The sequence below is a fragment of the Nonomuraea antri genome (assembly GCF_013283785.1).
Classification (GTDB): domain Bacteria; phylum Actinomycetota; class Actinomycetes; order Streptosporangiales; family Streptosporangiaceae; genus Nonomuraea; species Nonomuraea antri.
On the sequence record NZ_JABCPZ010000014.1, the window covers coordinates 1 to 87,114 of the forward strand.

Consider the following 87,114-nt stretch of genomic DNA (forward strand, 5'->3'; position numbering starts at 1 on the left):
CACCCGCCCCGCCCATGGCCGACAGCAGCAGGCTCTCGGCCAGGAACTGGGTGCGGATCTGCCCCCGCGTGGCCCCCAGCGAGCGGCGCAGCCCGATCTCCGACCGCCGTTCCAGCACCGAGATGACCATGGTGTTCGCCACGCCAACCCCGCCGACGATCAGCGCCACGCCGCCCACGCCGAGCAGCAGCCCGGCCAGGGCCTGGCCGGTGGCCTGCTTGGCGGCCAGCGCGTCCGACGGGCGCGAGACGTCCACCTCGTTCGGCGCCTGCGGGTTGGCCGTGCCGGCCAGCACCTCGCGCACGACCTCCAGCTGCGCCTCCTCGACCCGCGTGTACAGCGTCGTCGGGTGGCCGTCGAAGTCGAGCACCCGCTCCGCCGCCGGCCAGCCGATCAGGGCCGCGCTGTCCAGCTCGTCGGCGAGCGCGACCGGGTCCAGGATGCCGACGACGGTGAACCGTTCGCCGCCGATGACCACCTGGGCGTCCGGGCCCGCCGCGGTGATGCCCAGGCGCTGGGCGGTGCTCGCGCCGAGCACCACCGCCGGGTAGCCGTGGGTGGCCGCGTTGAGCCAGGTGCCGCTGCGCACCGTGGCGCCCACCGATTCGAGCAGGTCGAGCCGGACGGCCTGGGTGGTGATGCCGCTGGTCTGGGCCGCCGGGATCTGCTCGCTGCGATACACCTTGGCCGCGGCGAGATCGGCCGACGCCGACACCGACTCCACCGGCCCGATCCGCTCGATCATCGCCTCGGCGTCCACCGGCATCTTGGCCTCCTCGCCCATGAGCGTCTGGCCGGAGGAGACGGTGAGCAGGTTGGTGCCCAGGGCCGACAGCTGCCGGTCCAGCTCCGCGCCGGACGACGACGAGATGCCGACCACGCCGATCATGGCCGCGATGCCGATGGCGATGCCCAGCGCCGACAGGAACGCCCGCAGCGGCCTGGTGCGCAGGCCGACCGCGCCGACCCGTAGCACGTCGCGGGGCCGCAGCCGGGCCGGGGCGAGTTCGGGCCACTCCGCGAGCTCGACGGCCTTCATCGGCCCGCTCCGGCCTGCCTGCGCGGCTCGGTCAAGGCCATGACCTCGTCGTCGAGCGTGGCCGCCGAGTCGGACACGATGGTGCCGTCGCGCATGCTCACCTGCCTGGGCAGGCCGGCCGCGATCTCCCGGTCGTGGGTGATGATGACGATGGTGGTGCCCGTCCCGTTCAGCTCGCGCAGCAGGTCCATCACGCCGGCGCCCGACACCGAGTCCAGTGCCCCGGTCGGCTCGTCGGCCAGCACCAGCGGCGGGTCACCGGCCACCGCCCTGGCGATGGCCACCCGCTGCCGCTCGCCGCCCGACAGCTCGTGCGGCTCGTGGTCGAGCCGGTGCGCCAGCCCGACCCGCTCCAGCGCGGCGGCCGCGCGGCGGCGGCGTTCGGCCAGGGCCAGGCCGGTGTAGAGCAGGCCGTCGGCCACGTTGTCCACGGCCGGCACCTTGGCGGCCAGGTGGAAGTGCTGGAACACGAACCCGATCCTGGTCGCGCGCAGCGCGGAGAGCCGGCCGTCCGACAGCGTGGAGATGTCGTAACCGTCGATGCGCACGGTTCCCGACGAGGGCCGGTCGAGCGTGCCGATGGTGTTCAGCATGGTCGACTTGCCCGACCCGGACGGCCCCACGATGGCCACCAGCTCGCCGCGGGCGATCTCCAGCGAGACCCCGTCGAGCGCCCTGACGCCACCGGGGTAGATCTTGCGCACGTCCGTCAGGGAGATCATTTCGGCATCCCCACGGTCATGCCGGCGCCCAGCCCGTCCCCGGTGATCTCCACCCGGCCGCCCGCGAACAGCCCGGTCTCGACCGCGACGTACCTGGTGGCGGCGCCCTCGACGACCTCCACGCCGAACCCGCCCTCGCGCAGCGCGACCAGCGCGGCGATCGGGACGGTCAGCACGTCCGCGCGCTTGGCGGCGGTGAAGGTCACGTCCACCGCGGCCTGGTCCAGCCCCTTGGCGGCCTTGGCGCTGCTGAGCGACACGATGGCCTCCAGCCTGGTCTCCGGGTCCTCGTTCTGGTTCTCGGCCGGCTCGATGACCGTGGTCACCTCGGTGACCTTGCCCTTGACGGTCTTGCCGCCGGGCAGCTCGACCGTCACCTTGACGCCCTCCTTGGCCATCCGCTGGTCCTCGGCGTCCAGGCGGACGGTGACGACCTTGGTGGTGCCGGTGTAGCCGAGCACCTGCTGCCCGGGCGTGGCGGGCTGCCCGGCCTGGGCCGCGACGCTGTCCACCCGGACCTTGCCCGGCGCGAACACGACCCGGCCGAGCTCGACCACGCCGGTCTCGTCCAGGCCGCGGTCCTCCTGCCACTCCTTGACCGCCGTGGCCGTGGCGTAGGTGTACTCGTCGTCCACGGTGAAGCCGTCGTAGCCGAGCTCGCTCAGGTTGCGCTCCAGCTGCCGCACGTCCCGGCCCTCTGCGCCGGTCCGCAGGTCGCGGTAGGCGGGGGTGGAGCCGTACATGAGGACGACCGGGTCGTTGTCCAGCCGGTACAGCGACCTGCCGCGGGTGATCACGTCGCCGTCGTCGGGGAGCCAGGTGATCGTGCCCGGTTTGCGGGTCATCGCGGTGATGCTCGGGCCGTAGCCGAGTTCGCCGTCGGCGTCCCTGGTGTCCTCCAGCGTCTGCTCGGCGATCCGCGTGGTGGCCGGCGGCAGCACGCTCTTCGGCCGGCTCTCGTCCCCGCCGCCGCCCAGCAGGCCGGCGCTGTTGACCGCGACCGCCGCCGCGCCGACCAGCGCCGCCGCGGCGAGCAGGCCGGCGGCCTTCCTCCCGCGGCGGCGCCGGCGCGGCCGCGCCTCGGCGCCCACCCGCGTGTCGTCGAGTGCGGGGGCACCCATCAAGAGCCTCCGCCGAAGTCGAACTGGCACTTCTTCTGCGCCTCGGGGAAGTCGGGGTCCTCGCCGACGTTCCTGTTGATGCGCATGCCGCCGTTCGGCTCGGGGTCGGGGAACTCCGCCACGCCGTTGTCGCGCATGCACTTGGCCAGCGCCCGCATCTTCTCGGCGTTCGCCGCCCCGCCCGGGCCGCCCTCGCCGGACGGCGCGTACTGCTTGCAGGCCTCCTGGGCCTTCTTCATCGTCTCTTCCTGGCCCGGCTTGCTCATGATCCGGATCCCCTTGCCGGGTACCGGGTCGTCCATCTCGATGCCGTTCTCGCGCATGCACTGCGCGAACTTCATCATCTTGTCCTGGTTGTTCAGGCTCGGCGCGGCACTCGCCGTGGCCTTGCCGGTGCCGCCGGCCGAGGCGACCTGCGATCCGCCGTCGCCGTCCGTGCCGCACGCGGTCAGGGCCACGGCGAGTGCCAGTGCGCCCAGTACCTGTCGTCGCATCGGTGTTCCCTCCATCGACCTGGTGTCGTACGAGGGGAGATGCAATACGCCGGGGTGTTTCCGCAGCGTTTCCTTTCGGACGACCTCCCTCTTTGCGGGCTTACCTCCACCAAATGCCGCCTCGACCACAATCGGGCAGGTAGGCCGGAGAAGGGCGGGCAATGCGGGTGCTGGTGGTGGAGGACGAGCGCATGCTCGCCGACGCGATCGCCGAGTGGCTGCGTGACGACACGCACGCGGTCGACCTCGCGCACGACGGCGAGGCCGCGCTGGAGCGGATCATGGTCAACGACTACGACGTGGTCGTCCTGGATCGCGACCTGCCGATCGTGCACGGCGACGACGTGTGCAGGGAACTGGTCGAGTCGGAGTCCGACGCGCGGGTGCTGATGCTCACCGCCGCCGCCCAGCTCGACGACCGGATCACCGGGCTGTCCCTGGGCGCCGACGACTACCTGGCCAAGCCGTTCGCGTTCCCCGAGCTGGCCGCGCGGGTGCTGGCGCTGGGCCGGCGCTCGCGTCCCGCCGTGCCGCCGGTGCTGCGCAGGGCCGGCATCACGCTGGACCCGGCGCGCAGGGAGGTGTTCAGGAACGGGCGGTTCGTGCCGCTGTCGAAGAAGGAGTTCGCGGTGCTGGCCGAGCTGATGCGGGCCGGCGGCGCGGTCGTCTCGGCCGAGCAACTGCTGGAGAAGGCCTGGGACGAGCACACCGACCCGTTCACCGGCGCCGTCCGGCTGACCATTCTCAAGCTGCGCCGCAAACTGGCCGACCCGCCGGTCGTCGAGACCGTGGCGGGCGTGGGCTACCGGATCACATGAGGCTCCGGCTGACGCTGGTCTACGGGGCGCTGTTCTTCGTGGCCGGGCTCGCTCTGCTGACGCTCACGTACGTGCTGTTCAACCAGCAGCTCCTCGGGACGTTCGAGGCCCGCTACGACGCCAAGCCCGGCATGAACAGAATGTTCGTGATCAGGAACAACGACGTCATGCTCACCGGCCCCGACGCGCTGCGCTGGGTGGAGACGCAGGAGGCGGAGCTGCGCGAGGCGGCCGTGTCCTCGCTGCTCGCCCAGGGCGCGGTCGCGCTGGTCGTGGTCGGCGCGCTGGCCGTGGCGCTGGGCTGGCTGATCGCCGGACGCATGCTCGCCCCGCTGCACCTGGTCACCGCGACGGCCCGCAGGATCGCGGCCGCCCCGATGGCCGAGCGCGGGCTGCACGAACGCATCGCGCTCAGCGGCAGGAAGGACGAGGTCCAGGACCTGGCCGACGCGTTCGACACGATGGTCGAGCGGCTGGACCACTCCTTCGACGGCCAGCGCAGATTCGTCGCGAACGCCTCGCACGAGCTGCGTACCCCGCTGACGCTCAACCGGGCGCTGGTCGAGCTGGCCATGCACAGGAAGACCGCCTCGGACGACGTCAAGCAGCTCGGCGAGAGCCTGCTGGAGATCAACACCAGGCACGAGCGGCTCATCTCCGGGCTGCTGCTGCTGGCCAGGTCCGAGCAGCCGATCGCGGAGCGTTCCCCGGTGGACCTGGCCGACGTGGTGACCCACGTGGTCGCCCAGACCGCCGTGGAGGCGGCGGAGTCGGGGATCATGGTGCACGAGAAGCCCGGCCCGGCCCCGACCAGCGGCGACGCGCTGCTGCTCGAACGGCTGGTGCACAACCTGGTGGAGAACGGCGTCCGGCACAACTCCGGAGACGACGGCTGGGTGCGGGTGGAGAGCCGGATCGTCTCCGGTGATCAGGTGGCGGTGGAGGTCAGCAACACCGGGCCGGTGGTGCCGCCGTACGACGTGCCGCTGTTGTTCCAGCCGTTCCACCGGCAGGGCGGCGAGCGCGCGGTGACCGGGCGCAGCGCGGGGCTCGGGCTGTCGATCGTCCGCTCGGTGGCGCTGGCGCACGGCGGCGACGTCACGGCGCGGCCGCGCGAGGGCGGCGGCCTGGTCGTGACGGCCGTGCTGCCCCGCGCCAGGGAGTAGCCGGTGCTGGATCTCACCGGCGGGACGAGAGAGAATCGCGGGGCACGCCCGAGAGGAGACGCCGCTGGAGATCGCCGATCCGCCGGTGGACGTGCAGACCTTCCGGGTGCCGCTGGAGCCGGCGTCCGGCGCGATCCCGCTGCCCGTCGCGCTCCGGGCCGTGCAGGGCATCCACGACCTGCTGCAGTACGCCGCGCGGACGGCCGAGAGCGGCCCGCGCCTGCTGTTCACCGACCGGCGCGGCAGAGACGTGGACGCCTTCCTGCGCCAGGTCGGCTTCGCCACCGCCGGGAACGACCCTGCCGAGCACCGTGGGGCCGAGATCAGCGGGGCCGAGACCGGCGCGGCCGGGTTCGGCGTGTTCCTGAGCCGGGTGCCCGTCGCGCCGCCGGGTCCCGAGCCGCTGTTCGGCGAGGCGTTGACCGGCCGCCGCGTGGTGACCGTGCTGCACGCCGCGCTCCGGGCCGCGCGTGAGGCCGCCGAGCGGGTGCTGGCGCACCGCGACCGGCTCGGCGTGTTCGACGACTACGTCGAGCAGGGCGTGTCGGCCAACCTGTGCGCGGCGCTGGCCGACGTGGGCGGCGGCCTGCGCCTGCACCGGCCGTTCGAGGTGTCCTTCCACTGGGCCGACAGCGCCCCCGCCGGGCCGCCCGACGAGACGGTCGCGTTCACCTCGCCCGTGGTGCGCGTGATCGCCAGGGCCGGGCGCGAGCTGCAGGCGCTGGCCCACTCCGGCCCGGCCACCATCACCGGGACGGTCGAGAGCCTGTGGCGCAAGGGCCTGCCGCCCCGGGTCAAGATCCAGGGCGAGCTGCGCACCTCGTCCGGGACGTACGAGCGGGCGGTGTGGGTCGCGGTCGGCGAGGCCGACTACCGGCGCGCCTTCCTGGCCCAGATCGAGCGCCGCGCCCTGCGGGTCGACGGCCGCCTGGTGCCCGGGCAGCGGCGACTCGAACTACGACCGGACGGCGGGCTGGAAGTGCTCCCCCGCTGACGTCACGGCACTCCCCCGCCCCTGGCGAACCGCTCGCTGACGGTGTGGAAGGCGGCCTTCGGATGCCAGGTGTAGCCGTCGCCGCCGGTCGGCAGGACCTTGACCAGGCCGTAGCCGGCCATGTCCAGGTCGTGGCGGGGATCGGGCGAGTGGTGGTAGGCGGGTTCGATGAACTCGTAGACGAAGGCGCCCTCGACCCGCGCCGCCTCGTACAGGTCGAGGAGTTCGGCCAGGTGGTCGGCCTGGACGCGCTCGTTCCTGACCGGCGGCCCCTTCAGCGTCGGGCGCGGCCCGCCGAGCTCCACCACCTCGTGGGCGAGCGGGCCGAGCTCGGCCGCGCCGTCGAAGGCGGCGCAGCCGAACTCGGAGATGACCAGCGGCTTGCCGTGCCGCTGGAAGGCGGCCAGCTCCTCCGCGTACGTCCCGGCGTTGTCGGCGGTCCGGTAGAGGTTGACGCAGACCAGGTCGAACGGGGTCCAGTCGACCTGTTCCCACGACCCCTGGGCGTAGGTGACCGGGCCGCCGAAGACGGACCTGACCACGGCGGCCGCCCGGCCGAGCAGCCGGTTCAGCCGCCGGGTGAACCACGGCGTCAGCGCGTAACCGGCCATGGTGCCCAGCCGGGCCATCCGCCGTTCGTAGCCGCGGCCCGGCACCACGCCGCGGGCGAAGATGCTCAGCTCGCAGCCCACGCTCAGCACCACGTGCCCGTGCCCGCGGCGCAGGTCCTCGGCCGCCCGCGCCGCCTCGGTGAGCCGGTCGAGCAGGTCGCGCGGGCGGCCGTCGACCAGGCGCGGCTGGAGCCACACGCGCAGCCCGGCCTCCGCCGCGATCGTCGCCGCCCGCACCAGGCGGTCGAGCGGGGTGCCGTAGATCGCGACGGAGTCGGCGTGCAGGTCGTTCCTGATCGTCAGCAGTTCCTCGCGCAGGCGTTCGTCGGTGAGACCGTCCCTGCTCAGCTCGCCCGCCGCGAAGTTCGTGCCGACGTCGTAGTTGACTCCCCTGATCGGCAGGGCCACCGGCTCAGTCCGCCCGGGTGAGGAAGACGATCCCCAGGTTGTGCCGCGCGGCGGCCTCGACCAGTTCCTCCCTGGTGGGTTCCCTGGGGACGGTCAGCACCATCCCGAGCTGCCCCATGCTCTCCAGGCCGTTCTCCCTGATCATCTTCTGCGCGATGTCGGCGAGCGCCTCGGGGTCGTTCTCCAGGCGTGCGGTCATGGTGCTGCGGACGCCGCGGTCGAACACCTCGATCTCCATCCCGCCGCGGAAGTTGGCCCGCCAGCCGGCGTCGGTGAAGACGCCCAGCCGACCGTTGATGTCCTGCTTCATCACCGGGATCTCGTAGAGCTTGCCGCTCTTGCGTCCGTGGAAGTGCAGGAGGATGAGGTTCTCCATCGACTTGGTGTACGCGCCCTTGCGGATCTCGTTGCGCACCATCGGGTTGAACAGGCGCATCCACATCCGCATGAACCAAGGGGTCGAGGTGATGATCACAGCCGGCTTGCGTCGTCTGCCCATGGATTTCATTGGACATCAAGAATGCGATATCCGTGCACATGTGACGGAGGAGCGGCCTTGGCGTAAGCCTTGGGCGCCGGCTGCGGGACCCGGCCCTTGCCGGGCGCGGGGGCCTGCGCGGCGGCCCGGCGCTCGGCTCCCTGCGCCCGGACCGACAGGCCGTGGGAGAAGACGTCCAGCGGATCGGCCTGGGCCTTGACCCGCTGCAGGCGCGGGTAGTTGTCCTTGTAGTACAGGGTGTGCCAGGCGGTGCCCGAGGTGTTGTGCGCGGGGTCGGCCAGGTCGAGGTCCGGGTAGTTGATGTAGGCGCCGTGCGGCGGCACGCCGCCCGACTCCGCGTAGACGTCGCGGTAGAGCGCGCGCACCCAGTCGAGCCACCTGTCGTCCTCGGCGGGGTCGTACCAGCCGACGTCGTAGAAGGCGATCATGGTGGACGACCGGTGCGGCAGCGCCGTGGCGTCGGGCGCCACCGAGTTGATCCGGCCGCCGTAGGCGAGGAGGTAGACGGCGCCGCCGTGGTACTCGGCGTCCTGGGTCAGGTACTTGAAGACCGTCGCGGTCTGAGCGGCGCTCCAGGGCTCGGGATGGTAGGCGGACTTCGACTTGAACCGGATGAAGTAACCGCCGCTGGCCTCCTGGTAGGCGGTGGACAGGCGCATCCACGGGCCCGTGCCGAAGAACTCGATCGCCGGTTCCGCCACGCCCTGGCTGAGCTCGTAGATGAGCTGCCCCATCAGGTCCTGCGCCCTGGGCACCCCGGCGTCCATGGACGCGGTCAGGTCGATCCTGCCGCTGCTGCGGTGGAACATGGTGAGCGCGGTGTCCATGCTGGCGTACGCCGGGTCCTTGCCGGGGCCCTGGTGCCAGCGGCCGTAGTTGTCGGCCAGGCGGGTGAAGGCCGCCTCGTCCAGGTCGGCCCAGTTCCAGTGCAGCTGGCACACCAGCAGCTCGGCCGGCGGCTTGGGGAGCTGGGCGGCGGGCTCGGCGTGGCGCTCGGCCTGCGGCGAGCGCATCAGGTAGCGGGTGACGATGCCGAAGTTCCCGCCGCCGCCGCCCGTGTGCGCCCACCAGAGGTCGTGCAGCCAGCCCTTGGAGTCGCGGGTGGCGACCACGGTCCTGGCCCGGCCTGAACGGTCGACCAGCACGACCTCGACGCCGTAGAGATGGTCGACGACCAGGCCGTGCTGACGGGACAGCGGGCCGTACCCGCCGCCCGCGATGTGCCCGCCGACGCCCACCGAGGGGCAGCCGCCGGCCGGGATCGTCACCCCCCACCCCAGATACAGGGAACGGTAGACCTTGCCCAGGTTCGCCCCGGCCTCGATGGCGAAGGCCCGGTGTCGGTGGTCGTAGTAGACCTCGTTCATCTCGGACAGGTCGATGACGACCTGCGCGGACGGGTCGTCCACGAAGTTCTCGAAGCAGTGGCCGCCGCTGCGCACCACGATCCGCTTGCCGGCGCGGAGCGCATCGTTGACGATCTTGACGATGTGCCTGGCCGAGTAGACGACGTGGTAGGTCTCCGGCCCGCCCAGGTAGCGGGCGTTGTATCCCCTGACCAGTAACTCCTGGTAGCGCGGGTCGTCGGGCCCGATGCTCGCCGCGTCGGGCGTGGGCGGGCAGTCGGCCGTGGCCTCGGCGGGGCTCTGCAGGGCCGTGGTCGCCACGGCGGCGCCGCCCATCACGGTCACTGCGCCGAGGAAGTTCCTTCGCGTTGCGCTGACCAACGTCAACACCGTACCTTTCCGGATTTTTCAGGTTGTGAGACTGGTTGCCGCCGTGACCAGCAGGCCCCTGCCGACGCCCCAGCGTCCGAGCAGCCCGCCCCGCGGCAGCCTGGCGGTGAAGACGCCGCCGTCGCGGTCGAGTGAGACGACCGCCTCGGTGAAGCCGAGCCATCGCCCGGTCCACGGTGACCAGGCCTTGTAGACGGCCTCTTTGACGCAGAAGAGCAGGCGGCCCCAGGCCACGCCCGGCTCGGCCCGGTCCAGCCGCTCGACCCAGGCCCGTTCCTCGGGCAGGGCGATCCCGTTCAGCACCCTGGGGGGAAGCGGCAGGTTGGGTTCCGCGTCCACGCCCAGGACTGGCACGTCCCGCTGCCAGGCCACCACGGCGGCCCGGTACCCGGCGCAGTGCGTGATGCTGCCGACCACCCCGTCCGGCCACCGCGGCGCGCCCGTGGACGTGCGCAGGACCGGCCCCGGCGGCAGGCCGAGCGCCGCCAGCGCCCGCCTGGCGCAGGCCCGGCCGTCGGCGAAGTCACGCCGGCGCCTGGGGCCCATCCCGGCCGTCAACGGCTCCTCCTCGGCCAGCGTGCCGCCCTCGCCCTCGCCCTCGCCCTCGGCGAACGCCTCGGCGCACGCGAAGGGTCCCGGCAGCAGGTCGGCGAGCACGTCAGGCCCAGCCGTCGTCGAAGGTGAGCAGCTCGGCGGCCGAGGCGGACACCAGGTCGGCCGCCGCGCGCACCTCACCGGCCAGCGGCCGGTCGTGCTCCAGCGGCGGCGAGAGCTCCGCCAGCCGCTGCCACAGCCCGGTGGCGGCGGCGCCCGTACGGCAGGTGAGCTGGGCGACGCCGACGGCCAGCGAACCGAGGGCCAGCCAGGCCAGCTCCACCGCCTCGGCGACCGACACCGCGCCGTTGAGCGCCATCGGCACGTGGTCCTGGTTGCCCCCGTTGGTGGGCAGCGCGGTGAGCGAGGCCGGGTAGACCAGCTGCCTGATCTTGGAGACGAACGAGGTGGCGCTGAGCTGCACCCCGGCCAGGCCGCTGCCGGCGCCGGGCCGCGGGGTCAGCATGGGCGGCAGTCCGCCGTTGGTCGCCGGCTCGCACAGCAGGGCGAGCTGCCGCTCGGCGAGGTAGGCCACCTGCTGCAGGCAGAGCCCGATCTGGTCGGAGGCCAGCCCCACCGGCATGGCGTGGAAGTTGCCGCCGTGCAGCAGCTCACCCTCGTAGCAGATCGGATTGTCGGTGCACCCGCCCGCCTCCCTGAGCAGGATCTCCTCGGTGGCGTGCAGCTGGTCCAGCACGGCGCCGAGCACCTGCGGCGCGCAGCGCAGGCTGTAGGGCTCCTGCAGCGGGCGGCCCAGGTCGCGGGCGTGTCCGCCGGGCAGGTCGGCGCGGATCCACCGGGCGACCGTCATCTGGCCGAGCTGTCCCCTGGCCTCGCCGATCCCGGCGTGGTACGCCTCAGGGCTGCACCCGAGCAGCACCGCGATCCTGGCGGTCAGCGTGCTCACCGCCCGCACCATGCGCAGCACGTGCTGGTGGTTCACGATGGTGAGGCCGAGGCTCGCGCTCGTGCCGTTGACGAAGGCCAGGGCCTCGCGGGCGGCCCACTCGATCGGCTCGGCCGCCAGCGCCTTGAGCGCCTGCTCGGCCGGCTGGACCTCCCACCGGCCCGTGTCGCCGCGCACCCAGGTTTCGCCCTTCCCGGCCAGGGCGAGCGCCGCGTGCGCCAGGGGCTGCAGGTCGCCGCTCGCGCTGACGGTGCCGTAGCGGGGGATCGCCGGGGTGAGACCGGCGTTCCACAGGTCCGCCAGTTGCTGCCAGAAGCCGGGCGAGACGGCGGAGTAGCCCTGCCGCATGCTTCTCAGCCGGAGGAAGAAGATCAGCCGGCAGACCTCGGGCGGCAGGGGCGCGCCCTGGCCGGAGCCGAGGTGGGCGATCAGTCCCGCGCCCTGCTCGACGGCCGACTCCGCGGCCGCGTAGGCGACCAGCGGGCCGAAGCCGCGCGTGACGCCGTAGACGGGGGCCTGGCCGTCGATCGCGCCGGCCAGCGTGGCGCGGCTCGCCTCCATCCGCTCGCGGTCCCGTTCGTCGCACGGATACAGGACGGCGTCCCAGCCCGCGCCGCTGACGAGCTCGGCGAGCCGCTCGTTCCGCGTGGAAACCAGTGTCATGTCATCCCCCCACTCGGCGGAGTTTTCCTGTCTCGGTCCGGTCGATGTGGCCGACCAGCCGGATGCCGCACGACCCCAGGCCGAGTCGCGAGACGGCCGCGCGCACGCCGGCCTCGGTGAGCCCGCTGCCCGGGTGCGCAACGACCAGGAGGGTCAGGGCCTCCCCGCTCAGCTCGGCGGACACCGGCTGGATGGCCAGGTCCGCGCAGTCGAGCACGGCCAGCGCCGCGTGCTCCAGCTCGTCCAGGGGGACGCGCCGGCCGTTGACCTTGGCGAGCCTGCCGCGCCGGCCGGCGAAGACGAAGCGGCGTTCGTCGAGTGGCCGGACGAAGTCGTCGGTGCGCCAGCTCTCCCGCGGCGGCTCCCCCGGCCGGGTGGCGATCCTGGGGCTGCGTATCTCCAGGCTCACCTCGTACTCGCCGGGCGTCACCGGGCCGGCGAACGTGACGTCGGGCAGCAGCTCCCACGGCCCGTCGCCCTCCCTGCGGGCGATGCCGCCCGCCTCCGTCGATCCGAACACCTCGACCAGGCGGGCCCGCCCCGCCCCCATCTCGCCGAGCGTCTCGGCCGCCGACGGGGGGAGCATGGCGGTGCTGTGCAGGATCGTGATGCGCTCGGCCGCGGCCACCCATTCCCGGTGCCGTCCCAGGATCGAGAAGGTCCAGGGCAGCGCGGTGACCGCCCAGGCGCCGCCCCGCTCGTCCGGCATCGCGCCGAAGTAGCGCGGCCGGTGCCAGGCGGGCACGCCGAGTATCGCGGGCACGAGCACCCCGGCCAGCGCGCCGTACAGGTGCCGGGGCGGCGCGAACGTCACCAGCGCCCGCGGGGCGTCCGGCCGCAGCAGCCCGGCCAGCAGGTGGGCCTCACGCCACAGCTGCTCCCTGGTGCGGCGCCAGGTCGTGGGCTGCCCCGTCGTGCCCGAGGTCCGCAGGTCGACGGTGTCGGGCAGGTGGCTCAGCACCAGGTCCTCGACGTCGCCGACCGCGTCCCAGCGCACGACCCAGGGGTGTTCCGCGACGTCGGCGGCCTCGAAGCCGGCGCTCAGCAGCTCGGCCGCGGGCATCTCGGCGTAGGTCAACGCTCCCCCGTCGCTCGCGCGGCGAAGTCGACCAGGTGCCCGACGGTGCTCATCCGGGCCAGATCGTCCTCGGGGATGTCGACGCCGATCTCCTCCTGCACGGCGAAGGCGATCTCCACGATGCACAGCGAGTCGAGTTCCAGGTCCCCGGCGAAGGTCTTGTCCGGGGTGACCTCTGCGGCGGGCACCCCGGACAGCTGCTCCACGATCGCGGCCACCCGCGGGAGCAGTTCCTGCTGATCGGTTGACGGTTTCATGGTGTCTCCCAAGCGAAGAGGGGTCAGTCCGGCCAGCGGCGGACGACCAGGACGGCGTTGTGGCCGCCGAAGCCGAAGGAGTTGCTGATCGCGACGTCCACCCGGTGTTCCTGGGCGGTGTGCCGGACGAGGTTGAGCCCGGTGTCCTCCGGGTCGTCGCAGTTGACGGTCGGGGGGACGATCCCGGTGAGCACGGTCTGCAGGGCGACCGCGGCCTCGACCGCGCCGGCCGCCCCGAGCATGTGCCCGGTCATGCTCTTGGTCGAGCTCACCGGCACGGTTTCGGCGCCGGCCCCGAACACGTGCCTGATCACCGCGATCTCGGCGCTGTCGTTGCGCGGGGTGCCGGTGCCGTGGGCGTTGACGTAGCCGACGGAGTCGGGGGTGACGCCGGCCTCGGCCAGCGCCGCCCGCATGGCCCGGGCGACGCCGGACCCGCCGGGGTCGGGCGCGGTGAGATGGTAGGCGTCGGTGGTGGCGCCGTACCCGGCGAGCTCCCCGTAGATCCTGGCGCCGCGCCGCTGGGCGTGCCCGGCCTCCTCCAGGACCAGCACGCCGGCGCCCTCGGCCATCACGAAGCCGTCCCTGGCCCGGTCGAACGGGCGGCTGGCCCGCTCCGGCTCGTCGTTCCTGCGCGAGAGCGCCTTGGCCCGGGCCGCCGCGGCCAGCTCCAGCCGGCTGATCGAGTCGCAGCCGCCGGCGAGCACGACGTCGGCGTCCCCGCGCTGGATCAGGCGCATGCCCTCGCCGACGCAGCTGGCCCCGGTGGCGCAGGCCGTCGCGATGGCGGCGGACGGTCCCTGCGCTCCGGTCAGCAGGGCGATCTCGGCCGCTGCGGTCACCACCCCGGTGGCGGTGAACGTGTACGGGCCGAGCCCGAGAAAGCCGCGCCGCCCGAGAGCGTCGGCCGCCTCCGTGGTGGGTCCCGACGTGCCGCAGACCGTTCCGACGACCACTCCTGACCGCTGCGGGTCAATGCTGAGTTTCGCGTCGTTCAATGCGGCCGTGGCCGCCGTCAGGGCCAGCTGAATATGCGGCTGCGCGCGTTTCGCGACCGCGGCCGGGAGATATTCCAGCGGATTGAAACCGGTCACCTGCCCGCCGATGGTCACGGGCAGCCCGGACACGTCGATATCGGCGAGTCGCTGAATTCCGCTGACCCCGCCGACCAGGCCGGCCCAGGTTTTCTGCCAGTCAAGGCCGAGCGGGGAGACCACTCCGATTCCCGTTACGACAATACGTCGCATGGATTACCTCATTGCGCGTCGGGAAAGTACGCAGGGAAGTGTGGTCATTTCACCGAGGGAAATCAAAGATTCAGGAACGCGCTGTCCCGCCAGCGAGACACCGTTGACACCTGGGGTCAGAGCGGTAACACTGCCAGGGTCAGAGATCGTCCGCCCGGGGAGAGGAACCCGCCTCACGTCGAAGGGCTTGCCTGATCTCGGCCGCACCGGCGGCCGCGTCGTCCACGGTGACGACGAATTCACTCCCGTCCCTGAGCCCTACCAGCAGGGCCTCACCGGGACGCACCGCGATCAAGTGTCTGCGCAGTCCCCATCTGTTCAGTCCCGGCGGGTTCACCTGCACGGCCTCGGCCGTCTCGACGGCGGCCAGGTTGATCCGCCGCAGCCAGACGAACGGCAACGCGCTGCGCACCTTGAGCGTGCGCCCGTCGAAGACCGCGGTGATGTCGCCGCGGACCAGCACGGCGCCCAGGGACAGGAGGGCGGGGATGATGATCCAGGTCATGCCCGCGAGGAACATGATCATCATCACGCAGGCGGCGATCCAGGTCCGCCAGATGTAGGTGGTGTTCCTGGCGCGGCCGATCCAGACCGTGCGCCCGCTCGCGGGCCGGCCCGGGTCGAGGTCGTCCGGCGGTTCCGCGGGGTCGTCCGTCGCGCGGCGCCACGGGCTGACGAACACGCCGCCCAGCACGGCGGCGACCGCCGCGCCGCCGAGCACCAGCACGGGAGTGAAGGCGGGCGAGGAGGCTTCGTGCCAGACCTCGGCATCGAGGTTGGCGATCACCAGCCCCGTGACGGCCGACAGGTCCATCAGCACGACCACGCCGAGCGCCAGGCCGGCCGCGCTCCTGCGGCCCACCGACCCGTCGGGGCGCAGCCACGCGAGCAGGCCCAGCAGGGTCCACGCCATCGTGCCCATCAGCAGGGCGTCGGCGACGGCCGCCCACAACGGCTCGGAGTTGTCGGGCTCGCCGTCGGTGAAGTGCGTGGCGACCCGTTCCGGCAGGCGATGCCGCAGCGCCAACGGGAGCACGATGGTCACGGCGTGTAAGGACATGGGCGCGAGCACGACGACACCCGTGAACCGCGATCTCATGGCTGCTGTCTCAACTTCCCCCTGCAGTCCAATCCCCTGCCGGAAAGCTTGTCATATTTCGGTCCGCTCCCGAAAGCCGTCCGAAACGAGACGGAGGAGCTCGTTCTCCTCCAGGCCGACGCGGCGCGCCTCGCTGACCACGTTGGCCACGGCACGATGCAATCGAGCGTCACCGAGCATCTTCGCCCGCGCCACCACCACGGTGCCCCGGCCCCTGCGTACCTCCAGCAGCCCCTCGTCTCGGAGGATGGCGTAGGCGCGCAGCACGGTGTGCAGATTCACCTGGAGGCTGTCGGCCAGGTCCCTGGCAGTGGGCAGCCGATCACCGGGTCCCAGGGCACCAGTCGTGAGAGCACGCTTGAGGCCTCTGGCGATCTGGTCGAACAAGGGATCCGCCGAGCTCGGGTCGATGCTCAGCTTCATGTTTGCGGAGCTCCTCGCCTATGGCCTTCGTCGGCAGGCAACGCGGCAGTAGTACACCTTTCAAAGATACGCGCATTTACAACCTTGTTCGAGTAGCTATATAACAACCACATCTAATCGCCACGCACTGACCTGGAGCTAGGCATGCGACGTATTAGAACAATGTTATGCAGCTCTGTCACCCTCCTCATCCTGGCCGGGAGCTCCGCCCTGGCCTCGACCGACACCCCGGACCACGACGGAAAGACCCTGTTCGACGGCCTGTTCCTGGCTCGCGGGCCGGTGGCGAAAGCCCATCCTGATCTACCGCTGGAGCAGTCCGGACGGCCGTGGACCGACGCGGAGGCCGAGCGGCTCATCACCGGCATGCAACGCCTGGACCCCGGCTTCTTCACCACGTTCCAGGCCGCGGTCACCAGCGGGGACCGGGTCAGGATCGACCGGGCCATCGAGTCGGCGTACGAGCTGGCCGGCCGGGCGGCGCCGCCGCCCGGGCAGGTCGTCGGCCCCGACGCGACCTTCATCTACCACAACAGGTCGATCTTCAAGGCCACCCACATGGTGGTGAACAAGAACAAGTACTGGACCGGCGAACCGACCGAGAAGACCGCGCTGAGTCACGAGCGCTGGGTCGACGACGTGGCCGAGACGTTTGCCCGGTGAGCACGGATCGGGGGCTCGGGGGCACGGATCGGGGGCTCGGAGGCACGGTGCTCCTGCTCGGGTTCGCCTGGGCGACCGTCATCGTCTACGTCGTCGTCAGCCAGTTGCCGGCCACGGCCGTCGAACTGCCCGCGCAGCGGTCGGTCGGTCGTGAGATCCGGGTGGTGGCTCCGCAGGGATGGGCGTTCTTCACCAAATCCGCGAGGGAACCGCGCGAGGTCCTCTGGCGGGCGGTAACGGGGAGGTGGGAGCCGGCGATGCGCGCACCGCACGCGGAGCCGCGCAACGCCTTGGGGTTGAACCGCGCCTCGCGCGCGGAAGCGGTCGATCTCGGTCTCCTGACCTCGGCCGTCCCCAAGGAACGGTGGTCGAACTGCGAATCGGGCGCCGTCGCGGACTGTCTGGCCGCGTACGGCACGCCCGTGCCGGTGACCAATCCCGCGCCGGAGCCGCTGGTCTGCGGCGAGGTGGGCCTGTCCAGGCAGCGCCCGCTGCCCTGGGCCTGGTCGGACGCGGCGGCGCGGACCGGCATCCCGGCGAGCGTCGTCCGGTTGGAGGTGGCATGCTGAGCGCACTGGGCGCGCGGGCCCGCGGATTCGCCCTGGCGAGCCCGTGGACGAACGTCTACGGCCTGGCCAGGACCGTCCTCGCCCTCGGCACCCTCGGCACCCTCCTGGCCAGCGACACCTCGTCGCTGTTCAGGCCGGCGGCCGGCGCTCTGGAGTTCCCCATGTGCGACGGCCTGGCGGCCGCCGGGCTGTTCTGCGTACTCGAACCCGCCTGGGCCAAGCCGGTCGCGATCGCGATCCTGCTGGTGACCGCCTCGGGCTGGCGGCCGCGGTTCACCGCGCTGCCGCACTGGTGGGTGGCGGTCAGCTTCCAGGCGTCCGCGACCGTCCCCGACGGCGGGGATCAGGTGACGGCGGTGCTGTGCCTGCTGCTGCTGCCCGTCGCGCTGACCGACGGCCGCGCCTGGCACTGGCGGGCCCCCGCCTCCGTGCCGGACGTGACCGCCTCGCTGGTGGCCTGGTCGGCGTTGCTGGTGATCCGGCTGCAGGTGGCCGGCATCTACCTGCAGGCGTCCATGGCGAAACTCGGCAGGGAGGAATGGGCCGACGGCACCGCCATGTACTACTGGCTCAGCGATCCCATGTTCGGCAGCGCCGGGTGGGCCGCGCCGCTTCTCGGCCCGGTGCTCGCTCATCCCGTCGGTGTCACCCTGTTCACCTGGGGCGCGGTGGCGATCGAGTTCGCGCTGGTCTTCGGCCTGGTGGCCCGCGGGAACGGGTTGCCCTACCTCCTCGCCGCCGGCCTCTTCCTGCACGCCTCGATCGCGCTGCTGATGGGCCTGGGCAGCTTCGCCCTGGCCATGTCAGGCGCCCTGGTTCTCTATCTGCGACCGCCCGACCGGGCGTTCGAGAAGGTCTCGCTCCACCTACCCCTCATGTCCTCGGCCGCCTCACGGACACCACGAGAGAACAACCATGCAACGGAGGTGCCATGAGAGACCAGTCACCCCACGGTCTCACGAAGCAAGAACAGAATGAGGGTTCCCAACGGCTGGGACTGGACAGGTCCGTCGTGACCCGGCGTACCGGCCTGCAGTTCCCCAACAGCCTCGCCTACTCCATCTGGGAGCGCATCGGCAAGCAGATCTCGCTGATCACCGATTCCTCCGCGTGGTGGCTGGGCGACTGGTTGATCTACGGAGAGAAGGAGTACGCCGACCGGTACCGGATGGCCATCGAACAGACCTCGCTCGACTACCAGACACTGCGCAACTACGCCTGGGTGGCCCGGCGGTTCAGCCTGGGCAGGCGCAGGGACAAGCTGAGTTTCGCCCACCACGCGGAGGTGGCCGCGCTGAGCCCGGCCGACCAGGACCTGTGGCTCCTGCGTGCCGAGCGCCACGCCTGGTCGAGGAACCGGCTGCGCAGGGAGCTGCGCGGCGCCACCGGACCTGACAAGACGTTGCGGGCGGACGCGTCGCAACGCGATCACACCGTGGACGTGAACGTGCGTCTCACCTCCAGCCCGGAGCAGCTGGAGCGGTGGAAGCTGGCCGCCCGCATGCAGAACCGGGACCTGGTCAACTGGATGGTCGACGGCTTGGAGAGCATCGCCCAGGACGTCATCGGCGAGTACCGGCCCGAGAACGACACCGTGAAGAACTGAGTGGAGCCGGCGTGACCGCCAGGGGGCGGTCACGCCGGCTCCGTCGCGCTCGGATCCGCCGCTCTCAGCCCGTGCGCACGCCTCTGAACAGCCCGCGCCCGGACAGCCCGCCTTCGAGGTGGTCCACCTCGAGCCCGGCCCGTTCGAAGGCCGCCTCGTAGACCTTCCTCGGGAACAGCGTGTTGGCGTGGTTCACGGTGAAGTGCCTGACGCCGGAGTCGGCGGAGGCCACCACGTAGTGCGCGTCCATCACGCTCCTGCCCCCGTCGCGGACCGTGCGCGAGACGCGGGCGATCGTCCGGCCGTCGACGGTGACCACGTGGCCGGCGACGTAGCCGTCGATGAAGTCCTCGGGGAACCACCACGGTTCGACGATCAGCACCCCGCCCGGCGACAGGTGGGCGGCCATGCGGCCGAGCGCGGCCGTCAGCTCGTCCTCGGTCTCCATGTAGGCGATCGAGCTGAACAGGCAGGTCACCGCGTCGAACGTGGCGTCCAGGCGGAAGTCGCGCATATCGCCCTGGTGCAGCTCGACGTCCGGCAGCCGGTCGCGGGCGACCGCCAGCATGTCCGCCGACAGCTCCAGCCCTGCCACGTGCCCGAACTCTTCGCCGAAGAAGGCCAGGTGGGTGCCCGTCCCGCAGGCGACGTCGAGCAGGCTCGCGGCGTCCGGGCGGCGCTGCCTGATCAGCTCGGCCACCCGGGCGGCCTCGGCCCGGTAGTCCTTGCCCCGGCCTCGGTAGATCGCGTCGTAGACGTCGGCGAGATCGGCTCCGTACATCGTCATCCTCCTGTCAGACGGTGGGCGACCTGGTGCGGGGTCGGCATCGCGGCGATCTCGGCGCGCAGCCGGCGCGCGTTCGCGCCCAGGGACGGCTCGCCGAGCAGGCGCAGCAGGTTGTCGCGCACCCCCGCGCCGGTCACCTCGGACGGGCGCATCATCAGGCCCGCCCCCTGCTCGGCCAGCAGTTCGGCGCGGACCGGCTCGTCGAACAGCGTCGGCAGGACCAGTTGCGGCACCCCGGCGGCCAGGGTCGTGTAGAACGTTCCGTTCCCGCCGTGGTTGATGACCGCGGCGCAGCTGGGAACCAGCTCCTTCAACGGCACGAACGGCACCACGCGGGTGTTCGGCGGCACCCGCCGCACGCGCTCGCGCTGCGCCGGCGAGATCGTGGCCACCAGCTCGATGTCCAGGTCGGCCAGGGAGTCCAGCAGGTCCTGGACCGAGACGTTGTAGCCGTCGAGGCGTTCCGTCGCTGTCATGCCCAGCGTGAGACAGACCCGCGGACGGGACGGCGGGGCGCGCAGCCAGTCAGGCACCACCGCCACGTCGTTGTACGGCACGTAGCGCAGCGGGACGTAGGGCAGGTCGAGCCCGAGCTGGAACGACGGCGGGGTGTGGTCGATGGTGAACTGGCCGGTGGTCATGTCGTCGGAGTAGTCCACCCCCACCCGGGCGGCCCGGCTGCGCAGCCAGGCGACCAGCGGGTCCTTCCGATCCGCCGGCGGCTGGGCGAGCATGGCCCTGGTGAAGCGGAAGCGCATGCGGCCGAACAGGTCGAGACACCACATCATGCGGCCGTGGGCCGCGCCCGACGCCGTCGCGGCGATGGGGGCCGCGTACGTGATGGGCTCCCAGATCACCAGGTCGGGCCGCCACTGCCGGCAGTAGTCGGTCAGCTCCTCGACCAGGCCGTCGTTGACCAGCCAGCACCACCAGCGCACGAACCACGAGTAGCCGGTGGACATGACCTCCCAGGACAGTTTCGTCTCGTCCGGCTCGGTCATGTCGTAGAGCTGGCTCTCTTCCCGGGGGTCGAAGAACGAATAGACCCGGTTGGCCCGCCAGAAACTGTGGTTCTTGCCGACCGGGACCGCGGTCAGGCCCGCGCGGGTGATGGTCTCCGTGAGTTCGGGCTGGCTCGCCACCCGGACCTCGTGGCCGGCATTGTGCAGCGCCCAGGCGAGCGGCACCATGACATGGAAATGTGATTTCTCCGCGTAGGTCGCGAACAGAATGCGCATCGCCCGCCTTTCGGAAAGCAATTTGTCGTCGGACCGTAGCATCGGCCGTCACGGCCGGTCCAACCCCTACCGACCTAGGGGTTGTCACCTGCCGACGACGCGGAAGTAGGCTTCCAGCCGAAATAAGGAGGGCGCCATGAAAGGCATTGTTCTCGCCGGAGGATCGGGCTCGAGACTATATCCGCTGACTCTGACCACCTCCAAGCAATTGCTGCCCATTTACGACAAGCCGATGATCTACTATCCGCTCTCGGTGCTCATGCTGGCCGGAATCAGGGACATCCTGATCATCTCCACGCCGAGCGCGATCCCGGCCATGGCCGCGCTGCTCGGCGACGGCGCGCAGTTCGGGCTCAACCTCACCTACGCCGAGCAGGACGAGCCGCGCGGCATCGCCGACGCCTTCGTCGTCGGCGCCGACCACGTGGCGGGCGGGCCGTCCGCGCTGATCCTGGGCGACAACCTGTTCCACGGGGCCGGCTTCCCCGAGGTGCTGCGCACCGCGCGGGCCACGCTCGACGGCTGCGTCCTGTTCGGCTACCCGGTCAAGGACCCGCAGCGGTACGGCATCGCCGAACTCGACCAGGACGGCCGGGTCGTCTCGCTGGAGGAGAAGCCGCTGCGCCCGCGCTCCGACAACGCGATCACCGGGCTCTACTTCTACGACGCCGACGTGGTGGACATCGCCAAGAACATCCGCCCGTCCGCGCGCGGCGAGCTGGAGATCACCGACGTCAACCGGGCCTATCTGGCGCAGGGCAGGGCCCGGCTGATCGAGCTCGGCCGGGGATTCACCTGGCTCGACGCGGGCACGCACCAGTCCCTGCTCGACGCCAGCCAGTACGTCCAGATCATGGAGCACCGCCAGGGCGTGCGGGTGGCCTGCCTGGAGGAGATCGCGCTGCGCCTCGGCTACATCGACGTCGAAGCCTGCTACGGCCGCGGCATCGAGATGAAGAACTCGACCTACGGCCAATACGTCATGGAAATCGCCCAGGCCCTGGCCTGATCACCTGGAGAGCGGGTCACATGCGCATTCTGGTAACCGGCGGCGCCGGCTTCATCGGATCGAACTTCGTGCGGCGGCTGCTGAACGGCGACTATCCCGGGCTGGCGGGCGCCGAGGTCACCGTCCTGGACAAGCTGACCTACGCGGGCACGACGGAGAGCCTGGCCGCCGTGGCCGGCCATCCAGGATTCACCTTCGTGCGCGGGGACGTCTGCGACGAGGGCCTGCTGGCCGAGCTGATGCCGGGCGTCTCGCTGGTGGTGCACTTCGCCGCCGAGACCCACGTCGACAGGTCGATCAGCAGCGGGGTGGACTTCGTCACCACGAACGTGGTCGGCACCCAGACCCTGCTGGAGGCCGCGCACCGGAACGGCGTGGCGCGGTTCGTGCTGGTGTCCACCGACGAGGTCTACGGCTCGATCGCCGAGGGCTCGTGGGTGGAGAGCGATCCGCTGCAGCCCAACTCGCCCTACTCGGCCTCCAAGGCGGCGTCGGACCTGCTCGCCCGCGCCTTCTGCCACACCTACGGCTTCCCCGTCAGCATCACCAGGTGCTCCAACAACTACGGGCCCTTCCAGTTCCCCGAGAAGGTGATCCCGCTGTTCATCACCAACCTCCTGGACGGCGAGCCCGTCCCCGTCTACGGCGACGGGCTCCACGTGCGGGAGTGGGTGCACGTCGACGACCACTGCCGCGGCATCGCCCTGGTCGCCACCGGCGGGCGCCCGGGAGAGGTCTACAACATCGGCAGCGACACCGAGCTGCCCAACCTCGAACTGACCACGATGTTGCTGGACATCGCCGGGGCGGACCGGTCGATGATCAGGTTCGTCCGCGACCGCAAGGGCCACGACCGCAGGTACTCCCTGGACAGCCGCAAGATCGAGCGGGAGCTCGGATACGCGCCGCAAGTGCCCTTCGAGCGCGGGTTGTCGGAGACCGCGCGCTGGTACGCCGGCAACCGCGACTGGTGGGAGCCGCTGAAGAAGGAGCCGTTCCCCGTCACCTGGGAGGTCAGCCAGGACTGACCAGGTCGGGGGTGCGGGCCTGCGGCGGCACGGCGCGGCGCAGGCTGGCCCGGCCGTCGATGTTGAGCTTGCGGTAGATCTTGGTCAGGTGCTGCTCCACGGTGCTCACCGTGATGCTCAGCCGCTTGGCGATCTCCCGGTTGCGGTAGCCGTGCGCGGCCAGCGTGGCGACCCGCTGCTCGGCGTCGCTCAGCTCCCGCGACAGTTCCCTGGACAGCGCCCAGGCCACGCCGTGCGCGAGCTCGGCCGCGCGCCGATGCAGCTCCTCCCGGTCGCGCTGGCCGGTGTCGGCGATGACCGCCAGGCGGGCGGCCGGGTGCCGGAACCGGCCGTCGAGCAGCAGCCCGGCGGCGCCGAGCGCGGTGACGGCCGCGTCCACGGCGCGGCCGTCGAGGCCGGGCATGCGTTCCAGCAGTTCGGGGAAGCCCTGGTCGCCCAGGACCGCCAGGCATCTGGCCACCTGCAGCTCGGCGCCGCCGGCCCGGCGCAGCAGGGCCACCACGGCCTGCCGGTAGTGGTGGCCGACGGCCTGTTCGAGCGTGTCCGCGTAGCCGTCGAGGTCGGCCAGGAGCGCCCGGACCAGCAGCGGGTTGCCGCCGCTCAGCCGGTGCAGCCCGGGCCCCAGCCGCTCGGCCGCGCGCGGGCTCAGGCGCCGGCGGGCCATCTCGGTGACCCCGTCGGCGCCGACCGGGCCGACGACGACCTCGTGGCAGGGCCGGACCGGACGGACCGCCCGCCCGGCCCGCGACCGCTCGCTCACCATCACCAGCACCGGGGCGGAACGGGCCCGCCGGACGAAGTAGTCCAGGCAGCGCAGCGACGCCTCGTCGGCCTCGTCGGCGTCGTCCACGCTGAGCAACAGGGGCCGGGCGGTGACCGCCCCGGCCCAGATCGTGTTCATCATCCGCACCCACGGGGCGCCCCCGTGCGGCAGGTCGGCAGGCAGCCGCTCGGCCATGAACAGGCGGCGCAGCAGGCCCAGCGGCTCCCTGCGCCCCGCGTCGGCGGCCCGCGCGGCCCGCACCTCGAACCCGAGCGAGCGGGCGGGCGCCTCGGCCGCCCGGAGCAGCGCGGTCTTGCCACAGGCGACGGGACCCGTGACCGTCAGGGCGCCGCCCACCCCGCCGGCGCATTCGGCCAGGCGCTTGCGCAAGACGGCGAGTTGCTTTTCTCGATCCACCATCATAACTGGTCACAATGCCAGCGAATTTCCCCGGATACACGATGAGTTGATCCGTTCCGCCATTTCGGGCACCATCGCGTTAAAAGTGGATGTCTCGCTGGCGGGACACCTCGTTTGTCGAACGCGAAAGCAGGTCCCGACCATGGAGATCGTGGGCAACGGATTTCTCGCGCGCCATCTGCGGCCAATTGCCGACACTCACCCCGAGCACCTGATATTCGCCGCCGGAGTCTCTCTCTGGAAGAATTCCGAGACGGACTACGAACGCGAGACCTCGCTGGTCCTGGAGAATTTGCGGCGGTGCGCCGACACCGGGCGCGTGTTCGTCTTTTTCTCCACGGCGTCGATGAGCATGTACGGCGCCCCCGGCTGCCGCGGCGTCGAGGACGAGCGGGTCGACCCGGTGACACCGTACGGCGTGCACAAGCACAGCCTCGAACGGTTGATCATGGATTCCGGCGTCCGCCACCTCATCCTGCGGCTGTGCTACGTGGTGGGCCCCGGCGGGCCGGGCAACCGCCTGATCCCCGCGCTCATGGACCAGATCGCCACCGGGTCGGTGACCCTCTACCGCAGCGCCAGGCGGGACCTCATCCACGTCGGCGACTGGGTGAGCATGCTGGACAAGATCCTCGCGGCCGGGGTCGAGCGCGAGGTGCTCAACATGGCCACCGGCCAGTCGGTACCGATCGGCCTGGTCATCGACCACCTGGAGAAGCGGCTCGGCGTGTCCGTGGAACGCGTCGTGATCGACGAGGGCACCGCGCACTGGATCTCCACCGACAAGCTCAGGCGGCTGGTGCCCGCCGTCACCGAGATGGACTTCGGCCCCGACTACTACCGGACCGTACTCGACCGCTACCTCGAAGCAGCCGGTCACCGCGTCTGAGAGGCTGATCATGCGCACGCAGGGAATCTTCATGGCGGGCCTGGCCGCCTACGTCGGCGAGCCGGTCGGCGTCGAGAGCGCGGTGGCCGACGGCCGGTGCCCGCCGGACCGGCTGCGCGGCGGCGGCCTGCTGGGCGTGGCGGTGGCCGACGGCGTGCCCGCGCCGGAAATGGCGCTCACCGCGGCGAGACAGGCGTTCGCCGAGAGCGGGCTGGAGCCGGGCGACACCGGCCTGCTGCTCTACTGCGACGTCTGGCACCAGGGGCCCGACGGCTGGTCCCCCCACTACTACCTGCAACATCACCTGGTCGGCGGCAAGGGGCTGGCGGTCGAGCTGCGGCAGGGCTGCAACGGCGTGCTCGCGGCCCTGCAGCTGGCCGGGGGCTTCCTCCCGGCCGAGGCGCCGGGCCGGCACGCGCTGATCGTGGCGGCGGACAACTTCGGCACGCCCAGGATCGACCGCTGGCGGGCGGGCCCCGACTTCCTGCTCGGCGACGGCGCGTCCGCGGTGGTCCTCAGCCGGGACGGCGGCTTCGCCGAGGTGCTCGCGGTCAACTCCCTGTCCGTCCCCGAGGCGGAGGTGCTGCACCGGTGCGGCGAGGAGTTGTTCCCGCCCAGCGCGACCACCGGCGAACCCGTCGACTTCGACGCGCGGACCAAGGAGTTCGTCCGACTGTGCGAGGCCGACGAGGAGGTCGCGTTCTCGTGGGTCACCGTCCAGCAGCGGTCGGCGGCGGTGCTGGCCAAGACGCTGCGCGAAGCCGGCATCAGGGGCTCGGACGTCACCAGGACGGCGTTCACGAACCTGTCGCCCGAGGCGGTCGAGCACCGGTGGATGTCGCTGCTCGGGCTGCCGATGTCCCGGTCGACCTGGGACCACGCCAGGACCATCGGGCACCTGGGCGCCAGTGACCATCTGGTCGCGCTGGACCACCTGGTGCGCAGCGGGCAGGTCGGTCCTGGCGACCACGTGCTGATGGGCGGCATCGGCCCGGGCATCACGATCTCGTGCGCCGTCGTGAAGATCCTGGCCGCCCGTCCGATGGCGGGGTGAGGGCATGGATTTCGCGCTGTCCGCGCGGCAACGCGACCGGCGGGCGGAGATCCTCGCGGCCGCACATCCTCCGAACGAATCACCGTCCTGCTTCGATCGGGCCGGGTGGCTGCGGGCCGCCGCGCTCGGGCTGACCGGCGCCTGCCTGCCCGCCGAGCACGGCGGCGGCGGGCTGGGCGCGCTCGACACGGCGCTGGAGCTGGAGGCGTACACGATGGGCGGCGCCGACACCGGCCTGGCCTTCGCCGTCGCCGCCCACCTGCTGGCCTGCGGCGTGCCCGTGCGCGAGCACGCGGGCGCGCAGGTGCGCGGCGAGCTGCTGCGCGGCCTGGCGGCGGGAGACCTGATCGCGGCGAACGCGATGACGGAGGACGGCGCGGGCTCCGACACCGGGGCGCTGGCGACGCGCGCCCGCCGCGACGGCGAGGTGTACGTGCTCGACGGGGAAAAGTCGTTCGTGAGCAACGCCCCCGTCGCCGGGGTGTTCGTCACGTACGCGGTCACGGACCCGGCGGCCGGCTTCCTGGGCATCACCGCCTTCGCCGTGCCGCACGACCTGCCCGGCGTGGCGGTGGGCCCGGCGCTGCCCAAGATGGGCCTGGACGGCTGCCACGCCGCCCGGGTCCGCTTCACCGGCTGCCGGGTCCCGGCCAGGTACCGGCTGGGTGCGGAAGGTTCAGGCGCCGCGGTGTTCAGGCGGTCGATGGCGTGGGAACGCGCCTGCCTGCCCGCCATCTACCTGGGGGTCATGGAACGCCAGCTCGACCGGTGCGTGGGGCACGCCGGGCGACGCCGCCAGTTCGGCAGGAACATCGGCGGTTTCCAGGCCGTCTCCCACCGGCTCGCGGGCATGAAGCTGCGCCTGGAGAGCGCCCGGCTGCTGCTCTACCGCGCCTGCTGGCAGCTCGACCAGGCGAGCGAGGCGGCCGGGCGGGCGGCCGCGCTGGCCAAGGTGGCGGTCTCCGAGGCCGCCGTGGCCAACGCGCTCGACGCCGTCCAGCTGTTCGGCGCCGCCGGGTACCTGCGTGACGGCGGGATCGAGGAGCACCTGCGCGACGCCGTACCCAGCACGATCTTCTCCGGGACGACGGACATGCAGAAGGAGCTCATCGCGAGAGGACTCGGACTGTGATGCTGCACCGCTACGCGATCGAGGCGGCGGCGCGCGACCCGCGGGCCGTGGCCGTCGACGGCCCGGGCCCGCCGCTCACCTACGGCGAGCTCGACCAGCGGGCGAACGCGCTGGCCGGCCTGCTGGCCCAGGCCGGGGTGCGGGCCGGCGACCGCGTCGTCATCTGGTCGGAGACGTCGGCGGAGGCCATCGTGGCCACGCAGGCCGTGCTGCGAGCGGGCGCCGCCTACGTGCCGGCCGGCGCCTCGGCGCCCCTGGCCCGCGTCGAGGCGATCGCCCGCGACTGCGCGGCCGCGGCGATCTGCACCGGCAAGGAGATCTCCGGCCTGCCCCGTATCGACCCGGCCACCGCCGTCGCCGGTGGCGTCTCGCGCCCCGAACCGCCGACCGGCCCAGGCGACCTGGCCTACATCCTCTACACCTCGGGCTCCACCGGGACGCCCAAGGGCGTGAGCATCACCCACCGCGGCGCGTGCGCGTTCGTGGACTGGGCGGCCGGGGAACTGGGCGCGCACCCGGGCGACAGGTTCGCCAACCACGCGCCGCTCACCTTCGACCTGTCGGTGCTCGACCTCTACGCCGCCTTCGCCGGCGGCGCGACGGTCTGCCCCGTCCCCGCCGGGCTCGCGTACGCCCCCACGGCGCTGGTGGACTTCCTCTGGCGCCGGCGGATCAGCGTGTGGTATTCGGTGCCGTCCGCGCTCATGCTGATGATCAGGGACGGCGGCCTGCTCGACCGGCCCGCGCCGGCCGGGCTGCGCGCGGTGCTGTTCGCCGGGGAGAGCTTCCCCATCGGGTACGTCAGGGACCTGGCGCGCTGGACCACGGCCAGGCTGCTCAACCTCTACGGCCCCACCGAGACCAACGTCTGCACCGCGCACGAGGTCACCCGGGCGGACCTGGAGCGGGAGCGGCCGGTCCCGATCGGCCGGCCGTGCTGCGGCGACCAGGTCTGGGCCGAACGCCCCGACGGCCGCCGGGCCGGGCCTGGCGAGGAGGGGGAGCTGTGCGTGTCCGGCCCCACGGTCATGCGCGGCTACTGGGGACGCGAGCCGCACCAGGGCCCCTACCGCACCGGCGACCTCGCCGCGGTGCGGACCGACGGCGGCTTCGAGTTCGTCGGCCGGGTCGACGACCTGGTCAAGGTGCGCGGGCACCGGATCGAGCCGGGCGAGGTGGAGGCCGTGCTCGCCACGCATCCCGAGGTGGCCGAGGTGGCGGTCGGCGCCGTGGGCGACGGGCTGGGCCGCCGCCTGGTCGCCTTCGTGGTGCCGGAGCAGGGCACGCGTCCCGGCGTGCTCGCGCTGAAGCGGCACAGCGCCGGGCGGCTGCCGCCGTACCTGATCGCCGACTCGTTCGTGATGGTCACCGCGCTGCCCAGAACCGCCAACGGGAAGATCGACAGAAGAGCGCTAGGAGAGCTGCTGCCATGAGCCCGAGTGAAGAGAACGTGACCGCCGAGCTGATGACGTTCGTCAGGACCCGTTTCCTGGACGGCGATCCGGGGGGCGAGCTGGAGGAGACCTCGCCCCTGCTGGAGTGGGGGGTGCTCGACTCCATCAACTCGGCGGTCCTGCTCACCTTCCTCAACGAGCGCTGGGGCGACGACGTGGACCTGGAGACCATCGCCGCGCGCGACTTCGCCACCGTGCGCGGCATCGCGGCGATGATCTGCGCCAGGTCCGCCTATCCCCGCTCGGCCACGAGCCGTTCCAGCTCGGCCACCAGCTGACGCGGCGTGGCCATGGCGGCCGCCTCCTCCTGGAGCCCGGCCGCCGCCCGGCCGAACGAATCGTCGGTGAGCAGGCGCACCAGGTCGGCCCGCACGCTCGCCGCGCTCACCAGCGCGCCCTCGCGCACCAGGCCCGCGCCCAGCTCGGCCAGGCGCTCGGCGCGTAGTCCGTCGTCGAACATGTACGGCACGACGAGCTGCGGCACCCCGTGCACGAGCGAGGTGAGGAACGTGCCCGCTCCGCCGTGGTTGACCACGGCGGAGCAACTGGGCAGCAGCGCGTTCAACGGCACGAACGGCACGATCCTCGCGTTGTCCGGGACCTCGCGCAGCCCGGCCTGCTCCTTCTCCGGGATCGTGGCCACCAGCTCGACGTCCAGGTCCGCCAGCGCGTCCAGCAGCTCCTGGACCGACACGCTGTAGCCGGTGAGCCGCTCGGTGGCCGACGTGCCGAGCGTCAGGCACACGCGCGGCCGCTCGGGCGGCGTCCACATCCAGTCCTGGACGACCGCGCGCCCGTTGTAGGGCCGGTAGCGCATGGGCAGGTACCGCTGACCGGTCCCGGCCAGCCGGATCGAGGCCGGCATGCAGTCGACGGTGGCCTGCCCGGCCGCCATGTCCTCGGAGAAGCGCACGCCGAACCGCGCTCCCCTGGCCTCGATCCAGCCGGCCAGGGCGTCGTGGCGCTCGCCCGGCCGCTCCCGCACCAGGTCCAGGTAGGCGGCGCGGAGGCGGGCGAACAGGTCGAGGCTCCACAGGACGCGCACGTGCGCCGCGCCGCACGCCTTGGCCGCGATCGGGCCCGCGTAGGTGACCGCCTCCCACACCACCAGGTCGGGACGCCACGACAGCGCGAACTCGGTCAGCTCCCTGATCATCGGGTCGTTGACCACCCGGCACCACCACGGGACGAACTGCTCGCCGTACCCGTTGCCCAGGTACTCCCAGGTCAGCTTCTCCGGCCGGAGCTCGGCGAAGTCGAAGGCGGGCGGCGGTTTCTCACCCCACGCCTCCGGCCGCTTGCTGAGCTGGTGCAGGATGTGGTTCTTGCCCACCGGGACGGCCGTCAGCCCGGTCGCGGTGATGACGTCGGTGAGCTCGGGCTGGCTGGCCACCCGCACCTCGTGGCCGGCGTTCTGCAGCGCCCACGCCAGCGGCACCATGCCGAGGAAGTGGGCGCGTTCGGCGTAGGTCGCCAGCAGCACCTTCATGAGGGCAGCACCAGGCCGCTGAGGTAGTCGACGGCGTCCACGTAGGTGAAGGGGTGCATGAACGCGCCGGCCCGCACGTCGCGGTAGAGACGCGACAGCGGGTGGGCGCCGGTGTAGGAGGCGCCGCCCACCAGGAACATGGCCTCGTTGACCACCTCGGGCGCGAGCCGGTTGACCGCGAGCTTGGCCGCCTGGAACGGCGTCATCATGGCCAGCCCGCGCTCGCCTGGGTCGGCCGTCTCGCGGTAGGCGAGCTCGTCGGCCACCGCCAGCGCGGCGCCGACGCTCGACCGCAGGGTGTGCAGCTTCACGTCGATCTCCGCCACCAGGGTCCTGGCCGCGGGCTTGGCGCTGCCGCGCTTCAGCAGCGTGTCGACCGCGATGTCGCGGGCCGCGTGCGCGATGCCGTAGTAGATGCCGAGCATGGTGACGGAGCTGACCGTCTGGCCGGCCAGCATGGCGTTGTCCTGGGCGCCGTGCACGCCGCGCAGGATGACGTCCTCCTCGGGGATCGCGCAGTCGTCGAAGAGCAGGTCGACGGTGCCCGAGGCGCGCATGCCCAGCCCGTCCCAGTTGTCCAGCACGGTCAGGCCGGGCCGGTCGCGGGTGAGCACCGCCATCGCCGACCGCGCCGGGCCGTCCGGCACGTGCGCCTTGGCGTACACCGCGAAGTGGGTGGCCGCGGGCGACAGGCTGACCAGGGTCTTGCCGCCCGTGAGCAGCCAGCCGCCGGTGCCGGCGCGGCGCAGCTCGGTGACGACGCCGCCCTTGGGGATGTCCTTGACCCCGGTCGGGACCACGGCCTCGCCGGCCGCCATCGCGCGCAGCAGCCGTTCGCTGAGCGCCCTGGCGACCGCGGGCCCGCGCCGCCACTCGTAGCCGAGCGTCAGGCCGCGGCTGAGCTGCATGTGCAGCGCCAGCGCCGTGGACGCGTCGGCCTCGGCCACCAGACGCAGCGCGAACGCGACGTCGTGCATGCACTCCACGCCCAGCCCGCCGAGGTCCGCTGGTACGGTGGCGCCGAGCACGCCGTCCTTGCGGAGGGCCGCGAAGATTTCCCCGGGAAAAGCACCGCGGCGATCGTTTTCGAATGCGCTCGCGCGAATGGTGTTCAGGTGCGGCAGGATGAGCGATCGCAACGCGCGCCCGGCCTCGGTCTTCGGCTCCACGAGCGCCGCGGTAAAGCTTGAATTATCCGTCCGCAGAGTCATATGCGGCAACCCCGCTTCCCTTGTTAATACAACCGGCTGGATTCCTGGCGATTCAGACCATGACAGCCATTCGGCCACTTTTGCAATAACTTGACCGGCACATCGCCCGGACCTAGCGTTTGTCCCGCTGGCGAGACATTATTCGCCGCAATAAATGCGAGGTGAATGAACGTGCTATTTCCTCATGTCAAAACGAGGAGGACGGCGCTGTGCCCGCCGGCGGTCGAGCCGGGGCACAGCGTCTACGGCCTCCTGCAGGAGGCCGGGGTCGGCGACCTCCCGGCGCCGGAGGTCTTCACGTCGCTGCACGCCAGTGACACCGTCGCCGAGTTCCTCGTGCAGCGCTGCGACACCGGGCGGACCGTGGGCTACGCCTCGCTGCACCATCTCGACCAGGCCGCCCAGCACGTCCAGGCCAGCGTTGTCGGCGGGCCGGCGAGCGACCTCGACCCGCCCGCGGCCAAGGCGATCAACGGCCTGCTCACCGAGGCCACCATGCTGATCGTGAACTACGCCTTCGCCATGTGGAACCTCAGGAAGATCTACTTCTGGACCGTCGGCGTCAGCCTGGAGGCCCATCGCGCGACGCTGCAGGCCGTGCCGGAGGCGACGCTCTCCGACTTCGTCCACCAGCAGGGTCAGCTCCTGGACGTGCACATCTCCGCCCTGTACCGGCACAAGTGGGAGAAGGACGGCCCGACCCTGCTGCGCCGGCTCGTGCTCGACCCCGCCGCCAGGCGCCGGGTCGAGGAACTCGAACCGTTCGGGCAGCCGGTGGCCCTGTCCGGAACCAGCGAAGGGAACGCGAGCTCATGACCGCCGTCGACGACCGCGCCGTCGTCCAGGAGAACGTGGAGCGCGAGGCGCTCAAGATCCTGCTGTTCTCCAACCTCGACCTGGTGCCCAACACCACGAGCGAGGAGAGCATCCCGGAGCTGAAGGACCTGGACGAGCTGCCCGAGCTGACGGACCTGACCAACCTCGACTCCTTCTCGATCGTCCTGCTGGTCCTCGCGCTGGAGGACACCTACGGCATCGCCCTGCTCGACGACATGTCGGGCTTCACCGGGACGACCTTCGCCGACCTGGGCGACTTCATCTACGACCGGCTGCCCAAGCCCCAGGCGCAGCAGGACTCGTCGCTGTCGGCGACGTGACGAGGGGATCCGACATGACGGACGGCGGCCCGTCCCGGCCCGAGCCGCGCCGGCGGCCGGCCGTGGCGGGCCCGGGGATCACCCGGCGGACCGCCCTGGCCCTGCCGGATTCGATGTCGCTGGGCGAGTGGAGCCGGCTCGGCCGGCAGATCTTCACGATCTCCGACTCCTCGTCCTGGTGGCTGGGCGACTGGCTGATCTACGGGCAGGCGCACTTCCCCGACCGGTACAAGCGCGCGATCGCCGAGACCGGCCTCGACTACCAGACGCTGCGCAACTACGCCTGGGTGTCCAGGCGGGTCGCGCACCGGCGCCGCAGGGACAAGCTCAGCTTCCAGCACCACGCGGAGGTGGCGGGCCTGGCCGAGGACCAGCAGGACGGCTGGCTCGACCAGGCGGAGGAGCACGGCTGGTCGCGCAACGAGCTGCGCAGGCGCGTCAAGGCCGCGCGCCTCGGGGTGCGGGCCGGCCAGGAGGTCCTGCACATCCAGATGAACGTGGTCGCCGGACGGAAGAAGGTCTGGCAGGAGGCCGCCGACAGCGCCGAGCAGGACCTGCTGGCCTGGATCTCCACGAGCCTGGACGAGGCCGCGCGGGCGGCGCTGGAGAGCCGCGAGCGCTTCGCGCAGCTCGGTACCGGGTCCGGTCTCACAGAGGACTAGAGGTGCCCATGGACCTTGTCGATGCCGTACGGCAGGCGGCGGCGACCTCGGGAGCCGCGCCCGCCATCACCCACGTGTCGTACGCGGTGGCCGCCGGCGGGCGGCGAGCCGCCACCACCACGCTGACCTACGCCGAACTCGACGAGAGGGCGCGCGCCGTCGCCGCGCGCCTGCGCCGCGACCGCGCGCCGGACGCGCGGGTCGCGGTGTTGTGCCCGCACGAGCCCGCCTACCTGGTGGCGTTCCTGGCCTGCTGCTACGCCGGGCTGACCGCGGTGCCGCTGTACGCGCCCGAACCGCTGCGCACCGACGAGCGGCTGCGCGCCGTGCTGGCCGACTGCGCGCCGGATGTCGTGCTCACCACCACCGCCGCCAGGCGCTCGGTCGAGGCCGTGCTCCAGGCGCTGCCCGGCGACGCCCCGGCCGTGCTGGAGGTCGACGCGGTCGGCACCGCGGGCGCGGCCGGGTGGCGGCCGCCCGAGCCCTCGGACGCCCCCGCCTACCTGCAGTACACCTCGGGCTCGACCGGCTCGCCCTCCGGCGTGCGGATCAGCCGGGCGAACCTGACCGCCGCGCTCGACCAGCTCAAGGCACACCACCGGCCGGCCACCACCGTCTCGTGGCTGCCGCTCTTCCACGACTTCGGCCTCGTCTGCGGCGGGCTGTGCGCGCTGAGCTGCGGCGGGCAGGCGGTGCTGATCAGCCCGCTGGCCTACGTGCAGGACCCGGCCCGCTGGCTGCGGGCCATCGCCGACCATCGGGCCGACTGGGCCTTCTGCCCGCCCTCCAGCCTGGCCCACTGCGTGCGCCGGGTGACCGCCGAGCAGAAGCGCGGGCTCGACCTCAGCGGGCTGAAGCTGCTGACGGTGGCGGCCGAGCCGGTCCACGCCGAGGTGACCGGGGCCTTCGCCGCCGCCTTCGCGGAATGCGGGCTGGCCGCGGAGGTCGTCACCCCCGCGTACGGGCTGGCCGAGGCCACCCTGCCGGTGACCGTCACCCCGCTGGGCCAGGGCGTGCTCGCGCACCCCTTCGACCGGGCCGCGCTGGGCGAGGACCGGGTCAAGCCGTGCTCGGGCAAGGACCCCGCGGCCCAGCCGGTGGTCAGCTGCGGCCCGCCCAACCCGGGCATCACCGTACGGATCATGGACCCGGCGGGGGCGCGCGAGCGGGCGGCCGACGAGGTCGGTGAGATCTGGGTGCGTGGCCCGAACGTGGCGGACGGCTACTGGCGCCGGCCGCGGCGGTCGGCCGAGGTCTTCGTCACCCGGCCGGACGGCACCTGGCTGCGCACCGGCGACCTGGGGTTCCTGCACCAGGACCACCTCTACGTGACGGGCCGGCTGAAGGACCTGATCATCATCAGGGGCCGCAACCACTATCCCGAGGACATCGAGGCGACGGTGCGGGCGGCCTGCGCGCCGGCCGCGCCCGGCTCCGTGGCCGCCTTCTCGGTGCCGGCCGCCGACGGTGAGCGCCTGGTGGTGCTCGTCGAGGGCGGTCCCGGGCTGACCGACGGCGTCGTCCCCGCGCTGCGCCGGGCGATCAACCGTCATCACGGCTTGACCGCGCAGGACCTGCTGCTGGTCCGGCGCGGCACCCTGCCTCGCACCACGAGCGGGAAGGTACGGCGACGCGCCTGCCGCGAGAGGTACCTGCGCGGCGGTTTCCGCTCCTGACCTTCTGGAGGTGACGCTCAACATGACGCAATACGTCTGGGATTACCTGAGTGAGTACGAGGCCGAGCGGGAGGACATCCTCGACGCCGTCGACACGGTCTTCCGCTCCGGCCAGTTGGTGCTCGGCGAGAGCGTGCGTGCCTTCGAGGCCGACTTCGCCGCGCACCACGGGGTCGGCCACTGCGTGGGCGTGGACAACGGCACCAACGCCATCGTGCTCGGCCTGCGCGCCCTGGGCGTCGGGCCGGGCGACGAGGTGATCACCGTGTCGAACACGGCCGCCCCCACGGTGGTGGCCATCGACGCCGTGGGCGCCGTGCCCGTCTTCGTGGACGTCCGGCCCGACACCTACCTGATGGACGTGAGCCAGGTGGAGTCGGTCATCACCGAGCGCACGCGATGTCTGCTCCCGGTCCACCTCTACGGCCAGTGCGTCGACATGCGACCGCTGCTGACCCTGGCCGCCGAGTACGGGCTGGTCGTGCTGGAGGACTGCGCGCAGGCGCACGGCGCGCGGCACCACGGGCGCATCGCCGGCTCCTTCGGCCACGCGGCGGCCTTCTCCTTCTACCCGACCAAGGTGCTGGGCACCTACGGCGACGGCGGGGCGACCATCACCGCCGACGCCCAGGTGGACGCCGCCCTGCGCCGGCTGCGCTACTACGGCATGGAGGACAAGTACTACGTCGTGCAGACGCCCGGCCACAACAGCCGGCTGGACGAGGTGCACGCCGAGATCCTGCGGCGCAAGCTGCGCAGGCTGGACTCGTACCTGGCCGGGCGGCGCGCGGTGGCCGAACGCTACGCGCGGGCGCTGGCCGACACCGACCTCGTGCTCCCGGCGACGGCCGCGGGCAACGACCACGTCCACTACGTCTACGTGGTGCGCCATCCCCGGCGGGACGACATCATCGAGGCGCTGCGCCCCTACGGCATCTCGCTCAACATCAGCTACCCCTGGCCGATCCACACGATGAGCGGGTTCGCGCACCTGGGCTACGGGACGGGCGACCTGCCGGTCACGGAGGCCGCCGCCAAGGAGATCTTCTCGCTGCCCATGTACCCCTCGCTGACCCCCAGCGAGCAGGACAAGGTCATCGAGCCGTTACGCGACGTGCTGGCGGCCCTGTGATGCGGGTGCTGTTCGCCGCCTACGCCGAGAAGACCCATTTCCTGAGCATGGTCCCGCTGGCCTGGGCGCTGCACAACGCCGGCCACGAGGTGCGGGTGGCCAGCCAGCCCGGGCTCACCGACGTCATCACCAGGGCCGGGCTGTCGGCCGTCCCCGTGGGCACCAACCACAACCTGGGCGCGCTGCTGAAGTTCTACAACTCCTTCGACCCGGAGGAGGACGAGCCGGTCGAGCACTTCGACTTCCTGGAGGAGCGCGAGGAGAAGCTCACCTGGGAGTACCTGAAGTGGGGCTACGGCACCGAGGTGGTGCCGTGGTGGTGGCGGGTGATCAACGATCCGCTGATCACCGAGCTGACCGCGTTCTGCCGGTCCTGGCGGCCCGATTTGGTCATCTGGGAGCCCATCACCTACGCCGCGCCGATCGCGGCCCGGGCCTGCGGCGCCGCGCACGCCCGCTTCCTGTGGAGCGTCGACCTGTTCGCCAGGATGCGCGGCCACTACGTACGGGTACGCGACCGGCAGCCGCCCGATCAGCGGGTGGACACCCTGGCCGAATGGCTGGACCGGCGGGCGGCCAAGTTCGGGCTGGGCTTCACCGAGGACATGACCTGCGGCCAGTTCACCCTGGACCCGACGCCGCCGGCGCTGCGGCTGCCGCTGGACCTGGCGTACGTGCCGGTCAGGTACGTCCCGTACAACGGGGTGTCGGTCGTGGAGCCGTGGCTGCGGGTGCCGCCCGAGCGGCCCAGGATCGGCATCACGCTGGGCACCTCCGCGATCGAGCGGCTGAGCGGCTACGGGCTGCCCGTACGTGAGATCCTCGACGCGCTCGCCGATCTGGACGTCGAGGTCGTCGCCGCGCTGCCGGGCGCCGAGCCCGCCGGGCTGCCGGACAACGTCAGGCTCGCCTCGTTCGTGCCGCTCGACGTGCTGGCGCCCACCTGCACGGTGATGATCAACCACGGCGGGCCCGGCACCGTCTTCACCACGGCGCGGCACGGGGTGCCCCAGCTCACCATGCCCGCCATCTTCGACGAACTGGTCCTGGGGCGGCGGCTGGCGCAGGAGGGCGCCGGGCTCATGCTCGACCAGGACCAGGTGTCCGGCGACAGCGTGCGCAACCGGGTGGTGCGGCTGCTCGCCGACACGGACTTCGCCCAGGGGGCGGCCAGGCTGCGCGCGCAGATGCGGGCCATGCCGCACCCGCACCAGGTGGTGGGCGAACTGGAACGGCTCACCGAGGAGTGCCGCGGCCTTCCCGCCGTGGTCGGCTAAGGAGCACCATGCGTATCCTCTTCACCTCCTACGCGGAGAAGACCCACTTCATCGGCATGGTGCCGCTCGCCTGGGCGCTGCACAACGCCGGCCACGAGGTGCGGGTGGCCAGCCAGCCCGAGCTCACCGACACCATCACCCACGCCGGTCTGACCGCCGTCCCCGTCGGGAAGAACCACGGGCTGGGCCGCGTCTACGCCATCACCCAGCGGGTGGCGGCCGAGGAGTCGGAGTTCGACTTCGCCGAGGACGATCCCGAGCACCTGCCCTGGGAGTTCCTCAAGAAGAAGTTCGAGGCCGCCGTCCTGTGGTGGTGCCGGCTGGTCAACGATCCGATGATCTCCGACCTGGTCACGTTCGCCCGGCACTGGCAGCCCGATCTGGTGATCTGGGAGCCTGTCACGTTCGCGGGGCCGATCGCCGCGCAGGCGTGCGGCGCCGCCCACGCCCGCTTCCTGTGGGGGCTGGACCTGTTCGGCCGCATCAGGTCGCACTACGTGCGGCTGCGCGACGAGCAGCCGCCGGGCGAGCGGGGACAGGACGTGCTGGCCGAGTGGATCGGCCTGCGGGCCGCCAAGCACGGCGGCCGGTTCACCCCGGACATGGCCGACGGCCACTTCACGCTCGACTACACGCCGCCGTCGCTGCGCGTCGACACCGGCGTGGACTACCTGCCCGTGCGCTACATCCCGTACAACGGGGTGTCCGTGGTGGAGCCGTGGCTGCGCCTGCCGCCGCAGCGGCCCCGCGTCTGCCTGACGCTCGGCACCGCGGCGGTGGAGCGGCTCGACGGCTACGCGCTGCCCGTGTACGACATCCTCGACGCGCTCTCGGACCTGGACGTCGAGGTCGTGGCGACCCTGCGGGGCGTGGATCCCGAGCGGGTCCCGGCCAACGCCAGGGTGGTCGACTTCGCTCCCCTGCACGCGCTCGTGCCGAGCTGCTCGGTGGTCATCCACCACGGCGGCGGCGGGTCGTTCTCCACCAGCGTGATCAACGGGGTGCCGCAGCTGGTGCTGGCCGACATGTACGACGCGCCGCTGAAGGGGAAGCTGCTGGCCGACCAGGGCGCGGGCCTGACCATGCACACCAGGGACGTGACGGGCGCCAAGGTCAGGGAGTGCGTGCAGCGCATGCTCAAGGAGCCGTCCTTCGCCCGGCGGGCCGGGGAACTGCGGCAGGAGACGCTCGGCATGCCCACCCCTGGCGACGTGGTCCCGCAGATCGAGGAGGCGATCCTGCGTCACCGGAGCCGCTGACCGCAACGCGAAGAAGGAGGGGGCGGTGGCCGCGGCCACCGCCCCCTCCTTCTTCGCGGTCAGAGCACGTGGACGTCGGGCACGTACCGGATCCACCGCCCGCCTGCCTCGCGGAACGCCTGCTCCTTGGCCATCACCTCGTCGGCGTGGTTCCAGGCGAACAGCAGGGCGTAGTCGGGGTAGGAGCGGCGGAACTCCTCGGGCGGGCGCACCGGGATGTGCGTGCCCGGCGTCAGCCTGCCCTGCTTGGCCGCGGTGGTGTCGCAGACGAACTCGACCAGGCCGCTGTCCAGGCCGCAGAAGTTGGCCACGGTCGCGCTCTTGGCCGTCGCGCCGTAGCCCACGACCCTGCGGCCCTGGTCGCGGGCGTCCTGGAGGAGGGTCAGGAGGTCGCCGCGGATCTTCTCCACCCGGGAGGCGAAGCCGTCGAGCGTGGCCGCCGAGGTCAGCTCCCTGCGCCGCTCCTCGGCCACCAGAGCGGCGACCGCGGCCGACGGGGTCCTGTTCCCGGCCGGCGCCAGCGTGTAGCGGACCTCTCCCCCGTGCACCGGCAGCCGCTCCACGTCCACGAGCTCCAGGCCGTGGCGGGCCGCCATCGCCGACACCGACGTGGCCGTGAAGAAGTAGAAGTGCTCGTCGTAGATCTGGTCGAAGGACGTGCGCTCGATGATGTCGCCGAAGTACGGGTCCTCGAACACGAAGACCCCCGACGGCTTCAGCAGCGCGCGCACCCCGTTCAGGATGGAGGCCATGTACGGGATGTGGCACAGCGTGTTCGCCGCGTAGATCACGTCGGCGCGGCCCTGGGCGTCGGCGATCTCCAGCGCGGTCGACTCCTCGAAGAAGTCCTTGCGCACCTCGATCCCCTTGGCGCGGGCCTGGTCGGCGACGCCGCCCGAGGGCTCGACTCCGAGGTGCCTGATCCCGGCCGCGGCGACCGTCCCGAGCATCACGCCGTCGTTGCAGCCCAGCTCCACGATGAACGGGTCGGCGCCGGTGAGCTCGGTGGCCAGGAACCGCCTGGCCACCGCCGCGAAGTGGGCGCGCATGACGCTCGACCCCGACGACAGGTAGGGGTAGTCCGCGTGGAACATCCGATCGCGCGGGACCTCCTCCATGAGCTGGACCATCGAGCACGTCCCGCAGGCCCCGGCGGCGAGCCTGAAGAAGAACTCCTCCTCGCTCGCGTCGGGCAGGCGGAAGGCGTCGGACAACGGCTGCCGGCCGAAGTCGACGAACTGCCGGAGATCGCCGCCGCAGACGCGACAGCCTGGCCTGTCAGCCATGGTGCTTCCTTTCCAATTGACTAGGACGCGCCGGTGCGGATCGCGTCCACCAGAGCGGCCTGTCTGAGGCTGATCTCGGTGAGGGCCTGGGTGTCCTTGCCCCCTCTGACCGCCTGCGCGAACAGCTCCAGCCCGTTGACGAACTGATGGTCGGCGGGCAGGGTGATCTCCTCGACGTGGTCCTGCCGCTCGACGCGGACCACCGGCCGGTGGCTCTCCGGCGGGGTGAAGGCCCGGCCGAGCGTGAGCACGCCTTCCGATCCCCACAGCGTGTAGCCGCTGCGGTAGGCATGCCGGAAGCCGAAGCCGAGCTGGGCGCTGACCCCGTCGGCCGAGCTCAGCAGGGCCGCGCCGGCCACGTCCACGCCGTGGTCGTCGTACTCCAGGGTGGCGCCGTGCAGGCGCAGCTCGCCGCCGAGGAACAGCTGCGCCGCCCGCAGCGGATAGACGCCCACCTCGAACAGCGCGCCGCCGCCGAGCCCGGGGTCGTGCCTGAAGTCCCCCGCCGGCCTGGGCGGGATGCCGAACTCGCTGGCGAAGCCGCGCAGCTCGCCGATCACGCCGTCGGCGAGCAGGCCCTGCACGAACCGGTGCTGGCCGTGCAGCGGGAAGACCAGGTTCTCCACCAGGACCAGGCCGCGATCTCGGGCCAGCCGCATCAGATGGCGTGCCGAGTCGTGGCTCATCGCCAGCGGCTTCTCCGACAGCACGTGCTTGCCCGCGCGCAGGGCCCGTTCGATCCACGCGGCCCGCAGCCCGGTGGGCAGCGGGAGGTAGACGGCCTCGACGTCGGGGTGGTCGAGCACGCTCGCGTAGTCGGGCAGGTGTTCGCAGCCGAACCGGCCGGCGAACGCGGCCGCGCTCTGCGGCGCGCGGGCGGCCACCGCCACCAGCCGGACGGAGTCCGTGCGCGCCATGGCGGGGGCGGTGCGCCGCCTGGCGATGTCGGCCGCCGAGATCACCCCCATGCCCACGGGGCCGCTGGTCACCGGACGGCTCCCCACAGCCCGTGCAGGCAGGCCAGCAGGGTCCGCGCCTGCACGTTGACGTAGCAGCTGTGCCTGACCAGCTCGGTGAGCTGGCCGAGGGTCACCCAGCGGAACTCCGGCGGCGTCGCGAGCGGGAAGTCGTCGCCGGCCTCGACCAGCAGGTAGCGGCTCACCGCGTGCAGGAAGCGCCCGCCCTCCTCCGACAGCAGGGTGTCGTACCTGATGCGGCTCGGGTCCGCGTCGAGCACCTCGCGCAGGTAGGGCGGCGGCTGGTCGTAGTTGCCCGGCGTGGCCTGCACGGTGGCGGCGAGCTCGACCACGTCGAGCAGCCCCGCTTCCTGCCTGGCCTGGACGAGCACGTGCAGCACGCCGTCGACGCGCTTGGCGATCAGCGCGACCACGCCCTGCTCGGTGGGCTCGAACAGGGGCTGGGTCCACTGCCTGACCTCGCGCCCGTCGGAGTGGACGGACACGCCGACGACCCGGAAGTACCTGCCCGCCTCGTGCGCGATCTGGCCGCCGGCGCGCTTCCAGCCCGCCACGTCGGCGAGGTTCATCACCCGGCGGACGATGACGCGCCTGCTGCGGGCCTCGGTCAGCCAGCTCATGATCTCGGTCATGGTGTGCAGGGCGGGGCCGTCCTGGGCCGCGGAGCGCAGGACCGCGCCGCGGAAGCCGTCGGGGGCGTCCGACACGAGGTCGGGGGTCGGCTGGGCGAAGGGGATGCACGACAACACCGTGCGCGAGTCCATGTTGATCAGGTTGTCGCGGTGCAGCAGCTCCTGGAGCTGGCCCAGCGTCATCCAGCAGAACCCGTCGAGCACCGGCACCTCGTCGTCCACCCGGACGACCATGTTCCGGTTGCGCTTGCCGAGGAACCAGCCGCCGTGCTCGGACTGCAGGACGTCCACCAGCACGCTGCCGCGCCGCGGCGACAGGAAATGTTCCAGGTACGGCACCGCGGCGCCCTTGTGCACGCCGGTGTGGTTGCTGTGGGTGGCCTGCACCGTCGGCGACAGCTGCAGCCCGTTGACGTTGCCCGGCTCCATCTTCGCCTGCACGAGCACGTGGATGACGCCGCCCAGCTCCTTGGCCAGGAAACCGAGAATGCCGACCTCGGGTTGGTTGATGATGGGCTGCGTCCACCCGCCGGCCGGATCGACCAGGTCGGTGACGCGCAGCCCCTCGATGCTGAAGAACCGGCCGCTGCGGTGCTGGAGGTTGCCCGTTTCTTCGGCGAAACACCAGCCGTCGAGGTCGTCCAGGGAAATGCGTCGGACCTCGCCGCGATCGGCGCGGCGGCGCGACTCGAACCACTCAAGGATCTCCTGGGTGGACAGCAAGGAATTCTCGCCGGCCAGGGCCGAGCGGGTGAGAAGCGTGCGATACCCATCATTTTCTCGGGTCAGGGTGTCGGAAAGTTTAGACATGATCACCACCTCCCTGCCTCAGCATATTCAGGGCCGCCGGAAAAGGGCCAGGAATTGCATTCCAGGATTGACCGGCCAATCACCGATAAATAGCGTGTGTGTCCCGCTGGCGAGACGACCGAGAGAGCGTTGGGACGATGAATTCTTCGCCGAATTACCCAGGTCGGCACGTGGTCGGCAGAATCGAGCCGTGCCGCATTGTCGACCTCACCGAGTTCAAGGACGCGCGCGGCCGGTTGAGCGTGGTGGAGTCCGGTAAGGACATCCCCTTCGACATCAAACGCGCGTACTACATGTACGACATCCCCGACGGCGTCTCCCGTGGCGCGCACGGGCACCGGCGGCTGCGCCAGATCATCATCGCGGTCGCCGGCAGCTTCGAGGTCGTCGTGGACGACGGCTTCGACCAGGCCACGTTCGTGCTCGACCGCCCGGACAAGGGCCTGCTGATGGGCCCGATGGTGTGGCGCGACATGATCAACTACGCGCCGGGCACCGTGGGCCTGTGGCTGGTGTCGGAACCCTACGACGAGTCCGACTACTACCGGGACTACCAGGAGTTCCTGCGCGATGCCAGGGAGCTGCGATGAAGGTCCCCTTCCTGGATCTCCGGGCGGCGCGCGCCGAGCTCGGCGGCGAGCTGAACGACGCGGTGAACCGGGTGCTCGACTCCGGCTGGTACCTGCTCGGGCCGGAGACCGAGGCGTTCGAGTCGGAGTTCGCCGCCTACTGCGGGGCCGCGCACTGCGTGACGGTCGGCAGCGGCGGCGCCGCGCTCGAACTGGCCCTGCGCGCGATGGAGGTGGGCCCGGGCGACGAGGTGATCGTGCCCTCGCACACGTTCATCGCGAGCTGGCTGGCGGTGACCGCGACGGGCGCCCGCGTGGTGCCGGTGGAGCCGGAGCCGCGCACGCTCACCCTGAACCCGGAACGCGTCCAGGACGCGATCACGCCGCGGACCAAGGTGATCATGCCGGTGCACCTGTACGGCCAGCCCGCGGACCTCGACGCCATCGACGAGATCGCGGCCGCGCACGGCCTGCGCGTCCTGCAGGACGCCGCCCAGGCCCACGGCGCCGGCCTGCGCGGCCGGCGCGTCGGCTCGACCGGCACCGCCGCCTTCAGCTTCTACCCGGGCAAGAACCTGGGCGCGCTCGGCGACGGCGGCGCCGTGGTGACCGCCGACCCCGATCTGGCCGAGCGGGTCCGGCTGCTGCGCAGCTACGGCTCGCGGGTGAAGTACCGGCACGAGATCAAGGGCGAGAACGCGCGCCTGGACGAGATCCAGGCCGCCGTGCTCCGGGTCAAGCTGACCCGGCTGGAGGAGTGGAACGCCAGGCGGCGGGCCACCGCCGAGCGCTATCTCGCCGAGCTGGCCGGCCTGGACGGCTTGACCCTGCCCACCCCGGCGCCCTGGTCCACGCACGTCTGGCACCTGTTCGTGGTGCGCTGCGCCAAGCGCGACCGGGTGCAGGCACGGCTGGGCGAGCTCGGGATCGGCACGCTCATCCACTACCCGGTCGCCGCGCATCGTTCGCCCTGCTACGCCGACCTCGGCCTGGGCCCGGGCTCGCTGCCGGCGGCCGAGCGCCTGGCCGAGCAGGTGCTGAGCCTGCCGATGGGCCCGCACGTGACCGCCGCGCAGGCCGCGGCCGTCGTCGCGGCCGTGCGGGCGGCCGTCCCCGGCCGCTGAATCAGGCCGTGCGTCGGGCCTTGCGTCGGGCCGTTCGCGCGGCTGCCCCCGGCCGGTGAGTCAGGACGTGCCGCTGTCGTCCTGGGCCAGCCACCACGGGTTCGCCCTGGCCCAGGCGACGGTCCTGGCCAGGCCGTCGCGCAGGCCGGTCGCGCAGTGCCAGCCCAGGACGCCGGCCGCCTTGCGGGTGTCGGGCACGCGCCGGGGCAGATCCTGGTAGCGGGCGCCCAGGCGGGCCCCGGTGTCCACGGACACCGCGGCGGGCCCGCTCGGCCCGGCCACCTCCGTGACCAGGTCGATGGCCTCCTTGACGGTGGTCTCCGCGGTGCTGCCCACGTTGAAGCACTCGCCGATCGCCCGCTCGCTCCGCGCCGCCAGCAGGGTCGCCGCCACGGCGTCGTCGACGTAGGTGAAGCACCTGGTCTGCAGGCCGTCGTCGTAGCGCACGGGGGGCAGCCCGCGCAGGGCGCGGTGCAGCGTGCGGCTGATCACGAAGGCGGGGCGCTGGCGCGGCCCGTAGACGTTGAAGTAACGCACGATCGTGGCCGGCAGCCTGTGCTGGCGCGCGTAGGCGAAGACCAGGTGCTCGGCCAGCGCCTTGCTGGAGGAGTAGCTCCACCGGTCGGTCGCCGTGGAGCCGAGCAGCCGGTCGGCGTCCTCGGCCCACGGGACCTCCGGGTTCTTGCCGAAGATCTCGCTGGTGCTGGCCGCGAGCACCCGCGCGCCGGCCCGCGCGGCCAGTTCGAGCACGTTGCGCGTGCCTTCGAAGTTGATGTCGATGACGTCGAGCGGCCGGTCCAGGTACCGGTCCACCCCGACCACGGCGGCCAGGTGGTAGACCACGTCCACGCCCTCGGTGATCGCCTCGGCCAGCCGGTCACGGTCGCGGACGTCGCCGCGCAGCCGCCGTACCTCGGCCTGGTCGGGGGCCGGTTCCCCGCTGTCGTAGACGAGGACGTCGTCGCCCTGCCGGACCAGCGCGTCGGCGAGGTGCCCGCCGAGGAAGCCGAATCCCCCTGTCACCACGACTCTGGCCATCGTCCTACCTCCCGATCCCGCGGTAGGTGAAGCCCAGCTCGCGCAGCCGGGCGATGCGCTCGCGCGACAGGTACGCCCGTCCGTCGATCACCACGCACGAGCCGGCCGACACCTGCCGCCGCAGCTCGGCGAAGTCCAGGTCGGCGAACGCCTCGTGCCAGGCCAGCAGCGCCACGCAGTCGGCGTCGCGCACCGCGTCGGCCACGGAGTCCGCCAGGCGCAGGCCGAAGAGCTTGTCCACCTCGTCGGGTCCGGCCAGCGGGTCGTAGACGGCCACCTCGGCACCCGACTCACGCAGCGCGGACACCACCGGCCTGGTGGGGGTGGCGCGCAGGTCACCGGTGTTGTTCTTGAACGCCAGCCCCAGCACGGCCACCTTGGCGCCGGCGACGGGCTTGCCGAGCCTGCCCAGTTCCTCGGCGATGAGCGCGGCCGTGTAGCCGGGCATGGAGTCGTTCACCTGTCTGGTCACCGGGATGGTGCGGACGTCCACGCCGCGCTGCCTGGCCGCCTGCCAGACCATCCACGGGTCCTTGGTCAGGCACGATCCGCCGACGCCGACGCTGGGCAGCAGGATGTTCACGTTGCCGTTGCCCTTGGGGATGGTGTTCGCCGCCGCGATGATGTCCAGGACGTCCACCTCCAGCGCGGCGCAGAGCGTGGCCAGCTCGTTGGCCATGGCGATGTTGTGGTCGATCCACCAGTTGTCGGCCAGCTTGACCATCTCGGCGGCTTCGAGCGAGTCGACGGTCAGCACCTCCACGCCGAGTCCGGCGCGCCAGAACCGGTCCGCGGCGGCCGCGCTGTCGGCGCACCAGCCGCCCACCACGATCGGGAAGCTGCGCAGCTCGCGCAGCGCGTCGCCCTCCGACAGCCGCTCGGGGCTGAAGCAGAGGCCGACGTCCGTCCCGCAGGTCAGGCCGCCGCGCTCGATCAGCGGGACGATCAGGTCGCGGGTCGTCCCCGGCGGCACCGTGCTCTTGAAGATGAGCAGCTGGCCGGGGACGAGGTGCCTGCTCAGCTCCTCGCACGCGGTACGCAGCTGCGTGTCCACCAGGACGCCCCGGTCGCGGACCGGGGTGCCCACGGCCACGATCACCACGTCGGCCTCGGCCACCCGCCCGTAGTCGGTGGTGACCTGGAGCCGGTCGCTCCGCCGTACCGCGGAGACCAGTTCCGGCAGCCCGCTCTCCTGGAAGCGGCACCGCCCCTCCCGCAGCTCGGCCACCAGGGAGGCATCGGTGTCGATCCCGATGACGCGCATCCCGTTGTCCGCCAGGACGGCGGCGACGCACGACCCGACGTAGCCGAGTCCGAGCACCGCCGCCGTAGTGTTCACCTCGTCGCGCAAGAATCGCATGTCAGCTCCACCCGCCCGATCCGATCCATCAAGATCGATGCTTGTGGACGGGGCAACCGGGGTGAACCCCTAACCAGGCCCCTACGGCCGGACCAGGGCCCGGCGCAGCAGCCACAGCCCCAGCGTGAACAGCACCAGGGCGTAGCCGGCCAGGATCGCCAGCTGCGGCAGGATGTCGAGCACCGCGCCGCCTTCGCGTACCAGCTCCGTGAACGCCTCCACGGCCCAGGCGTGCGGGGTGAGGTGGGCGACCACCCGCATCGTCTCCCCGAACGCCTCCAGCGGCACCATCGTGCCGCCCAGGGCCGCCAGCCCCATGCCCAGCACCATCGCGGCCGAGGTGGCCTGCCCGGGAAGGCTGAAGAGCGAGCCGACGATCAGGGCCGCGCCGCCGCCGACGATCGCGAACAGCACCATGAGCAGCGCGGCGCCGAGGGGGTCGCCCCAGTTCACGCCGAACAGCACCGCCGAGCCGAACATGACGAGCAGCCCCTGGCAGAGCGCGATGAGGATGCGCCCGAGCGCCTCTCCGCCCACCATCGTGCGCAGCGGGGTCGGGCCCGCGTACATCCGGCGGGAGATGCCCAGGGCACGCGTCTCAATAATGCCGAGCGCGGTCGTCAGCGCGGTGAGGAAGGTGAACATGAGCAGCAGCGGCGGGGCCGAGACGGAGAAGGAGTTGAACCCGGCCGGGAAGGGCGCCCGCCCCGTCGTGGTGACCTGGACGTCCACCCCGTTCACCGTGACACGCTCGGCCGCCGCGAGGTTGGCCGCGAAGGCGCCCTTGCCCTCGGCCTCGGCGAACCGCGCCGCGCGCAGCAGCGCGGTCTCCTCGCGCAGCACGGCCCGCACCCACACGCCCACGTCCAGCGCCTTGAGGTCGGCGGGACGCAGCAGCGACCGGATGGTCGCCTGGCCGCCGGAGCCGAGCGTGGCGTCGTAGTCGGCCGGCAGGACCAGCCCGGCCTGCAGTTCGCCCCGCTCGACCTTGAGCCGCATCTCGGCCTCGGTGCCGAACCGGCGCAGGGTCAGCTTGTCGCCCTCGGACACGGCCTTGACCAGCCGCTCGGTGAGCGGACCCGACCCGTGCACGATGCCCACCTGGAGGCTCTGGCCGCCGCCGAACATCATGCCGAGCACGAAGATCATCATGAACGGGGCGACGACCACGAAGAAGAGGTTCGTCTTGTCGTGGAAGGCCCGGCGCAGGTTGACCAGGGCGATCGTGACGACCTTCATAGCTGGAGGATCCTTCCGATCCGGAACATCGCCACGCCCCCGCCCAGCACCGCGAAGCCCAGCAGGGCGGCCACCGGCAGGAGCACCACGTCGACGGAGCCGCCGCCGGCCAGGTCGGCCATGCCGGACATGAACCAGCCGTGCGGGGTGAGGAATCTGAACGCGGCCAGGTCGCCGAGCTGGGCGACGGGGAAGAACACCCCGCCGAAGGTCCCGAGCACCATCGCGACCACGGACTGCCAGTTGGAGGCCTGCTCGGCCGAGCGGGCGAACGTCACCACCGCGACCATGACCCCGTTGGCGGCGAGCACGGCCGCGATCACCAGCGCGGCCACCCCGAGCGGATCGCCCCAGCGGGCGCCGAGCAGCACGCTCGTGGCCACGACCAGGACGCTGATGCTCACCACCCCGACGATCACGCCGCTCAGCAGCTTGGCGCCGATGATGCCGCGCCGGCCGATGGGCGCGGCCAGCAGGCGGGACAGCGTCCCGGTGCGTCTCTCCTCGAAGATGCTGGCCACGTTGAACAGCACGGCGAAGAACAGGAAGAACATCGCCATGCCCGCCGCGTAGAACGTGGTGGTGTCCAGCTCGCGGTGCGCGGCCGAGCCGTCGTCGGACAGCACCACCGGCGGCGGCAGGTTCTGCGCGCGGGAGGCGAGCGCGGCGCGCTGCTCGGCCGTCGGCCGGTCGCCGGCCACCAGCACCACCGCCCGCTCGACCGAGGTCAGGTCGGCCGCGAAGAACTCCGTGACCTCCCTGGCCACCTGCACCGCGATGGGCGAGCGCGCGGAGCCGATCACCTGGATGACGCTCTGGCGGCCCTGCGCCAGGTTCGCCGACAGGTCGGGCGGGACCAGGAAGGCGGCGTCCACCTCACCGGCGTTCACGGCGCGCTGGGCGGCCTCGGCCGTCGGCAGCTCGCGAACGGTGAGATCGGCGCTGCCCTCGAGTGGCTTGAGCACGCCGGCGACGAAGCCCTTGCCGACGGGTCCCGTGTCGGCGTTGACCACCGCGTACGTCGCCTTGAGCGAGGCGCCGCCGCCACCGAGCACGAGATTGAGCACGAAGGCCATGCCCAGCGGCAGGACGAGGGCGAAGACCACGAGGGTGCTGTCGACCGCGCGCTGGCGCAGGTCCTTGAGCAGAATGATCCACACGGCCGGCTTCATGGCGATCAGTCCCGCAGCGCCCGGCCGGTGAGGTGCAGGAAGACCGATTCGAGGTCCGGCTCGCGAACCTCGACCGAGCGCACCGTGAGCCCCGCCTGCGCGGTGGTCTGCAGGATCGACGGGAGCCGCTCCCCCGCGTCGGCGACGAGCAGTTCCACCGCGCCGTCACCGGTGCTCACCTGCTGGATCTTGGGCAGGGTCCGCAGCGCCCGCACGGCCGACGCCGGATCGCCGTCCACCCTGAGCACGATCCTGCCCTGCTCCTCCACCAGCGCGACCAGCTCCCTGCGGGTGCCCTCGGCGACGAGTTTGCCGCGGTCCACGATGCCCACGCGGTCGCACAACCGCTCGGCCTCTTCCATGTAGTGCGTGGTGAACAGGACGGCGACGCCCTCGTCGGCCAGGCGGCCCACGCTCTCGAGTATCGCGTTGCGGCTCTGCGGGTCGACGCCCGCGGTGGGCTCGTCCAGAATGAGCACCCTGGGCCGGTTCAGCAGCCCGACCCCGATGTTGAGCCGCCGCATCATGCCGCCGGAGAACTTGCCCGAAGGCTCGGCCGCGCGGTCGGTGAGGCCCACGACCTCCAGCACCTCGTCGACCTTGGCCTTCAGTGCGGAACCGCGCAGGCCGTAGAGCCGGCCGAAGAAGCGCAGGTTCTCCCGGGCGGTGAGGTCGGGATAAAGGGCGAGATCCTGGGGCACGAATCCGATGAGCGATTTGGTGGCGACACTTTTGGTGGAATGCGCCCTGCCGTCGATCGTCACTTCGCCCGAATCGCATTCAAGAATTCCGACGATCATCGAGATCGTGGTCGTCTTGCCTGCCCCGTTGGGGCCGAGCAGACCGTACGTCTCACCTTCGGCAATCGTGAAACCAATGCCGTCGACGGCCAGCATCGAGCCAAATTGTTTGCGTAATCCCGCACATGCGAGAACGACATCACTCACACGTTCAAGCTGAGCACGGGCGGCTGTCAACTGTCCAGTCCCGGGGCTCGGCATTCGATCGGGTCACGCTTTTCGCGAGCGGCGTCCGGCCAGGGCCTGCGGGCTCGCGTAAGGGCGGCGGCCCCGGACCGGTCCGCACGGCCGGATCGGCGCCGCCGCCCCTCGGTTGATCGGCGAGCGCGTTCGCCGCGGGGGCGCCGGCGCGACGCCCCCGCGACGAACGGTCTATTAGCAGGTAATGGTGCTCGCGCCACTACCCGGGAGCTCGTCGTACTCGGGAGCGCTCTCCAGCTTCTGCAGTTCGAGGATGTTCGCCAGTTCCATCGTGACACCTCCTTTTCGTTCTCGTCCGGACGGCCGCCGGCGACGGTTAATTCGCCTTTCGACCTCGGCGCCGAAAGTAAGCGACCGGACGGAGACCGGGCAACGCGGTGACCTAAAGCGGCCACGGCAATTGAGGCATGCTTTTTGATATGCGGTCGAATTTCAGCAAGGACCGGTCCGTCACCACCACCGCGGAACTGCACCGGCTGATCAGACGATTGGTCAGGGGCGAGCACCGGGCTTACCGCGTCGTCCTGGCCGACGATCCGCTGGGCCGCCTCATCACCGGCCACCTGGTGCGGGCCGCCGACGCGCCGCACCACGCGGCCGGGGTCGTGCAGGCCCAGGGCGAGCCGGCCGACCTGCGCGTTCCGGCCTCGCGCGTCCGGCTGCTCGCCTCCGCCCCGGTGTCGATGTTGCTCGGCGCGGCGGAGGTGGCGGTGGTCGGCGTGGCCGACGCCGGCGCGGTGGTGGTGACGGACGAGCTCCACCTGTCCAGCCTCGACCTGCTGTTCGACCTGCTGTGGACGGTCGCGGCACCGGCGCGGCAGACGCACGCGGCCGGGCTGACGCACCGGGGCGCGACGATACTCGGGCTGCTGGCCGAAGGGCTGACCGACGCGGCCATCGCGGCCAGGCTGAATCTCGGCGAGCGGACGGTGCGCCGTGAGGTCAATACGCTGATGAAGCTTTCCCGGGCGGCCAGCCGTTTTCAGCTGGCACTGTGCGCGCAGCAGCTCGGCTGGCTGCCCCGTCCCGCCGGCGAGACGAACGGCAGCACCTCGAATAAGGCCCGTATTGACGCCCGAGAATCAGAAATCTAATGTGCGGCGTGCACTATGGAATTCGCCTGGACTTGGGCCGTAAATATTTGCCGAAGAAAATGGGAAGGCCGATGCCAGATCTCATCGTCGAGACTCCGAGAACGAAACTGGTGCCGGCGGACGTCTCGGACGGAACCGCCCTCTACGACCTCCTGCTGGATCTCGGCCTGCACTCGATGCCCAGCAGGGAGGCGTTTCTCGCCTCCTTCGACGCGGGCGACTACTTCAGCGTGCACGCGTGCCGGACCGGCCAGGTCGTCGGCTACGCGAACCTGCACAGCCCCGATCCCGCCGGGCACGTCCAGATGGGCATCTTCACCGATCCGGCCAAGGCCGGTTACGGGATCGGCGGCGAGGCGATGATCCTGCTGGTGAACTACGCGTTCGCCAAATGGAGCGAGCTGCGGAAGATCTACTTCTCCACCACCGAGGCCAGCCTGGAACGGCTGGGCGTGGGCAACCTGCCGTACGAGGCGGCGCTGCCCGACCACCTCTACTTCCGCGGCCGGCTGTGGACCGTCTACATCTACGCGCTGCACCGCCGGGTGTGGGAGGAGCAGAGCGGCCCGCTGCTCGACCGCATGCTCGGCCGCCCGGCCGCCGAGCCCGAGGACGAGTACAGGCCGACGGCCTGGCAGTACGTCGTGGAGAGCGTCAAGTGGCTCAGCGGGAACCGCAAGTGACCAGGAACCGGCCGGTGCCCGAGTTCCGGGCCCGCCGGCTGCTGCTGGTGGGCACGGGCGCCATCGCGGCCATGAACCTCCCCTCCTGGCTGACCTGGCTGGCCACCTCGTACCGGGAGCTCGAGGTGCGCCTGGTGCTGACGAGCAGCGCCGAGCGGTTCGTCAGCAGGCACGCGCTGAGCGTGCTGATGCGCGGCGAGGTCGGCGTCGACCGCTGGCCGGACGAGCCGCGGCCGGAGGCGGCGCACGTCGAGCTGGCCGAGTGGAGCGACGCGATCGCGGTCTACCCGGCCTGCATGAACTACGTCTCCCGTCTGGCGCTCGGGCTCGCGGACACGCCCACGCTGCTGGCGCTGCAGTGCACCGCGGCGCCCATCGGCATCGCGCCGTCCCTGCCGCCGGGCGCGCTGGACAATCCCATCTTCCGCGCGCACCTGGACACGCTGGCGAGCCGGCCCAACGTGGTGATCGCGCCGACCGTGCCCGCGCGCAGCGCCACCACGGGACGAAGCGACGCGGCCGGCTCCAGCCCGCTCTGGACGTTGCTGGAACTCATCGAGGGGCTGCGCGCGAGCCTGGCCGCCCCGTCAGCGGAGGTCGTGTGACGTGAACGACATGGCGCAGTTCTACACGCGAGCGGATCCGCTCTTCTACGACGACGTCACCCGGTGGTCGAGCGGCGCCGGGTTCCTGGCCGACGCCGAGTTCGAGGTCTCCGCCCGGCCGGTGCCCGAAGGCTGGGCGCGCAGGCGGCACACGGTGTGGACGACCGTCGAGCCGGCCGGACACCCCTACCCGGCGCAGGGCTGGAAGATCCATGTCTCGGCCACGCTGGAGAACGCCGACCGGCTCTGCACGATCGTGTGGGACTACTGCGTGGCGCGCGGGATCCCGTTCAAGCACCTGCTGAACCGCAACATGTTGCTGGCGTTCAACGCCAAGTACACCCCGCGCGGCAACAGCGGGAAGCTGATCACCATCTATCCGGACGAGGAGCGGTTCGAGAGCGTCGTCACCGAGCTGGCCGCGCTGACGGCGGGCGAGCGGGGCCCGTACGTGCTCAGCGACGTGCGCATCGGCGAGGGCCCGCTCTACGTGCGGTTCGGCGCGTTCGTCCGGATGCGCTGCGTGGACGAGGCCGGCGAGCTGACCATGGGCGTCAGGCGTCCCGACGGCACGCTCGTCCCCGACCACCGCCGGGCGTACTTCTCACCGCCCGACTGGGCGCCCGTCCCCGCCGTGCTCGGCCCGCACGTGGCCGCCCGCGCGGCCGGGCCGGACGGTCCCGCGCCGTACGTGGTCGAGCGGGCCCTGCACTTCTCCAACGCGGGCGGCGTGTACGTGGCCACCCGGCGGGCCGACGGCCGCCGCGTGGTGCTGAAGGAGGCCAGGCCGCACACGGCCGTGGACAACAACCACCTGGACGCGGTCGCCCGGCTCAGGGCCGAGTGCTGGGCCCTGCGCCGGGCGGCCGGGATCGAGGGCGTGCCCGAGCTCTACGACGAGTTCGTCATGGGCGGGCACCACTTCCTGGCCCAGGAGTACGTCGAGGGCGAACCGCTGGCCGTGTGGATCGGCGTCAACCATCCCTGGGTGACCAGCGCGGAGCCCACCGCGGACGAACTGGCCGCCTACACGGACACCGCGGCCGGGATCGTCGAGTCGCTGACCGCGCTCGTCGCCGCACTGCACGAGCGCGGCGTGGTCTTCGGCGACCTGCACCTGGGCAACGTCATGGTCACGCCGGAAGGCGGGGCGGCGCTGGTCGACTTCGAGCTCGCCTTCGAGCCCTCGGGCACCCCCTGGCGGCCCGGGCTCGGCGCGATGGGGTACGCGGGCCGGGACAAGGAGGGCTTCGCGCTCGACAGGCACGCGCTCTCCATGATCATGCTGGCGATCTTCCTGCCGTTCGCCAAGATCTGCGCGCTGCGGCCGGAGAAGGTCTTCCCGCTCACCCGCCTGGCCGCCGAGCTGTTCCCGCTCCCGCCGGGCTGGACGGAGACGATCCTGCGCGAGCTGGCGCCGGGCGGCCCCGACGACCGGCGCGACGAGTTGGAGTCCCGTCCGGTGCCCTGGGCGTCGGTGACCAAGCGGCTCGCGCAGGGCATTCTCCACGTCGCCACGCCGGAGCGCACGGACCGGCTCTTCCCCGGCGACATCCAGCAGTTCGCCACCGGCGGCCTGTCCTTCGGCTACGGCGCGGCCGGGGTGCTGTGGGCGCTCGACGTGACCGGGCACGGCAGGCACGAGACCTGCGAACGGTGGCTGCTGCGGGCGATCCCGCGGATGGAGTTCCCCCACCCCGGCTTCTACGACGGCGTCGCCGGCCTGGCGTACGCGCTCGACCACCTGGGCCACCCGGAGCAGGCGGCCGAGCTGCTCGACCGCCATCCCGTGCCGGAGCGGCTCGGCGTCTCCCTGCACAGCGGGCTGTCCGGGATCGGCGCGGCACTGCTGCACCTGAGCGCCCGATGGGACGAGCCGGAGCTGCGGCAGTCGGCGCTGGGCGTCGCCGAGCGCCTGGCCGCCGCCGTGGAGCGCGGCGACCCGAGCGCGGGCCACGCGGCGGCCCAGCCGGCAGGCCGGCCCAAGTCGCCGCCTCCCGGGCTGATGCGCGGCTGGTCGGGCGTCAGCCTGTTCTTCCTGCGCCTGTACGAGCGGACCGGCGAACGCGGCCACCTCGACCTGGCCGTCCGCGCGCTGCACCGCGACCTCGACGCCTGCGTGACGAACGCGCGCGGCGCCCTGGTGGCCGCGGACGGCGGGGTGCGGCTGCTGCCGTACCTGGAGACCGGCAGCGCGGGCATCGCGCTGGTGGCCGACGAGTTGCTCACGCACACCGACGACGACCGGGCGCGCGAGAGCCTGCCCGCGCTCCTGCGGGCCTGCGCCACCCGGCTGACCGTGCAGGCGGACCTGTTCCGCGGCAAGAGCGGCCACCTGCTCACCCTCGGCCGCCTGCGTCACCACCGCCCCGGCGAGGCGGAGCTGGAACGGCACCGTGAGGTGCTCACCTGGCACGCCGTCGAACTGCACGGGCACCTGGCCGTTCCCGGCAACCAGGGCTACCGGCTCTCCGCCGACCTGGCCACCGGGGCCGCCGGCGTCCTGCTCGCCCTCGCCGACGGCGCGCCCGCGCTGCCGTTCCTCGCCCCGGCGGGCTGACCGTGCGCGCCGTGAAAGTCGTCGTCAAACGCGAGCTGATCAGGTTCGTCAACGACGGGAAGCGCACCACCGCCCTGCTCTTCCAGGCGGTGATGTGGCTCTTCGTGGTCGGCGCGGGATTCGGCGCGCTCGCGCCTCCCGCGCCCGGCCAGGTGCCGCTGCAGACCTTCATGTTCCCCGGCATCCTGGTGATGACGGTGATCACCACCGCGATGTTCTCCGCGGCCTCGATCGTCTGGGACCGGGAGTTCGGGTTCCTGCGCGAGATGCTGGTGGCGCCGGTCAGCCGCACCGCGCTGGCGCTGGGCAAGATCTTCGGCGGGGCTCTCGTCGCCACCGCGCAGAGCGTCGTGGTCCTCAGCCTGGCCGGGTTCGTGGGCGTGCCGTACCATCCGCTGCTCATGGCCGAACTGCTCGGCCTGGCCTTCCTGATCGCCTTCACCATGACGGCCTTCGGGGTGATGGTCGCCGCCAGGATCAGCAGCCTGGAGTCGTTCCTCGGCATCTCCCAGATGGTGATCATGCCGCTGACCTTCCTGTCGGGCGCGCTGTTCCCGATCGACGGGCTGCACGCCGTCTTCCGCGCGGCCGCCTGGGCGAATCCGCTGACCTACGCGGTCGAGCCGGTGCGCCAGGCCGTGCTCGACCATCTCGGCACGAGCGCGGTCGGCCGCCAGCTGCCCGGCGCGGCGGCCGTGGCGCTGCTGGCCGTCCTCGCGCTGATCTTCACGTCCTTCGCCGTCGCCCAGTTCAGGAGGGCTGACTAGCTCGGCCACCCAAGGCAAGGAGAGCCATGTCATACGCGCCGCTCCAACTGGCGGTCATCATCGCGAGCACCAGGCAAGGCCGGGTCGGCCCCGTCGTGGCCGACTGGTTCGTCGGACAGGCCAGACGGCACACCGCGATGGAGATCGACGTCATCGATCTGGCCGCCACCCCGCTGCCGCTCGCCGTCACGTCCTCGCCGGCCAAGGAGACGGCGGACCTGCTGGCCCCGGTCAGCGCCAGGCTGGCGGCCGCGGAGGCGTTCGTGGTGGTGACCCCGGAGTACAACCACAGTTTTCCGGCCACCATCAAGATCCTCATCGACTGGCACTACACCCAGTGGCGGGCCAAGCCAGTCGGGTTCGTCTGCTACGGCGGCCGGTCGGGCGGGCTGCGCGCCGTGGAGCACCTGCGGCTGGTCTTCGCCGAACTGCACGCCGTCACGATCCGCGAGACGCTCAGCTTCCACAGCGCGTGGAACCGGCCTGGTGACAGCCGCGAGCAGATGATCCCGGCGGAGAGCGACGGCGCCGCCAAGATCATGCTGGACCAGCTGGCGTGGTGGGGGCAGGCGCTCAGGGAGGCCAGGGCCGCGCACCCGTACGAGGTCTGACCGCCGCCGGCACCGTCCGGTCCTGGGGCGGCTCTACTCGATGACGCTGAGCGCTCCTGAAGGGCAGGACCGGATCGCCCGGCGCACGGCCGCCCGCTGCCCGGTGTCCGGTTCCGCCTCCAGCACCACGACCAGGCCCTCCTCGTCGTCCTGGTCGAAGACGGAGGAGACGGTCAGCGCGCACATGCCGGCGCCGATGCACACCTCGCGGTCGGCTTTGATCTTCATCGGTTCCCCCAGGTGACGGGGAGGCGCACGGCCTCTCCGCATCGTCCGTGCCGGCGCCGTCATCATGGCCCGCCGGACCGCCGCGGGTCCAGGACCGCCCTGACGACGGTGACGCGCACCGACCCGCGCACCGTCTCGGCAGCCGGCGCTGTGACCTTCATGTGACCGGGCCGAAGGTGTACTGGCATGCGATGGGGATCTCGGTGCCGATACGGCCCGGGTGGGCAGCCATGAGCAAGTCCTGCTGGGGCCGTACGCGACCGAGGGGACTGATCGGGCAACCCCGGCAGGGGGCGTTGCCCTATGACGACGGGGTAGAGAGATTGATGGTGCTTGCGGGTCGAGAGCGCGAGCTGGGAGAACTGAACGAGGTGTTCGAGTCCGCGGTGCTGGGTCAGGGCGGCGTCGCGGTGATCAGTGGTCCGATGGGGAGCGGCAGGACTGTGCTCCTCCACGAGTTCGGCCGGCTCGCGGCGCAGGCCGGCGCCCGGGTTCTGTCCGCCGAGTGCTCTCCCGCGGAGCGCTCCCTGGCCGGCGGCGTCGTCGGTCAGCTGCTGGGCGCGACCGGCCGGCCCGGATCGCGCGGGTGGCCGGACCTGCTGGAGATGGCTCAGGACGTGCCGACCGTGCTCGCGATCGATGACGTGGACTGGGCCGACGACGTCTCGCTCGACATTCTGCTGTCCGTGGTGCGCCGGTCACGCACCGCGAGACTTCTGGTCGTGATGACGACCAGCCCTGACCGGCGGCCGATCAGCCCGGTGCCGGCGGCCGAGGAACTGTTGCATCGGCCGTACAACCGGCGCGTCGAGTTGACCCCCCTGTCTCCGGCGGCGGTCTGGGACCTGATCGCCGAGCGCATGGGACGGCCGCCGGCCGACTGGCTCGCCGACGACAGCCACCGGCTGGCCGGGGAGAGCCCGCTGCTGGTCAGGGCGATCTTGGAGGATCTGGAGAAGCGGGGCGAGACGCGCTCGCTCGAGGTCGGCGCCGCCTTCGGCGACGCCGTCGTGGCCTGCATCCACCGGTGCGAGGCGACGGTGATCCGGGTGGCCGAAGCCATCGCCGTGCTGGGGGAACACGCCAACACCGGCATGGTGAGCGAGCTCGCGGGCGTCGAGGCGCACCAGGCCGAGCGGGTGACCGAGCGGCTGGAGCGGGCCGGCCTGCTCTCCGGCGGCCGGTTCCGGCATGAGGTCGGCCGCCGCGCGGTGATCGACCGCATGCCGGCGACCCGCCGTACCCGGCTTCATCGGCTGGCCGCGCAGCTCCTCTACATCGCCGGCCGTCCGGTCACCGACGTGGCCGCCTGCCTGCTGACCGCGGGCTGGTCCGGCGAGAACTGGGCCGCGAGGGTGCTGGTCGCCGCCGGCCGGCGGCAGCTGCACGACGAGGCGCCCGTCGCCGCGGCGAGATGCTTCGAACTGGCGCTCGCATCGGGTTCGGCGGATGCGAAACGCCTGGTCAGAAAGGCGTTGCTGGCCGAGACGGAAGGGCGCCTCGCTCCCACCGACGCGAGCCTCCGCCTGGCGGAGCTGCTGCACGAGAGGTTGCCCGAGTCTCACGCCACCGACACGTGTCACCGGCTCTCGCGGCGAGAGCGGCCGGCCGCCCCGTACGACGGCACCGGTCAGCAGCGCGCCCCGACCGTGTCACGCGGCCCCGCCCCCAGGACGGGCGTCGAACTGGCCCGGCTGTCCGCGCTCAACCAGGCGCTCGTCGCCCGGGTGCCGAGGCACGGTTGCAACGGCACTCCCTACCCGGCCTCCGTCATGAAGTCCACGGCGGCCAGGGACTTGGTGGAACGGATCACCCGGCCGGCCGACCCTGCCGGGCAACCCGTCGCCACCACGGCCGACCAGGCTCCGCCTGACGAGGAGAGCTCCGGCGACGACACCCCGGCGGGCGACCTCGGCAGCCTGGCCGAGGTGCTGAGCGAGGCCGAGCACCGCGTGGCCGTACGCGCGGCCCAGGGCCGCACGAATCGCGAGATCGCCGAAGACCTCTACATCACCCGGAGCACGGTCGAGCAGCATCTCACCCGGATCTATCGCAAACTACAGGTGCGGACGAGGGAGGACCTCGGCCGGCTCGCCGCCGCGATCTCCGCGGACGAGGACGACAGCGTGCCCTGCTGAGCGGCGGAAAGGCCCTCCCCAAGGCTTGTGGCCGATGCGGGGAGGGCCGATCCTGGTCATTCGACGCTCACGTCGAAGACCCGAGCCGCCGGCGACGTCCGGCGTTCATGACGTCGCGGCCGCGGGCTCGCCGGTGACTCCGGTGAGCCTGCCCTCCAGCCGATCGGCGAACTCCGTCCAGATCGCGGCGTGTGCTCGTGCCAGATCGCTGACGTTGGAGCCCCAGCGCGGCGGGACGTTCATCAGGATGCGGTCCCAGTCCTGGCCGGGGATCGCGTGCACGGCGAGCAGGCGCAGCAGGCTTCGCCCGGTCTCCGTGAGCCGGAGCGCGGGATCGGCCTTCAACCGGTTCAACATGGCCAGGCGGTCCTGGTCCTCGGCGAGCCGGAACGCCCGGCCGGAATCGCCTGCGCTGGGTTGCGGGACCGGCTGGATGTGTGATCTCCTGCGGCCCGCCGGTATGGGGCTCTCCCCACGTTCCAGCCGGCCCCGCACGTCCCGGACCGTCTCCGGGGAGAGCCCTACCTTTCTGGCGATCTGCCTGAGCGAGAGGGTGGGATCGCTGCGGATGAGTTCGGCCGCCTGCCTGCGCTCGGCCGTGCCGTCCAGGGGCCGGACCCGGCCGTCCCTGCCGATCCGCGCCTCGCCTTCCATCCGGCTTCCGCGCAGGTCCGCCACGGTCCCGGCGGACACGCCCGCGGCGGAGGCGACCATCCGGTCTGACCACTCCGGATGGCTCCCGATGATGCGCCTGGCGGCGCGCCTTCGATCGGCGAGCGTGAGAGGCAGTCCGTGCTCGATGTTCATGCGAACCGCCAGGACGAACGCGTCAGCCTCACTGCCCTCGAAGAACCGCGCCGCTATGGTGCGCTGACCCCGCAGCCGGGCCGCGCTCAACCGATGTAAGCCGTCGATGACCCGCATCGACGGGAAGTGCACCAAGATGGGGGGTATTTGCCCTTGGGCGGACAACAGCGCCTCCAGGTGCTCCGGATTCTCGCCGGCGATGCGCGGCGAGAACGCACCTGACAATCGCTCCAGGTCAACCTCGACGATCGGCATGCTGTCGATGCTCGTGCTGGTCGGATCCACGGTTTCGCCCCCGCTCATATCGTGGCCGGTCATGTGCCGTTCTGGCCGCACTCCGCCGCAACCTTCGGTATTCCCGGCCCCGTCCCCGTCGTCGTGTGCGTGTGTCCTCTCTGCCGTCGCGCGCATGCCACCTCCTGCCATCGGCGCCCACGCACATTCACCTCAAAAAAACGTAAATGTCCCTCCCTTGACCAAAACACCCCCTAATCCGATTTTTCGTGATCTTAGGGGAGTCGTGGCAACGCTCTGATCTGCGCAAAGGACCGGTATCAGGCTTTCCTCTGTCCATAAATCAGGACACACGATCGATCACGAACGGCTATTCCCGCTGGTCCGCGAGTCGCGGGCGGAACAGCAGCGGCCCGCGACTCCGTAACGCAAGTCAAGACACCCCTTGCAGAATTTGACCGCGCGCGTTCGACCTGATCACGCCTGGTGAACCGCCCCTATTTCGGGCCCTGCCCACCCCTAATCACGCGCGGACGGGAATGCGCGCGACATCGTCCGCAACGATCGTGCTTCCCGGGGCGAATCGCAACCGGCGAGCCCCAGCGCCCCGCGGAACTCGGCGGCGAGGAGTCCCAGCACGTCCCTGGCGCCGTCCTCCCCGCCGACGGCCAGGCCGTACATGAGCGGACGGCCGACGAGCACCGCCGACGCGCCCAGGGCGAGCGCCTTGACGATGTCCTCACCGCGGCGGACCCCGCTGTCGAGCAGGATCTCGCAGGAGCCGGCCACCGCGGCGGCGATCTCCGGCAGCACGTCGACGCTCGGGATCGCGCCGTCCAACTGACGCCCTCCGTGGTTGGACACCACGATCCCGTCGATCCCCAGGTCCGCCGCTCGCCGCGCGTCCTCGGGGTCCAGGATCCCCTTGAGCACCAGCGGCAGCCGGGTGCGCCCGCGCAGCATGTCCACCCACGCCCAGGTGACCGGGGCGAACTCGAGCGCCGTGTGCTCGGCGACCGCCGAGGCGGCCTCGACCTCGCCGGACGACCGGCGGTGCGCCGCACTCCTGCCGCCGAGGTTGGCCGCCGTCACCGACTCCGGCAGCGCGAACCGGTTGCGGACGTCCCGCAGCCGCCGGCCCATCCACGGCATGTCCACGGTGACCATGATCGCTCGGCAGCCGGCGGCCTCGGCGCGCTCCACCAGTTCCAGGCAACGCCGCTCGTCACGCAACCGGTACAGCTGGAACCAGGTCGTGCCCCCCACGGCGGCGACCTCCTCCAGCGCGACGCTGCTCATCGTGCTCACCGCGAACGGGATTCCGGCCGTCTTCGCCGCACGCGCCGTGGCGAGCTCCCCTTCGGGGTGCAGCAGCCGCTGGTAGGCGATGGGGGCGGCGGCCAGGGGCATCGACACCTGGCCGCCGAGCAGGCTGGAAGCGGTGGAGCAGGCCGCCACGTCCCGCAGCGCCCTGGGGATGACGAAGACCGACTCGAACGCGGCGAGATTCGCCCGCAGCGTGCTCTCCGCACCGCTCCCGCCCGCGACGAAGTCCCAGGTCTCGGCGGAGAGCACGCGGCGGGCGGCCCGTTCGTAGTCGGCCAGGCAACTCAAGGTCATCCGGCCCGCTCCAGCTCCACGGCCTCGTAGAGCGCCTTGATGTTGGAGCTGCCGAAGGTCTCCGCGCCCTGTCTCTCGATGATCTCGAAGAACAGGGTGCGGCGCGGATGCATGGAACGGGTGAAGATCTGGAACAGCTGGCCGCCGTGATCCTCGTCGATCAGCAGGCCGGTCTCCCGCAGATCCTGCAGCGGGTGCGTCTTGGGGGAGATCCGCTGCGCGAGCAGGTCGTAGTAGGTGTCCGGGGTGGTGAGGAAGCCGACCCCCCGCGCCGCCAGGTCGCGCACCGTGCGGACCGCATCGTCGCTGGCGAACGCCACGTGCTGCACCCCGGGACCGTGGTGGCCCTTGAGGAAGTCGTCGATCTGGCCCGGCTCGGTCTCCGGGTCGGGCTCGATCAGCGTCAGCGTCACCCCTCCGGACCTGCTCTGCACCACCTGGGACTCCATCGCCTGCGCCCCCACCACGATGCGCTCCTGGAAGATGTCGCGGAAGCCGAGGGTCCGGACGTAGTGATCCACGGTACGGCGCAGGTCGCCGGCGGGAAGGCAGATGGCGAGATGGTCTATCGCGAGCAGCGCGGTCTCACCCGCGCCGCCGCCGGGTGAGCGCGGCGAGGGGACGAACCCGGGCGGCAGGCCGGGTTCGTCCCCTGGAGCGCGCTGGACCAGGGTGTGGACGACGTCACCGAACCCCTCGATCGTCGCGGTGACGAGCCCGCCCCCGGCACCTCCCGCCGGGGTGTGCTGGGCCGGCTCGTGCACCGGGGTCGCGCCCGCCGCCACGGCGGCCTCGAAGACGGCGCGGACGTCCCGCGTGCGCAGAGCGACGTCGGCCACGCCGGCGCCGTGGGTCTGCACGTAGGCGGCGGCGGGGTGCCGGTCCGAGATCGCCTCGGTGATGACCAGGAGCACCGGCCCGTTCCGCAGTGCGACGCTGCGGTGATCCGCGGAATCGCCCATGCCGACGACGGTGAATCCGTACTTGTCCACCCAGGTGAAGGCTTCCACCTCGAGGTTGCCGACATACATTTCCAGATAGTCGATCGAAAGGTCGGAGAATGGCGAGTCCGAAGTCATTTTCAGCCTCCGTGGCAGCGATTTCCTTTCTTCTAGATTTCCGTTGTGCGGAGGCTTACGTCAATGGCGGTCACTTTGACACCGGAATGGCCGGCGAACGAAATTAATTTGGACGGCGCCGACCCGTCGTTTTCTGTTTCAGGATTCTTCGCGGGCCGGCGCGAGGCCCTGCGCCATCCGGCGGTTCTTTTCCTCGGCCGTCTGCTCGACCCGGGCCATCGCCAGGCGGAGAATGGGCGGGGCCAGCACCGAGGTGATCATGGCTACCAGGATGATGATCGTGTACATCTCCACGGTGAGGACGCCCAGCCGCAGCCCGACCGTCGCCACGATCACCTGGATGACGCCCCTGGCGTTCATGCCCGCGCCCAGGGCCAGCGCCTCCCACCGGTTCATCCGGCTGGTCCAGGCGCCGAGGAAGGCCCCGAGGAACTTCCCGGCGAACGCGACGGACACCATGACCACCGCGACCCAGAGCACCTCCGGCCGCATCAGCGCGGCCAGGTCCATGCGCAGCCCGACGGTGGCGAAGTAGAGCGGCGCCAGCAGCCCCAGCACCACCGTCCGCAGCGGCGCGAGCCTGGCCGGGTCCGGCGCCGCGGCGCTGATCAGCAGGCCGGCGACGAACGCGCCGAGGACCGGCTCCATGCCGAGCACGTGCGTCCCCGCCGCGGACAGCAGCACGATCACCACGGTCGCGATGATCGTGGGCGAGCTGTCCTGGTACCTGCCGGTCAGCCAGAACGTGGCACGCACCAGGGGCCGGCCGGCCACCACGGCGACCAGCAGCACCCCGGCCAGGGCCGCCACGGAGGCCGCCACGCTCCCCGCGCGCACCCCGAATGTGGCCATCCCCGACACCACCGACAGCATCAGCCAGCCGAACGCGTCGTCGATCATGCCGGCCGTGAGCGTCAGCTGCCCGACGTTGCGGTGCAGCAGGTTCATGTCGTGGAGCGTCTTGGCGATCACCGGGATGGCGCTGACGCACATGGCCACGCCGAGGAAGAGCGCGAACACGGTCGCATCGGCGGGCCCGCGGATCGAGACCGGCAGCATCAGCCCGGCCGCGACCCCCATGGCCAGCGGTATGACCAGCCCGAACGCGCTCAGCCGGGCGATCGTCGTGCCCTGCCGGCGGATCAGCCGCAGGTCCAGGTGCGCGCCGGTCACGCCGACCAGCAGCAGCACCCCGACCTGCGCGACGGCGTCGACCAGGTGGAACTGGGCCGGATCCGGCGGAAACAGCCATCCCAGCGGGCCGAGAACCAGGCCGGCGGCGAGCTCGCCCACCACCGCCGGCATCCGCAGCGCCACCGCCGCGCGGCCCAGCAGCAGCGCCACCGCCAGCAGGGCGCCGAGCTGGAGCAGGAAGAGCAGGAGGGGGCCGGCCGCGATCGCGGGAGCGGGCCCGTTCATGCGGGCCTGTACGGCACCCAGGACATCCCGTCCGGCGAAGCCACCAGGCCCCCTGGGAACACCGGCACCTCCGGCTCCGCGTCCTCGCCGAGCGTCGCCCTCATCTGGACCTGGCCGCCCTCGGCCATCACCTGCTTGACCACGGTGGACTTGAACATCGGCACCATGTTGCCGTCGTCGCTGTCGGCGACCGCCGCCACGGCGGCTTCGAACTCGGCCGACCGTGACCGCAGCCGGCCGGTCGTCGAGCCCGTCGCCAGGGCCTGCTCGCCGGACGACACGCCGCCCACCAGATCGACGAACGATTCGAGCTCGGTGTGGTCGTTGCGGGTGACCTTCTTCGCCTGCCAGAAGTACGACTCCTCGTCCCGGTGCATCTCGTAGAAGGAGACCAGGAACTCGTAGAAGACCCCGTACTCGCGCCGGTAGCGCGCCTCGAACTCCGTCAGCGCGGCCTTCTCGTCCAGGTCGCCGGACAGGACGCTGTTGATGGAGCGGGCGGCGAGCAACCCGCTGTACGTGGCCAGGTGCACGCCGGAGGAGAAGACCGGGTCGACGAAGCAGGCGGCGTCCCCGATCAGGATCATGCCGGGCCGCCAGAAGGAGGTCTGGTGATAGGAGTAGTCCTTGCGGATGCGCAGCTCGCCGTACTGGCCGGAGGTCACCCGGGTCGCGTCCGCCAGATACTCCGAGATCAGGGGGCACTCGGCGATGAGAGCGGCCATGGCCTGCTCCCGATCGCCCTGGATCCTCTCCGCCAGCTCCCGCCGGACCACGGCGCCGACGCTGGTCAGCGTGGGGCTCAGCGGGATGTACCAGAACCAGCCGGAGTCGAAGGCGACGCTGAGGATGTTGCCCGAGTGTGGGGCGGGCAGCCGCTTCCCGCCCTCGAAGTAGCCGAAGAGCGCCAGGCTGCGGAAGAAGTCGGAGTACTTCCGCTCCCCGCCGACCTTGGCGTGGAGACGGCTCCTGTTCCCCGAGGCGTCGACCACGAACTGCGCCCGCACCTCGTGCTCGGCGCCGTCGGCGTCGGTGTATTTGACCCCGGACGCCCGCCCCTCCTCCCCTTCGATCACCGCGGTCACCGAGCACCCCTCACGGACCACGGCGCCCTTCCTGCGGGCGTTGTTCAGCATGAGCTCATCGAACCGGGAGCGTTCCACCTGGTAGGCGTAGGAGGTCGGCCCGGAGATGTGCGGCGAGACGGAGAAGGAGAAGGTCCAGGGCTCGGGCGTCGCCCCCCAGCGGAAGGTGCCGCCGCGCTTCACCTGGAAGCCGGCCTCGGCGAGCTCGTCGGTGAGCCCGAGCAGCCGGCAGACGCCGTGCACGGTGCTGGGCAACAGCGACTCGCCGATCTGGTAGCGGGGGAAATGCTCCTTCTCCAGCACCAGCACCTTGTGCCCGCGCATGGCGGTCAGCGCCGCCAGCGTCGATCCGGCCGGCCCGCCGCCGGCCACCACCACGTCGAAGTCTTCGAAAGCCATTTCGTCGCTCCTCGCTGCTCCTCGGTGATCTTCTGTGTCAAACCCTGCACGGCCACGCCCGCCCGCGACAGCGGGCGGCGTGGACACTCCCTCATCGGCTCGTCCAGACGGGGTCGCGCTTCTCGGCGAAGGCGCGGACCCCCTCGACGCTGTCCAGGCTGTGCCGGCGCCGCTCCTCCCACGGGTACGAAGCGGTGAACGCCTCCTCCAGCGGCAGGTCGAGCGAGCGCATCGCCGCCTGCTTGATCGCCCGGAGCGACAGCGGCGCCGCGCGGAGCAGGTCGGCCACCCAACCGGCCACGCATCCGTCCAGCTCCGCCACCGGCACGACCTCGTTGACCAGCCCGTACTTCAGCGCCGTCGCGGCATCCAGGCGGCGGCCGGTCAGCAGATGCCCCAGCGCCACCTTCTGCGGCAGCTGGCGCGGCAGCCGGAACACCCCGCCCGCCCCGGGCACCAGGCCGAGCCGCGCCTCGGGCAGTGCGAAGACCGCCTCGGTGGAGACGACGGCGATGTCGCAGGCCAGCACCAGCTCGAAGCCGCCGCCCAACGCGTACCCGTGCACCCGGGCGACCACCGGTTTCGACAGGGAGAACCGGTCGGTCAGCCGGGGGTGACCCGGTCGGCCGCGGCTGCCGAACGTCGTGGGCAGCGGCCCCGCCTCGGCCAGCCGGGCCCGCTCCTTGAGGTCCTCGCCGACGGAGAACGCCCGCTCTCCCGCGCCGGTCAGCACGGCCGCCCTGATCTCGTCGTCGGCCTCGACGTCGTCCCACACCTCGGCGAGCTCCTCGTGCATCCGCCGGTCCATGGCGTTCAGCACCTCGGGCCGATCCATGGTCACCCAGGCGATGTGGTCCCGCTTGTCGTAACGCACCCGCTCGAAACGGCGGCCGGCGCCCACGCTCATGCCGTTCCCCGCCGCCGCGCGAAGGCGCCGGCGTTGCCGATCACGTCGGCGTCGTGCACGCGCAGTGCCTGCTGCAGCGCGAACTCGGCCAGGTAGCGGGCGAACTCCGCGGGCGATTCCTCGGCCAGGTTGAGCATGCGCCGGTTGGCCGGCACGGCTTCGCCGCCGAGCCGCTCCACGGCCCGCGCGATCGCCTCGTCCATGTCCTCCGGCGCGACGACCTCGTCCACCAGCAGCCTGGCCTCGGGCTCGGTCGCCTTGATCGGCCGGCCGCCGAGGATCATCTGCCGGGCCAGCCGGGGCCCGGTGAATCGGGTGAGCCGGAGGTTCGCGACCCCCGGGACGATGCCCTCCTTGGCCGCGGGAAGGCTGAGGTAGGAGTCCGACGCCGCCAGCACGTGATCGAGAACGAGCAGGAGCTGAGCCCCGCCGCCGATGGCGAAGGCGTCGACGGCCCCCACCCACGGCTTGTCGAGGTAGGGAGAGCGCCACGAATCCCCGACGAGCACGCCGCGGACGAGCTTGTGGATGTACCCCAGCTCCCGCCGCAGCAGGAAGTCCACCAGCGGGATGTCGCCCGAGCTGAGCTTCTTCAGGTTGATGCCCGCGCAGAACACCCGCCGACCGGCATACCTGGGGTGGCTCATCGGCCCGCCGCGCAGCACTCCCACCCGCGCGGACGGGTCGAGCAGCACCAGGTCGACCGCCGTTTCCAGGTCGTCGACCTGGCGCTCGTCCTCGGCGTTCAGGCAGTCGTCCCGGCACAGGGTCAGGTGCGCCACCCCGTCACGGCGCTCCACCCGGACCGCCTCCATCTCCGCGATCCCCGTCCGGACGAATCCGGGCAGCAGGTCCAGGGCGCGGGGGGTGGGGCGGAGCATGGCGTCCAGCAGGTGCGCGGCGGCGAGCGGGGAGCGCAGGACGCCGCGCAGGAAGATCGCCTGGTCGATCTCGTACCCCTCCTTGTCCGCCTGTTCCCTGGTGGACTCCGCCGCCATCTGCGTCTCCAGGGGCACCAGCCCCGGGCAGCCGGCCGCGGCGGCGGCGAGGAGCTCGTCGATGCGCAGATACCGGGTCCGGCCGTCGGTGAGACGGTCGTAGATCGCCGCCGCGTGCGCCGCCATGATCCGGCTGCGCCGTTCCCTGATGGCGTCCAGCGCCGCGGCGGCGGTCGCGCGCTGCGCCGAGGTCCGCAGGGTCGGCGCCGGCATGGCGGTGAGGAGGCGGTCCAGCTGCCTGGCGTCCTGTTCCAGGTCGGTCAGGAAGGCCGGGAGGTCCAGGTCGGCGGTCACGGCGTGGCCTCCCGTCCGAGGACGTCGGCGGTCACGGGTGGCCTCCCTGCTGAGAAGGCCGGCCTCACGGGGTGGCCTCCCTTCTGAGGAAGCGGTCCGCCGCGGCCAGGTGCGCGCCGAGGGCCTCCTCGAAGCCGGTCGAGACGGCGTCGAGGATCAGCCGCCGCCGGATCGCGATCTCCGAAACGGCCATGGCGCGGTCGGCCTCCGCGAGCGCCGCGAGCGCCACGGCGGGGTCCTCGCGCACCTCGTCCAGCAGCCCGAGCGCGAGCGCCCGGCTCGCCCCGATCGGCGTGCCGAGCAGGACCGCCCGCCGGATGCCTGCCGAGCCCGCCTGCTGGGCCAGCCGGTGCACGGCCATGCCCGGCCAGGTGGCGTCGTTCCCGGTCGGGAGCAGCAGCCGGGTCTTCGGGGCGGCGATCCGGACGTCGGCGGCGAGCAGAACGTCCAGGGCCGTGCCCGCGCAGTCGCCGTGCACCACGGCCGCGGTGAGCCGGCCGAGCCGCTCGAAGCGGCGAACCGCCCGTTCCCACTTGTTCACCAGGCCGACGGTCAGCTCCGCCGTCCAGCCGGCCGGCGGGACGCCCGTGACCTCGACCGTGACCGGGCCGGACGCCCGCCCATCGGGCTGGACGTCGGCCTCGGCCCGGTCGCACAGGGCGTCCAGCTCCCGGATGGCGGCGGCGGTCAGCGGCAGGCCGCCGTCGACCCGCAGCGTCAGTGCGTCGTCCGTCCCCCGGGTCACCATTGGATCAACGCCGTCTCGATCGTGGAGCCCGGCCCCATGGTCATCATCACGCCGTAGTCCCCCGGGCGAGCCACGCCTTCCTCGGCCAGCCGCTCGTAGGAGAAGAGGAAGGAACCGCTGGACAGGTTGCCGTAGTCGCGCAGCACCCCGGTGGTGTGCCGGACGTCGTGCCTGGTCAGGCCGAGATTGATGACGATCGCATCGATGACCTTCTTGCCGCCGGAGTGCACCAGCCAATGGGCGATGTCCGAGCGCCGCAGGCCCGCGCCGGACAGCAGGCGGTCGACGACGAGCTCGGCGTGCGCACCCACCACGTAGGGGATCTGCGGGTCGAGGAAGAAGCTGAAGCGGCCCCCGTCGGAATCCCAGTCATAGCGCATCGCGTCGACCGCGTCGGTGATGATCAGGCTTTCGAACCCCAGCACCCGAGGCCCGGGGACGGACCCGTCGCCGGCGACCACCGCGAGGGCCGCGGCCCCGTCGCCGAACAGGCTGTTCACCACGGCGGTTCGCATCGTGCCGTCGAGGGCGTAGGCGGCGGAGCACGCCTCGCTGCACAGCACCACGCCCAGCTCGCCCGGATGGGCGGCGGACCAGCCGGAGACCACCCCCAGCGCGTTCAGGCCGGCGTTGCAGCCCATGCCGACGATGTCGGCGCGGCTGCAGTGGGGGTCGATGCCCAGCTCACGGATGATCAGGGCGGACAGTCCCGGGGTGAGAAATCCCGTCGAGGTGACGCAGCACAGGTGACGCAGGTCGGCGAGGGTCGCCCCGACCGATTTCAGGCAGGCTTCCAAGGCCTCGCAGCCCATTTCGACGGCGACCCGCTTGTGCTTTTCCAGCAGGTCGCCCTGCGATTCAGCGGTGCGGCCACCAGCGGCGTCCGGCGGGGGGAGCGTGAGATGCCGTCGCTCGATGGCGCTGTTCATGAAGAGAGATCTGATCTTCGGGTCTTCGACGCCGAGGAGTTCCAGCAGCTCGCTCTGGGTGTAGGAGGTGCTGGTGGTGGCGGTGCCCACGCCCGCGATCGCGGTGATCCCGGTCGACACGGCGGGTGCGAAGTACGGGGCCAAGGCCGTCATCGGTACATCCACCCCCATGTCCTGAGCTTGCTTCTGAGTACCTGATGGGCCTGTGTCACGGCCATGGATCTCACCCTTCGCGGCAGTAGCGGATTTGTTTTCCATTCATGGGATTGCGGCGACCACCGTCAATAGGCCGGCGTTGACAGCGCGAACTCCCGGAGTGGATTCTCAGGCACCATGGACACCCAATCATTTTCCGTAGAATTGAGCAGGGAAACGCTGCACAATTCACTCACCGACCCCTCGATCGCGTCGATGAATTTGCTGAACGAGATCGCCGACAAGTATCCCCGAGCCATTTCCATGGCGGCGGGGCGACCGTACGAGGAATTCTTCGACGTCAAGCTGATACACGAATACCTCGACGCCTTCTGTGACCATTTGCGGCGCGATCGGGGCATGGACGACGCCGGGATCACCCGCGCCCTCTTCCAGTACGGCACGACCAAGGGCGTGATCGGCGATCTCATCGCCCGCCACCTGGCCGAGGACGAGGACATCCACGTCGACCCGGCCTCCGTGGTGGTCACGGTGGGTTTCCAGGAGGGGATCTTCCTGGTGCTGCGGGCGCTCCGGGCGAGCGAGCGTGACGTGCTGCTGGCGCCCACCCCCACCTACGTCGGAGTCACCGGCGCGGCGCTGCTGGCCGAGATGCCGGTGTGGCCCGTGCGCTCGACCGAGCACGGCATCGACCTCGACCACCTCCTCGAACAGGTGAAGCTCGCCAGGGAACAGGGGCTGCGCGTCCGGGGCTGCTACCTGACGCCGAACTTCGCCAACCCCACCGGCGTCAGCCTGGATCTGGCCACCCGGCACCGGCTGCTGGAGATCGCCGAGTCGACCGGCCTGCTGTTGCTGGAGGACAACGCCTACGGGCTGTTCGGCGAGGAACGGCTCCCGGCGCTCAAGGCGCTGGACCAGGCCGGACACGTCGTGTACCTCGGCTCCTTCGCCAAGTCCGGCATGCCCGGCGCCCGCGTCGGATACGTCGTCGCGGACCAGCGGCTGACCCCGGGCGGTCCTGACGCCGGCGGGTTCGCCGACGCGCTGTCCAAGCTCAAGGGCATGCTCACGGTGAACACCTCCCCCATCGCCCAGGCGGTGATCGGCGGGAAGCTGCTGCTGCACGAGCACAGCCTCGTCCGGGCCAACGCCAGGGAGGCCGCCGTCTACCGGCGCAACCTCACCCACACGCTGGACGCGCTCACCCGCCGGCTCGGCGACTGCCCAGGGGTCACCTGGAACTCCCCCACCGGCGGGTTCTTCATCACCGTCACAGTGCCGTTCACCGTCGACGACGCGCTGCTCGAACGAGCGGCCAGGGACTTCGGCGTCCTGTTCACCCCGATGCACCACTTCTACGGCGGCCTCGACGCGGGCGGCGGCCTCGACCAGCTGCGGCTGTCGATCAGTCTGCTCACCCCGGAGCTGATCGAGGAGGGCGTGTCCAGGCTCGCCGCGCTCGTCAGGTCGCGGATGGAGGCGGCCCCCAGGTGACCGGGAGCCGCTTCGCCCCGTGGGTGATCGCCTGGCGGAACACGATGTCCGCCGCGGGCACGGCCAGCCGCAGGTCCGGGAAGCGCCGCCAGAGCGCCTGGTAGGCCAGGCGCAGCACCACCCGGGAGATCGCCGAGCCCAGGCAGTGGTGCACGCCGTGCCCGAAGCCGACATGCCCGGCGATCTGCCTCCTGAGGTCCAGGACGTCGGGATCGGAGATGAGGGCCTCGTCGCGGTTGGCCATGGGCAGCGAGCAGACGACGATCTCGCCGGCCTTGATCGTCTGTCCGTCCACGACCACGTCCTTCAGCGCCATCCGCGGCGTCGGCTGGAAGGTGATCGACAGGTAGCGCGTCAGCTCGTCGATCGCCCGGTCCGTGACGGTCCGATCCTCGAAGATGACCGGGATCTGCTCCGGGTGCTCCAGCAGCGCCAGCACCCCGAGCCCGAGCATCCCCGAGATGTTGTCCAGGCCGGCGAGGAGCACCACGGTGATCATGCCACGCAGCTCGTCGTCGGTGACGTCGTCGCCGTGCTCGCGCACCAGCATGCCGATGAAGCCCTCGTCGGGCTGCTTGCGCTGAAGCCCGATCAGATGGTCGAGATAGCCGTTGAAGGCCATGCTGTCGGCCGCGCGCCGCCTGCTGCCGCGGCTCATGTCGAGGTGCAGGCCGCAGCGGCGGAGGAACTCGGCGCGGTCGTCGCGCGGCACCCCGATCAGCTCGCAGAGCGTCGCCCCGCCGACCGGCTCGGCGTACATGCTCTGCAGGTCGGCGGGCGGTCCTGCGTCCTCGATGAGGTTCAGGTGATCCTCGATGATCTCGCTGATCACCGGTTCGAGCCGCCGGATGCGGCGCAGCGTGAACTCCGGCGTCAGCATCCGCCTGAGCCGCGTGTGCTCGGGCGGGTCGAGGTTCATCAGGTGCCCGACGAGCTCCTTGACCGGGGTCACGCCGGCGCCGTCGATGGGCTCGCCGGCGGTCAGGCGGCGGCGGGTGCTGAAGTTCTCGTGGTCGCCGAGGATCCGCCGCACCACTTCGTACCCGGTGGCCAGCCAGATGTAGGCCGTCCCGTCCACGTCCAGCGAGCCGAGGGCGTGGCCGTTGATCTTCAGCAGCGGTCCTCTCCGCCGCAGCGCCCGCAGGCTGTCCGTCGGTTCCAGGTGCTTCCTGGTGATGATGAAGTCCGGTTCCGGGGTCACCACCTGTGTCGCCTCGTCGACCACAAAGCCCGGCGTCAAATCCGTCATCACAGCTCCTTCGCAGAGGTTTTCCGGCAACTTTCCGTGCGCGCCGGTCATCGGGACGGCGCCGTTCACCAGGCCAGCGGCAGCTCGAGCAGCGTGAAGACGTTCGAGCTGGGCGGGCGGAAGCGGATCTCCTCCAACGGCACGGCCGTCCGCAGGGAGGGGAAGCGCCGCACCAGCGTCGTGAAGGCGATCCGCAGCTCCATGCGCGCCAGCGGCGCGCCGAGGCAGTGATGGATGCCGTGGCCGAAGGCCACGTGCCTGGACTCCTTCCTGGTGATGTCGAACCCGTCGGCGTCCGGGTCCGCCCGGTTGGCGGCCAGCAGGGAGCAGAACACCGCCTCGCCCTTCTTGATCACCTGGCCGGCGATCTCGACGTCCTCGACGGCCGTGCGCGGGTCGAGCCCCTCGAAGACGGACAGGTACCGGACGATCTCCTCGACCGCCTGCTCGCCCAGTTCGGGCCGCTCCCGCAGCAGGGCGAACTGCTCGGGATGTTCCAGGAGGAGCAGTGTCCCGGCCGCCAGGCAGCTCTCGGTCTGCTCGACGCTGGAGTTCATGACGACCGCGCAGAGCCCGGCGAGCTCCTCGTCGGAGATGTCGGCGCCGTGATCGCGTGCCACCACCCCGAGCATCCCCTCCCCGGGGTCGCGGCGGAGGCGGGCCGCCAGCTCCCGCATGTAGGCCAGGTACGCGTGCCCGTTGAGAACGCGCCGCCGCTTGCCGCCCCGATGCGCGGTGAGCCGGATCAGCTCGCCGCGATCGTCGAGGGGGATGCCGAGGAACTCGCAGGCGACGCGGGAGGCGATGGGCGCCGCCACGTCCTTGAGGAAGTCGACGGGCGGGCCCGTGCTCTCCATCGTGTCCAGGTGGTCGTCGACGATCGCCTGGACCCGCGGCTCCAGCGCCTGCATCCGGCGGACGCTGTAGGCGGGCGCCACCATCCGCCGTAACCGGGTGTGCTCCGGCGGGTCGAGCTGCAGGAGGTTGCCCGGCAGGGCCATCTCCTGATGGTTGAAATGCGTTCCGATCACACGCTTGTCGAATTTGTCCGAACCCAGGACCTCGCGTACCACGTCGTATCCCAGGGCGAACCAGTGAACCGCCGACCCGTCCTCGGCAGGGGTCCGGACCAGCGGACCCCTTTCGAGCAACCGCTTCAGCTCGGCGGCCGGATCAAGTCGGTCTCTCAAATGCAGGACTCTGTGCTCCGGCGCGACCATGGTGCCATGCCTTCCGTGGGGATCCCCCCACACTCAAGGTGTCCAACCGGCGATGGCGCGCACTTGGACCGCACGTCGCCGTGCCGCGCCACGCCGGTGCCGACTCACGTACGGGCGTCCGGCGAACGCCCGTCCATCTGTGCGACCAGGCTCTTGGGCCGCATGTCGGTCCAGTGCTCCTCGACGTACCGCAGGCACTCCTGCCTGCCGCTCTCGCCGTACACCGCCGTCCATCCATGGGGGATCTCGGCGAAGGCGGGCCACAGGGAGTGCTGTCCCTCGTCGTTGACCAGCACGTAGAAGGTGCCTTCAGCGTCATCGAACGGATTGGTCATGGTGTTCTCCTCATCTCTCGATCTTCTGGGCGACGACGCGTCCGATCTCGGCGAGCGACGCCGGCTCCAGCATCGTGTAGTGGTCGGCGGCGACGCGGTGCGTCTCGACCGCGCCGCCCACCAGCGGTTCCCAGCCTTCCTCCGCCGATCCGGCGGACCGGCCGGCGGTGGCCGCGAACAGCAGCAGATCCCCGCGCGACGGGCGCGGCCGGAAGTTCTGCGAGATCTCCCCCATGTTGCCCATCACCCGGCGCAGCCGGGCCCGCACCTCGGCGCCGAGTGCCGCGCCCAGGTGCTCGGCGAGCGCGTGCGCGTCGTCGCCGGCGGGACGGTCGGCCGCCTGTCCGTCGAGAGCATCGCGCGGCGACCGGCCCACGGATCCGGGATAGGCGTCGAGCAGCGCGAGCAGGCTCACCTCGGCCCCCTCCTCCTCCAGCCGGGTCGCCATCGCCTGCGCGACCCGGCCGCCGAAGGACCAGCCGAGCAGCCGGTAGGGCCCGGACGGCTGGACGCCGCGGATCAGCTCGACGTAGTCGGCCGCCATCTCCTCGACGCTGCGCGGCAACGGCTCCTCCCTGGCGATGCCGCGTGCCTGGATGCCGTAGACGGGGACGTCCGCCGGCAGGTGCCTGAGCAGCGGGGTGTAGGCCCAGCTCAGGCCGGTGCTGGGGTGCACGCAGAACAAGGGGCTCCGGCCGTTCCCCGCTCCCGCGCCGCTCGCCCGCATGGGCAGGAGCATCTCCAGCTCCTGCGTCCGTGAGCTCGCGGCGGCCGTCCAGCGTCTGGCCGGTTGCGTGCCGGCCGCGTCCGGCTCGGCGTGCCGTTCCGCGCCGGGCACGTCGACCTGCGACAAGCGGGCCTCCGGTGCGGCGGCGACCTGTTCGAGCAGGCCGACGAGCCGCTGGGCGAGCGCCTCTGCGGTGGCCCGGTCGAAGCGGTCCTCGGCGTAGACGAGGGAGCCCACCAGGCCGTCCGCGTCTCCCTCGTCCGTACGGCGGTCGAGGAGCTTGACCCAGAGATCGAGCTCCATCGCCTCCTCGGGCATCGGCGTCAGCGACGTCCGCAGCCCGGGCAGCCCCCAGGACTCCTCCGGCCGGATGTCGTCCTCGTCGAGCTGGAGCGCCACCTGGAAGATCGGGTGACGCGTGATCGACGGGACCGGCTCCACCAGCTCGGCGAGCCGTTCGAACGGCAGGTCCTGATGGCGGTGGGCGTCCTCGCCCACGTCCCGCACCCGGCCGAGCAGTTCGGTGAAGGCGGGGTCCCCCGACAGGTCGGCGGGCAGGGCGAGCCAGCGCGAGAACGGCCCGACCATGGGCACCAGGCCGGTCTGTTCCTCATCGCGCGGCAGCCGGGTGCCGATCGTGACCGACCTGCTCCCGGCCAGGCGCGACAGCAGCATGGCCAGCGCGGCGTGCACGGCGGTGAACATGGTCCCGCCGGCCGACCGCGCCGCCTCCAGGAGCCGGGCGTGGGAGCCGGCGGGCAGCAGCAGCGGCACCGAGCCGGCCCGGCGCGACGGCAGCATCGGCCGGGTCCGTCCGGTCAGCGGCGAGCCCGTGTCCGCCGGATCGGCGTCGCCGCCGGCCAGCTTCTCCCGCCAGAACTCGATCTGGTCCCAGATCAGGCTGTCCCGCTCGTCCGCTCCGGCCAGCAGTTCACGCTCCCAGAGCGCGTAGTCGGCGAACTGCAGAGCCAGCGGGGCCCGCTCCGGGATCCGTCCTTCCCTGCGGGCGCCGTACGCCGCGGCCAGGTCGCGGATCAGGACGTCCACCGACTCCTCGTCGGCGGCGATCCGGTGTGCCACCAGCAGCAGGACCTGCTCCCGGTCGGTGAGCGAGAACAGGTGCGCGCGCCAGGGCACCTCGCCGGTCAGGTCGAAGGGACGCCCGGCCCGGTCGGCCAGCAGTCCGGGCAGGTCGTCCTCGGTGGCGGGGTGGATCTCCAGCGGCGGGCGGCCGGTCTCGGCGTCCAGGATCTCCTGACGCACGTCCCGCCGCGAGCCGGGGAACCGGGTCCGCAGGATCTCGTGCCGTCCGCCGACATCGCCCAGCGCTCCCGCGAGGGCGTCGCGGTCGAGCCGGCCGTGCAACCGCAGGGCGGCGCGCACGTGCAGTCCCTCGGCCTCGTCGCCGATCCTGGAGAGCAGCCACATGCGGCGCTGCCGCGCCGTGACCGGCAGCGGGCCGTCCTGGCCGAGGTCGGCGCGCCGTCCGGGCCCGAGCACCGGACGCGACTTGGCGGCCATCGCCCGCGCCAGACCGGCGGGGGTCGGGGTCGAGAACAGCTGCCGGATCGGCAGCTCGGCGCCGAACTCCTCGCGGATCCGCGCGACCAGGCGCATGGCCAGCGTGGAGGTGCCGCCCAGCTCCAGGAAATTGTCCGCGACGCCGACGTCGGCCACGCCGAGTGTGTCGCCGAACAGCGCGCACAGCCGTTCCTCGACCTCGCCGACGGGGTCGCGCCCGGCGGCCCGCTCGCCGGGGCCTGGGGCCGGCAGCGCCCGCCGGTCGACCTTGCCGTGCGCGGTGACCGGCCAGGCCGCGACCACGACGATCGCCGACGGGACCAGGTGCGCGGGAAGACGCTCCGCGAGCCTGCCCCGGATCTCCTCGACGGGCACCTCGCCCCCGGCCGGCACGACGTACCCGACCAGGCGGTGCTCGCCGAGCGTGTCCTCCCTGGCGAGGACGAGCGCCTCGGCGACCGCGGGCTCGGCGGTGAGCGCGGCCTCGACCTCGCCCGGTTCCACCCGGTAGCCGCGGATCTTCAGCTGGTCGTCGGCGCGGCCGCGGAAGACCAGCTCGCCACCTGCCGTCACCCTGGCCAGATCCCCGGTCCGGTACATCCGCTCGCCCGCGGACGCACCGGGCAGCGAGCCGGGCACCGCCACGAAACGCTCGGCGCTCGCGGCCGCCCGGCCCAGGTAGCCGCGGGCGAGCCCGGCTCCGGCCAGGTAGAGCTCACCGGTGAAGCCCTGCGGCACCGGCCGCAGGAACGCATCCAGCACGTACGCCCTGCGGCCCGCGAGCGGACGCCCGATCGGCAGCGTGTCCCCCACCGGTGCGCCCGGCTCGATCACCTGCCAGGTGGCGCAGAGCGTCGTCTCCGTCGGGCCGTACAGGTGCCGGAGCCTGACCTCGGGGCAGGTCCGCCGCAGCTGGGCGACCGCACCGGGCGGCACCACGTCGCCGCCGGTCAGCAGCTCACGCAGGCCCGTGAAGCATTCCGGCGCGGTCTCGGCGAGCACGCGGAACACCCCGGCGGTGAGGTGCGCGGCGGTCACGCCGCCGGCCACCGCGGCGCGCAGCCGGGCGGCGTCCACCGGGCCCGGCTCCGCGATCACCACCTGGGCGCCGGCGGCCAGCGGCACCCACGTCTCGTACAGCGACGCGTCGAAGGCGTGCGAGGCGTGCATGAGCACCTGGTCGCCCGGGCCCAGCGACCAGCCCGGATCGGCGACCAGGGCGGCCACGGCGCCGTGCGGGACCGCCACGCCCTTCGGGACGCCGGTCGATCCCGAGGTGTACATCACGTACGCCAGGTCGTCCGGCCCGACCGGTACCGTCACCGGCTCGGCGGCCGCCACCGCCGCCCGCGCCTGCGGGGTGTCGATGATCAAGACGTCATTCCCCGGCGGCAGGACGTCGCGGGCGTCCCGGGTGCCGATCACCACGGAAGCGCCGGAATCCCGCAGCAGCAGGGCGATCCGGTCCGCGGGATAGCCGGCGTCGATCGGGACGAAGGCCGCCCCGGCCCGCCACACGCCCAGGAACGTGACGAGCAGGTCGGCGTTCCGCTCCATCACCACGCCGACGCGGTCGCCGCGGGTCACGCCCAGCCCGGCCAGGTGGCCGGCCAGCCGGCCGGACTCCCGCTCCAGCTCGGCGTAGGTCAGCCGGCGCGTCCCGTCGCTCACCGCGACCTCTTCCGGCTGGATCTCCGCCCGCCTGCGGATCCGCTCGGGCACCGGCGCGCCGCCCGGCAGATGCCCGGCGGTGTCCAGGCGGGCGACCGGTGCCGCCGGATCGGCGACGATCCGCTCCAGCATGGCGACGAACCGGTCGAGCAGCGAGATCGCCGTCCCGCGATCGACGATCCCGGTCTGGTACTCCAGCCGCACGAGCATCCGCTCGCCCGGCGCGGCCACCAGCGTCAGCGGATAGTGGGAGGTGTTCCTGCCGGTGGCGGAGGGGCGGAAGACGACGTCGTCCTGTCGCGCCGGGCTCGGTTCCAGGCCGTCGTGCGGGAAGTTCTCGAAGACCACGAGCGTGTCGAAGTCCGCGCCAGGGCCGGCGACCCGCTGGACCTCCGCGAGTCCCAGATGCTGATGGTCCATCAGCGCCGTCTGCCGTCCCTGCAGGTCCCTGAGCAGCTGCGCGATCGGGGTGGCGCCGCGCAGCCCGACCCGCACCGGCACCGTGCCCAGCAGCATGCCGACCATCTGCTCCACCCCGGGCAGATCCGCCGGGCGCCCGGAGGTGGTCGCGCCGAACACCACGTCGGTACGTCCGGCGAGCTGCGCCAGCAGCATCGCCCAGGCGCCCTGGACGACGGTGTTCACGGTCAGCTCAAGACCGCGCGCCAGCGTGGACAGCGAAGCGGTGAGCTCGCCAGGCAGGTGGGTGACGACGGTGTCACTGTGCGGGACGCGGCCGCGATCCACCGGCGCCACCAGCGTCGGCTCGGCGGCGCCGGCGAACTCCTCCGCCCACGCGGCCCTGGCCGCGTTCTTGTCCTGCCGGGAGAGCCAGTCGAGATAGTCACGGTAGGAGGCGGCCGGCGGCAATCCTGAGGCGTCGCCGCCGGCCCGGTAGATCATGGCCATCTCGCCGAGGATGATCGGCATCGACCATCCGTCGAGCAGCACGTGATGGTTGGTGATGACCAGCCGATGCCGCTCAGCGCCGAAGCGGATCAGCGCCAGCCGTAACAGCGGGGCGACGCTCAGATCGAGCCGCCGGTCCAGCTCCTCGCGGGCGACCCGGTCGGCGGCCCGCTCGGGCTCGTCCGCGCCCTCGACGTCGCTCTCGCGCCACGGGATCTTGACCTCGCGCGCCACGACCTGGACGAGCTGCGCCCCGCTCACATAGCGGAAGCAGGCCCGCAGGGCGGCGTGCCGGGCCACCATGGCCTGCCACGTTTCACGCAGACGCTCCGCGTTCAGCGGGCCGTCGATCTCCAAAGCCGTCTGCACGGTGTAGACGTCGGCGCCTTCGTCCGGCGCGCCGAGGGCCGCGTGGAAGAGCATGCCCTCCTGCAGCGGCGACAACGGCCAGACGTCCTCGATCCTGCTCATCGCTGTTCTCCCTCGTGAGGTGCGTCGTCATGGATGCGGTCGGGCCCCTCGCCGAGTGCGGCCTCGAGCTCGGCCAGCTGCTGTCCGGTGAGATCCACGAGCGGAGCGCCGGACGGGACGGCCGCCGCGCCTGGATCGGGTGCGGGAAGGGGTGGGGCGGAATCGATCAGCGCGGCGAGCCTTCTCGGCGTCTTCTCCTCGAACACCTGCCGAGGGCTGATCGCCAGCCCCGCGCCGCGGGCCCGGGCGGCCAGCCGCATCGAGATGATCGAGTCGCCGCCGAGGTCGAAGAAGCCGTCGTCCACGCCGACCCGGTCGACGCCGAGCGCCTCGGCGAACAGGTCGCACAGCGCCCGCTCGGTCTCGGTGACCGGCGCGCCCGTCGCCCGCTCCGCGTCCTCGCCGCCGGCGGCGAACTCCGGTTCCGGCAGAGCCTTGCGGTCCACCTTGCCGTTGGGGGTCAGGGGAAGGGCTTCGAGCGTCATGATCACGGCCGGCACCATGTGCCCCGGCAGCCGGGCGGCGAGGTGTTCGCGCATCTCGTCGACGGTGATCCCGCCGGGAGCCGGGACCAGGTAGCCGACCAGCCGGCCCCGCCACATCACCACGGCCGCCTGGGCCACGTGCGGGTGGGCGGTCATGGCCGCCTCGATCTCCCCCGGTTCCACCCGGAACCCGCGGACCTTGACCTGCTCGTCCGCCCGTCCGGCGAAGACCAGCTCACCGCCGGGAGTCCAGTACGCGAGGTCGCCGGTGCGGTACCTGCGCCCCCCGTCCGGAGCCGCCACGAACCGGGTGCCGGTCAGCCCCGGGCGGTTCAGATAGCCGCGCGCCAGCCCCGCACCCGCCACGTACAGCTCCCCGGTCACCCCGACAGGCAGCGGGCGCAGAAACTGGTCGAGCACCTCGCACCGGCCGCCGGCGATGGGCGTGCCGATCGGCACCTCCGCCCCCGGCGCCAGCGACCCGCTCATCGTCGAGCAGACGGTCGCCTCGCTCGGCCCGTAGGCGTTGACCATCCGGTGCCGGGGGGCGAAGCGCGCCACCAGGTCGGGCCCGCACGCCTCGCCGGCCACCACGATCGTCTCCACCGAGTCGGGCAGTTCCTCCGCCACGGTGGCCAGCACGCTCGGCGGCACCGTGACGTGCGTGATCCCCCAGCGCAGGAGGGTCTCCGCGAGCCCGGTCCTGGGCGGCAGCTCGTAGCCGGGGAGCGCGACGATCGTGCCGCCCGACAGCAGCGCCATCAGCAGCTCCGACATGACCGCGTCGAAGCCCAGCGCCGCCATCAGCAGCACCCGCGACGACGGCGTCACCCCGAAGCGGTCGATCTGCGCCGCCGCGAGATTCCCCAGGCCGGCGTGCGACACCACGACGCCCTTCGGAACCCCGGTCGAACCCGAGGTGTAGACCACGTACGCGGCGTTCTCCGGCGTCACCGCCGGCAGTTCCACCTCGTCGTCGCGGCCGGCCGCGACGCCCGCGTCGACGACCACCGTCTCGACGCCTTCCGGCACCCGGAACCGGGTCGCGGCGGAGCACACCACCACCGCGGGCGCCGAGTCCGTCAGCATCCAGTCGAGCCGTTCCGGCGGGTAGCTCGGCTCCATCAGCACCGCCGCGCCGCCCGCCAGCGTCACGCCCAGCACCGCCGTGACCCAGGCCGCGCCGCGTTCCACCAGCACGCCGACCCGCCGCTCCGGCCCGGCGCCGCGCCGGACGAGGTGCCTGGCCAGGCCGTCCGCCCGGGCCAGGAGCTCGGCGTAGGTCAGCTCTCCGTCGCCGTCGACGACCGCGACGGCCTGCGGCCGCTCCGCCGCGACCCGCCGGATCAGCTCACCCAGCGGGGCCTCGCCCGCCGCCCGCGGGCCGCCCGAGCTCCAGGCGGGATCCACGCCGGGACCGTCCAGGCCGATCCGGCTCACCGCGCCGGCCGGGTCGGCGGTCATCTGTTCCAGGACCCGCACCAGCGCGGTCATGACCAGCTCGGCGCGCTCCCTGCTGAACACGTCGGGGCGGTAGATGAGGTCGCCGACCACCCGCCCGTCGTCGGAGGCGGCCACCAGCGTCAGCGGGTAGTGCCCGGCGTCCTCGGGCACGCCGGCCGGGCGCATCGTCAGGCCGTCCGGTTCCGGCGAGTCCAGCGGCGGGCGGGGATAGTTCTCGTACACCACCGTGCTGTCGAAGCTCGCGCCCGGGCCCGCGGTCCGTTGAATCTCGGCGAGCCCGAGATGCTGGTGCGGCATCAGCGCGATCTGCCGTTCCCGCACCTCCGTCAGCAGCCGCGCGACCGTGGTCGTGCCGCGCAGCCTGACCCGCACCGGCACCATGTTGATGAACAGGCCCACCATGCGTTCCACCGCCGGCAGCTCCGCCGGGCGGCCGGCGGTCGTCATCCCGAACACCACGTCCGTGCGCCGGGTCAGCCTGGCCAGCACCAGCGCCCACGCCGCCTGCAGGAGGGTGTTCATCGTGACGCCCTGAGCCTGCGCGAGTCCGCTCATGGCGCGCGACAGCTCCCCGGCCAGCTCGTAGCGCACCCGCTCGGGCCGCGCCGCGATCGTCGCCGTCTCGCCGGCCGCGACCCGGGTCGGCTCGTCCAGGTCCCCGAGCTCGTCCCGCCACGCGGCCCTGGCCGCCTCGGCGTCCTGGCGCTCCAGCCATTCCAGGTACGTCCGGTAGGACGCCGCGGGCCGCGCCGCCGTGCCCGGATCGTCGTAGACCGCCTTGACCTCGCCGAACAGCACGGGAAGCGACCAGCCGTCCGCGATGATGTGGTGGCTGGTGACCACCAGGCGGTGCCACCGTTCGGTCAGGCGGATCAGCAGCACCCGCAGCAGCGGCGCCCGGCTGAGGTCGAACCGTTCCGCCAGCTCCTCGGCCGCCGCGGCCTCCGCCTCGGCGAGGCTCCGCGCGTCCACGGTACGCCAGGGCAGCTCGACGCGCTCGGCCACGGCCTGCACCGCCGTGCCGGAACCGAGCTGGTGAAAGCTCGCCCGCAGCGCGTCGTGCCTGACCAGGACGCTCTCCCAGGCCGCACGCAGCCGGTCGGCGTCCAGCGGGCCGGTCAGGTCCAGCACCCGCTGGCTCTCGTAGACGTCGCGGCCGGTCGCGTCGTAGGCGGCGTGGAAGAGCAGGCCCTCCTGCAGCGGCGAGAGCGGCCAGAGGTCCGCCAGGGCCGGCGCGCTCACCTCGTCCACCTCGTCCACTTCGGCCTGCTCCAGCTCGACCAGCGCGAAGTCGGACGGGGTGTGCCCGCCGGCGCCCGGGGCGGCCGCGTGGGCGGCGATGCCGGACAGCAGCTTCAGCCACGCCTGGCCCAGCGCCCGCGCCTCGGCCTCCGCCAGCAGTTCACCGGCCCAGGTCAGCGTGAGGTGCAGGGCCGGCCCGTCCACGTCGTCGCGCACGGCCGCGCCGACCTCCAGGACGTGCCGGAGTGGCATGTCCGGGTGGGCGTTGCCGCCGATCGCGCCCACCGGCTGCCACATTCCGGCCTGCCCAGCCGCGGCCGAGGACCGTCCCATGTAGTTGAACGCGACCCGGGTCCTCGGCAGGGCGGCCAGCACCGGCGCGGTCTCCGGGTTCAGATGGCGTAGCAGGCCGAATCCCAGTCCGTCTCCGGGGAACGCCCTGGCCTGCTCCTTGACCGTCTTCAGCAGCCGCCCGGCCGCCGGGCCCCCGGCCTGGGCCTGGTCGTGCCGGATGCCGGTGGCGTCCAGGCGGACCGGGTGCACGCTGGTGAACCAGCCCAGAGTCCTGGTCAGGTCCGCCTCGCCGACGGGCCGGCGGCCGTGCCCTTCCACGTCCACCGTGACCGCGGTGCCGCGCACCAGGGCCACCGCGCCGGCGAAAGCGGCGAGCAGCACCTCGTGGACGCCGCAGTGGAAGGCCGCCGTCGCCGTGTCGACGAGCGCCACCGCCTCCGCGCCCGAGACGGTCCACGAGTGGCGCCGGGCGGTGGCGGCCGTGTCGCGGCCGGGCGCAGGCGCTCGCACGCCCAGCGGCGCGTCCGTGTCCGTGTCCGCCAGGATCGACCGCCACGCCTCCAGCTCGCCGGCCCGTTCGCTCGCCTGCTCGGTCAGCAGCCGGGACCACCGGCGGAACGACGTCGGCACGGGCGCCAGATCCGGCTCGCGCCCGGGCTGCCGGGCCTCACCGGCGGCGCGCAGGTCGAGCAGCAGGATCTGCCACGAGACTCCGTCGACCGCCAGGTGATGCACCGCGATGGCCAGCCGCGACTCCTGCCCGTCCGCGGCCACGGCCCAGACGAGCTGAGCCATGACCCCGGCCGCCGGGTCCAGCCGGCCGGTGGCCTCGTGGGCCCGCCGGCTCGCGTGCGCGTCGAGGTCGTCGAGTGCGTCCACCTCGACCCGCTCGATCTGCGTCGAGGCGGCCACCGCTCCCACCGGGGCGGTCACCAGCCGCCCGTCAGGATCCACCCGCGAGCGGAGCATGTCGTGCCGGTCCAGGACCGCCTGCCAGGCGTCGGTGAGCATCTCCCGCGTCAGCCCGGCCGGCACCCGCACGACCGCCCACTGCGCGAGCTCGCCGTGGAGCACCGACTCCTGGTCGAGCTCGCGTAGCTCCAGCATCACCGGGGTCCACGCGATCTCGCCGACGCCGTCCTCGACGGCGCCCGCTCCGTCGTCAGCCCGGCGTGCCGCGGCCGCGATCCCGGCGGGCGTGGCGTGCTCGAAGACGTCCTCCACGCGCAGGAGCAGGCCGGCGCGGCGGGCGCGGGCGGTGAGCTGCATCGAGGTGATCGAGTCGCCGCCCAGCGCGAAGAAGCCCTCGTCGGCGCCCACCGCCTCGGGCAGGCCCAGGACCTCGGCGAACAGCTCGCAGAGCACCCGCTCGGTCTCGTTGCCGTACGCGCGTCCCCGCGCCTGTCCGGTGGCCTGCGGGGTGAAGCGAGGGGTGGGCAGCGCGCCGCGGTCCACCTTGCCGTTGGCGGTCAGCGGCAGCGTGTCCAGGACGACCACCGCCGCCGGCACCAGGTACTCGGGCAGTTCGTTTCTCGCGTGTTCGAGCAGCGCCTCGGTGATCGAGGCGTCTTCCTGGTCACGCGGCAGGACGTGGGCGACCAGCCGGCCTTCATCGGCCACCACCACCGCCGTGCGCACGGCCGGATGGGCGGCCAGCACCGCCTCCACCTCACCGGGTTCCACCCGATAGCCACGAATCTTCACCTGCGCGTCGGCCCGGCCGGCGAAGATCAGTTCCCCGTCCTGCGTCCATTTCGCCAGGTCACCGGTGCGATACAGCCGCTGACCGCCGGGGGCGGCGACGAACCGTTCGACGGTCAGCCCGGGGCGGTCCAGGTAGCCGCGGGCCACGCCGTCGCCGCCGAGGTACAGCTCCCCGGTCATTCCCGGCGGCACCGGGTTGAGGAACGGATCCAGCACCGCGGCCCGGCGGCCGGCGAGCGGCCGGCCGATCGGCAGCGCGGAACCGGTCTCCGCACCCGGTTCGATCACATGCCAGGTGGCGCAGAGCGTGGTCTCCGTCGGCCCGTACAGGTGCCGCACGCGTACGTCGGGGCAGGCTCGCCGTACCCGCTCCACCGATTCGAGCGGCACCACGTCGCCGCCGGTCAGGACCTCACGAAGGCCGGCGAAACAGTCCGGGGCGGCGTCGGCCAGCACGCGGAAGGCGCCCGCGGTCAGGTGCACGGCGGTGGCGCCCCTGGCGACCGCGTCGCGCACCCGCTCCGCGTCCACCACGCCGGGGCCGGCGATCAGGATGCGGGCTCCGGCCGCCAGCGGCACCCAGATCTCGAACAGCGCGATGTCGAAGGAGTGCGAGGCGTGCGCCAGCACGGTGTCCCCCGGCCCCACGTGCCAGCCAGGCTGTCCCACCAGCGAGGCCACGGCGCCGTGCGGAACGCCGACGCCCTTCGGCGTGCCCGTCGAGCCGGAGGTGTACATCACGTAGGCGAGGTCGTCGCCGCCGCACGGCACCTCGATCGGATCGGCCGCCGCGACGGCCGCCCGTACCTCGGGGTCGTCCAGGACGATCGCGTCCTGGCCCGGCACCAGGTCCCGGGTCCGCCCGGAACAGAGCACCGCCGCCGGGCGGGAGTCCCGCATCATCAGCTCGATGCGTGCGGCGGGATACTCCGGGTCGATCGGCACGAACGCGGCGCCCGCCCGCCACACGCCCAGCCACGCGACGACGAGATCCGCCGAGCGCCCGAGCACCACCGCGACCCGGTCGCCGCGGCGCACTCCCCGGCTCGCCAGATGGGCGGCCAGCCGGCCGGCGGACTCGTCCAGCTCGGCGTAGGAGAGGCTGCGCCGGTCCGCCGTCACGGCCACGGCCTGGGGATGCCGCTCGGCCTGCCGGCGCAGCAGCACGGGGACCGGCGGCAGGCCCGGCGTGGCATCCGCCGTGGTGCCGGCGTCCGTTTCGCCGGCGGGCGCGCCGATGCGTCCCACCGGCACGGCCGGATCCGCGAGCACCCGCTCCAGCACGCTGATCAGCTGACGGATGATCTCGCCGGCCTGGTCGCGGGTGAACAGGTCGGGCCGGTAGGTGGTGCGCAGGCCGAGGCGGTCGCCGGGAGCGACGCCCAGGGTGAGCGGGAAGCTCGTCCCGGCCCGCGTGGCCATGCCGCTGATCGTGACGCCGCCGAAGGAGGGCGCGTTCCGCGGGTAGTTCTCCACCATCAGGACGGTGTCGAACGTCGCTCCCGGACCGGCCGCCTTCTGGATCCCCGACAGGCCGGCGTGCTGATGCGTCATCAGCGCCGCCTGCCGCTCCTGCAGTTCGGCCAGCAGCGTGACGAACGGCGTCTCACCGCGCAGCCGCACCCGTACCGGGACGGTGTTGAGGAACATCCCCACCACGCGCTCGACGTCCGGGAGTTCCGCCGGGCGGCCGGAGACCGCGGCGCCGAACACCACGTCGCGCCGGCCCGTGAGCCGTGCCAGGACCAGGGCCCACGCCGCCTGCATGACGGTGTTCAGCGTCACCTCGTGGCGGCGGGCGAACGCCCGTAGCGCCTGCGTCGTCTCCTCGGTCAGGAACTCCTCGTGCCGGTCGGACGGCCCCGAGGCCTTCAGCGCTCCTGGCGCGACCAGGGTCGGCTCGTCCAGCCCGGCGAGCTCGGCCCGCCACGCCTCCTGCGCGGCCGCCGCGTCCTGCCTGTCCAGCCAGGCGAGGTAGGCGCCGAAGGAGACGGGCGCCGGGAGGGCCTGGTCGCCGGCGTAGGCGGTGGCCACCTCACCCAGCACGATCGGCGTCGACCAGCCGTCGAGCAGCGCGTGATGGGAGGTCAGCACCAGCCGGTGCCGGTCCTCGGCCAGACGGATCAGCAGGAGCCGGAGCAGCGGAGCCGTCGTGACGTCCAGCCGGTCGTGGCGGTCGGCCGCGAGGAGCCGGTCCGTCTCGGCCCGCGCGTCGCCGTCGTCGAGGTCCGACAGGTCGGCCGTCCGCCATGGCAGCGGGGCGTGGGCGGCGACCACCTGAACGGTCTGGCCGGACTCCACCTGGTGGAAGCTCGCCCGGAGCGCGTCATGCCGGGCCAGCACGGTCTGCCAGGCGGCGCGCAGCCGGGCTTCGTCCAGCGGCCCGGCCAGGTCCACGACGCGCTGGGTCTGATAGACGTCCGGGCCCTGTTCGTCGAGTGCGCGGTGGAACAGCATGCCGCTCTGGAGCGGGGAGAGCGGCCAGACGTGCGTCGGCTCGGGCACCGAGGCCTTGAGCCGGGCGCGGTCCCGGTCGGTCAGCTCGACGGTGATCTCGCCGCCGTCCACGCCGAGGGGGACGGTCTCTTCCGCCGGTCCTTCCGCCAGTGCCGCGAGTCGTTCCGGGGTCTTGTGCTCGAAGATCTGGCGGGGGGTCAACGCGATACCGGCACGGCGGGCGCGGGCGGCCAGCTGCATCGAGGTGATCGAGTCACCGCCCAACGCGAAGAACCCGTCCTCGACCCCCACCCGGTCATGCCCCAGCACCTGCGCGAACAACTCGCACAACAACCGCTCGGCCTCGGTGCGCGGCTCACGCCCGCCGCCAGCGGCGGAGAAGTCCGGGTCGGGCAGCGCCTCCCGGTCCACCTTGCCGTTGACCGTCAGCGGCAGCGCGTCCAGCACCACCACCGCCGCCGGCACCATGAACTCCGGCAGCACCCGACCCAGCCGCTCACGCAACCCCTCCGGATCCACCTGCGCGCCGGCCACCACATAACCGATCAGCCGGCCGTCCCGCGCCACCACCAGCGCCTCACCGACCCCGGCCTCGGCCGCCAGAGCCGCCTCCACCTCACCCGGCTCCACCCGATACCCGCGAATCTTCACCTGCGCATCGGCCCGCCCGACGAACACCAGCTCGCCATCGGCCGTCCAATACGCCAGATCCCCGGTCCGATACATCCGCCCGCCCCACGGACACGCCACGAACCGCTCCGCCGTCAACCCCGGCCGATCCAGATACCCCAGCGCCAGACCCGCACCCGCCACGTACAGCTCACCCGCCACCCCCGGCGGCACCGGATGCAGGAACGCGTCCAGCACGAACGCCCGCCGGCCCGCCACCGGGCCACCGATCGGCAACACCGCACCGACCTCCGCACCCGGCTCGATCACGTGCCAGGT

Annotated in this window: 74 protein-coding genes; 31 read left to right on the forward strand and 43 right to left on the reverse strand. The window is 72.0% G+C overall.

Going from position 1 to position 87,114, the window contains the following annotated elements:
* From HII36_RS07250 to HII36_RS07265, 4 genes are all read right to left on the reverse strand, one after another.
* A partial coding sequence (locus HII36_RS07250; protein ID WP_173522289.1) for an ABC transporter permease occupies nucleotides 1-1,039 on the reverse strand: 1,039 nt, incomplete at its 3' end.
* Entirely contained in the window at nucleotides 1,036-1,761 is a 726-nt protein-coding gene (locus tag HII36_RS07255; RefSeq protein ID WP_173522290.1) for an ABC transporter ATP-binding protein, read from the reverse strand. The genes HII36_RS07255 and HII36_RS07250, both read right to left, overlap by 4 nt.
* Nucleotides 1,758-2,882, reverse strand: a complete 1,125-nt coding sequence (locus HII36_RS07260; RefSeq protein ID WP_173522291.1) for a peptidoglycan-binding protein — start codon at nucleotides 2,880-2,882, stop codon at nucleotides 1,758-1,760. Before HII36_RS07260 ends, HII36_RS07255 begins: the two co-directional genes overlap by 4 nt.
* Nucleotides 2,882-3,376 (reverse strand): hypothetical protein, encoded by a 495-nt coding sequence (locus HII36_RS07265; RefSeq protein ID WP_173522292.1) that lies wholly within the window; start codon nucleotides 3,374-3,376, stop codon nucleotides 2,882-2,884. Before HII36_RS07265 ends, HII36_RS07260 begins: the two co-directional genes overlap by 1 nt.
* A 161-nt stretch (nucleotides 3,377-3,537) precedes the next feature.
* On the opposite strand from HII36_RS07265, the gene HII36_RS07270 reads away from it, so the two are divergent.
* From HII36_RS07270 to HII36_RS07280, 3 genes are all read left to right on the forward strand, one after another.
* Entirely contained in the window at nucleotides 3,538-4,194 is a 657-nt protein-coding gene (locus HII36_RS07270; protein ID WP_173522293.1) for a response regulator transcription factor, read from the forward strand.
* Complete coding sequence (locus HII36_RS07275; protein WP_173522294.1) at nucleotides 4,191-5,360, forward strand: sensor histidine kinase; 1,170 nt, start codon at nucleotides 4,191-4,193, stop codon at nucleotides 5,358-5,360. Before HII36_RS07270 ends, HII36_RS07275 begins: the two co-directional genes overlap by 4 nt.
* 85 nt (nucleotides 5,361-5,445) lie before the next feature.
* Nucleotides 5,446-6,354 (forward strand): hypothetical protein, encoded by a 909-nt coding sequence (locus HII36_RS07280; RefSeq protein WP_173522295.1) that lies wholly within the window; start codon nucleotides 5,446-5,448, stop codon nucleotides 6,352-6,354.
* A gap of 2 nt (nucleotides 6,355-6,356) precedes the next feature.
* Here the strand turns inward: HII36_RS07280 and HII36_RS07285 are convergent, their stop codons facing one another.
* The 10 genes from HII36_RS07285 to HII36_RS07330 form a co-directional block, all read right to left on the reverse strand.
* Nucleotides 6,357-7,373, reverse strand: a complete 1,017-nt coding sequence (locus HII36_RS07285) for a hypothetical protein (protein ID WP_173522296.1) — start codon at nucleotides 7,371-7,373, stop codon at nucleotides 6,357-6,359.
* Nucleotides 7,374-7,377: 4 nt separating this feature from the next.
* Nucleotides 7,378-7,872, reverse strand: a complete 495-nt coding sequence (locus HII36_RS07290; protein ID WP_173522297.1) for a nitroreductase/quinone reductase family protein — start codon at nucleotides 7,870-7,872, stop codon at nucleotides 7,378-7,380.
* A gap of 5 nt (nucleotides 7,873-7,877) precedes the next feature.
* Nucleotides 7,878-9,599, reverse strand: coding sequence for an FAD-binding protein (locus tag HII36_RS07295; protein ID WP_217369271.1), 1,722 nt, complete (start codon nucleotides 9,597-9,599; stop codon nucleotides 7,878-7,880).
* A gap of 27 nt (nucleotides 9,600-9,626) precedes the next feature.
* On the reverse strand, nucleotides 9,627-10,265 hold the full coding sequence (locus tag HII36_RS07300) for a 4'-phosphopantetheinyl transferase family protein (protein WP_173522299.1): 639 nt from the start codon (nucleotides 10,263-10,265) through the stop codon (nucleotides 9,627-9,629).
* Nucleotide 10,266: 1 nt separating this feature from the next.
* Nucleotides 10,267-11,772: an aromatic amino acid ammonia-lyase gene (locus HII36_RS07305; protein WP_173522300.1), complete on the reverse strand. Its 1,506-nt coding sequence runs from the start codon at nucleotides 11,770-11,772 to the stop codon at nucleotides 10,267-10,269.
* A 1-nt stretch (nucleotide 11,773) separates the two neighbouring features.
* Nucleotides 11,774-12,850: a class I adenylate-forming enzyme family protein gene (locus tag HII36_RS07310; RefSeq protein WP_173522301.1), complete on the reverse strand. Its 1,077-nt coding sequence runs from the start codon at nucleotides 12,848-12,850 to the stop codon at nucleotides 11,774-11,776.
* Nucleotides 12,847-13,107 (reverse strand): acyl carrier protein, encoded by a 261-nt coding sequence (locus HII36_RS07315; RefSeq protein WP_173522302.1) that lies wholly within the window; start codon nucleotides 13,105-13,107, stop codon nucleotides 12,847-12,849. The genes HII36_RS07310 and HII36_RS07315 overlap by 4 nt, the downstream gene beginning before the upstream one ends.
* A gap of 23 nt (nucleotides 13,108-13,130) precedes the next feature.
* Nucleotides 13,131-14,354: a beta-ketoacyl-[acyl-carrier-protein] synthase family protein gene (locus tag HII36_RS07320; RefSeq protein WP_173522303.1), complete on the reverse strand. Its 1,224-nt coding sequence runs from the start codon at nucleotides 14,352-14,354 to the stop codon at nucleotides 13,131-13,133.
* Nucleotides 14,355-14,493: 139 nt separating this feature from the next.
* Nucleotides 14,494-15,399: a hypothetical protein gene (locus HII36_RS07325; protein WP_173522304.1), complete on the reverse strand. Its 906-nt coding sequence runs from the start codon at nucleotides 15,397-15,399 to the stop codon at nucleotides 14,494-14,496.
* A gap of 105 nt (nucleotides 15,400-15,504) precedes the next feature.
* The gene (locus HII36_RS07330) at nucleotides 15,505-15,876 is read right to left on the reverse strand and encodes a GntR family transcriptional regulator (RefSeq protein ID WP_173522305.1); all 372 of its coding nucleotides are present in this window, start codon (nucleotides 15,874-15,876) and stop codon (nucleotides 15,505-15,507) included.
* Between the two features lie 162 nt (nucleotides 15,877-16,038).
* Between HII36_RS07330 and HII36_RS07335 the strand changes: the two genes are divergently transcribed.
* The 4 genes from HII36_RS07335 to HII36_RS07350 all read left to right on the forward strand — a co-directional run bounded on the left by HII36_RS07335 (nucleotide 16,039) and on the right by HII36_RS07350 (nucleotide 18,714).
* Nucleotides 16,039-16,539 carry a hypothetical protein gene (locus tag HII36_RS07335; RefSeq protein WP_173522306.1) on the forward strand — a complete coding sequence of 167 codons (501 nt, stop codon included), beginning with the start codon at nucleotides 16,039-16,041 and terminating at the stop codon, nucleotides 16,537-16,539.
* A complete protein-coding gene (locus tag HII36_RS07340; RefSeq protein ID WP_173522307.1) occupies nucleotides 16,536-17,108 on the forward strand; it encodes an SdpA family antimicrobial peptide system protein in 573 nt (190 codons plus the stop codon). Before HII36_RS07335 ends, HII36_RS07340 begins: the two co-directional genes overlap by 4 nt.
* Complete coding sequence (locus HII36_RS07345) at nucleotides 17,102-18,043, forward strand: sporulation-delaying protein SdpB family protein (protein WP_173522308.1); 942 nt, start codon at nucleotides 17,102-17,104, stop codon at nucleotides 18,041-18,043. The genes HII36_RS07340 and HII36_RS07345 overlap by 7 nt, the downstream gene beginning before the upstream one ends.
* 77 nt (nucleotides 18,044-18,120) lie before the next feature.
* On the forward strand, nucleotides 18,121-18,714 hold the full coding sequence (locus tag HII36_RS07350; RefSeq protein WP_328807621.1) for an LmbU family transcriptional regulator: 594 nt from the start codon (nucleotides 18,121-18,123) through the stop codon (nucleotides 18,712-18,714).
* Nucleotides 18,715-18,778: 64 nt separating this feature from the next.
* Here HII36_RS07350 and HII36_RS07355 read toward each other — a convergent pair whose 3' ends face one another.
* Both HII36_RS07355 and HII36_RS07360 read right to left on the reverse strand, forming a co-directional pair.
* A complete protein-coding gene (locus HII36_RS07355; RefSeq protein ID WP_173522310.1) occupies nucleotides 18,779-19,495 on the reverse strand; it encodes a class I SAM-dependent DNA methyltransferase in 717 nt (238 codons plus the stop codon).
* A 2-nt stretch (nucleotides 19,496-19,497) separates the two neighbouring features.
* Complete coding sequence (locus HII36_RS07360) at nucleotides 19,498-20,739, reverse strand: activator-dependent family glycosyltransferase (RefSeq protein ID WP_173522311.1); 1,242 nt, start codon at nucleotides 20,737-20,739, stop codon at nucleotides 19,498-19,500.
* 136 nt (nucleotides 20,740-20,875) lie between these two features.
* Between HII36_RS07360 and rfbA the strand changes: the two genes are divergently transcribed.
* Both rfbA and rfbB read left to right on the forward strand, forming a co-directional pair.
* Nucleotides 20,876-21,748 (forward strand): glucose-1-phosphate thymidylyltransferase RfbA, encoded by an 873-nt coding sequence (gene rfbA, locus HII36_RS07365; RefSeq protein WP_173522312.1) that lies wholly within the window; start codon nucleotides 20,876-20,878, stop codon nucleotides 21,746-21,748.
* Between the two features lie 20 nt (nucleotides 21,749-21,768).
* On the forward strand, nucleotides 21,769-22,776 hold the full coding sequence (gene rfbB, locus HII36_RS07370; protein WP_173522313.1) for a dTDP-glucose 4,6-dehydratase: 1,008 nt from the start codon (nucleotides 21,769-21,771) through the stop codon (nucleotides 22,774-22,776).
* On the opposite strand, the gene HII36_RS07375 is transcribed toward rfbB, so the two are convergent.
* Nucleotides 22,763-23,962 (reverse strand): helix-turn-helix transcriptional regulator, encoded by a 1,200-nt coding sequence (locus HII36_RS07375; RefSeq protein ID WP_173522314.1) that lies wholly within the window; start codon nucleotides 23,960-23,962, stop codon nucleotides 22,763-22,765. The two genes, rfbB and HII36_RS07375, sit on opposite strands and share 14 nt — an antisense overlap.
* Nucleotides 23,963-24,110: 148 nt before the next feature.
* Here HII36_RS07375 and HII36_RS07380 point away from each other — a divergent pair, with 148 nt between their 5' ends.
* The 5 genes from HII36_RS07380 to HII36_RS07400 are packed head-to-tail and all read left to right on the forward strand — an operon-like array spanning nucleotide 24,111 to nucleotide 28,766.
* The gene (locus tag HII36_RS07380) at nucleotides 24,111-24,848 is read left to right on the forward strand and encodes an NAD-dependent epimerase/dehydratase family protein (protein ID WP_217369272.1); all 738 of its coding nucleotides are present in this window, start codon (nucleotides 24,111-24,113) and stop codon (nucleotides 24,846-24,848) included.
* A 10-nt stretch (nucleotides 24,849-24,858) separates the two neighbouring features.
* Entirely contained in the window at nucleotides 24,859-25,902 is a 1,044-nt protein-coding gene (locus HII36_RS07385; protein WP_173522316.1) for a ketoacyl-ACP synthase III family protein, read from the forward strand.
* A gap of 4 nt (nucleotides 25,903-25,906) precedes the next feature.
* Nucleotides 25,907-27,034, forward strand: coding sequence for an acyl-CoA dehydrogenase family protein (locus HII36_RS07390; protein ID WP_173522317.1), 1,128 nt, complete (start codon nucleotides 25,907-25,909; stop codon nucleotides 27,032-27,034).
* Complete coding sequence (locus tag HII36_RS07395) at nucleotides 27,034-28,467, forward strand: amino acid adenylation domain-containing protein (RefSeq protein WP_173522358.1); 1,434 nt, start codon at nucleotides 27,034-27,036, stop codon at nucleotides 28,465-28,467. Before HII36_RS07390 ends, HII36_RS07395 begins: the two co-directional genes overlap by 1 nt.
* Nucleotides 28,464-28,766, forward strand: a complete 303-nt coding sequence (locus HII36_RS07400; protein WP_173522318.1) for an acyl carrier protein — start codon at nucleotides 28,464-28,466, stop codon at nucleotides 28,764-28,766. The genes HII36_RS07395 and HII36_RS07400 overlap by 4 nt, the downstream gene beginning before the upstream one ends.
* On the opposite strand, the gene HII36_RS07405 is transcribed toward HII36_RS07400, so the two are convergent.
* Nucleotides 28,721-29,977 carry an activator-dependent family glycosyltransferase gene (locus HII36_RS07405; RefSeq protein WP_173522319.1) on the reverse strand — a complete coding sequence of 419 codons (1,257 nt, stop codon included), beginning with the start codon at nucleotides 29,975-29,977 and terminating at the stop codon, nucleotides 28,721-28,723. The two genes, HII36_RS07400 and HII36_RS07405, sit on opposite strands and share 46 nt — an antisense overlap.
* Nucleotides 29,974-31,188, reverse strand: a complete 1,215-nt coding sequence (locus tag HII36_RS07410) for an acyl-CoA dehydrogenase family protein (protein WP_173522320.1) — start codon at nucleotides 31,186-31,188, stop codon at nucleotides 29,974-29,976. Before HII36_RS07410 ends, HII36_RS07405 begins: the two co-directional genes overlap by 4 nt.
* Before the next feature lie 171 nt (nucleotides 31,189-31,359).
* Here HII36_RS07410 and HII36_RS07415 point away from each other — a divergent pair, with 171 nt between their 5' ends.
* The 7 genes from HII36_RS07415 to HII36_RS07445 are packed head-to-tail and all read left to right on the forward strand — an operon-like array spanning nucleotide 31,360 to nucleotide 38,351.
* Entirely contained in the window at nucleotides 31,360-32,004 is a 645-nt protein-coding gene (locus HII36_RS07415) for a GNAT family N-acetyltransferase (RefSeq protein WP_173522321.1), read from the forward strand.
* Nucleotides 32,001-32,345 carry a hypothetical protein gene (locus HII36_RS07420; protein WP_173522322.1) on the forward strand — a complete coding sequence of 115 codons (345 nt, stop codon included), beginning with the start codon at nucleotides 32,001-32,003 and terminating at the stop codon, nucleotides 32,343-32,345. Before HII36_RS07415 ends, HII36_RS07420 begins: the two co-directional genes overlap by 4 nt.
* 14 nt (nucleotides 32,346-32,359) lie before the next feature.
* Nucleotides 32,360-33,007, forward strand: coding sequence for an LmbU family transcriptional regulator (locus HII36_RS07425; protein WP_173522323.1), 648 nt, complete (start codon nucleotides 32,360-32,362; stop codon nucleotides 33,005-33,007).
* Nucleotides 33,008-33,015: 8 nt separating this feature from the next.
* On the forward strand, nucleotides 33,016-34,683 hold the full coding sequence (locus HII36_RS07430; RefSeq protein ID WP_173522324.1) for a fatty acyl-AMP ligase: 1,668 nt from the start codon (nucleotides 33,016-33,018) through the stop codon (nucleotides 34,681-34,683).
* Between the two features lie 22 nt (nucleotides 34,684-34,705).
* Nucleotides 34,706-35,815, forward strand: a complete 1,110-nt coding sequence (locus HII36_RS07435; RefSeq protein WP_173522325.1) for a DegT/DnrJ/EryC1/StrS family aminotransferase — start codon at nucleotides 34,706-34,708, stop codon at nucleotides 35,813-35,815.
* Nucleotides 35,815-37,092: an activator-dependent family glycosyltransferase gene (locus HII36_RS07440; RefSeq protein WP_173522326.1), complete on the forward strand. Its 1,278-nt coding sequence runs from the start codon at nucleotides 35,815-35,817 to the stop codon at nucleotides 37,090-37,092. The genes HII36_RS07435 and HII36_RS07440 overlap by 1 nt, the downstream gene beginning before the upstream one ends.
* An 8-nt stretch (nucleotides 37,093-37,100) precedes the next feature.
* Nucleotides 37,101-38,351 (forward strand): activator-dependent family glycosyltransferase, encoded by a 1,251-nt coding sequence (locus HII36_RS07445; protein WP_173522327.1) that lies wholly within the window; start codon nucleotides 37,101-37,103, stop codon nucleotides 38,349-38,351.
* A gap of 59 nt (nucleotides 38,352-38,410) precedes the next feature.
* On the opposite strand, the gene HII36_RS07450 is transcribed toward HII36_RS07445, so the two are convergent.
* From HII36_RS07450 to HII36_RS07460, 3 genes are read right to left on the reverse strand one after another with little or no spacing between them, the layout of a single operon-like run.
* Nucleotides 38,411-39,637 (reverse strand): class I SAM-dependent methyltransferase, encoded by a 1,227-nt coding sequence (locus HII36_RS07450; protein ID WP_173522328.1) that lies wholly within the window; start codon nucleotides 39,635-39,637, stop codon nucleotides 38,411-38,413.
* 20 nt (nucleotides 39,638-39,657) lie between these two features.
* Nucleotides 39,658-40,626 carry a Gfo/Idh/MocA family protein gene (locus HII36_RS07455; RefSeq protein WP_328807622.1) on the reverse strand — a complete coding sequence of 323 codons (969 nt, stop codon included), beginning with the start codon at nucleotides 40,624-40,626 and terminating at the stop codon, nucleotides 39,658-39,660.
* Nucleotides 40,623-42,056: an NDP-hexose 2,3-dehydratase family protein gene (locus tag HII36_RS07460; protein WP_173522329.1), complete on the reverse strand. Its 1,434-nt coding sequence runs from the start codon at nucleotides 42,054-42,056 to the stop codon at nucleotides 40,623-40,625. Before HII36_RS07460 ends, HII36_RS07455 begins: the two co-directional genes overlap by 4 nt.
* Nucleotides 42,057-42,226: 170 nt before the next feature.
* Between HII36_RS07460 and HII36_RS07465 the strand changes: the two genes are divergently transcribed.
* A complete protein-coding gene (locus tag HII36_RS07465; RefSeq protein WP_328807623.1) occupies nucleotides 42,227-42,646 on the forward strand; it encodes a sugar 3,4-ketoisomerase in 420 nt (139 codons plus the stop codon).
* Entirely contained in the window at nucleotides 42,643-43,749 is a 1,107-nt protein-coding gene (locus tag HII36_RS07470) for a DegT/DnrJ/EryC1/StrS family aminotransferase (protein ID WP_173522331.1), read from the forward strand. Before HII36_RS07465 ends, HII36_RS07470 begins: the two co-directional genes overlap by 4 nt.
* Before the next feature lie 60 nt (nucleotides 43,750-43,809).
* Here HII36_RS07470 and HII36_RS07475 read toward each other — a convergent pair whose 3' ends face one another.
* From HII36_RS07475 to HII36_RS55555, 6 genes are all read right to left on the reverse strand, one after another.
* Nucleotides 43,810-44,787, reverse strand: coding sequence for an NAD-dependent epimerase/dehydratase family protein (locus tag HII36_RS07475; protein WP_173522332.1), 978 nt, complete (start codon nucleotides 44,785-44,787; stop codon nucleotides 43,810-43,812).
* Nucleotides 44,788-44,791: 4 nt separating this feature from the next.
* Nucleotides 44,792-46,147 (reverse strand): nucleotide sugar dehydrogenase, encoded by a 1,356-nt coding sequence (locus tag HII36_RS07480; protein ID WP_173522333.1) that lies wholly within the window; start codon nucleotides 46,145-46,147, stop codon nucleotides 44,792-44,794.
* An 81-nt stretch (nucleotides 46,148-46,228) separates the two neighbouring features.
* Complete coding sequence (locus HII36_RS07485) at nucleotides 46,229-47,386, reverse strand: ABC transporter permease (RefSeq protein ID WP_173522334.1); 1,158 nt, start codon at nucleotides 47,384-47,386, stop codon at nucleotides 46,229-46,231.
* On the reverse strand, nucleotides 47,383-48,546 hold the full coding sequence (locus HII36_RS07490; RefSeq protein ID WP_173522335.1) for an ABC transporter permease: 1,164 nt from the start codon (nucleotides 48,544-48,546) through the stop codon (nucleotides 47,383-47,385). Before HII36_RS07490 ends, HII36_RS07485 begins: the two co-directional genes overlap by 4 nt.
* A 17-nt stretch (nucleotides 48,547-48,563) precedes the next feature.
* Nucleotides 48,564-49,454, reverse strand: coding sequence for an ABC transporter ATP-binding protein (locus HII36_RS07495; protein ID WP_236003265.1), 891 nt, complete (start codon nucleotides 49,452-49,454; stop codon nucleotides 48,564-48,566).
* A gap of 279 nt (nucleotides 49,455-49,733) precedes the next feature.
* Nucleotides 49,734-49,829, reverse strand: a complete 96-nt coding sequence (locus HII36_RS55555) for a class III lanthipeptide (protein WP_217369274.1) — start codon at nucleotides 49,827-49,829, stop codon at nucleotides 49,734-49,736.
* A gap of 149 nt (nucleotides 49,830-49,978) precedes the next feature.
* On the opposite strand from HII36_RS55555, the gene HII36_RS07500 reads away from it, so the two are divergent.
* The 6 genes from HII36_RS07500 to HII36_RS07525 all read left to right on the forward strand — a co-directional run bounded on the left by HII36_RS07500 (nucleotide 49,979) and on the right by HII36_RS07525 (nucleotide 55,879).
* On the forward strand, nucleotides 49,979-50,653 hold the full coding sequence (locus HII36_RS07500; protein ID WP_173522337.1) for a helix-turn-helix transcriptional regulator: 675 nt from the start codon (nucleotides 49,979-49,981) through the stop codon (nucleotides 50,651-50,653).
* Nucleotides 50,654-50,724: 71 nt separating this feature from the next.
* Nucleotides 50,725-51,336, forward strand: coding sequence for a GNAT family N-acetyltransferase (locus HII36_RS56370; RefSeq protein WP_173522338.1), 612 nt, complete (start codon nucleotides 50,725-50,727; stop codon nucleotides 51,334-51,336).
* Nucleotides 51,333-51,941, forward strand: coding sequence for a flavoprotein (locus tag HII36_RS56375; RefSeq protein WP_328807624.1), 609 nt, complete (start codon nucleotides 51,333-51,335; stop codon nucleotides 51,939-51,941). Before HII36_RS56370 ends, HII36_RS56375 begins: the two co-directional genes overlap by 4 nt.
* A 10-nt stretch (nucleotides 51,942-51,951) precedes the next feature.
* The gene (gene lanKC / locus HII36_RS07515) at nucleotides 51,952-54,501 is read left to right on the forward strand and encodes a class III lanthionine synthetase LanKC (RefSeq protein WP_217369280.1); all 2,550 of its coding nucleotides are present in this window, start codon (nucleotides 51,952-51,954) and stop codon (nucleotides 54,499-54,501) included.
* Nucleotides 54,502-54,512: 11 nt separating this feature from the next.
* Nucleotides 54,513-55,268, forward strand: a complete 756-nt coding sequence (locus tag HII36_RS07520; RefSeq protein WP_328807625.1) for an ABC transporter permease — start codon at nucleotides 54,513-54,515, stop codon at nucleotides 55,266-55,268.
* A gap of 26 nt (nucleotides 55,269-55,294) precedes the next feature.
* Nucleotides 55,295-55,879, forward strand: coding sequence for an NADPH-dependent FMN reductase (locus HII36_RS07525; protein ID WP_173522341.1), 585 nt, complete (start codon nucleotides 55,295-55,297; stop codon nucleotides 55,877-55,879).
* Nucleotides 55,880-55,912: 33 nt separating this feature from the next.
* On the opposite strand, the gene HII36_RS07530 is transcribed toward HII36_RS07525, so the two are convergent.
* Entirely contained in the window at nucleotides 55,913-56,107 is a 195-nt protein-coding gene (locus HII36_RS07530; RefSeq protein WP_173522342.1) for a ferredoxin, read from the reverse strand.
* Nucleotides 56,108-56,433: 326 nt separating this feature from the next.
* Between HII36_RS07530 and HII36_RS07535 the strand changes: the two genes are divergently transcribed.
* Nucleotides 56,434-58,245, forward strand: coding sequence for an AAA family ATPase (locus HII36_RS07535; RefSeq protein ID WP_173522343.1), 1,812 nt, complete (start codon nucleotides 56,434-56,436; stop codon nucleotides 58,243-58,245).
* Between the two features lie 105 nt (nucleotides 58,246-58,350).
* Here HII36_RS07535 and HII36_RS07540 read toward each other — a convergent pair whose 3' ends face one another.
* The 9 genes from HII36_RS07540 to dpgA all read right to left on the reverse strand — a co-directional run bounded on the left by HII36_RS07540 (nucleotide 58,351) and on the right by dpgA (nucleotide 68,917).
* Nucleotides 58,351-59,307 carry a ParB and winged helix-turn-helix domain-containing protein gene (locus HII36_RS07540; RefSeq protein ID WP_173522344.1) on the reverse strand — a complete coding sequence of 319 codons (957 nt, stop codon included), beginning with the start codon at nucleotides 59,305-59,307 and terminating at the stop codon, nucleotides 58,351-58,353.
* Between the two features lie 498 nt (nucleotides 59,308-59,805).
* Nucleotides 59,806-60,906, reverse strand: coding sequence for an alpha-hydroxy acid oxidase (locus tag HII36_RS07545; protein ID WP_173522345.1), 1,101 nt, complete (start codon nucleotides 60,904-60,906; stop codon nucleotides 59,806-59,808).
* Entirely contained in the window at nucleotides 60,903-61,985 is a 1,083-nt protein-coding gene (gene hppD, locus HII36_RS07550) for a 4-hydroxyphenylpyruvate dioxygenase (RefSeq protein ID WP_173522346.1), read from the reverse strand. The genes HII36_RS07545 and hppD overlap by 4 nt, the downstream gene beginning before the upstream one ends.
* Before the next feature lie 138 nt (nucleotides 61,986-62,123).
* The gene (locus tag HII36_RS07555; protein WP_173522347.1) at nucleotides 62,124-63,404 is read right to left on the reverse strand and encodes a cation:proton antiporter; all 1,281 of its coding nucleotides are present in this window, start codon (nucleotides 63,402-63,404) and stop codon (nucleotides 62,124-62,126) included.
* Nucleotides 63,401-64,888: a tryptophan 7-halogenase gene (locus tag HII36_RS07560; RefSeq protein ID WP_173522348.1), complete on the reverse strand. Its 1,488-nt coding sequence runs from the start codon at nucleotides 64,886-64,888 to the stop codon at nucleotides 63,401-63,403. Before HII36_RS07560 ends, HII36_RS07555 begins: the two co-directional genes overlap by 4 nt.
* Nucleotides 64,889-64,979: 91 nt before the next feature.
* Nucleotides 64,980-65,795, reverse strand: a complete 816-nt coding sequence (dpgD, locus tag HII36_RS07565; protein ID WP_173522349.1) for an enoyl-CoA-hydratase DpgD — start codon at nucleotides 65,793-65,795, stop codon at nucleotides 64,980-64,982.
* Nucleotides 65,792-67,087 (reverse strand): (3,5-dihydroxyphenyl)acetyl-CoA 1,2-dioxygenase DpgC, encoded by a 1,296-nt coding sequence (gene dpgC, locus HII36_RS07570; protein WP_328807626.1) that lies wholly within the window; start codon nucleotides 67,085-67,087, stop codon nucleotides 65,792-65,794. The genes dpgD and dpgC overlap by 4 nt, the downstream gene beginning before the upstream one ends.
* Nucleotides 67,088-67,151: 64 nt before the next feature.
* Nucleotides 67,152-67,835 (reverse strand): enoyl-CoA-hydratase DpgB, encoded by a 684-nt coding sequence (dpgB, locus tag HII36_RS07575; RefSeq protein ID WP_173522350.1) that lies wholly within the window; start codon nucleotides 67,833-67,835, stop codon nucleotides 67,152-67,154.
* Entirely contained in the window at nucleotides 67,829-68,917 is a 1,089-nt protein-coding gene (gene dpgA, locus HII36_RS07580) for a 3,5-dihydroxyphenylacetyl-CoA synthase DpgA (protein ID WP_173522351.1), read from the reverse strand. The genes dpgB and dpgA overlap by 7 nt, the downstream gene beginning before the upstream one ends.
* Nucleotides 68,918-69,175: 258 nt before the next feature.
* Between dpgA and HII36_RS07585 the strand changes: the two genes are divergently transcribed.
* Complete coding sequence (locus HII36_RS07585; protein WP_217369277.1) at nucleotides 69,176-70,417, forward strand: aminotransferase-like domain-containing protein; 1,242 nt, start codon at nucleotides 69,176-69,178, stop codon at nucleotides 70,415-70,417.
* Here HII36_RS07585 and HII36_RS07590 read toward each other — a convergent pair.
* From HII36_RS07590 to HII36_RS07610, 5 genes are all read right to left on the reverse strand, one after another.
* Nucleotides 70,386-71,666 carry a cytochrome P450 gene (locus tag HII36_RS07590; RefSeq protein WP_173522353.1) on the reverse strand — a complete coding sequence of 427 codons (1,281 nt, stop codon included), beginning with the start codon at nucleotides 71,664-71,666 and terminating at the stop codon, nucleotides 70,386-70,388. The genes HII36_RS07585 and HII36_RS07590 overlap by 32 nt on opposite strands.
* Nucleotides 71,667-71,731: 65 nt before the next feature.
* Nucleotides 71,732-72,856, reverse strand: a complete 1,125-nt coding sequence (locus HII36_RS07595; RefSeq protein ID WP_236003267.1) for a cytochrome P450 — start codon at nucleotides 72,854-72,856, stop codon at nucleotides 71,732-71,734.
* A gap of 134 nt (nucleotides 72,857-72,990) precedes the next feature.
* Nucleotides 72,991-73,221, reverse strand: a complete 231-nt coding sequence (locus HII36_RS07600) for an MbtH family protein (protein ID WP_173522355.1) — start codon at nucleotides 73,219-73,221, stop codon at nucleotides 72,991-72,993.
* A 10-nt stretch (nucleotides 73,222-73,231) separates the two neighbouring features.
* On the reverse strand, nucleotides 73,232-78,520 hold the full coding sequence (locus HII36_RS07605; protein WP_173522356.1) for a non-ribosomal peptide synthetase: 5,289 nt from the start codon (nucleotides 78,518-78,520) through the stop codon (nucleotides 73,232-73,234).
* On the reverse strand, nucleotides 78,517-87,075 hold the full coding sequence (locus tag HII36_RS07610) for a non-ribosomal peptide synthetase (RefSeq protein ID WP_328807627.1): 8,559 nt from the start codon (nucleotides 87,073-87,075) through the stop codon (nucleotides 78,517-78,519). The genes HII36_RS07605 and HII36_RS07610 overlap by 4 nt, the downstream gene beginning before the upstream one ends.
* Nucleotides 87,076-87,114: the final 39 nt, after the last annotated feature.

Bases quoted from the DNA above. Each gene is read 5' to 3' on its own strand.
- HII36_RS07255 (WP_173522290.1), bottom strand. From the start codon at position 1,761: ATGATCTCCCTGACGGACGTGCGCAAGATCTACCCCGGTGGCGTCAGG.
- HII36_RS07260 (WP_173522291.1), bottom strand. From the start codon at position 2,882: ATGGGTGCCCCCGCACTCGACGACACGCGGGTGGGCGCCGAGGCGCGG.
- HII36_RS07265 (WP_173522292.1), bottom strand. From the start codon at position 3,376: ATGCGACGACAGGTACTGGGCGCACTGGCACTCGCCGTGGCCCTGACC.
- HII36_RS07270 (WP_173522293.1), top strand. From the start codon at position 3,538: ATGCGGGTGCTGGTGGTGGAGGACGAGCGCATGCTCGCCGACGCGATC.
- HII36_RS07275 (WP_173522294.1), top strand. From the start codon at position 4,191: ATGAGGCTCCGGCTGACGCTGGTCTACGGGGCGCTGTTCTTCGTGGCC.
- HII36_RS07290 (WP_173522297.1), bottom strand. From the start codon at position 7,872: ATGGGCAGACGACGCAAGCCGGCTGTGATCATCACCTCGACCCCTTGG.
- HII36_RS07305 (WP_173522300.1), bottom strand. From the start codon at position 11,772: ATGACACTGGTTTCCACGCGGAACGAGCGGCTCGCCGAGCTCGTCAGC.
- HII36_RS07315 (WP_173522302.1), bottom strand. From the start codon at position 13,107: ATGAAACCGTCAACCGATCAGCAGGAACTGCTCCCGCGGGTGGCCGCG.
- HII36_RS07320 (WP_173522303.1), bottom strand. From the start codon at position 14,354: ATGCGACGTATTGTCGTAACGGGAATCGGAGTGGTCTCCCCGCTCGGC.
- HII36_RS07330 (WP_173522305.1), bottom strand. From the start codon at position 15,876: ATGAAGCTGAGCATCGACCCGAGCTCGGCGGATCCCTTGTTCGACCAG.
- HII36_RS07335 (WP_173522306.1), top strand. From the start codon at position 16,039: ATGTTATGCAGCTCTGTCACCCTCCTCATCCTGGCCGGGAGCTCCGCC.
- HII36_RS07345 (WP_173522308.1), top strand. From the start codon at position 17,102: ATGCTGAGCGCACTGGGCGCGCGGGCCCGCGGATTCGCCCTGGCGAGC.
- HII36_RS07355 (WP_173522310.1), bottom strand. From the start codon at position 19,495: ATGTACGGAGCCGATCTCGCCGACGTCTACGACGCGATCTACCGAGGC.
- HII36_RS07360 (WP_173522311.1), bottom strand. From the start codon at position 20,739: ATGCGCATTCTGTTCGCGACCTACGCGGAGAAATCACATTTCCATGTC.
- rfbA (WP_173522312.1), top strand. From the start codon at position 20,876: ATGAAAGGCATTGTTCTCGCCGGAGGATCGGGCTCGAGACTATATCCG.
- rfbB (WP_173522313.1), top strand. From the start codon at position 21,769: ATGCGCATTCTGGTAACCGGCGGCGCCGGCTTCATCGGATCGAACTTC.
- HII36_RS07375 (WP_173522314.1), bottom strand. From the start codon at position 23,962: ATGATGGTGGATCGAGAAAAGCAACTCGCCGTCTTGCGCAAGCGCCTG.
- HII36_RS07385 (WP_173522316.1), top strand. From the start codon at position 24,859: ATGCGCACGCAGGGAATCTTCATGGCGGGCCTGGCCGCCTACGTCGGC.
- HII36_RS07390 (WP_173522317.1), top strand. From the start codon at position 25,907: ATGGATTTCGCGCTGTCCGCGCGGCAACGCGACCGGCGGGCGGAGATC.
- HII36_RS07395 (WP_173522358.1), top strand. From the start codon at position 27,034: ATGCTGCACCGCTACGCGATCGAGGCGGCGGCGCGCGACCCGCGGGCC.
- HII36_RS07400 (WP_173522318.1), top strand. From the start codon at position 28,464: ATGAGCCCGAGTGAAGAGAACGTGACCGCCGAGCTGATGACGTTCGTC.
- HII36_RS07405 (WP_173522319.1), bottom strand. From the start codon at position 29,977: ATGAAGGTGCTGCTGGCGACCTACGCCGAACGCGCCCACTTCCTCGGC.
- HII36_RS07410 (WP_173522320.1), bottom strand. From the start codon at position 31,188: ATGACTCTGCGGACGGATAATTCAAGCTTTACCGCGGCGCTCGTGGAG.
- HII36_RS07420 (WP_173522322.1), top strand. From the start codon at position 32,001: ATGACCGCCGTCGACGACCGCGCCGTCGTCCAGGAGAACGTGGAGCGC.
- HII36_RS07425 (WP_173522323.1), top strand. From the start codon at position 32,360: ATGACGGACGGCGGCCCGTCCCGGCCCGAGCCGCGCCGGCGGCCGGCC.
- HII36_RS07430 (WP_173522324.1), top strand. From the start codon at position 33,016: ATGGACCTTGTCGATGCCGTACGGCAGGCGGCGGCGACCTCGGGAGCC.
- HII36_RS07435 (WP_173522325.1), top strand. From the start codon at position 34,706: ATGACGCAATACGTCTGGGATTACCTGAGTGAGTACGAGGCCGAGCGG.
- HII36_RS07440 (WP_173522326.1), top strand. From the start codon at position 35,815: ATGCGGGTGCTGTTCGCCGCCTACGCCGAGAAGACCCATTTCCTGAGC.
- HII36_RS07445 (WP_173522327.1), top strand. From the start codon at position 37,101: ATGCGTATCCTCTTCACCTCCTACGCGGAGAAGACCCACTTCATCGGC.
- HII36_RS07450 (WP_173522328.1), bottom strand. From the start codon at position 39,637: ATGGCTGACAGGCCAGGCTGTCGCGTCTGCGGCGGCGATCTCCGGCAG.
- HII36_RS07460 (WP_173522329.1), bottom strand. From the start codon at position 42,056: ATGTCTAAACTTTCCGACACCCTGACCCGAGAAAATGATGGGTATCGC.
- HII36_RS07470 (WP_173522331.1), top strand. From the start codon at position 42,643: ATGAAGGTCCCCTTCCTGGATCTCCGGGCGGCGCGCGCCGAGCTCGGC.
- HII36_RS07475 (WP_173522332.1), bottom strand. From the start codon at position 44,787: ATGGCCAGAGTCGTGGTGACAGGGGGATTCGGCTTCCTCGGCGGGCAC.
- HII36_RS07480 (WP_173522333.1), bottom strand. From the start codon at position 46,147: ATGCGATTCTTGCGCGACGAGGTGAACACTACGGCGGCGGTGCTCGGA.
- HII36_RS07485 (WP_173522334.1), bottom strand. From the start codon at position 47,386: ATGAAGGTCGTCACGATCGCCCTGGTCAACCTGCGCCGGGCCTTCCAC.
- HII36_RS07495 (WP_236003265.1), bottom strand. From the start codon at position 49,454: ATGCTGGCCGTCGACGGCATTGGTTTCACGATTGCCGAAGGTGAGACG.
- HII36_RS55555 (WP_217369274.1), bottom strand. From the start codon at position 49,829: ATGGAACTGGCGAACATCCTCGAACTGCAGAAGCTGGAGAGCGCTCCC.
- HII36_RS07500 (WP_173522337.1), top strand. From the start codon at position 49,979: ATGCGGTCGAATTTCAGCAAGGACCGGTCCGTCACCACCACCGCGGAA.
- HII36_RS56370 (WP_173522338.1), top strand. From the start codon at position 50,725: ATGCCAGATCTCATCGTCGAGACTCCGAGAACGAAACTGGTGCCGGCG.
- lanKC (WP_217369280.1), top strand. From the start codon at position 51,952: ATGGCGCAGTTCTACACGCGAGCGGATCCGCTCTTCTACGACGACGTC.
- HII36_RS07525 (WP_173522341.1), top strand. From the start codon at position 55,295: ATGTCATACGCGCCGCTCCAACTGGCGGTCATCATCGCGAGCACCAGG.
- HII36_RS07530 (WP_173522342.1), bottom strand. From the start codon at position 56,107: ATGAAGATCAAAGCCGACCGCGAGGTGTGCATCGGCGCCGGCATGTGC.
- HII36_RS07535 (WP_173522343.1), top strand. From the start codon at position 56,434: ATGGTGCTTGCGGGTCGAGAGCGCGAGCTGGGAGAACTGAACGAGGTG.
- HII36_RS07540 (WP_173522344.1), bottom strand. From the start codon at position 59,307: ATGCCGATCGTCGAGGTTGACCTGGAGCGATTGTCAGGTGCGTTCTCG.
- HII36_RS07545 (WP_173522345.1), bottom strand. From the start codon at position 60,906: ATGACCTTGAGTTGCCTGGCCGACTACGAACGGGCCGCCCGCCGCGTG.
- hppD (WP_173522346.1), bottom strand. From the start codon at position 61,985: ATGACTTCGGACTCGCCATTCTCCGACCTTTCGATCGACTATCTGGAA.
- HII36_RS07555 (WP_173522347.1), bottom strand. From the start codon at position 63,404: ATGAACGGGCCCGCTCCCGCGATCGCGGCCGGCCCCCTCCTGCTCTTC.
- HII36_RS07560 (WP_173522348.1), bottom strand. From the start codon at position 64,888: ATGGCTTTCGAAGACTTCGACGTGGTGGTGGCCGGCGGCGGGCCGGCC.
- dpgD (WP_173522349.1), bottom strand. From the start codon at position 65,795: ATGAGCGTGGGCGCCGGCCGCCGTTTCGAGCGGGTGCGTTACGACAAG.
- dpgB (WP_173522350.1), bottom strand. From the start codon at position 67,835: ATGGTGACCCGGGGGACGGACGACGCACTGACGCTGCGGGTCGACGGC.
- dpgA (WP_173522351.1), bottom strand. From the start codon at position 68,917: ATGACGGCCTTGGCCCCGTACTTCGCACCCGCCGTGTCGACCGGGATC.
- HII36_RS07585 (WP_217369277.1), top strand. From the start codon at position 69,176: ATGAATTTGCTGAACGAGATCGCCGACAAGTATCCCCGAGCCATTTCC.
- HII36_RS07590 (WP_173522353.1), bottom strand. From the start codon at position 71,666: ATGACGGATTTGACGCCGGGCTTTGTGGTCGACGAGGCGACACAGGTG.
- HII36_RS07600 (WP_173522355.1), bottom strand. From the start codon at position 73,221: ATGACCAATCCGTTCGATGACGCTGAAGGCACCTTCTACGTGCTGGTC.
- HII36_RS07605 (WP_173522356.1), bottom strand. From the start codon at position 78,520: ATGAGCAGGATCGAGGACGTCTGGCCGTTGTCGCCGCTGCAGGAGGGC.